The organism is Paenibacillus oceani (assembly GCF_014705615.1).
GTDB lineage: Bacteria > Bacillota > Bacilli > Paenibacillales > NBRC-103111 > Paenibacillus_AB > Paenibacillus_AB oceani.
In genome coordinates this window covers 288,357-403,699 of the sequence record NZ_JACXJA010000003.1, presented here as the reverse complement: position 1 = coordinate 403,699, position 115,343 = coordinate 288,357, and the positions used below count along the sequence as shown (strand labels likewise).

The window sequence follows — 115,343 nt, the reverse complement described above, 5'->3', positions numbered from 1 at the left end:
CCGGTGCACCTCCGCAGTGAAATGGTCGCGGCCGTTCAGCTTAGCCATAACCGAGGCATACTCCTGTGTGGTCGAACCGGTCAGACGGTCGGAATAGAACCGGTCGAACTCCGGATCGTACCAGCTCCGCAGGTTCGCCTCCCGCTTGTAGGAACCGTCCGCATCCGCCTTCAGCTTGCCGCTTGTCTGGACGGCCATCGCCCGGAACACATCGGCAGACATGGCGAACAGCTCCTCCTTGGCTTTCGCCTTCGCCTCATTCCCGTCGAGCCCGGAATACCCCTTCATCAGTTCGTACGGGATAAGCAGCGCCCCGTTAAGCGGGAACAACGGCTCGTGATGCCGGAGTCCGAGCTCGGCGATAGTCCCGTGAATCCGCTCCAGACCAAGCTTATCCTGCAAATAGTCGGTATTGGCGTTCGAGCTGTACCGGATCATGCCTTTCGCCACCTCTTCCAGCGTCACGGCGTCGCCTTCGGCCTTCGAGCTTTCCTCGATATACGCCAGCCAGGCCGGATGAGCCCCTCCGTCCAGATTCGGCAAATAGTAACGGTCCAGCACCGACAGCGGCACCCGCTCTTCCGGATGAATCGTGCCGGCCGCGGCCTGCTTCGCATACTCGATCGCAATCATCGTTTTCACGGCGCTCGCCAGCGGCATGACCCGGTCCGAATTCGACTGCGCAATCGTTTGACCGTCTCTCCGAAGCGTAATGGCCGCCTTCTCCGGATTGTTCGTTACGAATTTCCATACATAGTCGGCATTCGCTTTTTTCGCCCAATACGCCGTCCCCCCGATCCAAATAACCGCACCTGCAAGCAGCGTCCCGACGCCAATTCCGATCCACATCCAAAGTTTCAAGATAAGTCTCCTCCCGGTCATTAATTACCTGATACAAGTCAACTTACGTGTCTGCCATCAACAGGTTCGGCGGCCATCCAGCCGTTCTCCAGCCGCGCCTCCGACTTTGTACTAGTCGTATTGTACCGGACGAAGCTTACCTGACTTCAAACCGTACCTTAACGGCACCTTAATTCATTGAATTTCGCGGCGAAACCCGAACGCGCTCCGCTTCCTAGACAGGAGGCGGGCAGGTTCGGGCTTCGGATTGTGCGCAAAACGGAGCTGCTTGTATTCAGTTTTTGCGGTGCGAGGTCAACTCGTAAAACAAATCTCCCTGTTCCGCCACTTCGTCCAGCCTTACCGCCGGAGGATTGCGCAACAGATGATCCGGCAAGCTCAGAAATTGCCGCACCAGCTCTTCATCGAACTGGATGCCGCTTTGCTCGAGAAGTTCTACCTTGGCCTGTTCGACCGTTTTTCCTTTTTTGTAAGGCCTGTCCGAGATCATGGCGTCGAAAGCGTCCACGATCGAGCACATGCGGGCCAACCGGGGAATCCGGCTGCTGCCGAGCCCCGTCGGATAACCGGACCCGTCCCACCGCTCATGATGATACTTGACGATATCCAGCAGCCGGGCATCTTTCATCCCTTCCTGCATCAGTAGTTCGCTGCCCGATTCGGGATGCGTCCGCATCCGGTCCCATTCGCCCTGGTCAAGCTTGCACGTTTTTTGCAAAATGGCTGTTTCGATTTTAATTTTCCCTACATCATGCACACAGCATCCCACAATAAAAACTTGCCGGTCCTCCAGTCCGGCCAACGGATAATGCGTGACCCAGCACTGGGCGAGCGCCCCGACCCGGCCTACATGTTCGAACGTCTCCCTGTCTTTATCCGACAATCGCTGCAAAAGACGGTTGATCGCGTACAGCATTACTTCTCCCCCTTCATCGGCAATAAGCTGAAATCGTGTGTCGGCCTGATAATCACGGGGTTCCGATCAACAAAAAAACCCTCAGGTTAGAGGGGTCCCGTCTCATAGTTCGGCGACCTGGCTGGCATGACGTAATACGGTTGCATCCCATATTCACAACCGGCGGTTCTCGGCGCGAATATGGGACAAATTACATGGTAGCCCCAATGGTTTTGCGGCCTTATCTTTCGATAAGTGTGCCTTTGGATTCGATTATGAACAAGTATTTAGTTCCATCATCCTATTGTTTTTATTGAATATGTGCAATTAGTTTGATTGTAACCCATTTGTATATTTTTGTCATGCAAAATCGAAAAAAATGTCGATATTCCTCAAATACCCTCCATTTGTAATATATAATCACGAATTAAGTACGTTTTTCGCGACGATCGGGCTCGTCTTTTGTCGAATAAACGGTCATCATCCAAACGAATCACAACCAAATCAAACAAGGCTATTCCAATAGTGTTGCATCACAGATCACAGGAAAACGTCCCCGTTTTCAAACGAAAGGACCTCAACTTCCACGGTAACGTGGAGGCTGAGGTCCTTTATCTCGAGGAACATCGGTTTAGATCGGGGCACAAATACTCTCAAAAATGAATGTGCAGAGAGCCCCGTTTCGTTACCGCCGCATATGCGGCCCAGTTAGGCGTCAGGCTTTCCCGGCTCTCTCGAGCAGGTCGCGTACGACGACACTGACCATGATCAGGCCGGCTACAGGCGGTACAAACGAGTTGCTGGCCGGCGGCTGCTGCGCTTTGCGGATATCCGGAGCATTCTCCGGCACGATCCGCTGTGTAACGTCACCGCGCGGCTTAATCGGCTCCTCGGTCGAGAAGACGACCTTGACGCCTTTTTTGATCCCGTCCTTGCGCAGCTTCTGGCGGATGACGCGGGCGAGCGGGTCGACCGACGTCTGCGAGATGTCCGCCACGCGGAACTGCGTCGGGTCCATCTTGTTCGCCGCCCCCATGCTGGAGATGATCGGTATTTTGCGTTTCAGGCACTCTTTGATGAGATGGATCTTGTATGTCACCGTATCGGAGGCGTCCAGCACGTAGTCGAGCGGATAGTCGAAAAACTTCTCGTACGTCTCCTCGGTGTAAAACATCCGCAGCGCGATCGCATCGCAATCCGGATTGATCAGCTTGACCCGGTCGCGCATCAGCTCGGCCTTCGGTTGCCCGACGGTAGTCGTCAGCGCATGAATCTGGCGGTTAATATTCGTAATATCGACGACATCCTTGTCCACCATGATCACGCGTCCAACGCCGGTACGGACAAGCGCTTCCGCCGCAATCGAGCCGACTCCGCCGATGCCGAGCACGGCAACCGTACTGCCCTTCAACACGTCCAGTCCTTCGGGGCCGATCGCCAGTTCCGTTCGCGAAAATTGATGCAGCATATTCAATCCCCTTCGCTAGATCCGGGCGCTCCGCCGCCGGAGGAAATGCTCCGGAAGCGGGCCCGTCGTATGCTATTATCGACTGTTGTGAAATAACGAGCCTGCTCTGTGACAGGGATATCTTCTTCCCGGTTATGGAAAACGATTCACCCCAGGAGAGCGCTAATATCGCAGCAGTTATTAGGCTTTGGCAGCTACTTCCTTTACGGCCAGCTTGATCGACAAATCTTCAAGCTGCTTCGAATCGACTTCGGACGGCGCGTTCATCAGCAGGTCGGTTGCGCTGGCCGTTTTCGGGAAAGCGATCGTTTCGCGCAGATTCGTGCGGCCCGCCAGCAGCATGATCAGACGGTCGAAGCCAAACGCGATGCCGCCGTGCGGAGGCGTGCCGTATTCGAACGCGTCCAGCAGGAAGCCGAATTTCTCGTGGGCTTCCTCACGGGAGAAGCCGAGAGCCTGGAACATTTTCTCCTGCACGTCGCGTTTGAAAATACGCATCGAGCCGCCGCCCACTTCGTAGCCGTTCAGCACGAGGTCGTACGCTTGAGCACGGATTTGACCCGGATCGGTATCGAAGTACGCCAGATCCTCTTCAACGGGGCGCGTGAACGGATGGTGCTCCGCCACATAACGCTTCGCCTCTTCGTCGTAGCCGAGCAGCGGGAAGTCGACGACCCACGCGAATTTAAATACGCTGTCATCGATCAGGCCGAGATCGCGGCCGATTTTCAGACGCAGGTTGCCGAGCACGTCGGCGACGACTTTTTTCGTATCGGCCGAGAACAGCAGCAGGTCGCCATCTTCGGCGCCCAGACGTTCTTTAAGCGCCGCGATTTCTTCCTCGCTGAAAAACTTGACGATCGGCCCTTTCCACTCGCCGTCTTTCACTTGAATCCACGCCAGGCCTTTGGCCCCGTAACGAGCGGCAAACGGCAGCAGGTCGTCGATTTCTTTCCGGCTCCACGTTCCGCAGCCTTTGGCGTTCAGCGCTTTGACTTGACCGCCCTTTTTCGTTACGTTCGCGAATACTTGAACGCCCGAGTTGGCTACCAGATCGGACACGTCCACCAGCTCAAGACCGAAGCGCAGGTCCGGCTTGTCGGAGCCGTATTTGCCCATCGCGTCGGCATAGGTCAGCCGCTGGAACGGGCGCTGGATGTCCACGCCTATCGTTTCTTTGAATACGCGAACGGCCAGTTCCTCCATCATGTCGAGCAACTGGTCGCGGGACAGGAATGAAGTCTCGATGTCCACCTGGGTGAACTCCGGCTGGCGGTCCGCACGAAGATCCTCGTCGCGGAAGCAGCGTGCGATCTGGTAATAACGCTCCAGCCCGCTAACCATGAGCAGCTGCTTGTAAATTTGCGGAGATTGCGGCAGCGCGAAAAATTCGCCCGGATGAACGCGGCTTGGCACGAGATAGTCGCGGGCGCCTTCCGGCGTGCTTTTCGTCAGGATCGGCGTCTCCACTTCGAGGAAGCCGTTCTCGTCCAGGAAGTCGCGGAATACTTTAGCCGCTTTGGAGCGCAGCATCAGCGTCTTTTGCATTTCCGGACGCCGAAGGTCCAGGTAACGGTATTTCAGACGGAGCTGCTCGTCGATCTCCACACCGTCCTCGATAAAGAACGGAGGCGTTTTGGCTGCATTTAAAATCTCGATTTCATGAACCTGAACTTCGATATCCCCTGTCGCCAGGTTCGGGTTCACGGTCGCTTCGTCGCGTTGTACGACTTTTCCTTTTACGGCCAGCACATATTCGGTGCGCGCTTTGTCGGCGATCGCCAGAGCGTCTCCCGAGAAGGTCGGGTTAAACACCACTTGCACGATACCGCTGCGGTCGCGCAGGTCGATGAACAATACGCCGCCGAGGTCGCGGCGGACCGCTACCCAGCCGTTCAGCACGACCGTATCTCCAATATTCGCTGCACTTAGATTTCCGCAATGATGGGTTTTCAACAACATAGGAATCTCATCCTCCATAGTTCGGTTAATTTACGAAAGCTTCTGCTTCAAAGTATCGGCGAGGCTGGCAATCGGCACTTCCGCTTGCTCACCGGTCGCCATCTCCTTCAGCATGATCGTGCCCTTGGCCAGCTCGTCGTCGCCGAGGATGGCGACAAACCGGGCCTCATACCGGTCGGCCGACTTCATCTGCGCCTTCATCTTCCGGCTCGTGTAATCTTTCTCCGCCGTCAGTCCTGCCGAGCGGAGCTCGAACAACAGCTTGGCGATCTCGTCGCCGGCCGCTTCGCCGAGGCCGATCAGGTAAGCGTCCAGCGGCTGTACGCCCGGAACGTCAACGCCTTGAGCCTCAAGCACGAGCAGCACCCGCTCGAGACCGAGTCCGAAACCAACCCCCGGCTGATCGATTTGGCTGCCGCCGATCGTACCGACAAGGCCGTTGTACCGGCCGCCGCCGCTGATCGTATCGATCGCCCCGATGCCCGCCGCTTTATACTCAAACGCCGTATGCGTGTAGTAGTCGAGCCCCCGCACCATGCGCGGATTGATGACGAACTCGATGCCCATATCGGTTAAATGCCGCTGTACCTTGCTGAAGTGAGTCTGGCATTCCTCATCGAGAAAATCGAGAATCGACGGCGCGCCGACCCCGTACTCCTGATCTTTTTTGCAGTCGAGGATACGCATCGGATTGCGCTCGTAGCGCGATTGACAATCTTTGCACAGCCTGTCTTTGACCGGCGCGAAAAACTTCTGCAGCTCCTCACGGTACACGCTGCGGCACGACGGATTGCCGACCGAGTTGATCTCGACCCGGACGCCCTTCAGTCCGATTTCTTTATAGAACAAATAACCCATCGCGATCACTTCCGCATCCAGACTCGGGTCAGCGGAGCCGATCGCCTCGATGCCGAACTGATGGAACTGGCGGTAACGCCCGGCTTGCGGCTGCTCATAGCGGAACATCGGTCCGATATAGTACAGCTTGTTAATGTCCGGCTCGCCGTACAATTTGTTCTCTACGTAAGCGCGGACGACGCCTGCCGTTCCTTCCGGACGGAGCGTCATGCTGCGGTCCCCTTTATCCGGGAACGTGTACATTTCTTTCTCGACGATATCCGTCGTCTCTCCGACGCCTCGCTGGAACAGCTCGGTATTTTCGAAGATCGGCGTGCGAATCTCCTTGTAATTGAAACGGCGGCAGACATCGCGCGCCTTCTCCTCGATATACTGCCACTTCTCGACGACGCCCGGCAGTAAATCCTGCGTCCCCTTTGGCTTTTGAATGCTCATCTTGAACCTCCCGGCTTCCTTTCCGTTTCCAAATTTTGAGATAATCTTAAAAAACCAAAAACCCGCCCCCGGCAGCAATTGCCAGGGACGGGTTATTTCGATCGTTAGCCGAAACCACCCGCGGTACCACCCGCATTCGCACAGTCGGACGAAGAGCTGATCTCCCCTGTCCATTGTGGAGTTTCCATCCGGTACTGCTACCGTACGGCAAAACCACAAATCGATCGTGCGCACTCAAAGCGGTTAACGCCCGCTCTACGCGATACGGCTACTTAGCGGGCAGAAAGCCTTGTCGTTCGGCGCCTGCTTACTCGGCGTTCCCTCTCAATTGCTCCGCCGCATGTTCCCCGTACGTTCTCCAGGAAGTTATTCATCCGTCCATCGCCGGGAAGCTTCCAGCCGTGGCTCCCCTCTCTGCTGGCTTGGGTTCGAACTACTTCGTCCCATCTACGAATCTCGAATATTCCTATTGATTGTATACTTGAGGCTGTCCAAAGTCAAGGGACGGAGCGACGGGATGCACGAAAATCATCCGCTAAAAGAACAGGACTATGTCGCCTCTGCTGCGAGTAAGGTAAAATAAAAGGGCGAGTTCAAAAAGTCCGGGAAAGGATGAATTTCATGGAACTGGTCGGTGAATGTCAATCGTGCCAAACTCCCGTCTATTGCAAGGGCGGTTTTCTGGACGGAGTTTCGGAGCAAGGCAAGCTGCTTTGCTTCCCTTGTTACGACAAACTTACCAAGAAACCGCCCGAGAAAGAAAAGAACCCGCAGTAAGCTGCGGGTTATCCAAGTATATATGAAAAAAGGGGGTCGACTTTTATTATAGGCGCTCATTGTTAACGCAGATTCAAAATTAGATTACAGTTAGGTTACATTTGATAATTTGCCCTGTGGAACTTGCCCACAGACGGGTACTCGGCCGGCAAATCCGTACGGCTATCCTCTTCGCGGGACGGATCACCCACTCCGTCAAACTTCCATCGTTTTCTCACCCTTTTAACCGCCGTCTGCCTGATGCCGCCATATGGATTGCAGCGGGTAGACGTCCAACCGTTGTAACGTGGCGCTGCCTCCTTTGCCGATCCAGGCAACCCGCTTTTCCTCATCCGAGAGTAAAACCGCCGCCGGGATATATACTCTTCCGTCATTGGCGAATATTTCAAGTGAAGTACGATCGGCAATCATCCGAAGCTTGACCGCTCCGTTGAGCGGTCTCAACGGAGCCGCAATTTCAGAACCGCTCGGCAGCGTGCAGACGAGCTTCTGCCGGGTCCAGCTGTACAGCACCTTGACTCCGTGAACGACAAGACCTGCCTCCCCGCCGGACGCCGTGAACTCCGCCACGATATCCAACAACTCCGCGTTTGTGCCCGGAAGCGTGACTTCACCTTCCTCTACGTTAACCCCACTCCATTCCAGCTTATCCCCGCGAAGCCGCTCCAGTTCCCGCACCGGCCAAGTAAACAGCCGGATGCCGTCGTCCGTCCGTCTTAACGTCAACTCGCATGCAAGACTCATCGCCTGGTTGAACGGCATTCCCGCCGGCGTCGCGCTTCGCAGCCAGCCGATCTGCAGCCGCCGCCCGTCCGACTCCGGTATATCGTTGAACGTCTGCGCCGCCAGCATCATATTGCCGTATTGGGCCATATACTTGAAAGACAACCCGTCCAAGTACGGTCTGAACGAAAGGTAGGGATCAAAGGCCTCCCCGCCGCGCGTTTCCGGTACGAACGTTTTGCCGTCAAAGCTGCCTAGCGCGTACCTCCCGTCCACCCCGTACAGCACCCACTTCTTATGTCCCGGATCGCCATCTACGGCAAGCTCGAACAACTCGGGACATTCGTACCAGCCTGCCAGCTCGCTCTGCTTCTCCCAATCGATCATATTGGACGACGTATAAATCGCGAACAGACAATCATCACCGCTCACCTTCTCGTCAACATGCTGCTCGTACACGACCATCACCCAATGGCCGCCCGGCTCGTAGTAAAAGACTTTGGGATCGCGGCTTTCGTGCCATAACGGGATGTGTGCGGAGTAGTTGTGCTTGTCGAACAGCTTCCCGTGCACGAGTACCGGATTTGCTGCGTACTGCTGCCACGTCCGTCCTTTGTCGTCACTATAGGCCAAACATTGTCCGCGGCCCGTGCTCGTATAAAAAGCTGCCATGACCGGCTCGTCTCCGCTCTGGAGTCCGGACGAATTCGTCCAGTCCATGCAGGCGCTGCCCGAGAAGTAGAAATCGCCGTATCGCTGCGGATACATCGCTCCGGGAAGCTCTTTCCAATGAAGCAGATCCGGACTTGTCGCATGCCCCCAGCCGATATTGTCCCAAGCCCGCCCGAACGGATTATGCTGGTAAAACAAATGATACTCGTTATTGAAATAGACGAGGCCGTTCGGATCGTTCAGCCAGCCGCGCCTCGACGAAAAATGAAGCTGAGGGCGGTATTTCTCCTTGTACAGGCCGGCTTCGTCAGGCACGTAGTCGCTTTCGATGATTCGGTCGATCACGGCCGTATCCGCCGTTCGTGACACCCCCGGCTCTGGCTCAGACTCCGGCGCTTCCAGCGTTATCGTCAGCTCGTTCCCGACCCATCGGCTCACATCGGCATAAGTCCAGAAGTCCGGCTGGCCGGCCGCCAGCTCGACTTGGAATTGCATGACGGTCTCCGCCGCGTCTCCGCTCCCGAGTGACAGCGAAACCATCGTTTTCGCAGCCCCATTCGTTACCGGAAAATGAATATACCGATGACGGAGCACAAATCGTCTGCTTACTTGATCGCTTGCTTTCATTCTCATCTCCCCCTTTGCGTTACATGCTGTTTGTACGCACGAATTGTTTCCCTGCAATAATTGCGATAACGGAAATCATCTATTTTTATATTCATCAAGCAACTTGTTTATTTTCTGGTCGGCGTCTCTTAATGCCGTATTGACATCCATTTCCCCGCTGAACACTTTCAGCATGTTCGCTTGGTAAGGCGCTCGCGCTTGTTTTTCGTAAGGCGAGAACTTCGGAGCGGCGACGATCTTGCCCTTGAATATACCTTGCAAATTTTTACCCTTAATGTTCAAGCTGTCCATCTTCGAACCAAACTGCTGCTTCATCACCGGATTCGCAAGCGTGGACATTTGGGCGTACTTCGACGCTGCAAGAAGCTGCACTTCGTCAGATGTAATGACATTGATCACTTGCATAGCCTCGGTTTTATGCTTGCTCGTTTTGGCGACAATGAGCACCCACGCGTCTACCATGCCGCTTACGTCCGGCTGATCCGGGAAGCTCGGATATTGGACGACATCCCAACCGGAAAACCCTTTCTGCGACTCCGGTTCAAGCAAGGCGAACACATTCGTCGAGGCGAGCATCGCAATCGTTTTTTTGCCCCAAAAATCGCCGCTCCCCGATTTCCCGTCCCAATTGTTCGGTATGGCGACAATCTTTTGCAGCAGCTCGGAGACTTGCTTCCACTGGGCGTTCGTCACCTGCGATCTTCCCGTCTTCGCGTCAACAATCGTTAACGCGAGCGGATAAGCGGGACGCAGCACCCATTGCGGATGAAGCCCGACATAAGAAATCCCTGCTTCGGTTCTCGCTACCCGCTTCGACAATTCAATGACGCTATCCCATGTCATTCCGTCGGTCGGATAGCTGACAGCAAACTTATCGAAAATGTCCTTGTTGTAATAAAGCGCATTGAAATTTTGCGAATACGGGATACCGACAAGCCAACCTTGGTCGGAAGCAACCCGCACCGAATCCAATACTGCTTTGTCGAACCGGTTCAAGTTCGTGCCCGTCTGCTTTACAAGCGGCGTCATGTCAGTCAATAAATCATAATCGAACAGTTCGCCCATCGAGCCGTTGGAGTGCAAAATAAGGTCCGGTATGTTACCGCTCGCCATCCAGTCGTCGATCGATTTGACCGAACTTTTGCCTCCCATCGGAATGTATTCCAACGTAATGTGCGGATACTTTTTCTTTACCGGCTCCACGACCGTTTCCTGAAATAACGCCTCGTTCGCATAGTTGGCGCTTCCCGACGCGCCGATCTTGATCGTTACCGGCTCGTTGCCGGCCGGTTCGGTGTTGCCAGATCCCGCGTTATTGCCGCCGCACCCCGTCAGCAGTCCCGTAACGACCGTCAACAATAACCCAAGCTTTCCATAGTTCATCGTTATTTTGGCCTCCCCCTGCAAGTTTCGGTCATTGACATCTACGACCGACTAGCGTAAATTTACAGCAATATAAGTGAAATGCGAGTGTGATGACAGTGTTGAGGTTTTTTCAGAACAATCGGCTTGTCGCGCCTTACAACCACTTGAACTTGCTATCGCGGGATAAAGACTATTTCCTCGCCGAACACGACCACCCTTTCTATCAACTGATTTGGGTTACGAAGGGCACCCTTCACGTCTTCCATAACGGGACCGAGCATCGGTTGAAACGAGGGCAACTGTGCATCATCCCTCCCGGCGAGCTCCATTCGCTGGCGTCCGAAGGCGGATACGAGCAGCTCGGCATCGACTTGAACCAAACTTGCGACGAGAGAGGCATCGTCTCGATGCTGGAGAAGCAGGTGAAGCACTTCGTCGTGCTCGATCGTTCCGATATGTTGTCCGTCATTGTTGAGGTGGACGAGATGGTCGATCATTTTACCATCCTTGCCAAGCTGCAAATCGCCAGACTGCTCGATTCCATCTTGTTGAGCTGTGTGCAAATGCTGGACAGCGATACGAGCTTTCGCTCGCAGATGCTCATCTTGATGAACATGCGGTTGTCTGAAAATTTGACTTTAAACGAGTTATCGGAACAACTTTCCGTCAGCACGTCGACGCTCAAACGAATTACGAACCGCGAATTCGGCTGCAGCGTCATCGGCTTGTTCCATCAGTTGAAAATAAACAAGGCTTGCTCGCTGATCATCAACTCGAAGCTGAGTATGACGCAAATCGCCGAAACGTTAGGCTTTTTCGACCAAGCGCACTTCTCGCGATTTTTCAAGCAAAAAATGAAGATGACGCCGGTGCAATTCAAAAAAACGAACGCGTTGTAGAAGTCCGGAGCTCCCTCTCAAGAGGAAATGTAAAATACGTCCACCTTAGATGCAATGGATAAATGATATGCGACGTCGCCAATGAAACCGCTATCAGATCGGATCTACTTCGATTATAGATGACAATGGTACGGCTATCCATTGACGGATTGGCCCTAATATTTGGATAATCAGCTCAATGATCGATCAGAACCTGCTGGCGTTGCGTTAGAGGAAATGGAAAAAGCGCCCCCCGCTATCGGAGAGACGCCTGTAAGTCCCTATACAAGGCCCGCTTGGTGAAGGGGCCTTCCGGCTTCGCCCGCATCATCTGCGTGCTGAGTCCTTTTTTTCTATTTCTTCCGCACTGCTTCCACCATATCGTGAATCATCATATACGTATCGCCGTTGTTCAACTTCTGCTTATCGGCGATGCCATCGATCGTCGCTTGCTTCAGCATTCCTTTCGCCTGCAGCTCCTTCACCGCTTGTGCCGCCTGAACGTCGAGGCCGGCTGTCTTCGCGATCGTCCACGCCGCCTGATCGAGCGTGAGCGGCTGCTTCGCCGCATCCTGGATGCCCGCCGCAACTCCGCTCGGATCGCCGGTCAGCTTATGCACTCGCTTGACGCCTTGCATCAAGTTGATCAGCCGCTGCGGGTTCGAAGCCGGCGTCGTGTCGAAGCCTTTGTTATCGTAGCCGCCAATGACGAGTCCCATACTCACGACCGTCTTCAACCCTTCATAAGCTTTCTGTTCCATATAAAACTCCGGTTTGGGCTGGTAAGGCTTCAGCTCCATTCCCTGCTTGTTAAGCATGTCCTGCAGCGTCGCGATATGTTCCTTAGAAGCGGACAGCTCCCGGAACGTAATATTTTTGTCCATCGCGAGCTTCGCGGCCGTGCCGGCGGCTTCTCCGGTAGCCATCCCGACCGGAATAACCCGGGCGCTTCCGTGAGGCAGCGTATCGAAGCTGCCGGACCGTCCGACGACCAGCAGGTTGTCCGCCTTTAATGGAACGATCGAGCGGAACGGGATCGCATACTTGAGCGGATGACTCATGACTGCGCCGTTATCTGTAGGCGATATCCGCTGAATATCGACCGGGTACGAGCCGAATCCGATCCGGTCCCACTGATCGCGGTTTTCCAGCACATCGACCATCGTCAGTCGGTATTCGCCTTGCATATGCCGGGTTTCGCGAATGTACAGTTCCGGCGCCACGGCATCCCACTCCAGTCCGGCAAATTCGGGATACAGCTTCTTCATATGCTCTACAACATACGGCAATTCTTTTTTTGCAATCTCGAAAGCTTCCGTGCGCGATTTCGGATCGAGCCCGTCAATCCCGAAAATTTGCAGCGCGTTGATCAGCATCGTGTTGTCGTTTTGCCGGCCGATGTTGAGACCGCGCATCTTGACGCGTTCCTTATTGTTAGGCGGATACTTTTGCATCTCGCCAAAGCCCCACGCGCTAAGCTCGTTAGCGTCGGTGTTCGGGTCGCCGTCGTCCTTCAACCGCTTCTGGATTTGCTTCCATACTTCGGGGGTTACGTTTTTGAGACGGAATACGGCGGTAACCGCCATTCTCGCTTTCTCGTCTCCAACGTCCGCACGCCCGATTGTATAAGGCACGCCCGACGCCGCGGCGATATCCGCATCCTGGGTAGCGTCGATAACCGCCTTTGCGGTCACGTCCTGCTTCGAGCCGTCTTCTTTGGTAATCGTGACGCCGACGATTTTGTTGTTGCCGTTCGCGCCGGCTTCCAGCTTCGGTTCGATCGCTTTCGTTTTGAGCAGCAGATCGATATTGCTCTCGTTTTTTACCATGTTGTGAAACGCGTTCGCCGCCGTTACGACATCAAACGAATCGCCTTCCACCTGTTTATACCATTCCATAAATAAACCTTGATTTAAAATGTCCACTTTTCCGGGAATGATGCTCGTTTTCTCACGATCGTAGTTATGGTCGAGACTGTTCAGCCAACCCAGCGTCATCAGACCCCCGAGAATGTCCCGGTCCCGGCCGTCCACCAGCAGCGTCTTCAGCCCGTTGCGGGCGGAGGACACCGCGGCTACGATCCCTTCCGGATCGGTACCTACAACGATTACATCGTAGCTGTTTTTTACCGTCTTGACCGATTGCACCTCAGCGAGTTCGCCCGGATTGCCGGTCGACTGGGTTTTGCCGCCGCCTAATAGCTTGTATGCGGTCACCCCCGCGATTACTAGTGCCACCCCGACAAGCAGCAGAAAAACGATTGCATTTTTGCGGGCGGTCCTGCGGTCCACGTGTCTAGCCATGCATCCCATCCTATTCCATTGTAAAATGACATTCAAAGTGTAACACAGATCGGGGGTTTCCGGCAAAATTCGGGCAAAATGACGAAAATAAGCCCGTTTTGGGCAAGTCGGCGCATGCAAAAAAAGCAACCCGGCTTTCCTCATCGTAAGAGGACGGCCGGGTTGGTTTCGGACTTGATGGAACAGCAGGAATCACAGGATTACTCAGACAAGTCGCATACAAGGCTGGCAATTCGTCCGGAAGCAGAGCGAACTCCGCTTCCCCCGCCGCCCTCCGATTACGGATAAAACGTACTGGCCGGAGTCGTGGTCGGACACCAGCGGGAGACGCGCAGAAACCGCAGCAGCGCATCCTGGGCTTTGGCCGTCCCGATATAATACAAGGCGTCGGCCGCATGAGCCCGGACATACCGGTTGTCGTCGTCCAACGCTTCGACAAGCGAAGGCACCGCATCTTCCGCCTGCTCTCCCCATTTCGCAAGCGACAACCCTGCCATAAAGCGGACTTGGGTGTCGTCGTCCTGCAGGGCGTGCGCAAGCGCCTCGACACTTTCGCTGCCGGATTCATAACCGGACCTATACGCTCCGGCTGATCCGAGCGCATCGACGGCGGCCTGACGCACCTTCACGGATGCATGGCTTAACAATCCGGCCAGCGCACTTACCACGTCCGCCGACGAAGCCGCACACGGCTGCTCGCCAAGGGCAAACGCCGCATGAACGATTGTCTCTTCGCGCTCGCTGCCTACAGCCTCGGTCAGTTCCCGGACCACCCCATGCCCGGCCGCGGACAGCCCGTAACCCGCTTTGCGCGAAACCGGCACACTGCCGTGCTTCAAGGCGCGAAGCAGCGCCTCCGATCCTTCCTCTCCCATGCGGGCCAAGCCATAGGCCGCATTCAGAGCGACCGGCTCGAACGAATCTTCCAGCGCCCGCTCCATAGCCGCGACGGCTCCATAAGACGCAGTTGCAGCCCCCAGCATCCCCAGCCGGTCAGCTGCGTCCACCCGCCGCTCCGCTTCTTCCGACCGCAGCTCCTCCAGCAGGCCGGCAATTTCCTCCGCCGTTCCGCCGCTTGCGGCCGTCAAACCGTCGTCGCTTCTGCCCGACAGCCAGTTCCAGGCGTCTGTCCACATCGCCTCGTGCCGATAAACCGGCGTGCTGAACGAAGAGGGGGTTATCCACAACGCTTCCCGGTTATCCCAGCTCGGTTCGGCCGGAGCTTGCGTGCGCATAAATTCGAATTTCAGCATGAACCGTTCCTTGCCGAGCAGATTGGACGTCGACCGGTGCCATATATCGTAATGAATCAGGACAAACGTTCCCGCCTGGCCGGCCGCCGTTACCTCGCCGTCGCTGTCGTCCGCCGCGAACGTGCGGGTATCGTAATTTTGCGTGCCGGGCATGACCCCTGTCGGTCCAAGCTCCACCGGCGTATCCTGCGGGAAATACATAATCATCGCCCACCACGGACGGTGATTGCGCATTTTATGGTAGCCCCAGTAGCTGTCCTTATGCCAGCCGCCCGGTTTCGGAGAGTTGTTGTAATGCCCGTGGCGGTGCGAATGCATCATATACCCCGGGCCGAGCACGCTCGTTAGAGCGCCTGTAACGACCGGATGCTCGAATACCTTCTGAAGCTCGCGAATCCGAGGCAGCAAGTTGTTGCCCGGATTGCCTTCGGTACGGTACACTTCGCTGAGCCGCTCCAGCAGGCTCTGATGAAACTGTGGCGAGAAGTCGGTTTTCAGCAATAAGTACCCTTCGGTAATAAACTGTCTCATCTGATCGTCGTTAAGCAGTTGCATCGGTTTCTCCATCGGAGTTCCCTCCACCTCATAGTTTTGGCTTCACCTTTACTATGGCGGAATACGCCGAACAAGAGAATGGAGGAAGTTCACTCCCATTTGCACAAAACAAACCTGTTTTCCGCTAATCCTCCGCACCGTGCCGTTCCTGCAGCAATCTGCGGTAATCCGACGGCGGCAGCCCGGTATGCTTCTTGAACACCCGGGAAAAGTAGTACAGCTCCATGCCCACCTGCCGGGCGATCTCCGATACCGGCTCCTCGGTCGCCGTCAGCAGCGACATCGCCTTCTCCATCTTCATTTTGTGCACATACTGAATCGGCGACGTGCCGACCAGCTCGCGGAATAAGCGGATCAAGTAATTCGGGTGAAAATGGACGAGCGCCGCGAGCTGGGGAACCGTAATATTGTCATGCAGATGGCTCTCGATATATTTCAATACGAGATTCAAATTCCGGATGCCGCTATCTTCCTGATCCGCCCGGAACATCTGCCGGCCTTCGACCGCACGCTCCAGATAGAGACTGACAATCTCCAGTAGAACGGATTTCTGCATAAGCGCAGCGGTAAACTGCCTGCTGTGGTAATGTTCGATCAGTTGCTCGAACAACCGCGACAGCCGCTCTTGGTCCGTGACATCGATGTGCGAAGGCACTCCGGTCAACCGGAACAGGTCGGTATCGCCGATTTTGGCCGTGAAGTGGCACCAATATTTGCCGAAACCGTTTTCATTTATCGTGTAATAGGACTGCTTCACACCCGAAGGCATTACGAACAGCTGACCGGGACGGGGATAATGAGGCACCCCGTCGATGACGAGGCAGCCTTCCCCTTCGCGGATGTAATAAAACCGGTTGAACTCCGGAACGAAGTTCATCTGCCGCCACTTCGCATCTACTTTCGTATACGCCGCGATCGACACCTGAACCTGCACATTGTCCAGCAAGCTCCCGAGCCGGGAGAGCGATTTGGTCGTTTTCATCGGAATCTCCCCGCCCGCTCAGCGGCTTACCGTTTGTCCGTAAGCGTCGTCCAGCAGCCGCATTTTTTTATCGAAATATTCCTTGTACGCCTGATTGTACACCGACGGCTCCTTCGGATTCGGAAACCGCTCGATTTTTTGCTGCTCGTTGCCTTCCGCGTCGTATACGGCCGGATACAGCACTTTGCTGACCGCGCCGCAGCCCAGCCCGATAATCGTCTGCCGCTCCTCCATCATGAGGATGTTGTACAAGCTGTCCCGGTCGCCGAGGGCGTAACCGACGTTCTCGAGGTTGCCCAGCATATTCTTCTGCCGGTACATGTAGTACGGATGATAGCCGTTCTCTTCCATAAACCGGTTCGCCATCTTCATCATATCGGCGATCTCGTCCCGCTCCGCCACTTCGTACTGATCGCGGTTTTTGGTCATTCGCGATGCCCGCTTGAACGACAGCGTATGCACGGTTAACGATTCCGGGAGCAGCTTGGCCGTCTCGTCCAGCGTATGCTGGAATTCGGGAATCCCTTCGTTCGGCAGACCGATAATGAGGTCCATATTAATATTGTCCATCCCCATCTCGCGGGACAGGATGAACTTCTCGATCGTTTCATCGACAGTATGGTGGCGCCCGATTTTATCGAGCGTAAGCTGGGTGAAGCTTTGCGGATTGATGCTGATCCGGTCGACGTTCCATTTTTTCATCACCTTCAGCTTATCCGGCGTTATCGTGTCGGGACGGCCCGCTTCAACCGTCAGCTCGCGCACTTGGTCCATATCCGGAATCGACTGATGCATCGTTTCAAAAAGCGCATCGATCTGCTCGGCGGTTATGCTCGTCGGCGTCCCCCCGCCCCAATAAATCGTCGTTACGGTCAGTCCGGTCCGCTTCAGCCATTCGCCCGTCTCCCGGATCTCGTAGTGCAGGCCGTCCAGAAACGAATCTACGGACCCGTTGTTGCCGCGGATATCGTAAGCCGGAAACGTGCAGTAGGCGCATTTCGTCGGGCAGAAAGGAATGCCGATATACAAGCTGACTTCGCGGTCCAGCTCGAACAGATCGGGGATCACCTGGAGCTGCCGCTCCACGATGTCCGCCAGCAGCTTCGCCTTCTCGTCGGTAAGCAAATATTCCTCCTGCAGCTGGCGTACGCTTAACTCCCGTCCCTGCTTGCGGACCATATTGTGCATCAGCTTCGTCGGGCGCACCCCGGTGAGCACGCCCCACGGCTGCTCCAGTCCGGACGCTTCCTCGAGGACGCGCAGCAGCGCCGAGCCGACGACGCGCTTCAGCTCCCTCCGGCGCGCTTCTGCAGCTCCGCTTCGCAGCAGCCTCCGTTCCGTGTGCGACCAGGCCGCTCCCGATTCCGGACGCTCCAAATAAGCCCGAACCTCGGCCTCGGCTTCTACGCCCGCGTCGGCAAGCTCCAGCGTCATCCGCAGCTCGGCGTCATCCGCCGGCTCATACACAAGCTCCACTTCTTCGTAAAACAGCTTCCATATATGATAAATATCCATTTGATAGTCTGAAAATCCGATCTGCCTGATCTCAACCTTCATCTCGCGTATCACCCTCCGATCGACGTACCGCCGCCTTAAGCGGCCAAACTGTTATAACTAGATAAGTGTACCACAAGTGAAAGCGCCAAGGAATGTTTGCGGCGTTCCGGGAACCCGGACGGATACCGGGTACCGGGATAATCGGGAACGACAAAAAAACCGCCCCTTCCGCTGATGCGGGCAAGCTGGCGGCGATTTTGACGGGTTAAGCACGCGGAGGCTTCCTCGACGGATGTTTGCCCTGAACGTGACCGGTCGCCCACTCTTCGGCCGCTTCTGCGGCGAAAAAACTGTGCATCATCCCGGCCGATTCGTGAGTATCGTTGTGCAGCAGCCGGTTTCCGGGCTCCAGCATAACGGTTTCCTTGCGGGATCGGCGCATCTGATCGACTCCTTGAGCGAAATGTACTATCAGTTTCCCCAAGAGTGCGATATTTCATAATACGCCTGATGTTTCACGCTACGCCCATTCCTTGCAAGTACCGGATTACCGCTAGCAAACCGTCCGCTATTTCGCAGCGGCAACCGGAACGGCCGCCTTTTCGCTTTCCCTTGCTTCCAGACGCCGCTCGGCCCGCTCGCTTTCCTTGATTCGGGGACACGAATAACAATAACGGCCGCCTTCCGTCCGGTAATACATACAGCATGAATTTTTCATCCGCATCTGCTTGCACGGGTCTTTCAAATCTTCGATCCAGCGAATTTTGACGTCGAACGGACTCCGGGTCTGACCGAATGTGCCGCCCTCGATGTGACGGATCAGAAACTCATAGTCGGCGGCAATCGTTTCTTTAACCGTATCGTTATTCTCCGCAAGCATCCACTGCTCCGTGCTGTAGTTGAACCGGGTCGGCAGCAGCCCCCACAGATGCGGCAGAGGCATACCCGCGGCCTTGGACGCCGCTTCATATACAGGCCGCACCGTTCCGCTGTACAAAGCGGAGAGGACCTCTGCGAGCCAGATCCTGCGCTCGTTCCCACCCTCGGGAGCGCGCTGCTCGGACCAACACGCCAGCTGGAAGGCGACTCCGTACCTTCCTTCCTCCATCTCCACGAGCTGCACCGTTATATTGTCAGGCGACACATCAAAGGCGACGTCATGTACCGATACCGCGTATTGCAAAGCCAGACTAACGTTCCCGAACTGGGCGCAAAAATAAGCGGCTGCCGCCGTCCGGTCCAGCGCCTTCATCAGCGGCGAATACGCTTCGAGCAATTGCTCCATCGAGCTCCCGAGGGGCAAGGCGGATAACGGTACGGAATACACGACGTGCCTTGTGCCTTCCATGCCGATGTTGAATTTGTGCAGCGATTCGATCATGACGTCAATCCCTTCATACACGCGAATTCGAAATTGATAATCATTATCATATTATCAGCGAACTGGCGTAATATCAATACGCAAACAAAAAAGAACCGTTACCGGCTCTCGATTACGAGCGTAACAGGTCCTGAGTTCGTCAACTGCACATCCATCATCTCTCCGAAAATACCGGTTTCCACCTGCAGACCGTAACTGCGGAGCAGCTCATTAAACTTGTCGTAGAGCGGCTTCGCCTGCTCTGGCCGGGCGGCGTCCATAAAGTTCGGCCGCTTCCCTTTGCGTACGTCGCCGTACAGCGTAAATTGCGATACCGACAATACCCCGCCGCCGACGTCGAGCACCGATACATTCATCTTGCCTTCCGCATCCTCGAAGATCCGCAAGCCGGCCAGCTTCTCGGCCAAATAACGGGCGTCCTGCTCGGTGTCCTCATGCGTAACTCCGACCAGGACAACGAGCCCGTGCCCGATTTGGCCGACCGTCTCTCCGTTCACGACTACACGCGCTTCTTTGCTTCTCTGTACGACTATCCTCATGGTGTTTGCTCCCTTGGCCGATCCGCATTCCTTCGGCCCCTAGCTTTGCATAATCCGCTGAACCGAATATACGTCCTTCACCCGTTTAATCTTTTCTACAACCGATTGCAGGTGATCGATATTTTTAATCAGAATCGTCATATGAACGATCGCCATCTTATTTTTGTCGGACCGTCCGGACACGGCGGAGATAACCGTCTTGCTCTCCGATACGGCTTGCAGCACTTCGTTCAGAAAGGCGGAACGGTAGTGGCCCGTAATCTCGATCTCGACGTGATAGTTCGCTTCGACCGCAGTCTCCCACTCGACATCGATCATCCGGTTCAGATCGTCCTCGTCGCCTGTCGGAATGTTCGTGCAATCCGTCCGGTGAACGGACACCCCGCGCCCGCGGGTAATGTATCCGATAATATGATCGCCGGGAACCGGATTGCAGCATCGTGCGAACCGGACGAGCAGATTGTCCACGCCCTTGACCCGGACGCCGTGAGTCGGACGGCTCTTTTTCTCCGTCGAGCCTTTGACTTCCTTCACTTCGCTCGTCAGCTCGAGCGCGTTCGCCTGGGCTTCTTCGTTCTCGCGGCGAATCTTGTCCGTCAGTCGTGTACAGATCTGGGCAGCGGTAATGCCGCCGAAGCCGACAGCCGACATCATATCTTCGATATCGTTGAAGTTGAATTTGCGGGCAACCTCCATCAGGTTGTCATCGGTCATCACGGAAGGAGGCTCCAGCCCGAGCCGCTTCAGCTCGCGTTCGATCCCTTCCTTGCCCTTCTGGACGTTCTCTTCCCGCTTCTCCTTCTTGAACCACTGCTTGATCTTGCTCCGGGCGTGCGAAGACTGGGCGATCTTCACCCAATCCTGGCTAGGTCCGTACGAATGCTTGGACGTTAAAATCTCGACGATATCGCCTGTATTCAGCTTATAATCGAGCGGTACGATTCGTCCGTTCACCTTCGCACCGACCGTGCGGTTGCCGATCTCGGTATGAATCCGGTACGCGAAATCGAGCGGAACCGAACCTGCCGGCAGCTCGACGACTTCCCCTTTGGGCGTGAACACAAAGACGAGATCGGAGAAAAAGTCCATCTTGAGCGACTCCATAAACTCCGCCGCATCCCGCGTATCCTGCTGGAGCTCCAAAATTTCGCGGAAAAAGATCATCTTGTCCCCGAAGCCGCCGGACGGCACCATCGAGCCTTCCTTATACGCCCAGTGGGCGGCGATCCCGAACTCGGACGTCTTATGCATGTCCCACGTGCGAATCTGCACCTCAAGCGGCTCACCGCTTGGTCCGACGACCGTCGTATGCAGCGACTGGTACATATTCGGCTTCGGCATCGCGATATAATCCTTAAACCTGCCCGGCATCGGCTTCCATAACGTGTGGATAATGCCGAGCGTCGCATAGCAGTCTTTGATATTGTCCACGATGACCCGAATCGCAAGCAGGTCGTAAATTTCGTTGAACTGCTTGTTTTTGGAGGTCATCTTTTTGTAAATGCTATAAATATGTTTCGGCCGGCCGGAAATATCGCCCTCGATCCCCATCTCGCTGAGCTTGCTCCGGATATTGTCGATAATCTCTTCGATATATTTCTCGCGCTCGGTCCGTTTTTTCTGCATCAGGTTCACGATCCGGTAATATTGCTGCGGGTTTAAGTAACGGAGAGCGATATCCTCCATCTCCCACTTGATCGCCGAGATCCCGAGCCGATGAGCGATCGGACAGAAAATCTCAAGCGTCTCGTCGGCGATCCGCCGCTGCGCTTCCTCCGACTGGAACTTCAGCGTTCGCATATTGTGCAGACGGTCGGCCAGCTTAATCAAAATCACGCGTATGTCCTGGGCCATCGCCACGAACATTTTGCGGTAATTTTCGTTTTGCTGCTCTTCCTTGGACTTGAATTTAATTTTCTCCAGCTTGGTCAGCCCGTCGACAAGCATCGCGCACGTTTTGCCGAAATGCTTCTCCACCGCCTGGAGCGATACCGTCGTATCTTCGACCACGTCATGCAGCAGGGCGGCGATGACCGAAGTGACATCCATCTGCATATTCACTAAAATTTCGGCAACGGCCAGCGGATGTAAAATATACGGTTCTCCCGACTTTCGCACCTGTCCGTGGTGAGCTTGCTCGGCAAAGTCGTAAGCTTCCCGAATCCGTACGAGATCGCTTTGTTTTAAGTAGGTTGCCGCGCGTTCCAGTAACTGCTCAATGCCCATCTTATATATACCTTCTCCTGCCATACGTTCGTTTCTCTACATTATGCCTTTGAATGGGGACGACGTCAACTGCAACGCGGAAGCAGAGCGGATCGGGGCGGGCGAATGAAACGTTTACAAGCCCTCAAGAAAACGGATGATATTTCGACACATTTCTGCTATTCTATTTGATGGCATTCCAGATGTCGAAAAAACTATGTGTGTAAGGGAGATGTACTATGCAGCAACGCGTCATTCAGGTGGACGAGCGCCCTCCGCTGCTCAAGAGCATACCGCTCGGCCTGCAGCATCTGTTCGCGATGTTCGGCTCCACCGTCCTCGTTCCGTTTTTGTTCAAGGTTGATCCCGCTACGATTCTGCTTATGAACGGAATAGGTACGCTGCTTTACTTGTTTTTGTGCAAAGGCAAAATTCCGGCTTATCTCGGCTCCAGCTTCGCTTTTATCTCGCCCGTGTTCGTCGTGCTCGGAACGCAAGGGTACAGCGCTGCGCTGGGCGGGTTTATCGTAGTCGGTCTCGTCTTCATCCTGTTCGCCCTGCTCGTCAAATCGGTCGGCACCCGCTGGATCGACGTCGTGTTCCCGCCTGCCGCGATGGGCGCCATCGTAGCCGTGATCGGGCTGGAGCTCGTTCCGGTCGCAGCCGGCATGGCCGGGCTGATTCCGGGCTCTGACGCGCCGGCGGACTGGGCGCTCGATCCGAAAACCGTAACCGTTTCCCTGTGTACACTGGCTATCACCATTATCGGCCAAGCGATGTTCCGCGGCTTCCTTAAAATCATCCCGATCCTGATCGGCATGGTCGTCGGTTACGGGCTGGCCGCCTGGATGGGTCTCGTTTCCTTCGGCAAAGTGGCGGAAGCGGATGTGGTCGCCTTGCCGACATTCTACACACCTACATGGGATTGGGCCAGCATTATTATCATTCTCCCGGCCGCGCTCGTCGTCATCGCCGAGCATATCGGGCATCTGATCGTAACCGGCAATATCGTCGGCAAAGACTTGACGAAAGATCCCGGTCTGGACCGCTCCCTGCTCGGCAACGGGATATCTACCGTGCTGTCCGGGTTTGTAGGCTCTACTCCGAATACGACTTATGGCGAAAATATCGGCGTCCTCGCGATCTCCAAAGTGTACTCGACCTGGGTCATCGGCATTGCGGCCGTATTTGCCATCGTGCTTTCGTTTTTCGGCAAATTGGCGGCGTTGATCAACACGATTCCGGTTGCCGTTATGGGCGGCCTTTCGCTGCTCTTGTTCGGGGTTATCGCCGCTTCCGGCATTCGGATGCTCGTCGAGAGCAAGGTGGATTATTCGAAGCCTTCGAACCTTATCCTGACGACGATCGTTCTCGTGATCGGGATCAGCGGAGCCAAGCTGACCCTGGGCGACTTCGAACTGAAAGGGATGGCGCTGGCAACCGTCGTCGCCATTCTGCTGAGTTTGTTCTTTAAGCTGAGCGATCTGCTAGGGTTATCGAACGAGAAATAACATTGTATGCAAGTTAAAACACGATCCGTGCCTAAGGCAAAGATCGTGTTTTTTGATAGTTCGGATAATAAATTGTATTAAGACAATAAAGAGATAATGTGGTACTGCGTTAAATTGATCAATTAAAAACATTCCCTACTAAAAAAGCTGCCTCTTCTATTCCGCAAACAAAGGGCATTCGTCGTGGCACAGGCTCACTGCAAGTTAAGGAGAGAGGTAGCTGGCCCATTGCCTCCATTTCCGGGCGATATGAACTCGCCCACACGTACTCCGCTCCGAGTAAATCCCCTGCTCCTCCAGCCACCTGGGCTCCGGCTCGAATTGAATGCCGGTTATTGCTACCAGCGCAGAGCACCTTGCTGCGAAGATGGATACCCGTTCGTGAATGGCATCGTCCTCTATCCCGCTTAGCAGCGGTTTAACGAATGCTTCGTCCCGGATATTACCGGCCAGCTTAATGGCGCAATAGCGAATATCCAGGTCGCTGTCCGAGAACAACCCGGCAACTTCATCCTTCAGCTGGTGATGGAGACCCGGACTTCGGCTTAACGCAAAGAGGGCGGCCATTCTCACAAATCGGCTGTCATCATGGAGAATGCGGCAATAGTCTTGGATGGAGAGCGCTTCCTGGTAAAACGCCAAAGCCGTTATCGCTGCGGCACGGACCCGGCCCGACCTGCTGCCGGTTAGGAACAATACCTGTTCCTGCGTCTCAGGAAATATAGGAGCATCGCAGTAAGACAATAGAGCAGCCGAAGCGATGCTCGTCTCTTCCTGAGCCTTAATTGCTTTCAAACGCTCGAAGCTGTCTTTCTCCTTCCAACTGCACCATAACGTGTACGGCGGATCGCTTTCCTCAACCGACGTATCGGCATGAATAGCCGCCTTCACATCGACTAATCCGGCATGCAGCTCTGTCCACTGCCCTACCACGGCGGAACTTTCTACGATGGCGGCTTTTACTTGTCCGGCTGTCCAGCTTGGCTGCGCTTGCCATAGGCAGGCTGCACATCCGAGAACAATCGGCGCGGCAAACGAAGTGCCCTCTGTTCTCGCGTACCCTTCCGGCAGGTTGTCGAACCGAGCGGTAAAGTGGCTTTGACGCTCTTCCAGCGAAACAAATGGCGCAGGCAGCACGATGTTTTTAGCCGGCGCTACTATTTCCGGCACCCATTTGCCCTCGAACGTCGTCCCTCTGCACCCGTAGTACGGTTTCGCGTAACGAATATCGGCATCTTCCGGTACGATCACCCCGCCGACCGATAATACGGATGGCGATGAAGCCGGACCGTTGCTCGTTAACTCTTGCGTATTGCCCGTAGCTGCAACAACGAGAAGACCGTCAGCAGCCAGCTTCTCGCACCCGATCCGAATCGGGTCCGCCTGCCAGGGAAGAAGCCCCGTATCCCGGGTCGCCGCGATCGTTACTACGACTCCGCGTATGCGATACCGGCGCCAGTTCAGGTAAAGCCAGTCTAATGCAGCCGCGATTTTGCATTCGACATCCTGATCGGTATTCAGACGGCCGGTCTCCAGCAAGTAAAGGTCGGCATCCGGCGCAGATCCGGTATACAGACCTTGGGAGATCAGACCCGAACCGGCCGCCGCAGCTGCTGCAGCCAAGCCATGCCTTCCCCTGGTCCAAGGACCGTCGTCCGCCGTCATTAATGAAGGGACCGGATCAGGCTCGGACGTTTTTACGAGGTACGTGTTTCGCCGGGAAGTGGCCGCTATATCGGGATGATTCGGGAACCGGCCGTCTACGACGGCAATGCCTACTCCTTTGCCAGTGAGATGATGCGGAATTTGTAGAAAATTGCGAATCGAAGGCCATGTCACAGACGTGCCCCTCCTCTGTTTTTATTTCCCGGAAAATAAACCGGGTGTTTCCTTGTTACTTCTTCTTGTTACTTCTTCTAATTACCGTTTCTTGTAACTGTTTCTCGTTACCGCTTTTTACAACCGTTTCTTGTAGTCCTCCTCAGCTGCGATTCTTCTCCAAAAAGGGCATGACGCCCATAGCCGGCGTAATACTTGGCACGATGTGGCATGACCACCCTGTCTAGCACGATAAGAGCGGTTTGGACCTCTTAATTTACAATATCCGCCTAACTTACAGAAAATAAGTGCGGTTTGAAGCTCTTATTCCAGCAGTTTCGCTGAAAACGCGCCGTTTTTGGTTATTTAGCAGTTGCAAACCGCTCTTATTACCGCTTCGAAGCAAATTTCCAAACGAATAAGAGCTCCAAATCGCTCTTAAGCCTACAAGTTTTTCAAAACGCTGCAGCCGAACACGAACGTCCGCACCCCGGCCTGCCCCTGGTTCGTTCCTTTGAGGCCCCGGCTTCGGCCGACTCCGCCTACTGGAAAAACGACAGCAGAAACAGCGCGTTCCGCTCCAGATCCCTGCAAGCCGCAATAGCCGGTTCTGCGCTTCCCAACCTTTGGTTAAACTGCGAAAGACTCGGAGTCCGGGCTGCTCGCAAGAGCAACAAATCATCCTTCATCCTTCGGCGCGGGCCGCTCGGCACTATCAATCTGCTTGTAAATGTAAAGCAACAACCAGCGTTCCACCTAACCGGCAACAGGAACGGCCGACAAAAACGCCCGTGCTTCGGTCCCGGGCATTACTGCCGTTCAGGACCACCGCACGGGCGTCTTGTGTAAAATCAATACTGGACCAGCGATTCGATCTCGATGCCGCCCAGCTTCTCTCTACCGTTCAAATAAGACAGCTCGATCAAAAACGTCGCGCCGACAACGTCGCCGCCGAGCTGGCGGATCAGTTGGAGCGTGCTTGCGATCGTACCTCCTGTTGCAAGCAAATCGTCCGCGATCAATACCCGCTGCCCCGGTCGGATCGCATCTTTATGAATGGCAAGCTTATCTTTGCCGTACTCCAGATCGTAGCCGACCTCGATCGTCTCACCCGGCAGTTTGCCGCTTTTGCGGATCGGCACGAAGCCGACGCCCAGCGCGTAAGCGAGCGGAGCGCCGATGACGAAACCGCGCGCTTCAGGCCCTGCGACCAGATCGATGCCGCTGTCCCGGTACCGCTGCGCAAGATGATCGATAACTTCCTTGTAGACCGGACCGTTGTTCAGCAGCGTCGTAATGTCCTTGAAGCGGATACCCGGTTGCGGAAAGTCGGGAATGACGCGAATATGCTCTTTGAGATTCATCCTGTTACCTCCATCATACGTTTCGATTGAACGGCCAGCCGGTCCGTAATCCAGTCCGTCAGCTGCTGCGCGTTCGAGTAGACGAGCACTTGCTCGACCTCGCCGCGCTGCTGACGGCTTTGATAAGCGGGCGATTCGGCAAGATCCCGCTTCTTGGGTGATGCCGCCGTTTTGCAGACAGATCCCATCTTATCGATAAATTGCAATTCTTCAAAAACCGTGAGCATAAACCGAATCAGTCCTTCGGATAATCCGGACTTTCGGCGAAGCGGCTCAAGAAACGAGATGTTCCGCTCATCCCACTCGCCCTTCCGGATCGCTTCCTGGTACAGCGCCTTAAACGTGTCTCTCGACGGTAGTGCAGCGTAATCGCGGTCCCAATCGGCAAATGCGGCGTAAATCCGTTTCGCCCGGCACACTGCCAGCGCCGACTCCAGACGTTCCAGCCGGTCCGGGAGCGTAACGATCAGCACATCGTCGGCTTCCGCGAGACTGGCCGACTTGGCGGCCGCATTTAGAGGGATCGCCCCCAAGCTGCCGTCCATCGCCCACAACCCGCAACTGATCCGGTCCGGATCGATCAGCTTCGAGGGCGCACCCGCTTCTACGAGAATCGCCTCGCGCCCGGGCCCGCCCGGCTCTTGCCGTACCGCTCCGCACGTATCCGCAAACTTGTCTACGGTCATCTTGGCCCCGCGCCAATCGAATACTTGCACATGCGGCACCCGCATATCCTGAATGACGATTTGCGGCTTGCGGACGCCGTTCCACTCGTTAATGCCGAGCTCCCCGAGGATGTCGATCCTCGCCGTCGGCGAGATAAGCTCCAGCATGGCTCCGCGCCCGAAGCCTACCGCCTCTACCGTGCCTGGAGACGAACCTCCCGGCTCGGTCAGCATCAGCTTCAAATGCTGTTTGTCTTTGCCGAGCGCCCGCTTCTCCTGGACATTTAATCCCGACAAGACGAACCTGGGGGCCGGATTGCCCATTCCGAACGGGGCAAGCGCCTCGATCTGACGAATGATATCCACGGTCACGTCAACAAGCGTGAAGTCCGCATCCGCCTGAATTAGCGGCACGAGATCCTCGGCAGTCAGCCATTGTTCGGCAAGAGCGTTCAAGGCTGCGGCGAATTCGTCCAGACGGTCGCGATGAATCGTCATCCCTGCCGCCGCCTGATGTCCGCCGTAATGATCGAGAAGCCCCGCAGTATGGGTCAGCGCCTGATAAATATCGTATCCCGGAATCGAACGCGCCGAGCCTTTGGCCAGCCCCGTAGCCGGATCGATCGCAAGGACGATTACCGGCCGGTAGAAGCGCTCCAGCAGCTTCGCCGCCACGATTCCGATTACACCCACGTTCCAGCCTTCCGCCGCCACTACGATCACTTGGCTGGAGAAATCGGGATCTTTGCGCGTCAAGACGTCCAGCGCTTCCTTCGTCATCTCTTCGACAATCCGCTGACGCTCCTTGTTCAGCAAATCGAGCGAAGTCGCTATGAGCTCCGCTTCCTCGGGATCGTCAGTCGTCAGCAGCCGTACGGCGTCCGAAGCATGCTCGAGCCTTCCGCTTGCATTAATGCGAGGCGCCAGCGAGAAGCCCAGATGCGTGGAGGTAACCTCCTTATCGCCCGCTCCGGACACGTCCAGCAAAGCCTGAATGCCGGCGTAAGCGCTATCCTGCATCCGCTCCAGGCCAAGCTTGACGATCACGCGGTTCTCTCCGACAAGCGGCATCAAATCCGCCACTGTACCGATTGCCGCAATTTCCAGCAGCTCCTCGGGAAGCTCCTCGAGCAGCGCGTGCGCAAGCTTGAACGCGACGCCTACCCCCGCGAGCGACTTAAACGGATACGGGCATCCGGGTTTCTTCGGATTCAGAATCGCTACGGCATCCGGCAGCAGCTCCGGCGGCTCGTGATGGTCCGTAACGATGACGTCGATGCCACTCTCCGTCGCATAAGCGATCTGCTCGCGGGCGCTGATTCCCGTGTCAACGGTTACGATAAGCGATACGCCGCTTTGCTTTGCGAGGTCGATTGCATTGACATTCAGACCGTACCCTTCGGTGGCCCGATGCGGGATATAGGTATCGAATTCCGCGCCGAGACGGCGCAGCAAATGCACCATAAGCGAGGTGCTGCTCACGCCGTCCGCGTCGTAATCCCCATATACTCTTATTTTCTCTCCGGCTTGAAGCGCGCTTCGAATCCGCTCCACCGCCCGTTCCATGCCATCGAGTAGAAAAGGATCATGAAAATGATCCTTTCCCCCTTTGAGAAACCGCCTGGCTTCTCCTATATCGGTAATGCCTCGGGCAACCAGCATACCTGCGATGACGGGATGAAGCTTCAGCTCCTTCGCCAGCGACTCGGCGACATGCCGTTCGATGCCGTTTACTTTCCACCTTGCCTTCGGTTGAAGCATAGTTGCCTCCCCCTCCCTACTTCCGGCTTCTCCTCAATGCAGCAGCGTCGGGAAGTCGGGATGCTCCGAACTGACATCCTTGTACGGATATCCCGGATCGTATGGATTAACATGAATGAATACGTCCGACACATGACTGAATTTGCTGAGAAGCTGGTGCTTCACCGCTTTTCCGATATCGTGGCCTTCGCTGACCGTAATTCTCGGATTCACGCTGATTTTAATGTCTACGATCACATAATGCCCATGCTCGCGGGCGCGCAGTTCATTGACCGTAATTACGCCTTTGACCCGCTGAGCCGTATCCAGCAGCTCTTCGGTATCTTCCTTGTGAAGCACATGATCGATCGTCTTGTGAACCGATTCCATCACGAGCTTGTATCCCATCCGCAGCACGAGCAAGGCGACGAACAGTCCCGCCAGCGGGTCCAGGTAGTACAGAAGCGGCTGGTTCATATAAGCTCCGAGCACCGCTCCGCCTACGCCGATCAGGACGGCCACCGACGACATTACGTCGGTTCTGTGGTCCCAGGCGCTGGCGATAAGCGCTTGGCTCGAAAGCTTCTTTCCAAGACGAAAATTATAGTGGAACAAAAACTCTTTGACAACGATCGAGATGCCTATAGCGATAAGGGCGAATTCTTCGGGAGCTTGCGTCACTCCCGCGTACATCGTTTTGACGGAATTGATGCCGATCTCGAGCCCGACCAATAGCAACAGCACCGATACGATAATTGCGGAAACCGATTCCGCCTTGCCGTGTCCGTACGGATGGTCCCGATCGGGCGCGCGTCTGGCCGCCTTCAGCCCGATCAAAACCGCAATCGATCCCGCTACGTCCGAGGCCGAGTTGGCCGCATCCGCAAGCAATGCTTTACTGCCGGACAACCAGCCGAAGATCCCTTTCAAGACCGCGAGCGCGATATTTCCGATAATGCTAAGCCAAGCCGCAAATTGCGCTTTTTCGAAACGCTGCTCCGACATATGGCCCCCCCTTACATGTTGAAAACGCTCCTTCAGCCGATATTACGAATTCGCTTTGGCAGGCGCTACTTTACCGGATCTCAGCGTAGCCCGCTTAAGCAGATACCACAGCGGAGTAGCGAGACAAATCGAAGAGTACACGCCGCTTACAAGCCCGATCAGCTTCGCCAGCGCGAACAGCTTGATCGATTCGCTGCCGAACAGGTACAAGCAGACAGCTGCGATAATTACTGTGACGACCGTATTGATCGAGCGGCTCATCGTCTGCCAGATGCTCGTATGAACGAGCTCGGCCAGATCGCCTTCGCTTTTAAGCTTGGCAAACCGCAAGTTTTCGCGAATCCGGTCCAAAATAACGATCTTGTCATTGATCGAATACCCGATCGTCGTCAGCACCGCGGCTACGAACGGAAGGTCAACCTCCAGACGGAAGATCGAGAAGATCGCGATAACGAAAAACGCGTCGTACAAAATCGTAACGATCGCCGACAGCGCAAACCGCCATTCGAAGCGGATCGTGACGTACAAGCTGACCGCAATACTGGCGACGGCTACGGCAAGAATCGCTTTGTTCTTCATCTCGTTAGCCATATCCGGGGAAACGGTATTGACCTCGTGAGACACTTGATCACCGTAGGTGCCCGTAAAGGCGGTTATCACTTGCTTGACCTGCTCTTCGGTCAGCACCTCATCGTACCTGGCCGAGAAGCGGTCGTTGTTGCCTCCCATCGTCAGGATAACCGGGTTCAGCCCGGCGTCTCCGAACACTTTCTCCACCTGAGCTCGATCCGTCGTTTTGCCGAGCGCTACGTCCAGCGACGTGCCCGCCTTGAAATCGACCCCGTAGTGCAGTCCCGATATGAGCAGGATCACAATCCCGATAATGGTGACGAGCAAGGAGGCGCCGAAAAACAAGTTCCGGTTTTTGACAAAGTCGTACCGATTTTTATAGTTCACGGATGTCCGCCTCCTTTACTCCGAAATAAACCGGCTTTTTGAACAAATTGCTGCGGACAAGCAAGGTGATCAAAAAGCGCGAGAACAATACGTTGGTCAGCATGCTGATCAGAATGCTCACGATCATCGTCAGCGCGAATCCGCGGATGGCGCCGTTACCGATATAATACAAGACGCCGCAGGAAATGATGTTGGTAATGTTGGCGTCCATAATTGTCCGGAACGAATGCTTGTGACCGGATTTCAGAGATGACAGCAGGCTTTTGCCGCTGCGAATCTCTTCCTTGACGCGTTCGAACTTGATGATGTTGGCGTCGACCGCCATCCCGATCCCGAGAATGAGTGCCGCGATGCCCGGAAGCGTCAGCGTGGCGTTCATCCAATAAAAGACGAGCAGCACGAGCCAGGTGTACGTGATCAGCGTAATCGCCGCCACGATGCCCGGCACGCGGTAGAACACCACCATAAACAGCAGGATCAGCAGCGAGCCGATAATGCCGGCCTTAATCGTCTGCTCCAGCGACTGCTGTCCGAGCGTAGCGCCGACGGACTGGGTATATTTCTCCGTTAGCTTCAGCGGAAGCGCGCCCAAGTTAATAATATCCTTCAGTTCTTTGGCTTCCTCGTACGTGTAGCTGCCGGTAATCGTCGCCTTGCCGTCCGTCAGAACCTGCTGAACGACCGGAGCGGACAGCTGGGTTTCGTCCAAATAAATCGCCAAGGGTTGTCCGAGCAAACGCTGGGTAATCTCGGCGAACTTGGCTTTGTCCTTCACTTCGATGGAAATGATCGGCTGATTCGTCTGATTAAAGCCGACCTCCGCCGCGCCTTCGACGAAATCGCTCCCTACCATTTCTTTCTTGCCGTCCGGCCCTCTGAAGGTCAGCTCCGCCGGCTTGCGCAGAAGCGCCCGGACCTCTTCTTGGTTCTCCACGCCGGCCAGCTTGACGCGAATCCGGTCCGTTCCTTCCGTAGTAACTTCCGGCTCGGCTACTCCGCTTGCGTCTGCGCGCTTGGCGAGACTTTGTGCGGTCTGGACCAGAGAATCGCGCGTTACTGCTTTGCCTTCATCGATCGGCTCGGCTACGTACAAAATTTCAAAGCCGCCCTTCAAATCCAATCCGAGTCTCACCTTGGACAGCAATCCCGGGCTTGACCATGCTACGACGCCTAGAGTGATTACCACGATAAGCACAAATGCCGCCAATCGCTTCATATTCATGTGAGCGACTCCCTTCCATACTCAATATTCCTATTATAACCACCGTCTAAAATCGAGTCAATTTGACAGCCGGGCGTGCACGCTCCGGCCAAAAAACGTCAAATCCGCTCTTTCCTTCCTGCTGCGGGCACCTCTCTCCAGCGCCGTATAACGCCCCCCGCCGCACCCGCGGACCTGACCGACACATAGTCCCCCCGTCACAAAAAAAAGCCGCGCTTCTATTCGAAACGGGCGTCTTGGCGGTATATGCTCATCGTCATCCAGTTCATAAACGAAGTCGCTTTGAGCGATAAAATGTCGTTAACAATCTGGTGAATTCTTGGGGTTCCCATTTTGGCATATTTGTCGCTTACGCAGTCCCAAATCTCTTTTCCGGTCACGTGTTCGTACCCGATCATCCGGAATTCCTCCGCTTTGCTGCGGCACAGCTGCTCGATCGTTTCATTTAATTCTTCTTCGGATAATCCGGGCTCATCCATCTGCTCGGTTGGTTCGTAAGCGTCCTCATCCATCCTCGTATTCCTCCCTTGACCGCTTCTACGCTTCCGGGCCCATGTACGTCCTACGCTTTCTGTATTCGCCGCCGCCGACCCGATTCCTTCCGCTCCCGCCTCTCTTCCTAAATTTGTTGCATGAGCTTGTGCCTTGTCCGCATATTCATGGAGATAAGACTGTCCATCCCACAATGGAAGGATGTAGCACCGCTTGAGGAAGCAATCGTTCATCAAAGGGACTATGATTCTGCTTGCGGCCGGCATCGTAAACCGGATACTCGGCTTCGTTCCGCGCATTACGCTTCCGCGAATTATCGGCGCCGAAGGGGTCGGGCTGTACCAGCTCGGCTATCCGTTCATGATCGTGATCATCACGATCATCTCAAGCGGCGTCCCCCTGGCCGTAGCTAAACTTGTCGCGGAGGCGGAGTCGGAAGGCAACGAGCGGAAAATCCGCTCCATCCTGCGCGTCTCGCTTGCGATCACCTGCGGTCTGGCGGTATTTTTCACGCTGTTCTGCTTATGGGCGGCTCCCTGGATTACGTCGCGGCTGCTGACCGACCCCAGAGTGTACCATACCTTTATGAGCATGTGTCCGATCCTGCCGATTGTGGCGCTCTCCGCCGTATACCGCGGCTATTTTCAAGGCCGCCAGAACATGATACCGACCGCCTTGTCCCAAGTCGTCGAAACGCTCGTTCGGATCGCCGCCATGCTGACGCTCGCATATCTGTTCCTCCCTTACGGGGTCGAATGGGCGGCAGCGGGCGCGATGATTGGTGTCGTCATCGGCGAGCTGTTCGGAATGCTGGTGCTGCTGATCAGCTTCAGTCGCGATAAAACGCGCAAACAGCTTGGCGCCGCAAAATCCGTCTCTGACGGCGGCGGCCCGAGCGGCGAGTTCCGGCTGGGCAAGCTGTTCTCCATCGCCGTGCCTGTCACCGCCAGCAGGCTGGTCGGCTCCACCTCCTACTTGCTGGAGTCGATTCTGATCGCGCAAAGTCTCGCCGTCGCAGGAGTGGCGACAGCGGTTGCGACTGCTCAATACGGGGTGCTGCAAGGGATGGTGATCCCGATTCTGCTTATGCCCGGCGCGCTGACGTATTCGCTCTCGGTTTCCCTTATTCCTTCGCTGTCGGAAGCCGCCGCACGAGGCGATATGAAGACGATTCACAAGCGGCTTCACCAGTCGCTCAGGCTCGCGCTCGTCACCGGAGCCCCGTTCGCCGTTCTCATGTATGTATTGGCCGAACCGCTCTGCTACTATTTGTATAACAACGCCGAGGTCGGTAAAATGCTGAAGATGATGGCGCCCGTCGCCATGTTCCTTTATTTCCAAAGTCCGCTGCAGGCTACCCTGCAGGCGCTCGACCGGCCCGGAAGCGCCCTGACGAATACGCTGATCGGCGCTGTTGTCAAGCTGGCGCTGATCGGTTACCTCGCCTCGCGTCCGCAGTGGGGCATACTCGGCGCGGTCGTAGCGATCAACGCCAATATCGCTTTGGTAACGCTGCTTCATTGGCATAGCGTAACGCGGATGCTCAAATTCCGGATGAAAGGAGCAGACTATTGGAAAACCGGGCTGGCCGCCGCCGTCATGGGAACGATTTGCTACTTTATGATGAATGAAGCGTGGTACGACGATCCCCTCGTCCGGTTCATCGCGGCAAGCGTGGCAGGCGTCGTCATTTACCTGATCAGCATCGTCGCTTTGAAGCTGGTCGACCGCAGCGATTTCTCCCGGATTCCCTGGATCGGCAAAAAATAGTGCAAAAAAGCCGGTTCCGATGGCGAAGCCGGCTTTTATTTTCTCTTTTTGTCCAGGTACATGCGTCCCCGGTGATCGATCGAGCAAAAGAACACTTCCTTGAAATCGTAAACTCCCTTAGACTGTATCTGGTTTTTCAGCCAAAATCGCGTCTTTCCCATTTTCATCAAATTTTCGTCCTGAACTTTGCCGTCCATGATTAACGGCATTGGCAGCCCTTCGTACCGGAAACGCGGCTCGCCGCTCCCGTCATCCTTCTGTGCGGAAGGTTGCTGCTTCTCCGGCTCCACCGCATCCTGCTCCGTCTGCTTCTCGATCACGGACAGCTTGCCCGACGTCTCCAGCACGGCGAATTCGACATCGGCCATATTGGTCACCTGGCGTTCCCTCAGTTGCATAAGCAAGTCGTCGAGCGTATACCGCTGTCTTCGCATCTCCTCCTGATTCAGGATGCCGTTTTCGATCAGATAGCTCGGTTTTCCGTCGAACCAGGCCCGTGCTTTCTGATTTTTGAGCGTCACGTAAGCAAGCATGATCTGAATCAGTACGAGCGTGACCATCGGCAGTAGACCGTTTACGATCGGCAATTGCGGATCGTCGATAATAAAAACAGCGATTTCGGCAATCATGATGGAGATTACCAAGTCAAATATGGACAGCTTGCCGATCTCCCGCTTGCCCATCAGCCTCAGAATGACAAACACCACGAAGTAGATCAGCACAGTGCGCCAAAAGATGGTGAAAAGCTCCACAAGACCAACTCCTCCGCACGTTTTGATTTCATTGCTATTCTGACCGCCCTTCTTCCTCCTCATGCAGTCCCCGCTTGCTCAATAATTGCCAAAGCCTTGTACTAATCCGGTCAAGTCGCCCATACAATGGTTACAAACTAGGATAAAGAGGTGCATGTCCGCATGAACCCGATCTCGAAAGTTCCTCGGATTCGCATTACCTCGCCGCTGCTGTCCGGCATCGTGAATGCTTTCGTCTGGCTGTGCGTCGGGGCGGTGTTCACATCGTTGGTCGTATCCATGACCGATATGAAGGAGCAGACGCTTACAACCGCTGCTTTTCTTATTCATGGAATCGCCTCCTTGTTCGGAGGATTTTCCAGCGGCAAACGTTCGGAAAGCAGAGGCTGGTATCATGGCGCCATTCTCGGTGTGCTGTACACGCTCATCGTCGTTCTTGTCGGTTTTTTGGGCTTCGACGCCGGACTCGGTAAGGATACCGCCGCTTTGCTCCTGATCGCGATCCCCGCCGGTGCGGTCGGAGGCATGTTCGGCGTTAACGCCAAAAAGTAAGCGCAAGCAGGCCACGGTCAGGTAAAAGTAGGAGCATTTCGGCACACCCCCGGATATGATATACTGGTTGGGTCCAAGTCGCGGCAGCCACACATCGATGTAGGGGGATTTGTTTTTGTTTACGTTCCAGTCCATGACCCACGTGACCGTTCTTATGGCCCTGACCGTGTATGTTTTATTGTTTTTCTCCTTGAAGAGACATCCGTTATACCCGTTTCATGCGGCCGGAGCGTTTGTTCAGGAGCTGTTTACGAAGCGCAAATATTTGCTTCATTTTCTGGGCATCGCCGTTATTTTATTTTTCAATAAAATCGAGATTTCGATTGAGAACAGCATGGTGGTCCAGCATGCCGACTTTACTCCGAGCATCTACAGACTCGAAGGCGAATTTGTCGCTCTGTTTCAGAAGCTGTTCGAGAATAGTTACTTGACGGCAGGGCTGAGCTTTTTTTATGTCGTCGTGTTTACGGCAATCATGGTCGCTTCCCTGTTTCTGTATACGTTTGAGGGCGAGCACAAGTTGTTTTACGCCGTCTGTTATGCGCTGATGATCAATTATATGATCGCCATTCCGTTTTATTTGTTTTTTCCGGTTACCGAAGTGCATGCGTTTAACCCGAATGTCCGTTTTCTTATGCTGGACGCCTTTCCATCATTCGAGACGGAATACCGGCGGCTGTCAGATCTGGACAACTGCTTCCCGAGTCTTCATACGTCCTTGTCGGTATCGATGGCCGTAATCGCGCTCCGTTCCCGGAATAAGTTCTGGAAAGTATTCGTTCCGGCAAGTGCGGCTATTATTATTTTCTCGATTTTTTACTTGGGCATTCACTGGCTGACCGATATGGCCGGAGGCATGGTGCTAGGGCTGCTCGCGTCGCGCATCGGACTGCGTCTGGCTGAAGGCAGATCGCTGCTTGCAGGGGCCAGGATCGGGAGATAACGCTGCACACCTGCGGCACAACCCAACACAAAGAGGAGCGCTCCGCTTGGCATCGGAACGCCCCTCTTTTTTGGGCTGCGATTTTCGTTTTCGTTTAATACTTGTCGTATTGCAGATCCATCGTCGCAAATCCGCAAAACTCCGGAAAATGATCGAGTACCCGGTTAACTTCCTCCGCGCTGTACCCCATCTTCTGTAAATGCATCTGCTTCGCCTTCCGTTCGACCGACTGGGCGGTCACCAGATCGTCGATGTGCTCGTACATTTTGGCTCCCCACTTTTTGCCGAAATTCACATGGAGCCGCTCGTCGGCAATATCGTATTCGGACTGAACGGAGGACATCGGATCACCGTGTTCCAAAAACGAGTCGATCGATTTCCGTTTCTTAATAAAGGAACAAGGCTCCATCACCATCGTCAGGCTCGCATAAAATTCGGGGAACGCGCCTTTAAAATTGTATCCGGACAGCACCGTACAAGGATGCCAGGCGAACTCTTCGGTCTTGTACCCCATCTGGAGCAGCCGGCGTACGCCCATCTGGCTGTGCCGCACCTCGTCCCACGTATGACGGGCAACATCGTAGTAAAAGTCCATCGGCATCCGGAGGACGCCGTAATACAAATAAGTCATCGTCTCGGCCGCGGACATCTCGCTCGCATTAATAAATACCATATGCTTGACGCTGCCGTGCGTCGGAGATTTCGGATCGAACATCGCGCTTTTGTACTTGGTCAAATCGACGAGCGGATAACGCGGATCGACGGCCGCTTTGGCAGGTACCGGCCCTGCCGGCTTCTCCACTTCGTAAACCGGGAAGTCGGGAAAACCGGCCTTCCCTTCCGGGTCCGACGTTGTGTCCATCGCCTGCCACAAAGTCCGGACGAACTCCAGCCACCCGGATAAACGGATACGCTGTTCGGGATCGTCGATATAGGCAAACTGGGCATAGCCGGACACCCACTCGGTCAGCTCGGACCGGTTCATCTCGATGATCTTGAGCCGGTCAATCGTCGGAGCGTCCAGAATCGGGTCAAGCGTCATGCGAAGCCGGCTGTACCGGTTATACAGCTGGGTCAAAATATAAAAATAAGCCGCCGCAAACGCCTCGGTGGAATAAGCGATCGACATTCGCTGGAACGCCTCGCCGACGTTCTGCGGAGTCCACAATTTCCCGCCGACTCCCCGGCCCGGCAGCTCGTCAATCCGGGCTTCAAGCAATTTCATATGCTCCGTGTGCAGATAAGCTTGCCTGACGAGCCGTCCCTTTACTTCCCAATCTGGAAAAGCGGACACCCAGCCCATCGCCAGGCGCGAGCATTCGAATTCGATCCAGTACAATCCTTTCAGCCGGTCGGCCACCTCAATCGGACGCATAATCCCCCGGCCCGCTTCTCTGGCCTGCTCCAAAAAACTGTAATCATTCAAATCCACTTCAAAATGGCTGTCCATGCAAACACCCCACTCGATCGGTTATGCTTCTATTGTATAAGGTGCAGGGCTTCATCAATTGCACAATGGTAACTTTCGATTGCACGGCAGTATTTAATGCAAATTGGGTGTGCGGTTCACGCGCTGCTGCAAGACGAGGAACCGGGCCGCTTCCGCGCCCCGGCTCTCTGCTCCTCTATCTAGCTACATCCCGCTGTCCGGCAAATGTTTAAACTCGCCCGGCGTCATTCCCGTCGCTTCCTTAAAAGTACGGATAAAATGCGGGGAATCGTTGAAGCCCGCACGAAGGGCGATCTGCGTAATTGATTCGTTGCTGGAACGCAGCATTTCCTTGGCCCGGATAATCCGGTGCATAATAATGTACTGATACGGCGTGTACCCGGTGAGCTGCTTGACCAGCTTGTAAACATAAGAACGCGAGACGTGAAACTTCTCCGTCAGCTCCGGGATGTCGACCCCCTCGCAGCACCGCTCCGAGATATAGGCGGTCATCCGCTCTGCGATCTCGAGCATCTCGGCAGCGGCCCGCTCCTTGACGACGCACGAGTCTTTCGTCCGGGCGAGTTGCAGGATCAACTGGAGCAGCAACGTTCTCACGTACAGCTCGAAGCCTTGCCTACGCTCTTTCAGCTCCGATTCGAGCTGCTGCGTAATAGGGTGGATGTGCTGCAGCTCCCGGCTTGCTATCGAGAATTCCAGCGTAATGACGTCGTCCCCGGGAAACCACGACTCATACACGGCCGCGATCTCCGGCTCCGCTTCGATCAACCGCTGCAAATACGATTCCTCGATCGACAAAATCGCACGGTTGTAGACCGATTTTTGCGCCGGATGGAAGCGATGGTATTTGAGAGGCGGGATGATCACAACTTTGCCCGGATAAACGCTGAATTCCCGGTCCTCCACCCGGATCATCCCCCGGTTTGAGAACGTAAAGTGAAACTCGAAGCCGCGGTGGGCGTGAGCCGCACGCATCGGCGTCGTATCGCTTTTATGCTCGCAATAGACGGGAAACAGGTCGAGTGATTCATTAAAATCGTGATCCACAAAATCGGAAGAAGGCTGATCCATCTTGTTCATTCCCGGTTCGCACCGCCTTTATCCTTACTCCGCTTATCCTTATCCTTGCGGGGGAAACCGCTTCGTTACTCCCACCGAATCCGGCGGAAGCGATCGCGGTAAGCGTCCCCCATCCATTTGCACACTTGCCACAGATCGGCCAACGGCTGTCCGGTGTACGGCAGCGTATGCAAATACTTCGGCGGTCCGAACTCCGGATCGAAGGTCACGATTCTCTCACCTCTGGCATAATGGCTGCGGCAAATTTCGTCCCACCACGCTTCGTGCGCTTCCCGCTCCTGCGCGTATTCCGGCGCCGCCGGGTCGGGAACCTGCGGACCGTGGCGGAATCCGACCCGTCCGTGAATATGAATTGTCCGGCTGATCGCCAGCTCCACGTTGTCCCGCTGATCCTCCAGGAGCGTCTCCGATACGACGACCCAATGACTGAAATCGGCGGTCAGCTTCATCTCCGGAAATTCCTTCAGAAGCGCCGCCGTGCTCCATGCCGAATAAGTGGCGCGGTTGCGGTGGGTCTCGTGGGCGACGGGAATCGGAACGTCCCGCTCCGCTTTCATCGCCTGCTCGAAAAACGCCCGCTGCTCGTCGAACGGCATCCAGTCTTTGGCGCTGTGCGAATTGACCTTGAGCGGCTCCAGCTCGCAAGCCCGGTTCAGCCTATCGCGAAATGTAGCCGCGTGGTCGCCGTCCGTGTACATCATCGCGATATAATCAAGACCGTACCGCTCCAACAGCCGGCGGAATCTCGGAACGTCCTCCTTGTCGGGGACGAGGCACTCCACTCCGTCATATCCCGCTTCGGCGATCCGCTCGATTTGTTCTTCCAGCGTACCGGTCATGCCCCACAATGCTTTGAATAGTTTCAACTCCATCTTTACGATCCCTCCTGACGAATAGCGTGCAAGCCCCGCTCCAAATCTTCGATGATCGTTCCCGCCGTTTCCAGACCGACCGAGATGCGGACAAGGCCTCGCGGAATGCCGGTGCGCTCCGACATTTCCTCATCGATCCCCGCCCCGGGGAAGTTCATTAAGCTTTCGAAGCCTCCCCAGCTGGGACCGACCTCGAAGCAGGTCATCGCCCGGCTCATCCGGGCAACGTTCGCTTTGTCCCCTTTCGGTACGAAGCTGATCAACCCGTTGCAGCCGCTCATCTGTTCTAGTGCTAGCTCGAACTGGGGATGGTCCGGCAGCCCGGGATAAAACACCTGCTCCACGTCACGATGCTCCTGGAGGAACGCCGCGACCTTCCTCGCGTTCTCCTGATGCTTCGCCATCCGCAGCGGTAGCGTCCGGAGTCCCCGCGTGAGCAGCCAGGCTTGATGCGGGTCCATCACCGCTCCGAACATTCCCCGTTCCCGATGCGTCATCTGCTCGACCGTGGCGGCATCGGATATTAAGACGCCGCCGATAATATCGCTGTGCCCTCCCAAATATTTCGAAGCGGAGTGAACGACGGTGTCGATTCCGAACCGAAGCGGATTTTGATACAGCGGCGTCGCCCACGTATTGTCCACGACGGTAGCGATGCCTTTGCTTTTGGCAAGCTTTGCAACCGCCGCGAGATCCTGCAGGGTGAAGACGTTCGAAAGCGGCGTCTCCAAATAAATAAGCCGCGTATTCGGCCGGATCGCCTCTTCAAACTGCCGGACCTCCTCCCCGGAGACGAAGGTCGTTTCTACGCCGAACTTGTTCATATACGTTTCGAGAAATACACGCACAGGCGTGTACACGCTCTTCAGGGTTACGACATGGCAGTCTTTCACCGCATGCTGCATAATCGCAGCCGTAATCGCCGACATGCCGGAGGAGAACAGCAGCGCGCGTTCCCCTTCCTCCAGGGCGGCCAGCTTCCGCTCGGCCACCTCCAGCGTCGGGTTCGAGACGCGAGAGTAGCTGTAACCGTGCGACTTCGTCTTTCTCGTAAACAGCGAATTTTGGAAGATCGGAGGCACGATCGCCCCCAGGTAACGGTCATAATCGTCGCCCAGATGGGCGCATATGTCTTCTTTACTCCACGATTTCAAGTCATCGTCATGCATCGTCCCCACTCCCTTCCCCGGTGTCTCCCACCCGTTCGATCCGTATGTCCCAGCCGCGTTCCCTCGCTTCGGCGTCATCGATCCCGATGCCTTGCGGTACCCGCAGCCTCAGCCTCGCCGAGCCGTTCTCGCGGCTCCATTCGACGTCTATCCGGCCGTACGGCGTCGGAACGGACCCCTCCGCCCATTCCAGCCCGTCCAGCTCTGGCGGACATATCGAGATGCGGCGGAACCCCTCGGCAGCCGGCGCAACGCCCAAGCCATATTTACCGAGCACATAAGCGGGCGCAGCCGACCACGCATGGGCGAAGCTACGCGGGTACACGGCGAACGTCTCCCAGCACGTAGTCGATCCGTGGCGGACCATCGTTCCCCAGTCTTGGCGGATGGCGGATACGATCCGATCGAGCCGGCCCATCCGCTGCCACGCTTCGAACAAATAAAACGACATGAACGGCGTGCCAATGCGCACCCAGTCGGCAGGCGGATCGACCAGCCTGCTTTCGACGGCGTCTTTGCGCTTTTGATCCAGCATATCGAACAAATAAAGCAGCGTATGGGTTTGGACGCTGCAAGTACCGGACCGTTTGCCGCTGCGATACCAGCCGTCTATGTAGGCGCTTCTTCCGTCGTCCCACAGATGAACGTTCATGCTCGCTTTGAGCCGTTCGCTCCGCTCGTTCCACCGCCGCTCGTCTTCGGGTTGAGACAGCCGCCGGGCCATATCCGCCGTTATCCGGCAGCAATAAGCAAGCGCCGCATGCTGCGCCGTACCTACACCGACATACGGAATATCCAGCTCGGCCCAGTCGAGCAAATTCCACGAGCTGATATCGAACAAGCCTTTATCATTAATAAACGTGCAGTACGTCTCCAGCGTCTCGGCGATGTCCGGATAGATGGTGCCGATAAACTTCGTATCCCCGCTGTATTCGACGTACTCCTTACAAGCGATTACCCAACTGAAGGTCCACATCGGGATGACCGACTGCCAATCGGTAGGCATGCAGGAGAGCAGCAGACCGCTCTGTTCGCGCGAGCGCGGAACCATCGTCAGGCAATGCTCCGCCAGTTCGTAGGAGCCGAATAAATAGTAGTTGACAAGCGAGCTGACCCGGCAGTCGCCGACCCAGAATACCCGCTCGTACGTCGGGCAGTCGACGAACATATCCTCTGTGCATACTTCCGACGTATGCCGGCTAATTTCCCAGATGTCGTTCAGCAGCGGGTCCGAGCAGCGGAATACCGCCTGATCGGTTACCGGGTATCCGGATTGAAGCACGGAGATCGAGTGGAAGGAAACCGGCGTCGTCTGGCCGCGAATCGCTACGATTAAATAGCGGAACCCCATCCGGGTTACGCTTCGATAGGACTGCCGGCCTCCCCGTGCTGTATACCGGAAAGCGTTATTCAATCCGCCCGTATACCGCACCTTGCCGTCCACCATCGTCTCAAAGCCGTATACATCGATCACGGTGCCTTCCGCCGCATCCAGATCGAACTCGATCTGCCCGACGTACAGCTTGCCGAAGTCGACGATCAGCTCCAGGTCCGCTCCGTCCGCCGGAGGAGCCAGCACGGAAGGGCGGGGATGCCCGTACAGCATCCGTTCGTCTTTCCGCTGCACCGCCCGGGTTGCCACGGTTTGCTTGCGAAGCATCAAGGAATAGATCATATGGTTCACGATGATCCGTGACGGCTCCACCTCCTTGCACGAGGACCGGTAAGCGAGCAGATCGGCCGGTTCGGCCGCTTCGCCGAGTGCGGCAAACTCCGGGTGAGACCGGTTCAGCCCGGTCTCCTTTTCGACGCCCCCGTAGACCGGATGGTAGCCGTCAGCCACAGGCTCAATTGTCTCGAAAGGCCCCCAAGTGACGAACGGTGAGCTGCCGTCTCCTTCAGCCGCCCCCTCCGCCCTTCGCACGTCGCCCTGAGGCTCAAACGGGGAAATGAAACGAATCGGCGACGGAAAGTCCCATTCCATATGCGAGAACAAATCGTTATGAACGCCGCATATTTCAAGCAAGAACAAGTGCCGTCCCGGCTCCAGCACGATCTCTTCCCCTTGCTTGTACCAGCGGCTGTTTATTTTATATCGGCCTTGGACGCCGTTCCACGGCGAATGCGCGAATGTGAGCTTACCTGTCACGCGTTCATCCGTCTCGAGAAGCGTTGCCAAGTAACCGCTGAATATTTTGGCATTGGCGTCCCGGTTGCCAGGATAAAAGTTGTCGCGCATATTCACCGATACGACTTGCCGCAGCGGACGGACTTCCGATATGGAGGTCAATTGGCTGGGATAAATGCGCGATTTGGCCATCGGCTCGATCGAAGCCGTGTGCAGCTCGCCCCAGACTCCGCCTCCGCCTTCCGCCACGCGGACCGCACTGCTCCAGTCCGAATCGTCATATGCGGACGTCAGCCAGACGTCGTTCCACTTCCGGGCATCGAACAGCTCCAGCCAGCCGATATTGACATTGCGTTTCACCGTATGGCTCTCGAATCCGTCATGCTGCTTCGCCTTCCAGCTATTATCCGTGGCGAAGCTTCCGGCCTGGCCGTCTTCCCCGAGATCGAGTCTTGCGATCAAGCCCGCCTGATTCTCGATGTACTGATAATTCGAATGGCCGTAATGCCATACATCCACAGCGATCACGTTATCCCCGGTCCGGACATAACCGCTGACATCGTAATCGTCGTAATACCAATGCCGGGGCGTCGAACGAACCGGTCCTTCTCCGGCTTCCTTTCCGTTGATCCATACCCGGTAGTACGAATCGGCGCTTATTCGCAACCGCGCTTTGCCGACCGCTTCGGCGCCGAGCGTGAACGTTTTGCGAAAACATACGTGCGTATTAACAGGACGCTCTATCTCGTCCAGCCAGATCCAATCCGCTTGCCAATCCACGTTTGTCTTTCTCCTCTCCCGGTTCAGACCTAACATCCTCTCCCGCCCTGTCGGAATGGGTATTGCGGCAAATCGCCGATCTTCATGGCGCCGCATCTTGATTATACTGGAATGTCCGCAGCCCGGAAGCCAAATCATCCAAAAAAATTATCCGACAGTCCACAAATCAGGAGATTGCGTGAGCCGTATGCCGGGCAGAGCGCCGAGCGTACGCGATAAACGGCTTGCTGGCTCAATTTCAGTAAATAGTCCAAAAAAAAGAGACCGTCTCGGGTCTCCTCTGTCCATTTCACTACATATTAAGCTTTCTCGGCAGGCTTCTCAGCCGGTTTCTCAGCGGCCGGTGCGGAGGCGCTGACCGCGTTAATCGCCGAACGGTCGAACGTCAGCTTGGTCGCATCGTTGACGCGAAGCACGATGATATCATCCGTGATCTCCATGATCGTACCGTGCATGCCGCCGATCGTCGTAACCTTGTCCCCTTTTTTCAGCTGGTTCAGCATCATGTTGCGGGTTTTCTGGCGCTTCTGCTGCGGGCGGATCAGCAAGAAATACAACACGGCGAACATCAGTACGAACGGAACAATCGTCGTGAGCAAGTTAGGTGAGGCCGCTGCCCCAGCTGCGTCTGCATAATTCCACATGAGTCTAGTCCCTCCTTTTTAAAATCCGCGGGAGTTCTCCTTCATCCCGTACCGGTCGAAAAACTCGTCCCGGTAATCGAGCAGCCGGTCTTCCGCGATAGCTTGTCTAACGTTTCGCATCAAATCCAGCAAGAAATGCAGATTGTGATACGTCGTCAACCGAATGCCAAACGTCTCGTCAGCCTTTAGCAGGTGGCGCAAATATGCGCGGGAGTAATTCTTACAAGTGTAGCAGCTGCAATTCGGATCGAGCGGTCCGAAGTCTCTTGCGAACTTGGCTCCTTTGACGACCAGCCGTCCCTCGCTCGTCATAACCGTACCGTTGCGCGCAATCCGGGTCGGCAGCACGCAATCGAACATGTCCACTCCGCGGATCGAACCTTCCAGCAACGCGTCCGGCGATCCTACCCCCATCAAATACCTCGGTTTGTGCGTCGGCAGAAGCGGAACCGTGTGATCCAGCATCTCGTACATCAGTTCCTTGGATTCTCCGACACTTAGTCCTCCAATAGCATACCCCGGGAAATCCATGGAAGTCAACTGAACCGCGCTTTCTTTGCGCAAATCGGCAAACATGCCGCCTTGAACGATCGCGAACAACGCCTGATCGTGAGGACGGGCATGCGCCTTCAGGCAGCGCTCCGCCCACCGGCTCGTCCGCTCCGTCGATAATTTGACATACTGATAGTCGGCCGGATAAGGGGGACACTCGTCGAATGCCATCATAATATCGGGCCCGAGCGCATTTTGAATGTCCATGGCGATCTCGGGGGAGATGAACAGCTTGTCTCCGTTGAGATGGTTGCGGAAATGTACGCCTTCTTCGGTAATTTTGCGAAGCTCGCTCAGGCTGAACACCTGGAAGCCGCCGCTGTCCGTCAAGATCGGCCTGTCCCAGTTCATGAACTTGTGAAGCCCGCCCGCCTCGCGCACGATCTCGTGGCCGGGACGCAGGAACAGATGATACGTATTGCTCAATATAATATGAGCGTCCATCATCTTTAATTCTTCGGGGCTCATCGTCTTCACCGTTGCCTGCGTGCCTACCGGCATGAAGGTCGGCGTATCGATGATGCCGTGGGGCGTATGCAACCGGCCAAGCCTGGCGCCGGATTGTTTGCATGTTTTGATAGGTTCGTACCGTACTGCTGCCATAAGTCGTTCCTTCCTTGTCTGATCTTGTCTATCCGGCTCCATCGTGCCGTTCAATAAATAAACATCGCATCGCCGAAGCTGAAAAACCGGTATTCGCGTTCGACCGCTTCGCGATACGCCGCCAGCACCCGATCGGTTCCGGCCAAAGCGCTGACCAGCATGACGAGCGTCGATTTGGGCAAATGAAAGTTCGTCAGCAGCGCATCCACAAGCTTAAACGAATAGCCCGGGTAAATAAAGATGCCCGACCAGCCGTCACAGCTCTCGATCTGCGAATCGCCGAACCGGTTCGCCACCGTCTCCAGCGTCCGGGCCGATGTCGTGCCGACCGCCACGATCCGGCGTCCTGCTGCTTTCGCTTCGTTCAGCGCGGAGGCCGTCTCCGCCGACACCGAATAATATTCTTCATGCATCTGATGCGCTTCCACCGTATCGGCCGAGACCGGGCGGAACGTGCCGAGACCCACATGAAGCGTGACCGTTATGATCCGCACTCCTTTGTTCGCAATCGCCTCCAGATAAGCGGGGGTGAAATGCAGTCCGGCCGTCGGCGCAGCCGCCGAACCGGGATTCCGGGCGTATACGGTCTGATACCGTTCCCGGTCGTCCAGCTTCTCTTTAATATAAGGAGGAAGCGGCATCGAGCCGAGACGGTCCAGCAGCTCCCGGAATATCCCGTTGTACTCGAACCGGACGATCCGGGCTCCCATCTCGCCCTCCTCCTCGACGACAGCGCGCAGCAGCGGCTCCGTCATCGCCGTTTCGTTCTCCCGGCCCTGTTCACCGTACTCGCCGAACACCACGACGGCTCCCCGTTTCAGCCGTTTGCCCGGACGGGCAAGCGCTTCCCACCGGTCTTCGCCCAGTTCCTTGAGGAGCAGCAGCTCCACATGTGCTCCCGTATCGGCTTTGACGCCAAAAAGCCGGGCAGGAATGACCCGTGTATCGTTCAACACGAGCGTATCGCCGGCTTGCAGAAAGTCGATCAGTTGTTCGAACGCATGGTGCCCGATCGCTCCGCTCGACTTGTCGAGCGTAAGCAATCGGGACCCGGTCCGGTTCAAAAGCGGCGTCTGGGCGATCAAAGATTCGGGTAATTCAAAATCAAACGTACTGACATCCATATCCGTCATTCCTTAGTTATAGTAATCCCATTGTAATAGTGCATGAGTATGCTTTTGTAATCGTGTCCGCTCTCCGCAAGCGAGAGAGCTCCCCATTGGGACATGCCGAGGCCGTGCCCGTAACCGGTTCCGGTCAGACGGAACATCGTGTCCTTCGTGGCGACGCGGACACTGCCTTCCGCACCGAGCACAATCCGGTTCGGTCCGGTCAGCGGAGCAGAAGCTCCGTTTGCGCCAATCGCATACAGCGTTCCGGCCGATCCTTGGACTGCGCGGGTCAATCCGCCGGCTCCAGATACAGTATACCGTCCCGTCTCCTCAATATCAAACCGGGTGCTCGGCGCACTGAACAGCGCGCTCCGGTACTGATCCGGTTTGGCGACCGGAATCGGCTGGCCGTTGGCCTTCAGCTCCGTGACGCGGCCCGACGGGCCGCGCTTGCTTACCTCGAGCGTCTCCAGCTTGCCGGCGACCGGCTTCGTTAGTACCCCGTTCAACTGTTTCAACAGCTCGTCCGCCGTATACGGGCCGCGAATCCAGCTGTACGCGTTCGATTCCGGCGCTTTGCCAAGCGATACGAGCTTGGCTCCTGTGGAGACCTTTGCAATCGGGCCATTTCGGACATCGTCGACATACGGGGCCGGACGCACGTTTACGTCCGCACTCTGAACCGTTACGACAGGCAAGCCTGCGCCGTTCCGCTCCCCCGATTCCTTGACCAGATCTTCGCGGATATAACCGATCTTGCCGCCCGGCAGCGACACGCGGTGCCATAACAGCTTGTTTTTCTCCGCAGCCTCGTCGGGACTCTGTACCGACTTGATGTACGGAATCGGCTGTCCCCACACCTCGACCGGGTCGCCGGTCAATCCGCCGCCGTTCGAATAGAAATACGGCATGATCAGCTCGCCGTTCGATACAATTACTTCTCCGGCCGTCGCCGCAACCGCAGCCGTCCCGTTCGGCCCTTCCTGCTGTACGCCGTAATAAACCTGATCGTTGGAGGAGTCGGAGACGTGCGCAATCTGATACTTTGTCCCAAGGCTCAGCGCGAACGTGCGCGCGGAGACGGCTTGCGCCTTCAAAGCCTCGGCCGGCCACGATTCGCCCAGCTCCCCTCCGACGACGGATACGAGGTACTGCTCGAACGGCAGTTCGTTCACGACCGCAAGCTTGCCGTTATGCCGGCTCAGCTCCAGCGCCCCCCGATACTGCCGACCGCTTTTTTCGGCGATGGCCGCAGTTCCGTCCTTCGGAGCCACCCACACTTGATGCGCATCGGGATTAAACGAATAATGCGGAATCGCAGCGGTCCCTGTCCATTCGTCCCTTTTGAGCAAATAAGGAGCTGCCGGATCGACCGGCTTCAACGCGAGGTTCGGCGATATTTTCGCGGCCTGCGCTTTGACTGTGTTCAAATGCTCGGCATCGGCCGCTTCCCCGATCCATACGGCGTAAGACGAAGCGCCCGCCGTCTCCAAGATAACGGGCCATGCGTCGAGCCCCTGCTGACGCAGTGCCGTGGCTTGTCCCGCCGCTTCCGCTTCCGAGGCGTAATCGCCGGCATTCCAATGAAGCGGGCCGGTTACGGTCGTTGCCGCCCCCTTGAGCAGCGCAGCCGCAGAAGCGTTAACCGCGATCCGCTGCTTTGCCGCATTCGCTTCTTCCTTGGAGCCATACATGCCTGCGTATACTTGATAGACGGTCTTGCCGAGCTTGACCGATTGGTAGACGTAAGGTTTGTCCTGGGTAGCCCCGAGCGCCTGCTGAAGCAGCTTCGCGGTCGCCTGATCGGCGGTTTCCAGCAGGAACACCTGGTAGCCGTCCACGCTGAAACGGGCTTGCGCGCCAGGGGCTACTGCCGACCATTGCGTGAACCCGGAAGCGGTTCGCCGGCCGATATCGAGCCCGTTCGGGGAAGACAGCGTCACGGCAGGTACGGTAACGTTATAAGTAGTACCGCTGGACAGAAACAATGCGACCCGGATGTGCTCCAGCTTAGGCACGGCGGCGTAACTTTCGGTAAAGGCCGAGGGCACGCTGATTACAGCCGCCACGATCGCCGCCAGCCAAACGGCCGCCCATCTCCGGGGCCGAACTCGTCTCGTCATCGGTTCCATCTCTCCTTTGGATAGCACATCTAGCTGCTGCCGCCTTCGGAAGGAACCGGAAGACCGAGATGCCGGTATGCGGCGGCGGTAACCGTCCTCCCCCGCGGCGTGCGCTGCAAAAATCCGATTTGAAGCAAATAAGGTTCGTACACATCCTCGATCGTCTGGCTCTCTTCGCCGATCGTAGCGGCGATCGTATCGAGTCCGACCGGCCCGCCCCGGAAGCTGGTCATAATCGCGCGCAGCATCTTATGGTCGATCTCGTCGAGCCCGAGGTCGTCGACCTGGATCAGCTTAAGCGCCGCGCGGGCGATCTCGGTCGTAATAATTCCGTCGCCCCGCACCTGGGCATAATCCCGCACCCGCTTCAACAGCCGATTGGCGATCCGCGGCGTGCCTCGCGAACGTTTGCCGATCTCGTCCGCCGCCTCTCCGACGATGCTGACCTGCAAAATGTCCGCGGCCCGGCTGACGATATAACTTAGCTCGTCCACCGTGTAATATTCAAGCCGGCTGACAACGCCGAACCGGTCCCGGAGCGGCGCGGACAGCAGTCCTGCCCTCGTCGTGGCCCCGACCAGCGTGAAAGCCGGCAGATCGAGCCTGACCGAACGCGCGCTCGGGCCTTTGCCGATAATAATATCAAGCGCGAAGTCCTCCATCGCCGGATACAGCACCTCTTCAACGGTGCGGTGCAGCCGGTGGATTTCATCGATGAACAAGACGTCCCCTTCCTGGAGGTTGGTCAAAATCGCCGCGAGATCGCCCGGACGTTCGATAGCCGGACCGGAGGTCGTCCGGATGTTCACGCCAAGCTCGTTGGCGATTATGTTCGACAGCGTCGTCTTGCCGAGACCCGGAGGTCCGTACAGCAGCACGTGATCCAGCGCTTCCTTGCGCATTTTGGCCGCTTCGATGTAAATTTTCAAGTTTTCCTTCACTTGCGACTGTCCGATATATTCCGCCAAATAGCGAGGACGGAGACTGAGCTCCACAGTCTCATCTTCCATCATCAAATGGGCCGAAATGATCCGATCCTCCATTTGCCGTCGCCCTCCTTGTCATTCGTTGTAGCCCCGCGGCCGGCATCAGCCGGCGTAAAGCGCTTGAAGAGCCAGCTTAATAAGCGTGTCTGCCGGGTCGCTCTCTTTGGCCTTTGCCTTCACGGTCTGCCAGGCGCGATCCGCTTCGGCTTCCGTATATCCGAGCGCGAGCAGCGCTTCCTTCGCCTCCGCCCAGGCTCCGCCCCCGGAAGAATCCGTTCCGGCCTGCTGCAGCGCCTCGGCAAGCACCGCTCCGTCGAAGCGGGACGTTACCGCGCCGAGTTTATCTTTCAAGTCGAGAATGATCCGCTGCGCCGTTTTTTTGCCGATCCCCGGCAGCTTCATCAGAAACGTCACATTCTCCTGCTGGATCGCGGCCACGACCGCCTCCGGACGGCCGCCGGACAAGATGCCGAGCGCCACCTTCGGTCCGATTCCGGTGACGTCAATCAGCCGCCGGAACAGCGACTGTTCGTCCCGAGATGCGAAGCCGAACAGCAGGATCGCATCCTCGCGCACATGATGGTGGGTGAATACCGTAACGTCTTCCGGTTTATCCGGAAATACGAACGGGTTCGGACAAAACACGCGGTAGCCAACCCCCTGTACGTCGATCACGACGTAATCCGTTTCCCGGTGCGCCACTTTTCCGCGCAAAAAATCGATCATGACTTCCCAACTCCGTTCAATTTTTGCTGCAGGCCGGCGGAATGCGCGTGACAGATGGCGATCGCCAAAGCGTCGGCCACGTCATCCGGCTTGGGTACGGACGCCAGCTTCAAAAACATGCGGACCATTTCCTGCACCTGCTTTTTTTCCGCTTTTCCGTATCCGACGATCGCCTGCTTCACCTGAAGCGGGGTGTACTCTGCAATCGGAATTCCTTTCTGCACAGCCGCCAGCATCAGCACGCCCCGCGCCTGACCAACCGTCAGAGCAGTCGTAACGTTTTTGTTAAAGAACAGCTTCTCGATCGCCACCGCATCCGGCTTGTATTTGTCGATCAAATGGACCGTCGCTTCGTAAATTTCCTGCAGCCGCACGGCGGAATCGGTATTCGCTTCCGTCTGGATGCTGCCGAACTGGACCGGAGTCAGCTTGTGTCCCTGCTTATCGATAAAGCCGAAGCCGACGATCGCAATTCCCGGGTCTATGCCCAATACGCGCACAAAAGTCCCTCTCTCTCTGCCGATAAGCGAACATATGTATTCAATTTACCATTATAACAAAGTGGGCCGGGGTTGGACAGCGGCTGAGGACGCGACTTTTGCACAAGTGCAAAAAACGGGTTTTGTCGCGTTTGCCTTGGAGCGGAGGGAGCGAGCGTCAGCCGCTCTCGGACCGATTCCTGTTCAGCACCAGCAATCCCCCGAATACAACGGAAGATGAAGCAGATTGCTGCATACGCACAGGAACTTTCACGAAATACGCCGAAATGAGGTCCGTTTGCTAAATTTCCTGCGACTACGCAGAAATGCCTTCCATCCTCCTGCTCTTCGGGCCAAAAAACGCCTGTAAAGTCCATTTTATTATTCAAGCCCCTGTGAGGGATGGTGGGTACTTTCGCTCCAGCTGCTTGTTGATAAGGTTTTAGGGGAACCACTCGACTCTAGTTGCGGAACGAAAAGATCTTGCTTGTGCGAACAGGTTGCGTTTCCCTTCGTCAAAACGTATGCGCGCAGGTTCTAAACTTAATACGAGTCTTTCGCACCTCCTATTTTCGGCCTTTTCGCAAAACGAGAGCGGATAAAGGCGGTTCGTACCTCTTATTTCAACCCACTGATGGCGACTGCACCCTTTTTGCCGATTTTAGGAGCTCCAAACCGCTCTTACTCGGTCCATCCCTTCCACGCTTGAAGCAGGGCAGAAGGTTCAAACGCTTTCCACCCGCGATGAACGACTTGCGACTTGCTGACTCGTCAAGGGAGACACCTCTTTTCCACTCGACCACGGCGAAGAACTTAAACTTATTGGCCGAATCGATCAACAAAAAACATCGCCAGCAATTATGGCGATGTTCAGCAAAAAGAGAGGCGTGTCTATCAAAATCTTTCATGCATCATAAATTTGCGCGCAGGAACATGCACGATTCGTTACCTGCATCTGCCCCACACTACCTGTAGGCCCTGACGGCATAGCCGACCAGACCCAGCTAGCGCCTCAGGCGCTAGCCGGACTTCTACTGCGCCGGAATCATCACGTTTTCCGCAGCCTCGACGGCAAACTCGCTGAATGTGGAGAGAACGCTGTTGTACTCCGCCATATCGATCACGGGAATGCCCTTCTTCAGCTCTTCCAGCGAATTGTGGGGCAGACTGCTCTCCAAGTAACCGGTGTTAAGCTGGAAGAAGGTGCGGATCACTTTCTCGTTATCCGGCGGTCCTTCGAACAAGGACAAGTTGCCGGTTTTGTCCACTCCGAAATAGGCGTTCTGCTTGCAGGCCGGGGACAAATCGTCGATCTGTTCCGTAAATGTCACGCTTCCGTTGGCGTCCAGCTCGACTTTCCACGTCGGGTGCTCCTGATGGAAACTCATAATCTCCTCGGTTCCCATTCGTCCGGTCAACCCGTGCTCTTCTCCGCACACATAACTCCTGCGCACAAATACGTCCCTCGTTCCGCCTTCGGCCCGGATTTGCTCCAATGTCTGGCGCTGTTCTTCCGACACGTACGCCTGCGGAGCCTGTCCGCCGCGAACGGCAGCGAGCGTTTCCGCCGTCAAAGCGGCGTCTCCCGCAATGTCCGGGGAACGGGAACCGAATAAGGTTAACAAGCCTACGGCTGCCGCAGCAATGAAAAAGCCAAGCGACAACCATCGTCTTTTTTGGCGAAGACGCTTTTTCAGTTGTTTGTACAAGCTTGACAAGTTCATGGCAATCCCCTCTGGTACTAGATTTTTTTTCTAGTTTTCCCAAAGGGGACTGCTGTTATACTTGAGGCGGTATCCGTCAGACCGTTATCTCCGAATCCACGGCTGATTTTGTCTTTTCTCACGTTTTGCCGGGCTTTTCCGCTTCGGAGCTCTAGTTTTGGTGCTGACGGACGCTTTGGAGACGGTGCCAGACGAAACCGCTTGGTCCGTGCGGACTTCTTGCTCCCGGGCAATCGAGTCAAGGCCGATATCTCCCATCCGGTCGTCGCAGCCGAAGTCATCCTTATTCATCCACGATGCGTGCGGCGACATCGTTTGCTGCGGGCTGAACATGCCCGGTATAACACCCGGCATCGCATAAGGCATCCCGTATGGCATCCCGAAGTGCATGCCGTACGGAACCCCAGCATGATGATGGCCGCCGCCCTGGCATCCGCAAGGACCTCCGGTCATCTGAGGAAACGGCATCGCCTGCTGCGATTGAACGGCGGCCTCCGGCCATTCCATAGCAGGAGGACAGGGAGCCGCCTGATCTGGAATGCCCGGATACTTATCGGCTGTGCCCATGACCGGCATCTGCGCCGCAGGGGCCATCGGCATCATAGGCATATACGGTACGGCCATCTCATGATGATGGGGTTTGTGATGAACTTGCATAAAGCTTTCGTAGTTCCACGTCGCAACCGGAGCAGGAACGTGAGGCTGCATCGCCATGGGAGCCGGCTGAGCTTGCGGAGTCATCGCTTCCGTGGCCGGCATCTCATATTGCATGAACGGGAACTGGACAGGTTCCTGCGCTTCGTAAACCGGCTGCTCCATAGGCTCCGCTTCGGTTACGTCGGCCATGCCCGGCCATTCGATCGGCTCCTCGACAGCCGGCATCTCCGGCATCTCCGGCATCGCTTCCATCGTCTCGGGTGCGGCGATCGGTGCGGTTAATTCCGCTTTACTCATACCTTCCGTATGCTCGGGGGCCGTTCCCGTCGCCAGGTTCGGGATGTATACAATTTCCCCCGTCATCAGCACATTCGGATTTTTCAAATGCGGATTCGCATCAATGACCGCCTTCAGCGGCACGTCCCACGCCTTCGACAGCTTCCACAACGAATCTCCCTGTACCACGATATGCTTGTGCAGCACATGGCCGACCGGAGGCGGCACCGGTACTGGAGTGGACGGAATTTTCACTTTCATGCCTACGTCGATTTGATCGGGATCGGCAATTTGACTGTTGAAAGAAATCAGCTTTTGCAGCTCGATACCGTACTTTTTGGCGATGTTAAAGAGCGTTTCTCCCTTTTTCACCAGATGGATTTTCACCAGACTGAAACCTCCCGTTGTCTTGAATAACAATACAGTCTATGCAAGAGGTAGGCATTTGACATCATTCCGGGAAAATAAAAAAAGCTTCTAACCGAAGCCTTTGCCACGATGCATGGCCCTGCGTAAGAGGTAGCTTTCCTTGCTTCAGAATGTCTCGGTTCGCTTTAGCGCTATAGCGAACTTAAACTTCTGAATCGTTAAAAAAATAGCCCGCAGGGATACACTCCCGACAGACTATTCACGGCTATGCCAATCTGCGCCTGCCATTCGCAGCAAGCAAATAAACGTCCTACAGCCCCGCCATATAGGAGTAGCTTGGATAAGAACCCAAGATCCGCACTTGACTGCCGATCGCCTCGATCTCCTGCAAAGCCGATGGAAGCAGTACCGTATCCAGCGACATCTCGATATCCATATAAAAATAGTAGTTGCCAAGCTTCTTCTTCGTCGGTCTCGATTCGATCTTGGACAAGTTAATCCGGCGCCATGCGAAAGCGGACAACACCTGATGCAGCGCACCCGGGTAATCCTCCGGCAAAGTGACCAGGATGGTCGTCTTGGCGCAGTCGGCAGGCTTCAGCACCGGCTTGTCTTTCCCGATCAGAATGAATCGGGTGTAGTTGTTGTCATGGTCGGTAATGTTCTCGGCCAGCAGATCGAGCCCGTACAGCTCCGCCGACATCCTCGTTCCGATCGCCGCATAGGACGGGTCCAGCGACTCCTTGACGATCCGTACGCCTTCGGCCGTGCTGCTGACGTATTCGAATTCCGCATGAGGCAGCCGGCTGCGCAGAAAGTCGTGGCACTGCGCGATCGCGACGTCCTTAGAGATGACTTTGCGAATATTCGCAAACGGATCGGTTCCCGAGGTGAGGTCGAAATGGCCGATCAAATTTTGAATAGACGGATAGATCCATTCCGCCTGTATCGGCAAATTGCCGCCTGATTCGACCAGCAGGTCGATGTGATGCTTAACCGATCCTTCGATGGTATTCTCGATCGGGATGACACCATAATCGGCCGTGCCTGCGGCGGTAGCCGTGAACACGTCCGACATCAGCGCGTAAGGAACGAACTCATGCGCCCCTTCGGCAAAAAAATATCGGGCGGACTCTTGGGACACCGTCCCTTCCGGCCCGAGAAAAGCGATCCGTTTCACGGGGAATATCTCCTTCTAACCGGCTTTTAACCTGTCGGCTGCCGGGTCTTATGGTTTCATTCGTGGTCTACACGGTGAACTATCGATGAAGAAGCCACTTTACTACAGTAACACGAATTCGCATCAACATCTATATAAATTGCACCATTCGGTCTATCTCGCTTAGGCTCGAACTTCGCCTTTGATGTTGTCGATGAGCGTGACATGAGGATCGAAATGGGTCAGAACCGTCGCGCCTTCGGCACAAGGCTTCAGCCGCATCGTATCGGCTTCGATGCCGTGCAACTTCAGCGTATCGGTCAGAAAACGCTCCAGCTCTGCCCCGCGGCCGCTCTCTCTATCTAGCAGCGCCAGCAAGGTCGGTCCCGCGCCGCTTAAGGCGATACCGAGAGCTCCGTGCACCTCCGCCTGCTCCAGGATGTCGCTCATACCGGGCACGAGCGGAGCGCGGTACGGCTGGTGCAGCGCATCCTTCATCGCATGGCGGATCTGGTCGTAACGTCCGGTGCAAAAGGCGGCCACCAGCAGCGAAGCGTGGCCGATATTAAATACGGCGTCCTTCATCGGCACTTCGGCCGGAAGGACGTTGCGCGCTTTCTCCGTGGCCAGTTGGAAGCGGGGAATCGCCACCAGCACTTCCAGACGGTCCTCCGGAACGACGCGGATATGCTCCGCCCGCGTCCCGTCCCAGAACGCCACCGTCAAGCCGCCGAACAGCGAGGCTCCGACATTGTCCGGATGTTTCTCGAGTGCCGACGCCATCTGGAACAGCTCGTAGTCGGACAGAGCGGAACCGATCAGCGCGTTGGCCGCTACAAGCGCCCCGACAATCGCCGAAGCGCTGCTGCCGAGTCCGCGCGTCAGCGGAATATCGCTATACATCGCAATATCGAGCTCGGGATGACTTACTCCGGCTTTCTCGAATACTTGCTGCGCGACTTTGTAGACGAGATTGGACTTATCCGTCGGCACGCCTTCCATCTGATCTCCGTACAGGCGGATTTCGGTCCGGTCCGCTATGCCCATTTCGATCCAGGCGTACAAATTAAGCGCCATACCGAGCGCATCGAAGCCCGGTCCGAGATTGGCGGTGCTCGCCGGCACCTTCACGTACACCTTCCGCCGGCCGTCTCCCGCGGCCGGTCCGTTTCCGTTCCCCGGCAAACTCATGCGCCAGCGCCCTCCAGCTTGCGGATCGCATCCATAACCGCTTCTTCGGTATCTTGAACGACGAGCAGATCGCCGCCCACGCTTTTGATCGCGATATTCGGGTCTTTCAGGCCGTGGCCGGTCAAGACGCAGACGACTTTCTCGCCGCCTTTGAAGTAACCTTCCTTGTGCAGCTTCATGACACCCGCGATCGAAGCGGCGGATGCCGGCTCGGCGAAGATACCTTCCTTGGATGCAATCGTCCGGTACGCATGCAGGATTTCGTCGTCCGTAACGTAGTTGATCTGTCCGCCGGATTCCTTGGCCGCGTTCACGGCAAGATCCCAGCTCGCCGGATTGCCGATCCGGATGGCGGTAGCGACCGTCTCCGGATTCAGGATCGGTTCGCCCTTCACGATCGCCATGGCGCCTTCCGCCTCGAAGCCGATCATCACCGGCAGCGACGACGATTTGCCTTTGGCGTTGTACTCCTTGAAACCTTTCCAATACGCGGAGATGTTGCCTGCGTTGCCGACCGGAATCGCCAAGTAGTCCGGAGCCTGACCGAGCTGGTCGCATACTTCGAAGGCCGCCGTCTTCTGCCCTTCCAGGCGGTACGGGTTGACCGAGTTCACGAGAGTGATCGGGTGCTTGGCCGTAATCTCGCGGACAATCTCCAGCGCACGGTCGAAGTTGCCTTCAATCGCGATGACTTTCGCTCCGTAGATGATCGCTTGCGCCAGCTTGCCGAGCGCAATGTTGTTGTTCGGGATCAGCACGATGCAATTGAGATTGCCGCGTGCCGCATAAGCGGCTGCTGCCGCGGACGTATTGCCCGTCGAGGCGCACATAATCGTGCGGCTGCCTTCCTCCATCGCTTTGGCTACCGCCATCACCATGCCGCGGTCTTTGAACGAACCGGTCGGATTCAACCCTTCATATTTAAAATAAATGTCGAGGTTCAATTCGTCCGACAGCTTTTCGGCGCGTACCAGCGGCGTATTGCCTTCGTGCAGCGTTAGCATCGGCGTGTTGTCCGTCACCGGCAAATACTCTTTGTACGTTTGCAGCAATCCCATGTATCTCATTTTGCGAACGGCTCCTTTATATGTGTATGAATGCATCTAATATAGTAGTTCTGCTAAAAATTATCCTTCGACCCGGTACACACTTTTGATCTTCTGGATCACTTCAAGCGATTCGAACTCCGCAAGCACACGGTTCATGCTGGCCAGCGACGCGTCGTGCGTCACGATGACGATCTCGGCATCGGCGATCGAATGATTCGGCTGCTGAACGACCGATTCGAGGCTGACCTCGCAATTGGCGAACACTTGCGTGATCTTGGCAAGAACGCCGGCTTTGTCGTCCACGTGCAGCCTGACGAAATATTTCGAAGCGATCTGTTCCGGCGTCTTCAGCTTTTTCTCCTTATACGGAGAAAAAATTCTGCGCCCGTTCACGCCCAGCTTCAAGTTTTTTACAACCGCGACGAGGTCGGCCACAACGGAAGTCGCCGTCGGCATCTCGCCCGCGCCAGGGCCGTAAAACATCGTCTCTCCGACTGCTTCGCCATAGACGTACACGGCATTGAACACTCCGTTCACCGCAGCAAGCGGGTGCGTCTTCTTCACCATCGTCGGCTGGACGCTAACGCTGATCAGATCGTCCTGGCGCTCAGCAATGCCAAGCAGCTTGACCTCATAGCCGAGGCTTTTGCCGTATTGGATATCTTCCTTCGAAATTTGCGAGATGCCTTTGACGCTGACGTCCGGGAAGCTGAGGCTTGTATGAAAGCCGAGCGTTCCGAGAATCGCCATCTTGCGTGCCGCATCATATCCTTCCACGTCGGAGGTCGGATCGGATTCCGCGTATCCCAGCTCCTGCGCTTCCTTCAGCACGTCCTCGTAGGACGCGCCTTCCTGACTCATTTTAGTCAAAATATAGTTTGTCGTCCCGTTGACGATCCCCATAATCTTCGTAATCCGGTCGGACGAGAAGCCATCGATCAGCGTCCGGATAATCGGAATGCCGCCCGCTACGCTCGCTTCGTAGAAGACGTCGCAGTTTTTCTCGGCTGCCTTGGCGAGAATCTCCGCTCCGTGCAGCGCCATCAAATCTTTATTCGCGGTAACGACATGCTTCCCCTTCTCCAGCGCCGCGAGTATATAGGTTTTCGCCAGCTCGATGCCGCCCATCACTTCGACGACGATCTGAATCGACGGATCGTTTACGATTTCCCAGGCGTCCTCGGTGAGGCGGTCCGATTCGAGCGCATACCGGCGAGATTTGGATTTATCCTGCACGAGCACTTTGGCAATGCGGATCTCCGAACCTACCTGTTTTTGCAAATCTTCCTGATGCCCCTCGACGATGCGCAGCACGCCGGTTCCTACCGTGCCCATCCCGAGCAGACCTACTTGAATTGGTTCCATCCTGTTCTCTCCTCCTGAGTTCGCATTGTATCTTTATGAGCCTTGACCGATCAGAGTCGCTTTCCGGACACCGTCCTGGTGACGCAGCACATCCATTAACCGGGCGGCGTTAGGTCCGCCCATCTGGGATGTGTCGACCGACAGCACCACGTTCGCCATGCCTTGCAGCGGAATCGTCTGGTGAATGGTCAGCACGTTGCCCTCCAAACCGGCGATAACCGCGAGTACCTTCGATAAGATCCCCGACCGGTGCTCCAAATCCATGGACAGTGTGACGAGCCGTTCCCTCTCCAGCTTGTTCAGCGGATGTATGCCGTCCTTATACTTATAAAAGGCGCTCCGGCTGATCCCGACCTGCTCGACCGCTTCGTGAACCGTCTTCGCTTGTCCTTTGGCCAGCAGTTCCTTTGCTTGGATCGTTTTGACGACCGCTTCGGGCAAAATGTCTTCCCGTACCAAATAGTAACGTTCGGTGTCGTCTTCGCTGGAGCCGTTCGCGCTAGTGTCGTGTTCCACAGGCGATTCGTCCTCTCTGTAAAGACTGTTGTTTGTATATAGTGGACATTATACCGAAAACGCCGGATCACGGCAATAGGTGAAATGAAATATAAACGACCGTTTTCAAACAATCCGGAAGAGAGCGCTTTATCCGGCTCCGCCCGGCGTTGGCGCGAAGTTGCCGCTTCCGGGCCGCCGTGCTAAGATGGATAACATGATTGCAGCGGGTGATCGCTTACGAACGGGAGGATACTTTATGAAATGTCGGATGATGGCCGCAGCGATGCTTTTTCACGAAGACAAGCTGCTTATGATGAAACGCTCGATGAGCCGGACGCTGAACCCCGGCATGTGGGCCGCGGTAGGCGGACACCTCGAGCCGGAGGAGCTCAGCCGTCCGCGCGACGCATGTCTGCGCGAAATCGCCGAGGAAACCGGGTTTGCCGAAACCGATATCGAGCAGTTAACGCTCCGTTATGTATTGCTCCGCAACAACCAGGGGGAGCTGAGGCAGCAGTTTATATACAGCGGAATCGCGAAGCGGACCGACTTCGTCGATACCGACGAGGGAGAGCTCCACTGGATTCCGGTCGCTAGAGTGTTGGACCGCGACATCCCCTACATCTTCCGCGCCGCCCTCGAGCATTATTTCCGCGAAGGCCCCCGGGACCACGCCTGGGTCGGCACGGCCAACAGGGATACGGCAACCGGCTATCCGCGAGTCGACTGGGTGCCGCTTACGGACCCGCGCTATTGACGGCAGCGGTCCGGACCGGGGCGGAAGGTGAAGTGCCATGCGGGTATGAAGGAGCTTCGCTCGGTTGGTACGCACCGAAGCACTGAAGCACGGTGGCCGAGCAGCAGCGGCGGCGAGAGCGGTTGTGGACACGGATACGGTACGGGGAAGACGACGGGGCGGCAATGGGGACGTTGAGGGACGTTGGGGACGACGGCGGCGATGAGGGACGTTGGTACGAGAGATGGGAGACGACGGGGCTCAGTCTGGCGAGACAGGAGAGAGACGTGGCAAGCTTAGCGGAAGCTTCACTTCCGTTATTTTAAATTTCCCACCGTTTTAGTTCATATCCGGAAGAATAACTTCCGTTATCTCAGCGAATTCCAGCGAATTCAGGTCCATATGCGGAAATTGCGGAACTAAAGCTTCCGCTATGGAGGCCCCAAGCGCCGAATGTTGGAGATAGAGGAAGCCGGGCTTCCTCTATTGTCGGGAGCAGGGGCACATTTCCGGGAGCAGGGGTACTTTACTTGGTATAGGGTACGTGTGGAGACTGTGGGAGCTTTATCCCGGACAGATGATCCACCTCTTCCTGCGCTGCGCCTGCGGATTCATTCGCGATACGTTCCTTCAGCCATCGCACTTAATCAGGAACGCTCCTGCCCGCCGGTATTCCTCTCCCCATTGTCTGCTAACAACGCCTTGGTCCGCCTAGTTATTCCCCAACTTCCTTCTCCCATCTTGTGTGCTCCGACCCGCGTTCGTACGTTCTCCTGCATGCCGCCTTACAGAACTCACCCGTTACGGTGTTATGATAATAGCTCCGCGTCCAGACAAATATCCGCCAACAAGCCAGCCGCCAGCCAAACTCGCCTCTCCACCGCCTCACCTTGGAGTCTCGTCTTTTTTCCTGCGAATGGCCAGTCTCGCTTCCGCCCGATCGTCGAAATGAACCGTGCCGTCCTTAAAAATTTGATAGGTCTCATGGCCCTTGCCCGCTATCAGTACGATATCGCCCGGACCCGCCAGCTCGACCGCTCTTCCGATCGCCTGCTTCCTATCCTCGATCAGCTCGTAGCGGGAGGCGTCGATCCCCGCTTCCTTCAGTCCCTGCTCGATGTCCTGCATAATCGCCGACGGCTTTTCCTTCCGCGGGTTATCCGAGGTTACGATGATATAATCGCTATAGCGGGCAGCCAGCCCTCCCATCATCGGACGTTTCGACCGGTCCCGGTCTCCCCCGCAGCCGAACACCGTGATCACGCGCCGCTCCGCAAACTCCCGGACCGTAGACAAACAGTTGTCCAAAGAATCCGGCGTATGGGCATAATCAGCCAGTACGAGAAACGGTTGACCTTCGTCGACAACCTCCATCCGTCCGGCCACGCCTTGGATTCGGGCCAGCCCTTCACCAATCACCTCGAGCGGGACGCCTTCGACGAGACAGCTGGCGGCGGTAGCAAGCGCGTTGTACACATTAAACTTCCCGACCATCTGGAGCTGTACCTGAATCGTGCCGGTGTACGAGCGCAGTTCAAACTCGGTTCCCCTCGCCGTTAACCGGACATTCGAGGCGGTCACGTCGGCGTCACCGTGTATCCCGTATGTCACGACCTGAGCGGTCGTTTGCTTGCGAAAATAATCGGAGGCCGGATCGTCGATGTTAAGGACGGCATACTTGCGCTTGGACGCATCCGGGGAGAAGGCGTTGCCCATTCTGGAGAACAGCAGCCCCTTGGCTTCCCTGTACCGTTCCATCGTGCCGTGATAGTCGAGATGATCCAGCGTCAAGTTGGTAAAAACCGCCGTTCTGAACTCACAGCCGATGACACGCCCCATATCGAGCCCCTGGGAAGTCGCCTCCATGACGCAATAGTCGGTCTGATGGTCCGCCATTTTCCTCAGATTCGCTTGCAGCTTGTAGGACTCCGGGGTGTTAATATCTGTTTCGTGCTGCACCTCTCCGATCTTCGTCCCGATATTGCCCATCAATCCGGTGCGATAGCCGGCATAAGCCAATACCGCTTCAATCATATGGCTGGTGGTCGTTTTGCCATTCGTCCCGGTTACGCCGATTACCTTCAACTGCGAACTTGGATATCCATAGAAATGCGCCGTCATCACAGCCATCGCATAACGGGCGTCCGGCACCTGAATCGTCGGCACGGCCAGCCCGACCTCGCGTTCGACGATCAGCGCGGCCGCCCCTGCACGAACCGCTTCCTCCGCATACGGGTGGCGGTCCTCCTGCAAGCCCGGTATCCCCGGAATGCAAATAAACAAATCGCCGGGACGAACCTGCTTCGAGTTCATCGCAAATCCGCTGATCTCCGTCTCCATATTTCCGGACGTCCGGGCAATGGTAAGCAGGTTCGCCATTTCGTTCAGCTTCATAATAAGCAACCCCCTTTACGTCACGCAGCTTCAAAGTGTCCGCTGCTCATCCTGCACCAACAGGCATATTCAAGTCAGTTCATTTTCAAGTTCGTTTCTTGTTTTCGCCCAGCTTCTCCCATTATAAGCGTCTACAGCCTGGTTAGCATCTGTCGCTTTCTCTCCAAATACAAAAAACTGCCGAAGCTTCGCCCCGGCAGTGTATGGTACAACTTTGCGATTGTCATTCCTGCTCGACAAATTCAAATTCAAAGTCGCCGATCCGGACCATATGTCCGTCCTGGGCTCCTTTTTTGCGCAACGCCGCTTCAATTCCCGACTTGCGCATCGTCACGCCAAACCGCATCAGCGCATCATACGAGTTCATGTTGATCCGCTTGAGCATCTTCTCCACCGCGACACACTCGACGACGAACGTATCGTTTTCCCGGCGGATCGTAAACTCGTTCTCGTCTTCTTCCTTCTCGAAGCGGTATATTTTACGCTCCTCGACATCCACTACTTCTTCGACAAGCGGCGTTTCCGGAATTTGCTCCAGCAGATCGGCCGCCCGGTACAGAAGCTCCCGCACGCCCTGCTGGGCTACGGCCGAGATCGGGAAAATTTCCATCTCCCCATAACCGTCTCGCTCCAGCTTCTCACGGAACAGCTTCAACTGCTCGTCCGCCCCCGGCATATCCATCTTGTTGGCCGCGATGATCTGCACCCGCTGCGACAGCTTCTCGTTGTAGAGGCGCAGCTCTTCGTTAATCTTGAGCCAATCGTCGTACGGATCGCGTTCCTCGGTAGCCGCCATGTCGAGGACATGGATGATCAGCCGCGTCCGCTCCACATGGCGCAAAAACTCGTGACCGAGCCCTACGCCTTGATGCGCGCCTTCGATCAGCCCCGGCAAATCCGCCATAACGAAGCTGCGGCCTTCCCCTACATCAACGACGCCAAGGTTCGGCGTAATCGTCGTGAAATGGTAGGCGCCGATCTTCGGCTGAGCGGCCGATACGACCGACAGCAGCGTCGATTTCCCTACGCTCGGGAAACCGACAAGCCCGACGTCCGCCATCACCTTCAGCTCCAGGATGACCCAGCGTTCCTGGCCTTCCTCTCCGTTCTCGGACAGATAAGGGGCCGGATTGCTCGGCGTCGAAAAACGCATGTTACCGCGGCCGCCGCGGCCGCCCTTACCGACGACGACCTCCTGGTCGTGCCGGGTCAAATCGGCAATAATCTCATGCGTGTCGTCATCAATCACAATCGTGCCCGGCGGCACCCGCACGATCATATCTTCCGCGTTCGCCCCGTGCATTCCCTTCGTCTTGCCTTTTTCGCCACGTGGCGCCTTGAAATGCTTCTGATAACGGAAATCGATCAGCGTTCGCAGTCCCTCGTCGACGCGAAATACAACGTCTCCGCCTTTGCCTCCGTCACCGCCGGCCGGCCCGCCTTCCGGCACGTACAGCTCCCTCCGGAACGAAATGATACCGTCCCCGCCGTTGCCGCCTTTTACGAAAATTTTTGCTTTATCTAAAAACATCCTACACCTCGTCCTATACGCCTGGTACAAGTTTAGAGCTTATCCATGGGATGAAAAGCTCTAAATTTGAATTAGTGGCACATGAATGTCAAATACCGCCTTCTCGTTGTCGTACACAGCTCCACTTGCGACTCTAAGCTTGGATCGGCCTGCCCCGACCGCCTCGCGCAGTTCATGAAGCAACTCTTCGCGCCGATAGCCGCCGTCGTAGTCGAAACCGATTACTAGGCAATCGGACTGAACCGACAGCTTTAAGCGCAGCCGGTTCACATCGCCGTCCGCCGGAACGGCGCTCTGTCTCGTAAATGCTTCGATCACGGCAATAATCGCATCCGAAACCGTCCCGGAATCGACCGAAAGCTGGGAGAGCTGCACATCCGGTCCCAGCTCCACGTCGAGCCGGATCGACCGGCACCGTGCCCGGTAAGACTGCAAATAAACGACCAAAGCCGGATCCCCCAGCTTGGAGATGCAGCTTTCTCCGATCAGCTTTTCTCTTATCGTTTCCATGTAATCGTGCATTTTATCATATTTTTTTAACTTCAAGTAGCCGTAGAGCACTTGAATGTCGTTCATCCAATCGTGGCGGAAATGATTAAGCGTCTCCGCGAACAGCTCATCCTTACTTCCGGAACGGATGGCCGGCTGGTCCAATTCGTATCGCTGCGCATTTGAATTCATCTTGATTCCCCGTTTGCTTCAACTTCTTCCACAGTATAGCATGACAGGTTCAAAATAAAAACCCCCGGTCCTGCAAGACCGGAGGTTAAACGCTGATCGGATCGATCAGAAACTTACATTTCGGAAGCGGCTGCTACTGGAGCGGCTTCTACCGGGTAGACGCTCACTTTTTTGCGGTCACGGCCCAAACGCTCGAACTTCACAACGCCTTCCACTTTCGCGAAAAGCGTATCATCCGTACCGCGGCCTACGTTCTCACCAGGATGGATTTTCGTTCCGCGCTGACGAACGAGAATGCTTCCCGCTGTCACCGATTGGCCGTCTGCACGCTTAACGCCAAGGCGCTTCGCAATGCTGTCGCGACCGTTCTTCGTGGAACCTACTCCTTTTTTGGATGCGAACAACTGCAGGTTCAGTTTTAACATCGTAGTCTACCTCCTTCTTTCGTTAGTCAAGACTGCTGCAAAGCGATATATTTGCCGTATGCATCCTCGATCGTCTCCAGCATCGCCAGCATCGATTCGAGAAGCAGCTGAATTTGCTTTGTCGTTTCCACATCCGTTCCTTGCGGAATACGGACGTTCAGATAACCTTCGCGCATGTCGTTCGGAAGGGCGACTCCCGTCAATTTCTCGACGGCGTTCACCGTACCGACCGTTACGGCAGATACCCCGGCACATACGATATCGTGCCCCGGCTTGCCGTAAAACGCGTGTCCGGATACCGTAAAAGCTTCAATCGTCCCGCTCTCGCGGCTTCGCCTGATGTTCACCCGGATCATATCGAGACACCTTACGCTTGGATGCTGTCGATAATCACTTTAGTGTACGGCTGACGATGACCTTGCTTGCGGCGATAGTTTTTCTTCGCTTTGTATTTGAAAACGATGATTTTCTCGCCTTTGCCGTGCTTCTCCACTTTACCGGAAACCGTTGCTCCGGATACGAGCGGAGTGCCTGCTACCAAACCGTCTTCTTTCGATACAACCAATACGCGGTCAAACGTTACGACATCACCTGCGTTAGCTGTTAACTTCTCTACGTAGATTGTGTCGCCTGCTTGAACTTTGTATTGCTTGCCGCCAGTTTCAATAATTGCATACATGCTTTGCGCACCTCCTCATGTCTCAGACTCGCCTTGTCCCAGGTGACGGCTCCGCGGCACAATGCCGGTGAAGTCGCGCTTATGACCCGACTCGAGCGGTTACAGCATGTGCTCATGCGCACATACCTAAGTATTCTACCACAGCAATCCGCATGAAGCAAGAGCTTTCTCGCGGTCTGCTCCCGGAAATACGGCCTCATCGCCGGCTTGCGCTTTGGTCATTCCAAGTTATTTTTTGCGCGGATACGTTTTTCGTTCCACGGCCACTTTGCCCGACCCGCCGCATGTATGGCATACGGTCATCATCGAATCGTCGAGACTCTCCCTTGCTTTCTTGCGCGTAATTTCCATAAGCCCGAGCTTCGTCCAGCCGACGGCGAACGTCTTCGTGCGATCCCGGCTAAACGATTGTTCCAGCAGCGCGGCAATATCCATCCGATGCTTGTCCGACGACATGTCTATAAAGTCGACCAGAACGATGCCGCCGATATCGCGCAGCCTCAGTAGCCGTGCGATCTCCTCCGCCGCTTCCGCATTCGTCGTGAACACGGTGGCCTCCGGATCGTCGGTCCCGGTATATTTGCCGGTGTTGACATCGATCACCGTAAGCGCTTCGGTCCGGTCAATTACGAGATAGCCGCCGCTGCGCAGCCACACTTTACGCTTCATCGCCCGCTCGAGCTGCTCGCGAACCCGGTACGCCACCTGCACAGGCTCGAGCCCTCTGTAGATGCGGATCCGATTGGCCAGCTCGCCGGATATTTCGCGTACGCGGCGGACGAGAATCTCGCCCCTCACCGGATCGTCGATTACGAGCTCGTCCACCCGGTCGGTAAAGGCATCCCGCACGACACGCTCAAGAACGCCCGGCTCCTTGTACAGCAGAGCGGGAGCCGCGGACTTTTCGGAACGGCGGACGATGTCTTCCCATTCGGAACGCATCACGTTCAAGTCCCGCTCCAGCGCGGCCTGGGTCTCGTCAGCCGCAACCGTGCGGATAATGATGCCTTCCCCCGGCCGGCGCATTCGTTCGGCGATTTCCTTGAGACGCGAGCGTTCCTGCTCGGAACCGATCTTACGGGATACTCCCACGTAATCGGCGGCCGGCATATACACGATCCACCGTCCGGGAAGCGAGAAATGGGTCGTAATGCGCGCCCCTTTCGTTCCCAGAGGTTCCTTGGCCACCTGAACGAGTATATGCTGCCCGGGCCGGATCAGATCGGAGATCGGCGGCTTGACGGACGGAATTTTATCCATGTGGGCCGGTAAAATATCATCGATGTACAAAAAAGCGTTTTTCTCCAGCCCAATATCCACAAAGGCGGCCTGCATGCCAGGCAGGACGTTGACTACTTTCCCCATATATACACTGCCTACCAGCTGTTTCTCGGCAGGTCCCTCCGTGTAAAACTCTGTAAGCACCCGGTCTTCCAGCAGAGCGACCTGAGTCGAGCCGTCACGGCAATGCACGATGATTTGCTTCAATGAAACCTCACCACCTCACCTTATAGTGCGAGTTCAAAAAGTCCGGTTATCAGCACCGAGAAGATTGGATGAAGCTAGGAAATGAGGAGCGGAGCGTAGTGGCAGCTACGTGAGCACCGGAAATTCCGGCTGAATTCCATATTCGATGTCGAGCAGGCTTCCTGATCTGCTTCGTGATCAAAAGTGGGCTTTTTGAACAACCTCGTATAGCCTTTCTATTCTAACACGAAAATGTCGCTAACGGCACTTCCAGGTCGATTTAACTGAAAATAAACGTACAGCAGCTTCTGTTCGGGGAGGACGGCTTGAATGCAGCCTTGTTCGCTCATAATGTAGACGAGATGATATTTGTCGCGCATAAATAAACGAACGATCTCGGCAACGGTCCGGTGTCTGTAGATGACGATCGGCTGGGCAAGAGTGCCCTTGTCGATTAGACGATCCGTAACCGGCTCCCGGTTCATCAGAAACCGCATAAACTGAAAAGGAGCGTTCCTGTAGCCGTACCAATTGGAGTAGGCAAGGAAGATCGAGATCATAAGCAGATTGAGCTGGATTCCGCTCGATCGGAACCCGAGCAATGCAGCGGCGGCCAGCAGGAGGGAGAGCAGCAGGCTGACCAGACTGACCAGTACGAGCGTCCGGTAATACGGCAGCCAGCGGCTGACGAGCGCCTGCATCACTTTGCCGCCGTCGAGCGGCAGGACGGGAAGCAGGTTGAATGCGCCGATCATCAGGTTCGCTTTCAGAAAATAGTCGCTCCACTCCGCTTCCCACCATCCGAGTCCTCCCATAGCGAGTGCAAGCAGCGCCATCCAGCCGTTCTGCAGCGGCCCGGCCAAAGCGACGACCGTCTCCTGAAGCGCGCTGGAACGGCCCCCGTCCTCCGTCTCGGCTACGCCGCCGAACGGCAGCAGCTGCACGCGGATTACTTTCCAGCCGAAGCTTCTCGCTGCAGCGACATGACCGAGCTCATGAATCAGCACAATCACAAAAAGCGTGAGCAGCTCCGCGAAGTAGCCTGTCGCGACTGCGGCGAGCATCAACAGCAAAAACAACGGATGCAGGCGGAACGTAATCCCCCGCAGTTTAATCAAAAGGGATCACTTCTGTCGGATTGACGTATTGGTTGTCCTTTTTGACGACAACATACAGCTTGCCCGCTCCGCCAGCGGCATCTGTAGTTACGCTTCCGATCGTCTCTCCGCCGTTCACCCAATCGTTTTTTTGCAGCGTCGTGCTTTGCAGCCACGCATACGTGGACTGCAGGCCGTCCGCATGCTGAACGACCACTACCGTCCCCTTGTCCGTCCCGCTGGTGACAGAGACGACCCGGCCGGTATCGATCGCAATAACCGCCGCCAGCGGCTCGGTCCGCAGCGTAATGCCGAGATCTCCGTCGCCGCTGCGGCTGACGATTTTGCCGGTAACGGGAACGTAGATCCGTCCAAGCGAGGATGTACTCGCTTTTTGTGCTTCCGGTGCGTCTTTCTCCCGAATGGACGGGAGCCAGGCGGGCACGCCCCCGAACGACCGCTCATACCAGGCCGCCACCGCGGTGAAGTCGTAATCGACGGTTAGAGCGGTCCGCACCCACGCCTGCCCCCGCTGCGCCATCGGATGGTCGAGCTGGAACAGCCCCCATACGCCTGCGAATACGACGGCGCTGAGGCCGAGCTTGACCCAAATTTGCCGTACGCTCGGCGGTGTCATCCCGCCGTTGTCCGGCGTATCCGTCCATCCCGGCTGTTCCGCCCGCCCCATCGCCGTCCACCGTTCCTGCTCGCGGTGCTTCCATACGAACTCCGGGTCGTCCATCCGGTCGTCGCGGGCCGAAGACAAGTCCTCTCGGCCGCTGCCGTTCAGGTTAACGGGCCGGTACTGCGAAGAGTCGTGTCCGCTGCGCTCCCTTTGCCCGTCATAGGCTTCCTCGTGAAACACGGTTTTGTCATTGCCCGAACGAATCCCCTGCTCGGATGCGACTATTTGCTTCATACGGTCCATTCGCCGCTGCCGGACGTTCGACTTGACTTCCATAGAGGTTCCCCCTCGCTATCCGCTCCCCTTTAAGGAAACAGGCAGGCTTCTTCCCTACATCCTATGAGCCGGAATGAACGGCTATGACTAGGGAAGGCGCACTAGGGACAGGCCGCCTGAACGAAAAACGTCCCGCTGCGGTACAGGCTGCGGAACGTTTCGGCATTCAGATCGGTTGGAATGTATCATCGTCGGGTTCGTTCAGTAAAGCGACTTCGGCTCCGGATGCGCATGGACGCTGACGACGATGCCTACGGCCATCATGTTGATCAGGATGGAAGATCCTCCGTAGCTGATAAACGGAAGCGTAATGCCCGTGAGCGGCATAATTCCGATCATCATCCCGATATTTTCAAACACCTGGAAGACGTACATCGAGACGATCCCGATGATGATATAAGAACCGGCCCGGTTCTGGCTTTGGATCGAAATATAAATCATCCGGTAAATCAGCAAAAAATACAACAGCAGCAGCACAGACGATCCGACGAAGCCGAACTCCTCCCCGATCACGACGAAGATCGAATCGGAATAAGGAAGCGGAATAAAGCCCTTCTGGATCGAATCCCCCTGCAAGTACGATTCACCGGTCAAACCGCCGGAGCCGATCGCCCTCATCGAGTTATGCACCTGGTACTTGGCGTCCGCGCTCGCCGAATCCGGATCGACAAACGTGTGAATCCGATTAATGCGGTGAACCCATTGCCCCATGTCGTTATCTTTTAGATACTGGACGACCGGGTCGTAGTACAGCTGGAACAAATAGAAAAAGAGCGCGATGAAGCCTGCTATGAGCCCGGCCCCGATCAGAAAATGCGTATATTTGATATTACCAATCCAGTACATGACGATCAGGACGACGATGAATATAATTGCGTTACCGAGATCCGGCTGTATCACGATCAGTGCCGTCGGTACCATGACGATCAGTCCGATCGGAACGATTTCCCGCCAAAAGCGCAGCGGCTCTCCATCCCGCTTGGCAAGAAACGCCGCTACCGCTATGATGGCAAGCAGCTTCATTAACTCGGCCGGCTGAAAGTTGAAACCGCCGAAAGGAAGCTCAAACCAGCTTTTGGCCGAGTTTTTCTCCACTCCGAAAAAGTAAACGGCAACCAGCAGCAGGACGCCGATGCCATACGTATACCAAGCGGTCTTGACGAGCAGCCGGTAGTCGAACAGCATCACGCAAAACAGCACGACGAAGCCGATACAGTAATTGATGACATTTTTGACGTCCGTCCCCTGGAATAGCGGATCGTTAGCGGTGGCGCTATGAACGACAAGCGTGCTGATGATCATGAACAATACCATCAATATAACGATAGACCAGTCGGTTCGCTTCAATTTGTCCAGCAAGCTTTACTCATCCCATTCCAAGAAACTTCTTCATTTTCCCGAATACGCCCGTCTTCTCCTCGAGCGGCATTAACGGCACGGTGTCGCCCAGGATGCGCCGGGCGATGTTGCGATAAGCGATAGCGGCCCGCGACTTCGGATTCATGACCGTAGGTTCGCCGCTGTTCGCCGACTTGATGACAGCTTCATCGTCAGGTACGATCCCGAGCAAGTCGATCGACAGCACCGAGCAGATCTCGTCGATATCGAGCATCTCGCCCTTTTTCATCATATTCGCCTTGACGCGGTTAATGATCAGCTTCGGCCCGTGCACCCGCTCCTGCTCGAGCAGGCCGATGATCCGGTCCGCATCGCGAACGGCCGCCAGCTCCGGCGTCGTCACCACGATCGCTTTGTCCGCTCCGGCGACGGCATTTTTGAACCCTTGCTCGATTCCGGCCGGGCAGTCGATTATGACGAACTCGAACTCTTTTTTCAGCTCGACGATGATGTCGCGCACCGCCTCCGGGGAGACGGCGTGTTTGTCTTTCGTCTGGGCGGCCGGCAGCATATACAGCTCCTCGAACCGCTTATCCTTGATCAATGCTTGCTGCAGCCGGCACCGGCCCTCCGTAACGTCGACGATATCGTAAATGATCCGGTTTTCCAGCCCCATCACGACGTCGAGATTACGCAGTCCGATATCGGTGTCGACCATACATACTTTTTTGCCCAGCAAAGCAAGAGCGGTCCCTACATTGGCCGATGTCGTCGTCTTGCCGACTCCACCCTTGCCTGAAGTAATGACGATTGCCTCTCCCATGCGTCAATCATCTCCTTTACTTGCCACCGAACGGATGGTCCGGCCGTAACCGGTGAAGCTGATTTATTTTATCGATTTGCATCTTCCCGTCCCGGATGAAAGCGAACTCCATCGTCGCGTCATCGAACCCCCATTCGTCCGGAGGACGGCTGATGACGTCGGCGATCCGCAGCTGTGTCGGGCGCATGTAGGATGCCGCAATAACGGCTCTGTCGCCCCCGTCGATTCCCGCGTGCGCCATGCCGCGCAGCGCTCCGAGCACGAAGATGTCTCCGGTGCACAGCAGCGTGCCGCCAGGATTAACGTCGCCGAGATACAGCACGTGGCCCTCGTGGCGCACCGTTTGTCCCGAACGGATAATTCCTTTCAGAATCGTAACGCGGTCCGGCGGCGGCTCCTGCTGCTCCGGCCCCGGGAGGTCGGAATCCATATGCTGAACCTGCAAGTTTCCTTTGCGGACAAGCAGCTCCCTGATCGATTCTTTTTCTTCTTCCGTTGCGGAGCGTTTCCCCAGCTTGACGCTTACTTGAACGGCCGGACCGGTTAGTACAGTGCGGTTCGTCTTGTCCAGCTTATGCTCCAGTTCCTGCATCACTTCGGCGAACGGGCACGAATCGTCGATCACGAAGACAAGCCCTTCCTTGACACCTTTAATCGTAACGCGATGTTTCGTTTCCGTCATCGGCACGCGTTCACCCCCTATCGGCCATTCGTCTGACAGAATGCCTTTCGCGCCTGGCAGCATCCGGCACTGTCATTTTTCTTCCGATTCCCGTTTTCTCTCGGCCGCCTTCTCCAGCCATTTGCGAACCGGAACGTACAGCAGCAGCGCAATCAGCGCGTTAAACAGCATGCTCGGCAGCATCTGGTGCAGAAACGTCCATTGAAAATCCATCCGGACGACGCCCAGAAAAAACCGGTATATGCCGTATACGATCGAATCGTAGGCGAACGAACCCAGCAAGACGACGATCAGACTCGTGAAGAGGCCTTGATAAGGAAGACGGAAGGTCAATCCCGCCACGTATCCGACGAGCCCCATGCTGAACGAATGAACGCCCAGAGCATGACCGTAATAAATGAAATCTTGCAAAAATCCGAAAGCGAGTCCGTAGGCGAGCGCCTGATACCGGTTTTTGTACAGGGCGGCGAACAGCACCCCGACCAAGACGATATGCGGAACGACCAGCACCTGGGACTGCCATACGGGAGGAATGATCCATTCCAAAATCGTGCCTTCCAGCAAGAAAAGAACGAACAGAAATATCGAGATCACGTAGCGCTGCATCATTCACCTCATAGCTCCGGCACTTCGATGACGAACACTTCGCGCAAATGGTTGAACGAAGTGAACGGCTTGATAAGCGCCGTATGGGTGATGCCGAATTCACCTTCGTCACGCGAGACGACCTCGCCGATCTGGATGCCTCTCGGGAACAACTGTCCGATTCCGGATGTGACGACTGTATCGCCCACTTCCAGTGTATCTACCTTTGGAATTTTGTTCATGACGAGCAGACCTTTTTCCCGGTCGTAACCTTCCAGAATGCCGTAAGATTCGTTTTCCTTGCCCTTAATCGTTACCGCGATCGCCTTGGAGCTGCTCGTATCAAGATCGGTCAGCAGCTGGACGTTGGAATAAAACGGAGAAACGGTAACAACGCGGCCGATCAGACCGTCGACGGACATCACCGCCATATTCGCCTTGATGCCGTCCTTTTCGCCGAGATTAATGACGATCGTGTTATTAAACGGGTCCGGGCTTGAAGCGAACACTTCGGCGATCCGGTATTTGTACTGGGTCGATTGCTGCTGCCGTTCGGTAAATCCGAGCGCGTCCATCAGCCGCTTGTTCTGGGCTTCCAGATCGTTCAGACGCGCCGTGTCCTTGGCGTACTGCGTAATCGTCAGCTTCAGTTGACGGTTCTCCTCGTACAGCACGGACATCCGGCGTATATCTTCAAACAAGCCCGCTACGGCGCGAGCAGGCTTGTTGATCCATCCCTGGACCCAAGTGACGGTATCCTTCACAAATCCTTCCGGCCAGGACATATGCCCCCGGCCGCCGAACGAAAATCCGATCAGGGCGACGAAAAAGATTACGCCCGACATCAAAATAATAAGTCTTTTATTCCCCAGCCATTTGAACAAAGCAAACACCTTCCAGCGGTCTGTCCCCAGGCTTGCCGCGAGCTCCTCTCCGCCGCGCATGCAGTCGCCTAGGCTCCTGCAGCGTTATATCAGCAAGCTTAACGAACTCCCCTTGGAGCGGTACCTGTTTTTGATTTGAAGAGATGAATGTTGTCGAGCGCGCGGCCGGTTCCGATCGCGACGCAATCCAGCGGATTCTCCGCCACGAGCACCGGCATGCCGGTCTCTCTGGCGAGCAGCTTGTCCAGATTGCGCAGCAGCGCGCCGCCGCCTGTAAGCACGATGCCCCGGTCCATAATGTCCGCAGCCAGCTCGGGCGGACACTTCTCCAGCGTCGCTTTCACTCCGTCGACGATATTGTTGACCGTATCGGCCAGCGCCTCTGTAATCTCGTCCGACGATACCGGCAGCGTCTTCGGCAAGCCGCTGACCAGGTCGCGTCCGCGGATCTCGATCGTCTGCGGCTTGTCCATCGGCATCGCGGAGCCGATATCCATCTTGAGCTGCTCGGACGTACGTTCGCCGATCATCAGGTTATACGTTCTCTTGATGTATTGCATGATCGCCTCATCCATCTCGTCTCCGGCGACCCGGACCGATTTGTACGTAACGATGCCGCCGAGCGAAATGACGGCAATCTCCGTCGTTCCCCCGCCGATATCGACCACCATGCTGCCAGTCGGCTCCCACACCGGCAAATCCGCGCCGATCGCCGCCGCAAAGGGCTCCTCGATCGTATATGCTTCGCGGGCTCCCGCCTGCTTCGTCGCATCTTCCACCGCGCGTTTCTCTACCGCCGTAATGCCGGAAGGAACGCACACCATGACGTTGGGCTTGCGCGGAAACAACACACGTTGCTTCTGGGCCTGCTTCAGAAAATAATTAATCATCGTCGATGTCGTCTCGAAATCGGCGATGACTCCGTCTTTCATCGGACGGACTGCGCGGATATTGCCCGGCGTGCGCCCGATCATCTTTTTGGCGGCGTCTCCGACCGCTTCGATCGTTTTTGTATCAGTACGCAGAGCGACCACGGACGGCTCTCTGACCACAATTCCTTTACCTTGAACGTATACAAGCGTATTGGCTGTTCCAAGATCAATGCCCAAATCTTTCGTGAAGCTACCGAACATAAATTGCTTGTCTCCTTTCATCCTACGGACGGACTGCTTGCCCGTCATATCATTATATTACATCAACCCTAGTTCCTTCAAACTAATGCTTGAACGGTCTCCGATAATTACATGGTCGAGCACGTCGATGCCGATCACCGCGCCCGCTTCGACCAGTCTGCGCGTAATCTCGATATCTTCCGGACTCGGCGTCGGATCGCCGCTCGGATGATTATGCACGCATATGATAGAAGCGCTGCTTCGTTTGATTGCAGCGAGAAATACTTCGCGGGGGTGTACGATCGAAGCGTTCAGGCTGCCTATCGACAGCGTTTCCTGTCCGATCACATGATTTTTCGTATTCAAGAACAAGCAGACGAAATGCTCTTTTTGTAAATAGCGGAGTTCTTCCGTCAGTAGGAGGGAAACGTCCTGAGGGGACCGGATGGTCACGGTTTCGGGCTGGACCGTGCGGGCAATTCTTCTGCCGAGCTCGATACCGGCTTGAATTTGCAGCGCCTTTGCGGAACCGATTCCTTTCAGCGCCGTCAATTGAGCCGTACTCATCTCGACAAGGTGCCTGAGGCCGCCGGCTTCGTTAAGCAGCCGCTGGGCCAGCGAAACCGCCGACTCGTTGATCGTTCCGGTTCTCAGCAAAATCGCGAGCAGCTCGGCGTTGCTAAGCGCCTGCGCTCCCGCTTGAAGCATTCTTTCCCTGGGCCGCTCCTCTTGGGGTACATTCCGTAACGTGTATGCGGAGGATTCCATCATTTCCCCTCTTTCGACAAAAAATGGATCGATTCGATATCCATCCATTATAACACCTCTTCTATTTTACACGAAATGGTTCGAAAAAAAATCGCCGGATTGGTCCGCCGCCTCAAAAAAACTGCACTGCCGTCGCTTAAGCCCGGGCGAGAGGAACAAATTCCTGTTCGAAAGCCGGACTCTTCCTGAAAACCGGTCAAATGACGACAAATTCCTGCACAAGTAATAAGTAATGCAGGAACTAGGAACGTGTCTTAGAAATGAAGCGGAAATAAAAACAGCAGCTGAGGCAGGCTCGCCGACAGTTGCCGGATTCGTCGTTTCTTGTGTGGTTACGCGGGCCGGGAACGACTTGAACCCCGCTCGGGAGCGGGGTTCAAGGTACGGCCGGCAGGCCATTCGCCTCAGCCAGAGGCGGACTTGCCTTTGGATATCGAGGTCGGTTTGCCGGTAGGCATCGAATTCGTCTCCAGCGCGATGACATCGGGAAGCGACAAGATTTCGTCGATCGCCCGCAGCAGTTTGTCGGTGCTGACTGTCCTCAGATTAAACCGGAGCTCCATCGTCGCGTCCATGGCCGCATCGAACGACTCGGGACTGGTGGATTGCATGACCAGATTTTTAATCTGAATGCCTTGCTCGCCGAACTTCGTAGCCACTCGCCCGAGGCTGCCCGGACGGTCGAAAATTTTGATCATGACTTCCTGATTGCGCCGGTGGCGCAAAAGATGCTTCTCCCATTTGTTCAACAGAAACAAGCTGACCAAGACGATAAATGTCGCAAGTACGGCCGCGTAGTAGAAACCGGCGCCGACCGACAGGCCGATCGCGGCTACCACCCATACCGAGGCGGCTGTCGTCAGCCCCGATATGCTCGATCCGTTGCGGATAATCGCTCCTGCACCAAGAAAACCGATCCCGCTTATAACTTGAGCCGCGAGCCGCGCAGGGTCGGTACGTACGTTAGGCTCCGCCACGAACTGGGAAAATCCGTAGATGGACAACAGCATGATGGACGCCGAACCGAGACAGACAAGGATATGAGTTCTGAATCCCGCAGCATGATTGCTCCATTCCCGCTCCAAGCCGATGAATCCGCCCAAAACGGCGGCCAGTACCATCCTAATTGTCAAATCAAGATGTGAAATATGCCAAACGCTTTCGTCTATCATGCTCTGCACCCTTCCTTACGCTCGTTTTTCGCGTCAGCGGCAAGTTTAGGGTCCGGGAAATGGGTCTTTTATTTTCTTAATCAATAAGAAAACTAGATACGATCCAAGTCCTTCCATCCCGCTGCACATGTTTAAACAAACAAGTCATAGGTTATCGGGATTTCTCGACGTCTCCACCCGTGCATCCTATTTAATTGTAAATGGTTCCCGGTCCAAATAAAACTTAATAATTATTTAACATTATCGTTCCAATTGCCACTTTTGTCAATAGGCTTCCACCTATGATGTGAACAAATATTCCATAGCGGTGATAGAGCCTGTACCATGAATCGACAATAACAGCATTGGCGGCTGATATGTGTGTCACCCGCTGCCCGGCGTCTGCAACGAAGTAAGAGTCCGATGCCCCTTTCGGATCGATCCGCTTGCGCCAGGATCATGTCGGGGTGAAACCGGATGCGGCGGGGGGGGATTTTGCCAGCGTGCTTCCGTGAATTCCTGAAGCCGCATAACGGACCGGTACGACGCATCTACAATCAGAAGTTGGCCTGCCGGACGCATCCTCGCTTCGCTCTCGTCAATTAAGAAAAACCGTCCGGAAACTGTACCGGATGGTTCTCTGACGTGCAAACCCATATGTACGTACGTGTAAGGGAATGGGCACCTCCAGCCGCTCGCCCTCAGTCGTGTTGTCTTCAAGCAGTGGTATGGTGGCTAACGAACCCAGCATTCGTTATCAGAGCCGAATGTGGACGTCTGAATTTGTAACGAACTCTCGTACTGTTATTCCCGCAAATCGGATCGTTTTTTTCCGCTTTTGGTTCGATAACGATGCCCGGATTCGTTACGTTTGGAATAACTTCGTTTTTCTGCCATAAGCACAATACGATTCGTTAGTCATCGGACCTGAGTATATGTTCACTAACGCCAATGAAGGAACCCCCTTCCCCTCAGCACGGTATAGAACCTAATCTTTCTGGCAGATTAAAAGAAGCGCGCGGCCTAAAGCACCCGCACGCCCAACTCCTCCAGCATTTCGCCAAGCAGCCGGACCGACATGCCGACCACGTTAAAATAATCGCCCTCGATCTTCGCGACGAGCAGCGCTCCGATTCCTTGAACCGCATACGCCCCGGCTTTGTCCGCCGGCTCTCCGGTAGCAACATAACGCCGGATACGTTCCTCGTCCATCGGCTTCATCGTGACATGGGACACTTCGTGCCGCGTGATCACTCGTCCGGTACGCACCTCGACGCAAGTAATACCGGTGTACACCTGATGCGTTCTGCCGGCGATCGTTCCCAGCATATCGGCGGCGTCCTGCTCGTCCTTCGGTTTGCCCAGAATGCGGCCGTCCAGAACGACCACCGTATCCGAACCGATGACGATGCCGTCTTCCCCGTCCGGGACCCGTCCGCTCACCGCCTGCGCTTTGCGCAGCGACAACTGCTCCACCAGCGCATCGGGAGCCGTTCCCTCCGGCATCGATTCGTCCACATCCGCCGCGTCGATCCGGTAAGGCAAGCCGATCGTGCCGATCAGCTCCTGCCTTCTTGGCGACCCTGACGCCAAAATTAATACAGACTGCTTGTCCAATACGCTCTCTCCTTCCGATTCCGGCCCGTTGCTACAGCTTCCGGTAGATCCATATCGCCGCAGCGATTCCAATTATACTGATCACATTCAGCTTAACCTGAATGAACAGATCGTATTGCACCACGTTCAGGTCGGCCTTCGGCTCCCATCTCAATGGCGCCGACTTGGTCAGGAACGAAAGCCATGATACCGGCTCCAGCAGTTGGGTGACGATCGCGGCGGCCAGCAACCCGAGCAGCAGAAACAGAAATAGCGTAAAACCGTTTTTTTTCATCCGGATTCGCCCTCTCGCGATGCTTGCGGCATCCTAATCTTTTGCACGGTCCCATTATACGATGGAATTCAGGCCGTTGACAACGAGGCGCAAATCCGCCGCCGGACCGCCTTTGACCGCCCGCTGGTTAACTTTTCCTGCATACTTGGAGCTTCGATTCCATGTAAAATAGAACCCGGGAGGGACTTGCACGCATGAGAACCGGACTTCTATCGCTGCTGCTGGCGGCAATTGCTCTTCTTGCCGTACCCGCGCAGACATTCTCCGCCAAGACGGTCGTCGTAGACGCCGGACACGGCGGACAAGACCCCGGAGCCATAGGGGTCAACGGGTTGTATGAAAAAAGCGTCAACCTCGACGTTGCCCAAAAGCTGAAAGAGCAGTTGATCCAGCGAGGATACGAGGTCGTAATGACCCGGACCGCAGACGAATACTTAAGTTTAGCCCAGCGAGTCGAACAAACGAATGCGGCCCAGCCTTCGCTGTTCGTCTCGGTACATGCCAATTCACATCCAAACCCGAACGTCAGCGGCTCGCTCGTCTTGTACTATGACAGCGATTACCCTCAGGACAGCTACCCGGCAAGCGAGGCGATGGCCAAACTTTCGCCGGAGAGCAAAAAGCTCGCCAATCTTGTCCTGAAAAACATCATCTCGGAAACGGGCTTTGCCGACAAAGGCATCGTCCCGAGCGCCGCCTATGTGATTCGAATGGGACAAGTTCCGAGCATTTTGGTGGAAACGGCATTTTTGAGTCATTCGGGCGATGCCGCCCGTCTGTCCGATTCGCCGGTCAGGCAAAAGCTCGCGGATGGAATAGCCAAAGGAATCGCCGCTTACCTGCCGCTGCCGGACCTGTTCCCGGATTTGGCCGACCATTGGGCAAGGGAAGCCGTCCTTCGCTTGAAGGATAAAGGGCTGGTGGAAGGAATCTTTAACCGGTACGAGCCCGACCGCGCGGTGACGCGGGCGGAATGGCTCGCCTTAAGCGACAGGCTGTTCAAGTTCGCGGACCGGCTCCACGCGGCGGACGCGCCGGACACAGGCTATCCGGACACAACAACTCCGAAGGAACAGAAGAAGGCAGAGACTTCTTTGCCGACAGATCAGACGGAGGCGGCGCAAGCTCCGTCTTCACCGCCCGAACTGCCGGAATCTGCGTCGCAAGGGCAAGCTTCGCCACTGGCGCAAACTCCACCGACGTGGGCGAATCGATCAGCCGTACAAAGCGAAACAACGGCTGCGCCTAAACCGGCTTCCCGGACGCCGTCTCCGGGGCAGCCGCAATCGTTCAAAGATTTGCCTAAGTCGCACTGGGCGTACGAGACGTTCCAAAACGCCGTACGGCTCGGCTATATGAACGGGTATGAAGACGGCACGATCCGTCCGGACCAGCCGATCACCCGGGGCGAAGTGACGGCCTTGCTGGAGCGGATGACGGCCGATGCCGGCAACTCCCCGCCCTGGACCGGCCCGGCCGACTTTACCGACGTTCCGCTGAAGCACTGGGCGTCCGGACCGATCTACCGGATGAAGCAGCAAGGAATCATAACCGGAGTAACCGACAAAACGTTCGCTCCCGACAAAAAAATGACGCGGGCCGAAATGGCCGCGCTCATGGATCGTTATGTAGCCGCTCCAAAATAAAGAGCGGCGCACACAAAGAAACGGACCCCAGTGGAATAACCCACAGGTCCGTTTCTTTGGTTATACCTGAATCGCCGCAAGCAGCTCATTTTCCAGGATCAGCGCCTGCATAAGCGACGATTGCGCCTGCCATAAATAAGCCGAGGACGGATTTTTCTTATATTCCTGCATGGAATTGACGGCGGTATTCATGGCTGTCGTCATTTTTTGCAGCACCGCTTTCTCCTCCGCGCCTAGCCCCGCGCCGAACGGGCCGCTCGCTCCGATCCACGCCTGATGCGCCGTAGCGATCGTCTGCATCGTCGCATCGTCAATCGGGGATTGCGACTTTTCCTTCAGCCTGCCCGAGGAGAACCCGAGAATCGACTGCACGAGCTTTTGGCCTTGCGCGAAAAACTGCTCCGCCTGCCCGACCTGCGCCTGCTCGCCCGCCCATTTGACCTTGCTGACCGCAGGAATCGAGACCGCCTTCGGATACAGCTCCACCTTCGGATCGCGCTCCTTCAAAAGCGCGGAAAGCGCGTCAGCGTCGCCCCGGGTTTGCGTAATCCCGACGTAGACGTAATATTTATCGGACGGATGCACGTACGCGGCGAGTCCCTTCTTCTTCCACTCGGCCGCCGCCGTATCCGCCCCCTGCTGATTCGAGAACACGCCGTTTTGCAAAAACGTATAGGACTGCGCGGCAACATTCGCCGGAACGGCTGCCGCGGAGGCGGACGATGCGGGCGCCGCCCCGTCCTTCGCTCCGCCACCCGCGTCGGGCGGTTTCGTTTGTGCCGGCACCGTAGAGCCGTTAGCGGTTGCGTTCGTACCGTTGTTGCCGTCCAGCTTCAGATCGTCTCCGTCAAACATGGAGAGCACGAAAAACCCCATCGCCACGCCGACCGCGACCGCACCGGTAACGGAGGCGACGATTTTCAGCCACGGCGTCCGGTTATGCCGCTCATACCGAGCCCGGGTCATAACCGGACGCGGCACCGCCCGCTCCCGCCTCGGATACTCCCGCTCCGGCTGCTCCGCCTCGGGCCCGTAATATCCGCTCTCGCCATCGTAACGCTCCTCGCGCTCGATCGGATAACGCTCCTCCCGCAGGGAGGGCTTGGGCGGAATCGGCGGTTCTGTTCTTCCGGATTCGCGAATCGTCCGCTCCACCCGCTCCGTCTCCGCATCGAAGGGACTGCTCCACGCCCCGAAATCAGTCGTAAACTGATTCAGCGGCTGCACATCGACCGGCGCGCGCCTCGCCGGACGCACGATCGTTTCCTGCTCCCAATCGTACGCCTCGCGGCTGCCCGGATTCGGAACATGCCGCTCTTCCTCGACTACCGTGAACTCGTCCTTCGATAAAGGTATGACTGGATTCGGCTCTTTGCGGACCGTTTCCCGTCCAGTTTCGTCAAACCGGTACGTAATTCTTGCCTTGTTCATCCCAGAATCACCCCTTGTCCGTGAAACGCTTGTACTCCACTGTATGCGGGACAAGGGGCGATTATTCGCTATTTTCTGATCCGGTTTCTACGTGCCCAGAAGGAACGTGCCACCCCGCTCCAGCTCGATCCTGTCGCTTACGGCAAATTCTTTCAGATAAGTAAGGATCTCGACCCGGCTCACCGGAACGCCGTTGGCCTGTGCGGGAATGTCGGCGATGAAATGAAGCGTCGCCCACTCTCCGGCCGTCGACCTCACGAAGACGCGATCCTCCGAACGTAGGAAAGCGACAGGCCGGTCCTCGGCATCGTACAGCTTGAACTGAAGCTGTATCATAGCCGTCAGAGCCGCGTCAGCTCGCGCCTTATAATGGACCGCCACTCCATACGTCCCCGGTGCGAACGGCAGCTCCTCCGCCATCCATGCCGTACCGATCCCGCTCAGAACAACGCCTCTTCCTGTCGGAGAAAGGACAGGAGTCACGTCGGGCGAGCGGACTAAGCCGGTGGGCGACGTACTGTCGGATGTTTTTAGAATCCATTCTCCCTCTGCCGCCGATCCGTTCCCCTCCTCCGACAGCAGAAAGCGGATCAGGTTCATTAGCGGTTTCACGCTGGGCGACAAGGATTCCTTCTCCAGCTCCCGGACTTTGCGAATAACGGCTGTAGTTTCGCCGGTTTTGCACCCATCCAGCAGGGCGTACAACTGGGCCGGATTAACCCCCGACCATTCCAGCTTCCATGTGAACGGGTCCACTGTCAGTTGCTGCAGCGGATTTTGGGCAAACCGGCCGATCAGCGCAAGACGCCGGTCTCTCCCTGCAGCTCCATCGGCAACCACCGTCAGGAGCTCCAGCGCCGTCTTCTCATCGATCGCCGCCGGAACCCGGCCCTTCGGATAGCTGAGCGCAGACGCCTCGTAGTAAGCGAACGTATCCAGCAGAAACGCCGCCCGCTTCCTCTGCAGCTCCGTTTCGGCATCGGCAACAGCCGCCTCCAGCAGCCGTCTGCTGTCGGCTATATCTTGCGGGGTCACGATCGCGAGATAGGACGGCTCGTAAAAAGCCATATAGTTCGTACGCAGCTTGGCTCCCTTCCAACGCTCATACCAATCCGACTTCATCGCCCTTTCTTCCCAAAACCGTTCCCACAACTTGTAATAGGCGGAAAGATGAACGGCAGCCTTCTTGCCGACCGCCCGCTCATACCACTCCTCGAGCAGTTCCTCGACATCGCGCTCCGGATTCCACTGCAGCTTGGCCACTACCCACGGCTTCGCCCCTTCGCCGCCGAAATTCGCGAATATCTCGACGAAATGGGCGATCACCCCGTGCTGAAGCGCATAGCGGTAAGTGCCGGCTATATGCTGGAGATACATCCGCGGGACCATATATGGAGATCCGTACATATATTCGTAAAAGCCGAGCGATGGCGTCACCTTATTCCAGGTTTCGGTCAGCCGCCTGCCCGCCTCTCCCATCTCCGGATCTCTCCATGACATCCGGTCGTCCGTAATATAAACGACGACGTTGGCGGGAAGCTTGATCCCTGTCGGCGGATCGTACACGTCCGCATAGGCGTACAACCCGATATATTTATCCGGGTATTTCTCCAGAACGCCCTCCGCCACCTGCTTGACCCAGCGGAAGTAGATGTCCGACATATCCGTATGCCCGATCGAATTAAGCCGGTTCGGATAGTCCGGATGATCCGGGTCGTCCTCGACGAATCCCCCGTTGTCGTTAACGCCGATGGAGTAACAGGCTTCGTCCGGATTGGCCTCGAAGAAGCTGCAAATGTTGCGGATCGCTTCCTCGGCCGTCCCGCTTATCGTAAATGCAGGCTGCCAGTCCGTGTCCCGGTCGAGCAGCGCTCCGGCCTTATAAAACTCCGGACGCGTATCCTTGTATCGGGAAGGAGGGAGCAGGTTGCACAAATTATGGAACGGATTCATCCGGCGGCGAAGCCGGTTGAACCGCATCCAATCGGCGGCGGCGGGAAAATCGTTCAGATCGCGGGAAAGAAACGCAGGCTGCTCGCGTACCGTTTCTTCCGGCACGCTCAAGTCGGAGCATCCCAGCACGTCCTCGCCGAATTCGCCCGGCAATAACCAGCGGACGCCGACGTATCGCTCCAGAAACTCATACACCCCGTACATCGTCCCCCACGACGAAGGACCGGCTATGTCGATCTCCCTGTTGGCCGTACGGATCACGAAGCCATCCTCATCCAAGTCTCGGAGCAGCAGCTCCAGCGGCCCGCCCTCCTCTCCCCTGATCCCGACGCGGATAGGAATGACGCCCTCAGCATGACCAGGGACATTCCCCCCGATATACACGGGCAGTTCCGCTCCGGTCGACTTCCTGACGTATTCCGCCAAAACCCGTGCCGCAGCTGCCGTTCTCTCGTCCGCATCCTTGGCTGTCATCACGATAGCTCCGCTCCGGCCTCCTGATACCAGCACCGTTTCTCTCATATCGTTTTCCCTTCTTCCGGTTTAATGTCCTGCGCTCCGTATTGTGCCATCGTAACCCAGCGGATCTCCGCAAGAGTTATCGGTAACATAAGGTGTCAGGAAAATTATGTCACAACCGGATGAAGGCCGCAATCCTTTTCTCCAACCCCAACCCAAATAAGCCCGCGCGCATCCGGGCTGGGAACGTGGATGCACGGGGCTTATTTGGTAGAGGGGAGCGTCGCGAATCGTTCTCCCGGGCAAGCCTACTTGCCGGTGTTCCGCTCCGTCAATCGGCTCGCGAGCGCGTGCGACGCTTTCCATATATCGCCCGCCCCCATCGTCAGGACGAGGTCTCCGCTCTTCACGAACCGAATCAGGAAGTCCGTCACTTCGCGGACCGACGATATATGGCGGACGTTCTCGTTGCTGTTGCTCCGGATCAGTTCGACGAGCTTCTCCGAGCTGATGCCTTCGATCTGCTCCTCTCCAGCCGGCGAATAGATGTCGGCGATAATCACTTCGTCCGCTTCGCCGAACGAACGGCTGAACTGGTCGAACAGAAAATACGTGCGCGTATACCGCTGGGGCTGGAATACGGCAATGATCCGCTTGCCTGTCGCTTTCGCCGCGCTGATCGTAGCTTGAATCTCCGTAGGATGGTGGGCATAGTCGTCGATGACGAGAATGCCGTCCGATTCGCCGAGCACCTGAAACCTCCGCTTCGCCCCCCGGAACAGCTTGATCGCCCGGGCAAAATCGGCGAACGGGACGGCCGCCTCGCGGCAGACGATGTAAGCGGCGAGCGCGTTGTATACATTATGCTTCCCCGGCACCGACAGTTCCAGCTTCCCGAGCCGCTCTCCCGCATGCTCCACCTGGAACGTCACGCGGCGGTCGCCGAGCTCAATATCGATCGCCCGGTAATCGGCGCCAGCCTCCAGTCCGAATGTAATGGTGCCGACCGAAACGGTTGCCAGCACTTCCTGCACATCCGGATCGTCGAAGCAGATGACCGCTTTCCCGCCGCCGGCCACCTGGCTCAAAAACTGCGAGTACGCTTTCTTCAGCTTCCCGAAATCTCCATCGTAATTTTCCAGGTGATCCGCTTCGATATTCGTCACGACCGCGTAGCTGGGCCGGTATTGCAGGAACGAGCCGTCGCTCTCGTCCGCTTCCGCCACGACGAATTCGCCGCTGCCCGCCTTGGCGTTGCTGCCTACGTTCATAATCTCGCCGCCGATAATGTAGGTCGGGTCCAGCCCGCACTCTTCCATAACGAGCGAGATCATCGAAGTCGTCGTCGTTTTCCCGTGCGCCCCGGCAACGGCGACGCCTTTGCGCGATTCCATCAGTCTGGCCAACATCTGCGAACGGTGCAGGATCGGGATATTCAGCTGCTGCGCGGCGGCGATCTCCACATTGTCCTTCGACAAGGCGGTCGAATACACGACGACGTCCGCCCCCTGCACATGACTCGCTTCATGTCCGATATACACCCGGGCCCCTTTGGCCGCCAGCTTCTCGGTCAGTTCCTGGCTGGCCAGATCCGATCCTGTCACTCGGTAGCCCATCTCGAGCATCACCTTGGCAATCGCGCTCATTCCATAGCCGCCAATACCGATAAAATGCACGTGCTCCGTCGTATTCACGCCCGCGCTCACCAGCCTTTGTCAGAATCTTTGCCGTACAGCATCCAGGATCGCACATCGGAGATCAAATACAGCGTTCCGGTTACGACGGCCAGTTCCTCGGAACCGGTCCGGTCCTTCAGCAGCTTCAGCGCTTGTTTCCAGTCCGGTTCCACTGTGATGTCAATCGATTTGTTGTTTTGCTCCGCCAGCGTGCTTCTTGCCAGATCCGCCAATACGCCGGCCTCCGCCTTTTTGAAAAAGTCGGGCTCGGTTACGATCAGCGAATCGGCGAGCGGGAGCAAATGACGCAGCACTTCTTCATGCTGCTTCGTCGGCATCATGGCGATCATCATATGCAGCTTCTCGTACCGGTAGACGGAACGGAGCGCTTCCGCGAGCGTTGCCGCTCCTTCCGGATTATGAGCCCCGTCGAGCAGCATCCGCGGGGAACGGGAAACCATCTCGAGCCGTCCGGGCCACTGGGCCGACCGTATCCCCTCGTACAACGGCTCGTCGTCCTGGACGACCGCGTAATACTGCCGCAGCACCTCCAGCGTCATGAGGGCCACAGCGGCATTTTTCTGCTGATGCGCGCCGTTCAGCGTAATGTCCACACGCTCCAGGTTGCGGAAAGGTCCGGTAAAAGAGATCGTTTGCAAATCCAGCTCCGCCTGCACCGTCTCGTATCGGAACGCCTCGCCCAGCAAGTACAGCGTAGTCTTGCGTTCAGCCGCCGTTCTGCGGATCACTTCTACGGCTTCGGACTGCTCGACCGCACTGACGACCGGTACGCCCGGCTTGATAATCCCAGCCTTCTCTTCCGCCACCTTCGTTAAACTGTCGCCGAGAATTTCCATATGATCGTGGCCGACGTTCGTAATAACCGAGACGATCGGGGTGACGACATTGGTCGAATCGAGCCTGCCGCCAAGTCCTGTCTCCCATACGACGAAATCCGGGTACGCCACCTTGGCGAAATACAAAATCGCGATCGCGGTCGACAGCTCGAACATCGTAGGAGCGCCCCACTCGGACTCGGCAATTTCATCGAAGATCGGCTTCACTTCGTTCGTCAGCGCAACCAGCGACTCGTCGTCGATGTCCCGGCCGTTATACTGGATGCGGTTCTGGTAACGCTCGATATACGGAGAAGTGAACGTGCCCACATCGTAGCCGCAGCGGTGAAGCGTATTGGTCAGATAGGCACAGGTTGAGCCTTTGCCGTTCGTGCCGGCGACATGAATGAATTTCAGCCTTCTGTGCGGATGGCCGAGCTTCTCCATCAGGAGCTCCATCCGTTTCATCCCCGGACGAATGCCGAACTTCATCCGTCCCGTGATCCAGTCGACCGCTTCGTCCGCCGTAAGAAACGATGCCGCCAAGTTGTCCGTCGAGCCATTCATACGTCTCATCCCTTTACTATATGAAATTGTACAGCGAAATTGATGGTTATCGGTCCATTTCCGGGAAAACGGCCTGCAAGACGCCTTACCGCATCCGCAGACCGTTCCGTATAAGAGGTTGTTCAAAAAGTCCACTTTTGATCACGAAGCAGATACAGGAAGCCTATTCGACATCGAATATGGAATTCAGCCGGAACTTCCGGTGCTCACGTAGCTTTCACTACGCTCCGCTCCTCATTTCCTAGCTTCATCCCATCTTCTCGGTGCTGAAAACCGGACTTTTTGAACTTGCATTATAAGAGGTAGTTCAAAAAGTCCACTTTTGATCACGAAGCACATCCGAAAGCTTACTCGACATCGAATATGGAATTCAGCCGGAACTTCCGGTGCTCACGTAGCTTTCACTACGCTCCACTCCTCATTTCCTAGCTTCATCCCATCTTCTCGGTGCTGAAAACCGGACTTTTTGAACTCGCACTTTAAGAGGTAGTTCAAAAAGTCCACTTTTGATCACGAAGCCGATCCGAAAGCTTACTCGACATCGAATATGGAATTCAGCCGGAACTTCCGGTGCTCACGTAGCTTTCACTACGCTCCGCTCCTCATTTCCTAGCTTCATCCCATCTTCTCGGTGCTGAAAACCGGACTTTTTGAACTTGCATTATAAGCCAATCGATGCGGCTGCCCGCACCTTCTTCGGTTTCCTGTTCGCTTACGTTATCCTTTCAGCTCAGCCAGACGCGCCAACACTTTCTCCCGCTTGTCGGCGTAATCGCTCCGCTTCGCTTTTTCTTCCTCAATCACTTTGGCCGGCGCTTTCGCTACGAAGCCTTCGTTGGCAAGCTTTTTGTCGACCCGTTCCACTTCGGCGGTCAACGTCTGGATTTCTTTTTCGAGCCGCGCCACTTCCTGGGAGATGTCGATCAGGCCGGCCAGCGGCAGGAACAGCTCCGCCCCGGTCACGACAGCGGTCATCGCCTTCTCCGGATGCGGCAGATCGGCGCCCATCGCAAGGCTAGAGGTATTGCAGAACCGGCTGACGTAAGCTTCGTTGCGCAGCAAAATCGAAAGCGCCTCGGCATTCGCGGCCCGGACGACCAGCTCGACCTTTTTGCCCATCGGCACATTGACTTCGGCCCGGATATTCCGTACCGCACGGATGATGTCCATGAGCAGGTTCATCTCCGCTACGGCATCCGGCGCTTCCCACTTGGCGTCGTATACCGGCCATTCGGCCAATACGATCGTATCACCTTCGTGCGGCAGATGCTGCCAGATTTCCTCGCTGATGAACGGCATGAACGGATGGATGAGCCGCTGCGTCCGGTCCAGCACATAAGCAAGCACCGATTGCGTCGTCTTCTTCGCGGCGGCATCGTCGCCGTACAGCGACAGCTTGGCGAATTCGATGTACCAATCGCACAGATCGTCCCAGATGAAGTTGTACAACATCCGGCCCGTTTCCCCGAACTCGTATTGGTCCATCAGACGGGTTACTTCTCTCGCCGTCTCGTTCAGGCGGTGCAATATCCAGCGGTCCGCGGTGCGCAGCTCGCCGCTCAGATCCATATCCGCCAGCGTGAAGCCTTCGAGATTCATAAGCGCGAAGCGCGAAGCGTTCCATATTTTGTTGGCAAAGTTGCGGGCCTGCTCGACGCGTTCCCAATGGAAGCGCAAGTCCTGTCCCGGCGTGCTGCTCGTGGACAGCATGTACCTCATCGCATCCGCCCCGTATTTCTCGATAACCTCCAGCGGATCTACGCCGTTGCCGAGCGACTTGGACATCTTCCGGCCTTCGGAGTCGCGGACGAGACCGTGAATGAGCACGTCCTTAAACGGATTCTGTCCGGTAAATTCCAAGGAGCTGAAGATCATCCGCGATACCCAGAACGGGATAATGTCGTAGCCCGTAACGAGCAGCGAGGTCGGGAAAAATTTGTTCAGATCCGCCGTCTGATCCGGCCATCCCAGCGTCGAGAACGGCCAGAGCGCCGAGCTGAACCACGTATCGAGCACGTCCTCGTCCTGCTTGATGTGCGATCCGCCGCAATGCGAGCAAGCCGAAGCGTCTTCGCGGGCCACTGTAATGCCGCCGCAATCGTCGCAGTACCAAGCCGGAATCCGGTGTCCCCACCACAGCTGGCGGGAGATGCACCAGTCGCGGACGTTTTCCATCCATTGCAGATACGTTCTCTCGAACCGCTCGGGTACGAAGTTGACGCCTTGGCCGGACTTCTGCACTTCGATCGCCTTATCGGCGAGCGGCTTCATGCTGACGAACCATTGGGTCGACAAGTACGGTTCAACGACCGCGCCGGTGCGCTCGCTATGGCCGACCTGGTGGATATGCTCCTCGATTTTGGCCAGCACGCCCTGGTCTTTCAAATCTTGAACGAGCTTCTTGCGGCATTCGAAACGATCCATCCCTTCGTACGGACCGGCTTCGCCGTTCATGACGCCCGATTCGTCCATGACGAGAATTTGCGGCAGGCTGTGGCGCTGGCCGACCTCGAAGTCGTTCGGATCGTGGGCCGGCGTTATTTTAACGGCCCCGCTGCCGAACTCCTTATCGACATATTCGTCGGCTACGACCGGAATTTCGCGGCCGATCACCGGCAGAACGAGCATTTTGCCGATCATGTCCTTATAGCGCTCGTCGTCCGGATGAACCGCAACCGCGGTATCGCCCAGCATCGTTTCGGGACGCGTCGTAGCGACCGTGATATGGCCGCTGCCGTCCTTAAGCGGATATTGGAGATGGTACAGCGCGCCCTGCACTTCCTTGTGCTCGACCTCGATGTCCGACAAGGCGGTGCGCGCCGCAGGGTCCCAGTTAATAATCCGGTTGCCGCGGTAGATCAGCCCTTTTTCGTACAGCTTGACGAACACTTCGCGTACCGCCCGGGACAACCCTTCGTCCAGCGTAAAGCGCTCGCGGGAATAATCGAGCGAGAAGCCGACCTTTGCCCACTGCTCGTGAATCGTATTCGCGTAAAGCTCTTTCCACTCCCATACTTTCTCCAGGAACGCTTCCCGGCCCAGATCGTGACGGGAGACGCCTTCGCCTCGCAGCTTCTGCTCCACCTTGGTCTGCGTGGAAATGCCGGCATGGTCGGTGCCCGGCAGCCATAACGCATCGTAGCCCTGCATCCGCTTCAGGCGAATCATAATATCCTGCAGCGTGCAATCGAGCGCGTGGCCGATATGGAGCATGCCCGTTACGTTAGGAGGCGGGATAACGATCGTATACGGCTGGGCGTCCGGCCGCTTCCCCGCTTCGAAAATTCCCGATTTCAACCAGTAGTCATACCATTTCGATTCCGCCGCTTTCGGATCGTACGTAGTCGGCATCGATACCGACGGCGCTGTTTTCGTTTCCTGTATATCTGTCATCATTCAAAACCTCCCGTTTGTCCGCAAGTCATCAAAAGCATACAAAAAAGCCTTCCGCCGCAAAGGACGAAAGGCATCGCTTCCGTGGTACCACCTTTATTCCGCACCCTCACCGCTGTTGACCATTTATCCGTTTACGATAAAAGCAACGTGCAGGGCGCGACACTCGAGCAGGATAACGGCTGCGGCCGGCCGGATATCCGGCGACTCCAGGGCGACTTCGACAGTTACATCCTGCGGCTCCTCTCAGCGAATTACAGACCGCTCTCTGAAGGGTTGGCTGTCTACTACTCCCTTTCAATGTCGTTTGACTATAACTTGAAAGTGAATTACTCCCTTTCAATGTCGTTTGACTATGCATCGAAAGTGACTCCGTCATCTGCGGCATTGCCAAGCAAGTTCCGGAGATTTATACCCTATATATTAATCATTTTGCGGCTCCGAGTCAATGCACTTCCGCGCAAGTCTTCGCTTTAGTCCCGCTTCATCATCTGCTTGACCACGTAAACGATCAGGACGATCAGCAGCGTAATCCAGACCGCCTGTTCCATCAACCGGATCTCCGAAACCACAGCCTTCTCCTCCGCTTCCGGGATTTCCCATCGCCCCTAACTCCGGCATCCGGTCCGGCGAAATATAACGGTATAGCATCAGCATAACCAACGGACGAGGGTTCATACACTGGAATAAGGAGCAATTCGGGCGAACCGACATATTTTAGGAGCGAAGAAAGAATGGGGTTTCGGCACTGCCGAACACTTTCTGCTCGCAAGAAAAGCCTGCCTCCCGCACAGCGGTCTTACTTGCACCGGGAGAGGTCTTTGGGCCGGCGGCTTCTTCTGTATCGGACCAGATCGTTCGCTTGTATGCGCAAGAATGAGGAAATCGGGGTGAAGCATCGATGGATAAATGGTGGTGGAAAATCCGTTATTCTGTAAAAGGGGTTATTTTTCCGCTTATTTGCGTTCAGTTCGTGCGGACGTTGCTGCTGCCGACCGGACTCGACGTCTTTATTTTGTTCGCCTTGTTTATGATTTATCTCGGTTTTCTGCTTAACGTGTATTGAGCCTCCAGGGTGCGGTCGCTTGATCATTATCGTGCTCCGGCAATTGGCATTAACATTGGGATTGGCATGCATACGAAGTGATCCGATGAACTCCGGCCTTGCTTGCGCAAGGTCGATCCGTTTCCCGCCGCGCACGTGCGCTTGCCTATAATAAAGCGTCCCTCCGGTGCCGCCAAGCGGACCGTGGGACGCTTTATTTGCTATTGCCGGTTGCCCCTCGTCAGGGGATATAAATCACTTGGCCTTCCGTCACTTCCTGATCGCTCAAGCTGTTGTACAACCGGATTTCCTGCGGCTTGCGATCGTACTTTTTGGCGATCGACTCCACCGTGTCGTCTTTATGTACGATACAGAGCCGCACCTTGCGGAACTGCTGCTCCTCGCTGGAGGAAAGGAACAGATTTTTCCATTCAAGCACATCGGCTGCGCCCGATTCCGGCACCGGTTCCGGGATCGGCTCCGGCTCGCTGCGGAAGCTTCGGCCGTTGCGGAACAGCGAGCTTGTCGCGCTCGGCGCCGCGGCCTGCTCCTGAGCGGGCGGAGCTCCGGTCCTCCGGTAATCGTCGCTTTTGCCGGCATACGACTTCAGATCGATTGACGGGCCGGCTTCGCCTTTTTTGCTGCCAAACGCGATCTTCAACTCCTTATCTTCCGGAGCCGATGCTTCCACCGCTTCTTCCTCTTCGTCCGAAGGTGCCGGTGCCGATGCTGATGCGTCGTCATACTGCTCAAGCGCCTCGTAATCGTCGTACGTATCATCCGGCAGTTGATCGCGGCGGACCGTCGCTTCGGCGGCCGGGCTCTCGGGCTGCTCCGCTTCCCCGGAATTCGGCGGAGGCACCGCAGCAAATACGGGAGCCGCCGGTATATCGGGAATCGCATGCGAGACCGGCGGGCTGTCGACTTTGGAGGGCAGCTCCAACTCGCCGTACTCGGACGACTCGTCCGGCCTTTCATTTTCGTGGATAAATACGACCTCTTCCTCCTCTCTCCACGTATCCGCATCGCCGGACACCATCTCGATTCCGTTTAACGACAGTACGCCCGTTACGTTCAGACTGTTCGGGGCTAACAAGTCGACGTCGAAATTATCGATCGAGACGGAAATGTCCTCCACACTCCGAATCCGGCTGACCGGAAGCGTAATCTCCACCGGGATCGTATGCTCAAGAGCCACCCCGTTCCGGGTCTCCGCTCCCGCTTGTCCCGAGTAGGAACCGGTCAAGAGCAAGCATCCTCTTACAACAGCCTGATCGCCTTCTATTGCGACCTGGATTTGCGGAGTCAATTCGACCTCATCCAGTTCATGGATGGCAGGTACTTCGTCCGGCAGATGAACGCGTTCATAAATATCGAAGCGCAAACCGGATTGCCGTTCGCTCACCGTAACTCCTCCCTTCATAACGTCCTCCACGTGCCTGAATGCTTGACTGAGCCTATATGAGAAGCGTTCTTTAAATGATATGGACGAAAGAAGGAGAGCATGACACTTTTATTGAAATTCATACGCCCAGACAGCAAAAAGAGACCGTTGACAAGGGAGAGAGTTGAAATTATGATGACAATAGCATCCAGTTTATTGGTAATTCGAGTTGTGTAAGCGTTGTCATAAAACTTTATACTAAAGGAGTGTCTCTACTATATCCGTCCGGCCGTCTATGATTCGCGCCGGGCCCTCTTATAGGCCGCATATACAATCAGCAGAAGCGCAGCGGCGAATACCAGCCCGATTCCGTATAACTCCAAAGGAAAATCAAACACATAGTACCTCTTCATGTCCAGTATCACCTGTTTCCACCGCTTTTTCCTATTATTTTATCAAAGTCTTCATCCAAAACCAAATACGAGTATGCTATGATTAAGGGTATTGATCCGACAACAGGTTGCGCCATAAAAACGCAGCCAAACGACTATTAAGGGAGGACCGCTGTGAGTACGGCTATCCAACTGATCTCACAAACAAAAAGACAGCTCGTAGGATGGAGCTGGCTGAAAAAATCGCTATTATTGTTCACTCTACTTATATTCGGCACGTCCAGTTTCTTGTATTTAACGTCCCCCGGACTTCTGATAAGGGAATTTTTGGCGCAAACCGTCATCTCGACCCAGCATCGCGATTGGGCGTGGATCTTCGTCGGCGCCGAGAAGCGGGATTATATGGTGAGAATGTCTCATCAATTCACCGAAACGTCTGCGCTGGAGAAACAGGATCTGCAACTGATCAAGTACGACCCTGCCCGCAAGGCGCGTTCCGTCGAAGAGCTGATCAGCGAACCGATCGATATCTCCGACAAGTTTTGGAAGGGCAAAATGATTTACGTCTACGACCCGACTTCGGTCCGCATCGTTACTCCGCATACGGTGGGCGAAGGCGAACGGATCAGCTCGATGGTTACCCGCACGGGCGCGGTAGCCGGCATTAACGGCGGCGGCTTCATCGACCCCGACGGATTAGGTAACGGCTTTGCGCCGATCGGCCTCATTATGTCCGGGTTCGATTCCGTTTATACGGACGTAGAGCTTGAAACGCCGCAGCATATCGTCGGTTTTACGAAGGAAGGTACGCTCGTAGTCGGAAAGTACAGTCTCCTTCAGTTGAAGGAGATGGGCGTAAAAGAGGCTGTATCGTTCTTGGCGCCGCGTCTGATCGCCAACGGCAATCCGCAGATTACGAACGGCGACGGCGGCTGGGGCCGCGCTCCCCGTACCGCGATCGGCCAGAAGGAAGACGGCACGCTTATTTTCGTCGTCATCGACGGCCGACAGACGCACAGCGTCGGCGCTACCCTAAAAGAAGTTCAGGATTTGCTGCTGAAAGAAGGAGCCGTCAATGCAGGCATGATGGACGGGGGGGCTTCCTCCGAGCTCGTCGTCAAGGGCGAGCTGCTGACGAAGCCTTCGAGCCGTTACGGCGAACGCCGTCTGCCGTCCGGGTTGCTTGTATACGACGATCCCGATTCATACAAGGTGGACCGGGTATGGGACGGACTGCTGAAGATTAATGCTGGCGGCGCGTTCGACCATCCTGATTACTTGAAGGACCTGGAGCGCCAAAAACAGCAGCAGCAACAAACCAAACAACAGGAACCTGCAAAGACGCAAGAACCGCCAAAAACAGATTCTACACCGCCTGCAACAACCAAACCGGAAAATCCGAAGCCGGATACGCCGGCCTCCAAACCGGATACGGCCAAACCTCCTGCCAAGCCCGATGCCGGCAAGCAGGAGCCGCCGGCGGGCGGAACTACTCCCGGCGGCACCGGAACCGGCACAACGAATACGCCGGCGACGAACCCGGGGACTGCAAATCCAGGTTCTGCGAATCCAGGGGCCGCAAATCCGGGAACTGCAACTCCCGGAGGCAACAGCCCCCCTGCATCGGGAGGTACAGGAAGTACGGCGACCGGCGAACCGCTCGATATTACGAAGGTTCCGCCGGGTACAGGCGACGGGAAAGTGCCTGCCGGTGCTTCCTCCGGCAGTACCGGTGCAAGCGGTACCACTACCGGCGGAGGCTCCACGTCCGGGACAGGTACGCCGGGTATGGGAGGCGCGCCTGCAACGACCGTTCCGAACACGAACGGCACTTGGGCACCGCCGGCGGCCGAAGGCGCCAAGTCTCAGCCGGCCGCTCCAACTACCGGGTCCACTTCGTCAGGAACTGCTCCAAGCGGAAGCGGTACCGCGGCGAACGCGAATGCTTCCGTTCCAGCTGCAAGCTCTTCCGGCACGTCTGCTTCGACGCCTGCAACCGGCACGCAGACCGGCACCGGTACAGCCAAATAACCTACATACTTTCAGCCGATAAAAGAACCCTCCGATCCGCAGACGCGGCACCGGAGGGTTTTCGTTTTCGTATCTTTCTGTTTTACAGCTTCTGAAGCGACTGGTAATGCGCGCTGATCGTCGCCTCGATCTCTTCGTCGGTATGGACGGCGGATACGAACATGCCCTCAAACTGCGAAGGAGCGACGCTGACGCCATGATCCAGCATCAGGCCGAAGTACCGGTTGAACCGGGACAAGTCGGACGTCTTCGCCGTCTCGTAGTTGATGACCTTCGTATCGGTGAAGAACGGGCATACCATCGAGCCGATCCGGTTGATCGTCGACGGAACGCCAAGCTCCTTGGCATTGTCCAAAAATCCTTGCTCCAGCCGTGCCGATTTGCGCTCCAGCTCCTCGTATACGCCGGGTTGCTCCAGCAGCTTCAGCGTCGTATAACCGGCCGCCATGGCAAGCGGGTTGCCCGACAAAGTCCCGGCCTGGTAGATCGGGCCGCTCGGAGCCATCCGCTCCATAATGTCGCGGCGTCCGCCGTATGCGCCTACCGGCAGCCCGCCACCGATTACTTTGCCCAGGCAGGTCAGGTCCGGAGTAATCCCGAATACGCCTTGGGCGCAGTTAAAGCCGACTCGGAATCCGGTCATCACCTCGTCGAAAATAAGCAAGCTGCCATATTGACGGGTCACGTCGCGCAGACCTTGCAAAAAGCCGGGCACCGGCAGAACTACGCCCATATTGCCCGCCACCGGTTCGACGATAATGGCGGCGATCTCTTCGCCGAATTTCTCGAAAGCCAGCTTTACCGATTCCAGATCGTTATAAGGAACCGTAACCGTATTCGCCGCGACTCCTTCCGGGACGCCCGGGCTATCGGGCAAGCCGAGCGTGGCAACGCCCGAACCGGCTTTGATCAGCAGCGAATCGGCATGTCCGTGGTAGCAGCCCTCGAATTTCAAAATTTTGTTCCGTCCCGTGTAGCCGCGAGCCAGCCTCAGCGCACTCATCGTCGCTTCGGTTCCGGAATTGACCATACGGACGATCTCGATGGACGGCACCCGCTCGCATACGAGCTTCGCCATCATCGTCTCCAGCTCGGTCGGGGCTCCGAAGCTCGTCCCCTTCTCCGCGGTACGCTTGATCGCTTCGACCACTTCGGGATGGGCATGGCCCATAATCAGCGGTCCCCACGAGCCTACGTAATCGATAAACTCGTTGCCGTCGATATCGGTTACCCGCGCTCCGCTTCCCCGTTCCATAAATGCAGGCGTCAGTCCGACCGATTTAAACGCCCGTACCGGACTGTTAACCCCGCCCGGAATATATTGTTTCGCTTCCTCGAACGCGGCAGCCGATTTCCGGTCGTTCCGTCCGACTTTGTGGTCCGTCATCCCTAACACGCTCCCTGATCTATTGTCTCCTTGCTTCCAGGCCAATCGTCCCGGCCCGCGCCGCCCCTACTTCCTTACCTTATCGTCCGTTCCCAGATAAGACGCCGCCGCATTAGCCGCATCCTTCGCTTGGCGGATACAGTCCGGAATGCCGACTCCTTCGAACGCAGCCCCCGTGACGAACGCTCCCGGGTAATCGGATGCCAGCCTGTCTCTTAATCCGGCGATTCGATCCGGATGTCCGACCGCATATTGCGGCATCGACCGGAGCAGCCTCGTCACTTCCACGAACAGAGGCTCCGCCTTTACGCCCATCAGCTCGAATATATCGCGGCGCACCCGCGTCACGATTTCCTCGTCGGTCAGCTCCATCCAGTCCTGCTCCCCCGAACGGCCCACATAACAGCGGATCAGCGCTTTGCCTTCCGGCGCCGTGTGCAGCCATTTGGACGACGTCCACGTACAAGCCGTAATGAATCTGCCTTCCGTACGCGGAAGGACGAAGCCTGAGCCGTCCAGCGGATGATCCAGCCTGTCTTTATCAAAGGCGAGAATGACGTTGGCCACCGATACGTTGTCCATGGCGCCGAGCCAGTCCGATTGCGGGAACCCGCCAAATAAGGGAGCCAGCCCGTGCGACGGCAGCGCGGCGATCACGGCGTCGGCGTCAAGCGCTTCGCCACCATCCAGCGTTAGCTTGTAGCGGCCTTCCTGACGGCTCAGCCCCGTTACCGCAGCTTGGACATTGCGGACGCCTTCCAAGGCGCCCCTCAGACCGTCCAGCAGCGTGACAAGCCCTTTCCGGTATGTCAGGAACACGCTGGAACGATGCTCGGCAGGAATAACCTCGGATACGGGCGAAGGGACGGGCGGATTCAGCTTGGCGGCCATCGTCGCCTTCATCAGGCTTCCATGCTCACGTTCCAACTGCTGAAACTGGGGAAACGTCGCCTGGAGGCTGAGCTTGTACGTATCTCCCGCATAAATGCCCGCCAGGATGGGCTCCGCCAAATTCCGCAGCAGCTCGCCGCCGAACCTTCGCTCAAAAAAGCCGCCAATCGATTCGTCCGTCGTCTCCTCGCGCTTCGGAAGCACAAAATCCATCAAAGCTCTCGCTTTGCCTTGCAGCGACAATAGGTCGGTTTCGAGAAACGGCTCGAGATCGGTGGGAACGCCTAACGATAAACCTTTCGGCATCCGATGCAGTTTTCCTTTGTGTACGATATACGTTTTGTTCGCTTTCGGATTCGTTCCCGTCAGCTCGCCTTCAAGCCCGAGGTCTCTGGTCAGCTCGATGATCGGCAGCTTGCGCGCCAGGAACGAGTCCGGCCCCTGCTCGATCACGAAGCCGTCGCGATGCAGCGTGCGGATTTTGCCTCCGAATGCGCCCGTTTTTTCAACGATCGTTATATCGGCATCCGTGCCCGCATCCGCCAGTGCTTTCCGAACATAATAGGCCGCGCTCAATCCGCTAATGCCTCCGCCGATGACGACGACCTGTTTGCGATTGTTTGCTTGGTCTCCCACTAGGCACCGTTCCTTTCTGGCTGGCAACGTTTATACGCCCGGAAGAGGCGGCCCGTCTCACCGGACCGTGAGCTTAAGCCGCCTCTCGAGAGCGGGAAACGTGTATTAGTTGTGATGCAGCTGCTCGTTGATCGAGTCTTGCAGCGTCTCCATGTACAGAGGGTCCGTATTCAGCGATGTTGTCCGCGCCAGACGCATGCCAAGCCGCTTCGCCAAGCTTTGACATTCGATGTCGATATCGTACAGCACTTCCAGATGATCGGATACGAAGCCAATCGGACAGAGGAGGACGTTCTCCACTTGCTCCTCCCGATGAATCGTCTCCAGCACGTCCATAATATCCGGGCCGAGCCATGGGGTCGCCGTTTGTCCGGCGCTTTGCCAGGCGAACTGCCAATTGGTTATGCCGGCCAGGTCGGCTACGGCTTTGGAGGAAGCGAGCAGCTGATCCGGATACGGATCGCGCATCTCCAAAATTTTCTCTGGCAAGCTGTGGGCGGAGAAGATGACCCGCACGTTTTCCTTGGCGACGCCTTCCATCGACTCCAGCGCCGCCGTTACCCGCTCGGACAAAGCTTGAATCAGCTTCGGATGCAGATGATAGCTCTTGACAAACTTCATCTGCACGCCGAGCGGCTCCGCCGTCTCCTGCGCTCTCTTGATATACCCTCCGACGCTCATAACCGAGTAATGGGGAGCGAGTACGATCCCGACCGCTTCGCGGATGCCGTCTTCGGCCATCTGCTTCACGCCGTCCTCGATAAAGGGGGACGCATGCTTCAGTCCTTGATAACATTTATATTCGATATCCGCACTGTCCCGGTTCAGCGTCTGCTCGAGCGCCTCCACTTGGCGGTTCGTATTTTCCCTCAGCGGAAAAAAACCGCCCACGATCGCTTCATAGCGGTCCGTGAGCGCCTTCAGCTGCTCGGGAGAAGGCGGCGAGCCCCGGCGGATATGCGTATAATACGCTTCAATCTGATCCATGCTTTCCGGCGTTCCGTACGACATGACGAGGACGCCGACTTTGCGTTTCGACATTTATTTCGCTCCCTTCGTTTCCGCAAGCCGCACGATAGCTTCTTCCGAATAACGATGTATATAGTCGGTCAACTGCTTCAGCTTGTCCAGCGAAGCTTCTGGGAACAAGCCGTGACCCAGATTGAATACGTAGCCCGGGCTCTCCAGCCCATCGTCGATAATTTCTTTGGCGTGCCGCTCGATGACATCCATCGGCGCGGTCAGCAAGTATGGATCGAGATTGCCCTGAACGGCGAATTTGCCCGCCAGACGGCGTCTTCCTTCGCTGATCGGCACCCGCCAGTCCAATCCTATACAATCGGCCTGCACGTTGTGCAGATCGGACAGCAGCTCGCCGGAGCTCACGCCCGGAAAATAAATTTTCGGCTGAGGCAAATCTTCCAGCCCTTTGAAGATACGCTCGATCGTCGGCAGCACGAACGTACGGAAATCGCGCGGCGCCAGCGACCCGACCCAGCTGTCGAACAGCTGAACCGCCTTGGCGCCGTTAGCGATATGCGCGCGCAAATAGGTGATGATCATATCGCCCAGCTTGTCCATCAGCTGGAACCAGACGTCCGGAGCCCCGTACATCATTTCTTTCGTGCGGATATAACTCTTCGAAGGTCTGCCTTCGATCAAATAACTGGCGATCGTAAACGGTGCGCCGGCGAATGTAATAAGCGGCACTTCAAGCTGCCGGTCGAGAATCCGGATCGTCTCGATCACGTGGGACAAATCGCCCTCCACATCGATCGGACGAAGCTTTTGTACGTCCTCGGCGCTGCGGATCGGGTTGTCGATTACCGGGCCCACATTCGCCACAATATCAAAATCGATCCCGATCGAAGCGACCGGGTTCATAATGTCCGAATACAGGATCGCGGCGTCGACGCCCAGCTTGTGGATCGGCATCATCGTCACTTCCGCCGCCAGCTCGGGCTGCTTGCATATTTCGAGCAGCGAATAGTTTTCTTTTATTTTTCGGTAGTCCGGGTCGTATCTTCCCGCCTGCCTCATATACCAGACGGGTAGTCGGTCGACGGGCTGCTTGCGGCATGCCCGGATGAACGTATCGTTATAAGCCATGTCCCATTCTCCTTTGTCCTTGTCCGCGCTGCTGGGAGATCATAACAACTCCCGTTTCCACCTCTCATTATGCCCGATTTCAGACGGCGTAACAACCGAGCAGTCCCGCATAATCCGACAAAATGATGACAATGAGAAGGAACTGTCGAAATAATTCAGTTCGGAATGAAACTTTTCTGATTCAAATGCGTTTATATAAGTGTAAGTATATGAAAACGTTTTCTAAAGAGGAGGTGAACCTTTTGAACCCAGAGCAAGAACAGCGCAACGCTGGAGAGGAGGCCCTAACGAGCAGGCCGAGTATGCTGCCGAGGCCCATACGTACGTTCAGTTATTTGTTTTTCGGCACCGTGGCGTTAATCACCGTTTGCGGATGGATCGTTTCGGCCAGTCCGTAAAATAAACCGTTTTTTTGGGGGGAACGATATTTGATCGGGGAAACGTCATAGAAGGGCTCAACCGGATTCGTCGGTGGAGCCCTTTTTGCATGTTACAAACAGTGTATACACGACATACAGAGCGATCGCTTCCACCCCATTACTTCGGAAGCGCTCAACTATGGACGCACACGCCCGCCCGCCGCTGCAGCGCCGGCGTCGAGCTCGTAAGTCGAGGCGTTCAGCGAGTTGTTCGTGCGGAACGTCTCATACACATGAGGATCGCGCTCCTTGTCGGAGCGGACGAGCACCAATATTTTGCCGCCCTCTACGTATTCGTTGTACTGCTTCGCATCCGACTCCGAGAAGCCGAGTCCGATCAGGCCGCCGACCAGCGTCCCGGCTCCGGCTCCGACGGCCGCTCCGGTTAGCGTAGCGACGATGGGACCCGCTGCCAAAATCGGCCCGATCCCCGGTATCGCCAAAGCGCCGATCCCGGCGAGCAGCCCGGTCACACCGCCCAGCATCCCGCCTGCGGCGGCCCCTGTAGCAGCCCCTTCCGGAGCCGCGCTTCCCGTCTCGTCCTCCACCCTTCTCAATTCCTCACGACTTTTGGAAATGACCGAAATGTCGTCGGACGAGTAACCTTGCCGCTTCAATCCTTCGATCGCGCGGATTGCCTCTTGCTCGTTGTCGAATACGCCTACGATTTTCTTTTCGTTATCCATCATCGTTTCCTCCTTGAGTACAAGGTATATGTCACACTCCTCATTACCCCTTGGCGCAAAGTTGAAACGGATGGATGATCATGCGACGAGCCCGAACCGTGAACGTAAAACGTGAAAAACGTATACTTTTATATTCAAAGAAACGTTTCTATATAAGTTGAACTAAAGATCTACGATGGTAAAACCCAATGTAGTGGAGAAAAGAAATTAGCTTGAAAGCTAAGAGCTTTCGTTAGAAAGCTGCTTCGGAAGGATAGGCTAAGAGCTTTCGTTAGAAAGCTGCTTCGGAAGGATAGGCTAAGAGCTTTCGTTAGAAAGCTGCTTCGGAAGGATAAGCTAAGAGCTTTCGTTTAGAAAGCTGCTTCGGAAGGATAGGCTCCCATTGTCAACAGTCCGAAGGCCAATCCAAACCGAGACACTCCAAACAAGATGTCTGAAGCTTCAAGCCATTTTTTTCGCAACGTAATGGACTTCATCTTTCATTAGTTCAACTTTTATAGACGGAGCCTTCCGAGGGCGGATAACCTTGTGTAAGCGGCAGCTTTTTAGAAACAGCGGGTGTTCGGCGGTAGCGGAAAATGTATTCGCGCCGGCTTTAAAAGAATTAAGAGTCTTTGGCAGCCTCTATCTTCGGCCTAATAGGAAAACGAAGCCGAATAAAGGCGATTTGCACCCCTTATTTCTACCATCTGGTTGGGTTCCCCCCATTTTCGCGGAGATTAGGAGGCTCAAACCGCTCTTATTTTCCTACTCAGGCTGTTTTTAGACAAAATAAAGGGTACGAACCGCTCCTATGCGGCTGAATCCTGCCCGGGAGCAGAGGCCTGCGCAAAACCATCTTCCACCCTGATCGTCCTGCACCAAGTTTCTCTTAGCAGTTGGAAAAAGACACCCCCTTCGCCAAATAACTCTTTACTCAAGCTGGCAAGGGAATCGTTACGCTGAGTCCGGTGCGGAGCTTAGCTATTCTTACTTAAACTATGCTTATAAGAAAAGTTTCTAAACGAAGCCTGTGCCACGACGATGCATGACCCCGCGTAAGAGGTAGCATTCCTTGGTTCAGAATGTCTCGGTTCGGTTAGCGCTTTAATGAAATTAAACAGACGGGCGTAAAACAAAAACCCGAAAGTTCCGCAATCGGAACTTCCGGGCTTTGCTCAAAATCTATCCTATGAAGCGGTCGTCGTCATGGATGACGCGCTCTTACCGCTCCTGCAGCCAGCGCGCAGCGTCCTTGGCGAAATAGGTGATGATGATGTCCGCGCCGGCGCGCTTCATCCCGAGCAGCGTTTCCAGCACGATCGCTTTCTCGTCGAGCCAGCCTTGCCTCGCGGCCGCTTTCACCATCGAATATTCGGCGCTTACGTTGTAGGCGACGACCGGCAGGTCGAACTGCTCCTTCAGCAGACGGATCACGTCCATATACGCGAGTGCCGGCTTCACCATCAGCATGTCCGCGCCTTCGACGACATCGCTCTCCGCCTCGCGCAGCGCTTCCCGGACGTTGGCCGGGTCCATCTGATACGTCTTGCGGTCGCCGAACTGCGGGGCCGAGTGGGCTGCATCGCGGAACGGGCCGTAAAACGCCGAAGCGTACTTAACCGAATACGACATGATCGGCACATGTTCGAATCCCGCATCGTCGAGACCGGTACGAATCGCCTGCACGAAACCGTCCATCATATTGGAAGGAGCGATAATATCCGCTCCGGCCTGTGCCTGGGAGACGGCGGTCTTGACGAGCAGAGCGAGCGAAGCGTCGTTGTCGACGTCAGCGCGTCCCGTGCTCTCGTCTTGGCGGACGATGCCGCAATGGCCGTGGCTCGTGAACTGGCACAAGCAAGTATCCGCTACAACGAGCAGATCCGGCTGCCATTCTTTGATTTTGCGGGTAGCCCGCTGCACGATCGAATTGTTGCCGTACGCTTCCGAGCCGACCTCATCTTTATGATCCGGCACGCCGAACAGCAGCACCGCTTGAATGCCGAGTTCGGCCACTTCGCGGATTTCCGCCTCAAGCAGATCGATCGACAGATGGTAGACGCCCGGCATCGAGACGATTTCTTCCCGTACGCCGGACCCTTCGGTTACGAATATCGGATAGATGAGGTCATGCGCGGTCAGCCGCGTCTCTCTTACTATGCTGCGCAGTGCCGCCGACGTGCGCAGTCTGCGGTTGCGTGTAATCGGAAAACTCATGGAGGTTCATTCCTTTCCAAGTTGTTCGGGGACGGTGTTTTCGTCTGCGGGGGAGCCGACCTGGCTGCCCTTGTGAACGATCGCCTCGACCAGCGAAGCGACGGTCGATTGCTCTGCGGTGGCGTGGATATGCAGTCCGGCTTTGGCTGCGGTCTCGGCCGTAACCGGTCCGATGGAATACAGCTCGATCCGGTTCAGCAGCCCGACCGGGTCGGCTTCCCCCAGCTTGCCAAGCGCCTCCAGAACATTGGTAACGGTGGAGGAGCTCGTGAAGGTGACGGCATGTATTGCTCCCGCCCGGAGCATCCCGAGAGCCAGGTCTCCGCCTTCGAGCGACAGTACGTTTTCATATACGTTCGCTTCCGTCACCCGGGCTCCGAAGCGCCGAAGCCCCTCAGCCAGCACCGGACGGGACAGATCGCTTTTGGGCAGGAAGACGTGCTCGCCGGGTTTGACGAACTGGAGCAGCAGCTCCAGCATCGACTCGGCCTGGAAGCTGCCGCTTGGCACCAGATCGGCCACAAGGCCCCGGTTTAGCAGCGCTTCCTGCGTTTTCGGGCCGACGGCGGCGATTTTGGCACGATGCATCGTACGGACATCCATCCGCAGCTCGGCCATCCGCTCGAACGTATAATCGACTCCATTCACGCTCGTGAACAACACCCAATCGTAATCCTCGAGCCTGCGGATCGCCTCGTCCAGCGTCCTTGCCGCCGCTTCGCCCTCCGGCCGCCTGATCCGGATGACGGGAAATTCGATCGCTTCCCCGCCCTTCTCCTCGATTTGCCGGACGAGCTCGCTCGCCTGTTCTCTGGCCCGGGTGACGAGCACCCTTTTGCCGAACAGCGGCCGCTTCTCGAACCAGGCCAGCTTGGCCCGCAGCTTGACGACATCGCCTACGATAATAATCGCCGGGGACGTCAGTCCGGCTTCTTTCACGAGCCCGGGCAGCGTATCCAGCGTTCCTGTGACCGTTCGCTGCTCCATCCAGGTCCCCATGCGGATCACCGCGGCCGGCGTATCGGGATTGCGGCCGTATACCATCAATTGCTGACAAATCGTATCCATATTGGCGACGCCCATCAGAAAAACGATCGTTCCCGACGCGTTGGCCAAATTTTCCCAATTGACGCTGGAATACGTTTTGTTCGGATATTCATGGCCCGTTACGACGGAGAAGGAAGAAGTAAAGTCCCGATGCGTCACCGGGATGCCCGCATAAGCGGGCACGGCAATCGCCGAAGTAATACCCGGCACGATCTCGAAGTCGATCCCGTGCTCGGCTAGCAGTTCCGCCTCTTCGCCGACGCGCCCGAATACGCTTGGATCGCCGCCCTTCAGCCTCGTAACCGTCTTCCCCTGAAGCGCCAGATCGACGAGCATCCGGTTGATTTCTTCCTGTTTGATCATATGTTTATCCGGCAGCTTGCCAACAAATATGGGGTCCGCACCCGGTTTCATATGCTGAAGCAGCCTCGGGTTGGCGAGCCGGTCGTATACGACGGCATCCGCCCGCTGGATCGCTTCCAGTCCCCTCACCGTGATCAGCTTCGGATCGCCGGGGCCCGCCCCGACGAGATACACTTTCCCCTGCTCCTGCTTCAACGTCCCCTCATCCCCTCAGCTCTGCTATGATCCGATCCGCTCCCTGCTCCAGCAGCCGGTCCGCCAGCGCATTGCCGAGCGCTATCGGGTCGGTTCCTTGTCCCCATTCCTTGAGCAGCAGACGACCGTCCGGCGAACCGACGACAGCCGTCATCTCGAGCGTTACCGCAGAGCCGGACCCGCCTTCTTGACGAATTACCGCATACGCTCCGATCGGAATCTGACAGCCGCCGTTCAACCGTCCCAGCAGCTGGCGTTCGGCCTTCACGGCGAGTTCGCTGTGCCCGTCATTGATTCGCCCTAGCAAGTCGAGTATGAACGGATCGTCCGAGCGGCATTCAATGCCTAAAGCGCCTTGGGCGACCGCCGGAATACAAATATCGGGAGAGACATAATCGGAGATTCGCTCCTCCCAGCCCATCCGGTGCAGCCCGGCCGCCGCCAGGACGACCGCGTCGAAGCCTTCCGTCTCCAGCTTGCGGATTCTCGAATCGATATTGCCGCGGATCCATTCGACCGACAGATCTGGCCGGTACGCCAGCAGCTGCGAGGAACGGCGCAGGCTGCTTGTGCCGACGCGCGCTCCCTGAGGCAGCTCAGCCAGCGGTATGCCGCCGCGCGTGACCAGACAGTCCCGCGGGTCAACGCGCTTCGGCGTGGCGCCGATCGCAAGGCCCGGCTGGCGCTCCCAGGGCATGTCCTTCATGCTGTGAACGGCCATGTCGATCTCCCCGTCCAGCAGCGCCTGTTCGATTTCCTTGACGAACAACCCTTTGCCGCCTACTTTGGACAAGGTGACGTCCAAAATTTGATCGCCCCGGGTCACGATTTTTTTCAGTTCAAACCGGCATTCGATTCCGTATTTGTCGCTTGCTTGCTGCAGTTGCTCGATAACTTGACCCGTCTGGGTTAAAGCGAGCGCGCTTTGGCGCGTGCCTACCTTTACCGTACGCATCTGATCATCCTTTCCGCTAAAGTCCGAGCGGAGCGAATGGCTGCCGCTCGAAGCCTGTCTTGTTCCCCTGCAAGGGTAGTTAAGCTTCGTTTAATTGGGCCAGCATCCGGCTGCGGAACGACCCCCAGTCTCCCGCCTTGACCGCATCCAGCGCTTCGTCGCTGAACAGCTCCGCCAGCAGCTTTCTCCGCAAGCCCGGGTCGCTTACCTTGTTGTGCACGGACAGCCGGTATTCCGCCGTAAATTCAAGAAACCGGTCGAGCCCCTCGCCAAGCGATTCCTCAATCCGGTCCCGAATACGTGCGGAAGCCATCGGACTCGTCCCGGACGTCGAGACGGTCACGAGAAGCGGTCCGCTTCGAATCACAGCCGGGACGACGAACGTGCACAAGTCCGGCCGGTCCGCCACATTCACCGGAAGCGCCCGCGCAACCGCCTCCGCATACACTCGCTCGTTGACTTCCCTTTTGTCGGTTGCGGCAAATACAAGCGAAGCTCCCGCCGCATCGCCCTCTGTATACTCCCGGCGGACGACCGTCACCCGTCCTTCGGCTTCCCAGGCTGCGATCATATCCGAAATTAGTGGACTAACGACGGCAACGGCCGCTGAAGCTTCCAGCAGGCCGCCGACTTTACGTTCCGCCACCCGTCCGCCTCCGACGACGAGGCAGCGCTTGCCCGCAAGATCGGCCACGATCGGGTAGAACGTTCGCATATCGTTTCACATCCATATCCAGTGATGAAACCCGGAATACATATTAAACACGAGAAAGTTAATCACTGCCGCGGTAAAAGCAGCGAGATTCCAAAACGCCAGCATAGGCCCGGTCTGGTTGGCCGTTACCCGCTGGAGCAAATAAAACGCATACACCGCAATGCTGAACAACGAGCTGAGCACTTTCGCATCGGCCAGGAGACGGGTATCCCCGTCGAGCACGATCTTGGCGATACCTAGCGCGACCGAGGCGATCAGCAGCGGAACTCCGATCAGCACCGCCCGGTAGGTATAACCTTCGATCCGGTCCAGACTCGGAAAGCGGGTCATGACCGCAGACCAGCGTTTTCCTTTTAACTGCCGGTGCATGAACAGATACATACCCGAGAGCAGCGCAGCGATCATGAATGCCGCGTAACTGGCGATCGCGAGCGTAATATGGATAAATACCAGCTCGTCCCTCGCCTCCCATTGCTGACTGATCGGCGTGACCGAAGGATCGCTGAATATGTTAATCGCCAGTATAGCAAAAGCGGCCACATTAACTAAAAAGACGAGCAAATCCAGCCGCTTCAGAAAAAAGTTCATCATTATGGATATGGTGACCAGCACCCAGCAATAAAAAAATAAGGCCTCGAACATCGTCATCACCGGCACGTACTGGTGCTCGTACATCCGGGAGGCGATAAATACGGTTTGCAGCAGCCATACAAAAGCAAGCAGCCCTGTTCCCATCCGCTTTGCACTCCGGTTTTTGGTTGCCATATCGGAGAAAGAAAACAGCAGGCTCAGGGCGTATATATACAAAATCGCGTCGTAAAACCATGTGCTTCCCGGCATCGGATGACCCTCTTACGAGTGGGCAAGCAGTTCGCCGGCTGCTATCGCAATCCGCTGCTTCCGGTCGCGATCGTCCGGCCCGGCTATCGCTTCCTTGCTCTGCTGCTCGGCTGCTGCCGCTTTGACTGCCGCCTTCCGGGCTTCTTCAGCGCTTGCGGCATCGGCCAGACGCTGCTCCAGGGCGAACAGATGGGTGAACATGTCGAGCGCTTCCTCACCGCGGCGTTCGGCTGCCAGCTCTTTCACGCGCATGATCGGGTCGCGCATCATTTGGTTCAGCATGCTTTTGGTCAGCTTGCGGATTACATCAACCTCCCGTTCGCCGAGTCCCGGCAGCTTGTTCAGCATGCTGGACATCGTCTCCTCGTGAATCGCCACCGACTTTTCCTGAAGCGCCCGGATCACCGGACTCACTCCGAGCAGCTTGTACCACTGTTCGAACGCTTCGATCTCCTTCTCGACCATAGCCTCGATCTTCAGCGCTTCCTTGCGGCGTTCGTTCAGGTTCGTCTCCACAATAAACTCCAAATCGTCTATGTCGTACAAATACACGTTGGACAATTCCGAAATGCCCGGCTCAATATCCCGCGGAACGGCAATGTCGATCATAAACAACGGCCGGGATTTTCTGGCGCTCATCGCCATACGCACCGTCTCCCGGGTCAGAACGAATCCGGCTGCGCCCGTGGAGCTGATGACGACGTCCGCCTTCGCAAGCTCCTCCGGCAGCTTCTCGATCGGCCGGGCCGTCCCGTTCGTCTTGGAGGCGAGCTCGACCGCTTTCTCGTAAGTCCGGTTCACGACGACTACTTTCTCGGCGCCTCCGGCGGTCAGATGCTTCAGCGTCAGCTCGCTCATCTTGCCGGCGCCTACGAGAAGCACCGTCTTCCCCTGAAAATCGCCGAATATCCGCTTGCCGAGTTCAACCGCCGCATAGCTGACCGAAACCGGATTCTCACCGATCGACGTCTCGGAGTGCGCCCGCTTAGCCATCGTGACGGCTTGCTTGAACAGCGTATTAAACATCGTTCCCGTCGCTTTCTGCGCCTGGGCTTTCAGAAACGCATCCCGCACCTGCCCGAGTATCTGGGTCTCGCCGATCACCATCGAATCGAGGCCGCTGGTCACCCGGAACAGATGCTCGATTGCCTGCCTGTCCTCGTAAATATATAAATAATCCTTCATCCGCTCCCGTGGAATGCGGAACCACTTCTCAAGAAAATTGCGCACGTAATGACCGCACATATACAAACGGTCAACGACCGCATAGATTTCCGTCCGGTTGCAGGTGCTTACGATGACGCACTCCAGTATGCTCTTCGTTTCCTTTAACTGCTGCAGGGCCATAGGAAGATATTGTTCGTCAAAAGCGAACCGTTCTCGGATCTCGACGGGAGCCGTCCGGTAATTCAGACCTACCGCAATGATGTGCATCGCATTCACCTGCCTTTCCGGCACATTAGAATCATTCTTCATTATATCACAGTTCGACAAATGCAAAAGAGCAAAGTTTGACTAAATGATGACACCGTTTTACTTCGTTCTCCTCTAGTCTTATCGGAAAAACGTTCCGGTATACGGCTGTCGTCCGCCTATCGCAGCAGACGTTTTCTGAGCAGCTCCTCCAATTCCTTGTCGAGCCCCGTCAGCTTGTCGTTTTGTGACGATACCGTTCTGCCGCCGCTAGTCAGCAGCTTCCCGTACACTTCGTAGATTTGCTTTACAAGGAGCGACGCTTTGCTGAACGTATCCCGCTCCTCCTGCTTCAGCGCCCGGTCTCCTCCGATCTGCAGGCGGGTAACGAACTGAACGAGCTGCTCGATCGAGGCGAGTTTCGTCAGCTTCGATTGCCCCAGCGCCAGCACGAGCCGCTCGTGCGTATAACCGGCCGAAAAAGCGGTCAGCCGCAACGAATCCAGTTCGTTCGTCGTGCCAGCCTTGCCGGCCTCCGACAACGAGCTGTTCAGCAGCTCCACCTGAAACTGGGACACCTGGTACAACAGCAGCGAAGCATCGTAAGAGGCTTCATGCTGCGTGAAATACCCGTATATCCGGTATACCGGCCATACGATCAGCACAAACAGTACGACCCATACCCCAAACTTTCTCCATCCGGCTCTTCGTCCCATACGCACCATCCTTCCCGTTCCATTGTATGGGACGAACTTCAAAAAAATCCCCGGAATCCGCCGTTTGCCCTTGGCTTTGGTTGTCTCCCCCTTCGTTAACCATCCGAGGCGCGGCGCGTGATCTACCGGCGTATGACGAACCTGGTAACCGCACAATGGCCCGGTAAAAAACAAATAACCATGGTTTCCCATGGTTATCGTCTGTTCTCTATTCAATAAATGTTGGTACTGACCGTTCCGTTATTTGACCAAAGCTGCCTGATTCATGACCGGGGATTCTACTGTCATCTCACCGAGACCGCGAATCAATTTCTTAGCATAAGTGCGCTCAGGCTTCAGTACGGAAACCAGATAGTCGATAGCCGCCTGCGGATCGACGGTTTCCCCGCACGTATAACAATCGAGGGCCGCGAATCCTTTCTCAGGATACGTGTGGATCGAGATGTGGCTCTCTGAAAGCAAAACCAGCACGGTTGCCCCTTGAGGCTCGAACTGCTTGGACTGAACCGACAAAACGGTTGCGCCGCACACCTCAGCAGCTTCTACCATTTGCGCTTGAAGCCACTCAGCATTGTTCAGCTTGCCAAAGTCAGCTCCCCAAGTATCAACAGCAACGTGTCTTCCGAAAGTCGAGTATTCCATCTTTCGGTTCCCCCTTCCTAGGAATAAAATTGTTGGATTTCATCCGCTAGGACCTACGTCATTCACTTCTCGAGGGAATAATCTCTCGAAACATTACATGTCCTGAGTGAATCCTGGTTCCTATATTGTTTTCAACGAGAATAAAAATAACATCTATTGCCCAGAAATGCAATAGTTTTTTTTGTTAAGGAACAAGTTGGGCTCCTCCCCTCTTTATTCCCGTAGTCACAGTATGTTGGCCGAGAGCGGTTGGTGCCTCGTTCCGCTTGCGGAAAAGCTGTTTTTGGAACCTATTTCCGATGCCTTGTACACCCGGCGTTATCTATGGCTTCGGCTGCGCATCGGGGTCCGGGTCCCGGACCAGCGCGTCCTCAGTCTGATCGGAGCCGCACCGCAAACAAAACCGGTCGCCGATATCAAGCTCCGTGTCGCAGCGGACGCAGCGCAGGGTCGCTTCCACCTCCACGGCTTCTTCGATCATCTCGGGGGCGGTCTCGAACCGTTTGCCGCAATCCGGACAAAATCTCGCTCCGTACGGCACCACCTTGCCGCAGGCGCATGTCTTCTCCTTGTTCAGCCGCTGCAGCTCCAGCTCCAGTGCGCCGATCTCCCTCTCCAGCGACTCGATCAGCGCCGAGATGCGGACGACCTCCGGAGCGGCTGCGGTAAAGTCGCCTTCTCTGTAAGCCTCGTACACCGCCGCGCCCATCCCGCCATGAAGGCTGCGGATCTGCTTTCGCTTGCCTGCTATATTGGCGGCCGTCCGTGTGATTTCCACCGTTCGCTGAGCCTTGTCTGCGGCACGGGAAGCACCTTCCTTAAGCAAATCCAGCCACTTCATGTCCGTTCCCCCTTCATAAGCGTCGTTAAAACTGTTATACGATACAGGATACGCCCAAGTTTCGAATTTTTTGTCCGGCTGCCGCAAAATCATTTGTCTTGCAGCTCCTCAGCATATGCACGCCCGAATGCAGAAGGAACCCGTTGTCTAAGCCGCATGGTTGAGCGGCTCGCCGGCAGTCGTGTTGCTGTCGCTCCGCAACATAAGCGGCAATATCCGGTCTCCGGTCTCCCTTGCACCCTGTGAAGCTTCTTTCCGGAAGTTTTACTTCCGTTATTTGTTGGCCACAGCAGGAAATCGACGTTTAGCGGAAATTATTGTTCCGTTATTCCCCATATATTCGCCCTTGAGAGTATAAACATCCCGAATAAGGGAAACAAAACTTCCGCTATAGCGGGAAAATTCCGTATGCAGCAGCATTAACGGAAGTCCTATTTCCGCTTCATATCTAATTGCCGGTGCAACAAAAAAAGAGCCTTGCGGCTCTTTGCTTTCCAAGTTAGGGTTCGGTTATGCTTCCAATTCGAACAGTTTGTGCGCGAGCCGCGCCAATTGTTCGTCCACGCTCCGCTGGCCGGATGCGCTGTCTGAACGGTTCCGTTCGTCTAGCAATTGATCGATTTGGGAATATACGCTGGAGATTTGAAGTTCCACATTTTGCTGGCGGTACAATCGTTCCAGTTGGCCTACCGTGTCCTTGTATTCGTAGACTAGCTTATGTTTACCGGATGTAATTTCGGATATTTGTACGACTGAGCCTCTTTTGTAGACGTATTTCATCGTGAAGGCAGGGTAAATCCGGTTGACGATCGCATCACCCTTGAACTGCGACACCGCCTTGCGAATCAGGTTGGACAGCTTCGGATTGCTGACACGGCATGAGCCTTCACACACATACTTGCCCTGACGGCGTTCGAACGTGAGACTAACTTCTTCGCCGGAATCGTCTCTGAGTACGATCTCCTGACTGCCGTTCTCCGTTACTTGCACCTGAACTTCCAATTGAACATCCTGTACGTCAAACAACTTGATAAACTGGATCATTTCGGCTTCCGATAAAGTCAAGCAGGTTTTGACATATTCCGTCGCTAACCGCTGAGCCATAAAAATCCCTCGATTCTATTTTTTAAACCCGTGAACCTGATGCGCTTTCTGATTTCGAAAATCCGCTAATTTTTGCTCTTACCTTAATTTATTATACTATATCGTGAATCATTATTCCTGCTTTTTTTTCGCTGAAAACAAGCAAAATTCAGAAAAATCGGCTGCGAACCGGAAGAATTACCGCCAGTCGCACCGATCTCTCGGTTTCTTCCCCAAACTTCTCGAAATCCCGCAGCGGTCCGTAGAAACTTTGGATTGCTGAGCGGGCCGTCTTCATGCGTTCTTTCAGTCCTTCCTACGGGCTTTTACTCGCAGATCCGCAGTTAATTCCGTCTCCTCCGGGAAAGCCCCGATCGGGCTGAGGATGATGTGCCGGTGACTCCTGCGGACCCAAACAAAGCGGACTGATGTCAGTCCGCTTCAGGTGCCGCTTGGGGAGCTGGCTGTCCCACTTCCGTATGCTGCTGAATGATCGCCCATAGCTCATCTTTGCCGAGCCCGGTCTCCGACGAAAACAAGACGAGCGGGTCGCTGCCGCGCATGAACAGCGTTTCTTTCACCTGCTTCACGTGCTTCTGCCACTGGCTCCGCGGTATTTTGTCCGCTTTGGTCGCCACTACGCATACAGGAATGCTGAAATGCGTGAGCCAGTCGTACATGCTCACATCATCGCGGGTAGGCGGATGACGGGCGTCTACGAGCAGCAGCAGCAGGCGCAGCCGGTCCCGCTGGAGCAAATACTGCTCGATAAATTTCCCCCACTGCTCCCTCTGGGTACGGGATACTTTGGCATACCCGTACCCGGGGAGGTCGACGAAATACAGCTCCCCGTTGATTTTGTAAAAGTTGAGCGTTTGCGTTTTACCGGGCTGCGAGCTCGTTCTGGCCAAATTTTTGCGCTGGATCATTTTGTTGATCAGCGATGATTTCCCTACGTTGGACCGCCCGGCCAGCGCGATCTCCGGCAGCCCCTCTTCCGGATACTGCGCCGGTCCGACCGCGCTGATGACGAATTCCGCTTGTGTTACGTTCACCGTTGTTTCCCCTCTCCCGTCACCCGATCGACACAGGTCTGACGAGCGCGTGCTCCAGCACCTGGTCCATATGGTGAACCGGAACGAACGTCAGCTCATTGCGGACGGTCTCCGGAATGTCCTGCAAATCTTTCTCGTTGTCTTTCGGAAGCAATATTTTTTTGACCCCGGCGCGATGGGCGGCCAACGACTTTTCCTTCAGTCCTCCGATCGGCAACACACGACCGCGCAGCGTGATCTCTCCGGTCATCGCAACCGATTTGGATACCGGAATGTTCGTCAATGCCGAGATCAGCGCAGTCGCCATCGTGATGCCCGCCGAAGGGCCGTCTTTCGGAATCGCGCCTTCGGGAATATGGATATGAATATCGTTTTTCTCATGAAAATCAGGGGCAATCGAAAGCTGCTCGGCCTTGGAGCGCGTATAGCTGAAGGCGGCCTGCGCCGACTCCTTCATGACGTCGCCCAGCTTGCCGGTTAAGGTCAGCTTGCCGCTGCCCGGCATAACCGTCACCTCGATGACGAGCGTATCACCGCCCACTTCCGTCCAGGCGAGTCCGTTGACCGCTCCGACCTGATCGTTCTGATCCGCCAGATTCACGCGGAATTTCGCCGGCCCAAGATAGTCCTTCAAGTTGTCCGGCGTAATCTCGATCGTCGTCTTCTCCCCGGATACGATCTCCTTGGCCGATTTGCGGCAGAGCGTGGCGATCTGCTGCTCGAGGTTACGGACGCCGGCTTCCCTCGTATATTCGCGGACCACCTTCATCAGCGTCTCTTCGCCGATTCTCACCTGATCCACGGTCAGCCCGTGATCTTTGATCTGCTTCGGCAGAAGATACCGGATGCCGATCTGCAGTTTCTCCAGCTCGGTATAACCCGGAATGTATAGCATCTCCATCCGGTCGAGCAGCGGGCGCGGAATATTGTGGACGGCGTTGGCCGTCGTGACGAACATGACGTTCGACAAATCGAAAGGCAGTTCGATATAATGATCGCTAAAAGTGCCGTTTTGCTCGGGATCGAGCACCTCCAGCAAGGCGGAAGCGGGATCGCCCCGGAAATCCATCGACATCTTGTCAATTTCGTCGAGCAGCATGACCGGATTGTTGCT

Annotated in this window: 94 protein-coding genes and 1 riboswitch (2 of these 95 cut by a window edge); of the genes, 10 read left to right on the top strand and 84 right to left on the bottom strand. The window is 56.1% G+C overall.

What is annotated here, in order from left to right:
* From IDH45_RS03550 to IDH45_RS03520, 7 genes are all read right to left on the bottom strand, one after another.
* Positions 1-861 carry the 5' portion of a serine hydrolase gene (locus IDH45_RS03550; protein WP_190924702.1) on the bottom strand. Its footprint begins 291 nt before the window's first position, so only the first 861 of its 1,152 coding nucleotides appear in the window; the start codon lies at positions 859-861; its stop codon lies off the left edge, out of view.
* A 274-nt stretch (positions 862-1,135) separates the two neighbouring features.
* A complete protein-coding gene (locus IDH45_RS03545; RefSeq protein ID WP_190924700.1) occupies positions 1,136-1,777 on the bottom strand; it encodes an HD-GYP domain-containing protein in 642 nt (213 codons plus the stop codon).
* Between the two features lie 108 nt (positions 1,778-1,885).
* Positions 1,886-2,028, bottom strand: a riboswitch (cyclic di-GMP riboswitch).
* A gap of 443 nt (positions 2,029-2,471) precedes the next feature.
* Positions 2,472-3,224 (bottom strand): tRNA threonylcarbamoyladenosine dehydratase, encoded by a 753-nt coding sequence (locus IDH45_RS03540; protein ID WP_190924699.1) that lies wholly within the window; start codon positions 3,222-3,224, stop codon positions 2,472-2,474.
* A 180-nt stretch (positions 3,225-3,404) separates the two neighbouring features.
* Positions 3,405-5,186, bottom strand: a complete 1,782-nt coding sequence (aspS, locus tag IDH45_RS03535; protein WP_190924697.1) for an aspartate--tRNA ligase — start codon at positions 5,184-5,186, stop codon at positions 3,405-3,407.
* A 30-nt stretch (positions 5,187-5,216) separates the two neighbouring features.
* On the bottom strand, positions 5,217-6,479 hold the full coding sequence (hisS, locus tag IDH45_RS03530; protein ID WP_190924695.1) for a histidine--tRNA ligase: 1,263 nt from the start codon (positions 6,477-6,479) through the stop codon (positions 5,217-5,219).
* Between the two features lie 999 nt (positions 6,480-7,478).
* Positions 7,479-9,278 carry a glycoside hydrolase family 32 protein gene (locus IDH45_RS03525; protein WP_190924694.1) on the bottom strand — a complete coding sequence of 600 codons (1,800 nt, stop codon included), beginning with the start codon at positions 9,276-9,278 and terminating at the stop codon, positions 7,479-7,481.
* A gap of 75 nt (positions 9,279-9,353) precedes the next feature.
* Positions 9,354-10,661 carry an ABC transporter substrate-binding protein gene (locus tag IDH45_RS03520; RefSeq protein ID WP_190924692.1) on the bottom strand — a complete coding sequence of 436 codons (1,308 nt, stop codon included), beginning with the start codon at positions 10,659-10,661 and terminating at the stop codon, positions 9,354-9,356.
* Positions 10,662-10,753: 92 nt separating this feature from the next.
* Here IDH45_RS03520 and IDH45_RS03515 point away from each other — a divergent pair, with 92 nt between their 5' ends.
* Complete coding sequence (locus IDH45_RS03515) at positions 10,754-11,542, top strand: helix-turn-helix domain-containing protein (RefSeq protein WP_223836361.1); 789 nt, start codon at positions 10,754-10,756, stop codon at positions 11,540-11,542.
* 332 nt (positions 11,543-11,874) lie between these two features.
* On the opposite strand, the gene IDH45_RS03510 is transcribed toward IDH45_RS03515, so the two are convergent.
* From IDH45_RS03510 to IDH45_RS03475, 8 genes are all read right to left on the bottom strand, one after another.
* Positions 11,875-13,824, bottom strand: coding sequence for an FAD-dependent oxidoreductase (locus tag IDH45_RS03510; protein WP_190924688.1), 1,950 nt, complete (start codon positions 13,822-13,824; stop codon positions 11,875-11,877).
* Positions 13,825-14,102: 278 nt separating this feature from the next.
* Entirely contained in the window at positions 14,103-15,644 is a 1,542-nt protein-coding gene (locus IDH45_RS03505) for a HEAT repeat domain-containing protein (protein ID WP_190924687.1), read from the bottom strand.
* A gap of 112 nt (positions 15,645-15,756) precedes the next feature.
* Positions 15,757-16,614, bottom strand: a complete 858-nt coding sequence (locus tag IDH45_RS03500) for an AraC family transcriptional regulator (RefSeq protein ID WP_190924685.1) — start codon at positions 16,612-16,614, stop codon at positions 15,757-15,759.
* Between the two features lie 18 nt (positions 16,615-16,632).
* Positions 16,633-18,171, bottom strand: a complete 1,539-nt coding sequence (locus IDH45_RS03495) for a coproporphyrinogen III oxidase (RefSeq protein ID WP_190924683.1) — start codon at positions 18,169-18,171, stop codon at positions 16,633-16,635.
* 205 nt (positions 18,172-18,376) lie between these two features.
* The gene (locus IDH45_RS03490) at positions 18,377-18,553 is read right to left on the bottom strand and encodes a hypothetical protein (RefSeq protein ID WP_190924681.1); all 177 of its coding nucleotides are present in this window, start codon (positions 18,551-18,553) and stop codon (positions 18,377-18,379) included.
* 126 nt (positions 18,554-18,679) lie between these two features.
* Positions 18,680-19,492 carry a (2Fe-2S)-binding protein gene (locus IDH45_RS03485; protein ID WP_190924680.1) on the bottom strand — a complete coding sequence of 271 codons (813 nt, stop codon included), beginning with the start codon at positions 19,490-19,492 and terminating at the stop codon, positions 18,680-18,682.
* 98 nt (positions 19,493-19,590) lie between these two features.
* Complete coding sequence (dtd, locus tag IDH45_RS03480) at positions 19,591-20,031, bottom strand: D-aminoacyl-tRNA deacylase (protein WP_190924678.1); 441 nt, start codon at positions 20,029-20,031, stop codon at positions 19,591-19,593.
* Positions 20,032-20,070: 39 nt separating this feature from the next.
* A complete protein-coding gene (locus IDH45_RS03475; protein WP_317891135.1) occupies positions 20,071-22,257 on the bottom strand; it encodes a RelA/SpoT family protein in 2,187 nt (728 codons plus the stop codon).
* 218 nt (positions 22,258-22,475) lie between these two features.
* Between IDH45_RS03475 and uraA the strand changes: the two genes are divergently transcribed.
* The gene (uraA, locus tag IDH45_RS03470) at positions 22,476-23,747 is read left to right on the top strand and encodes a uracil permease (protein WP_190924674.1); all 1,272 of its coding nucleotides are present in this window, start codon (positions 22,476-22,478) and stop codon (positions 23,745-23,747) included.
* A 204-nt stretch (positions 23,748-23,951) separates the two neighbouring features.
* Here uraA and IDH45_RS03465 read toward each other — a convergent pair whose 3' ends face one another.
* From IDH45_RS03465 to IDH45_RS03435, 7 genes are all read right to left on the bottom strand, one after another.
* Positions 23,952-25,586, bottom strand: a complete 1,635-nt coding sequence (locus IDH45_RS03465) for a S8 family serine peptidase (protein ID WP_190924672.1) — start codon at positions 25,584-25,586, stop codon at positions 23,952-23,954.
* An 830-nt stretch (positions 25,587-26,416) separates the two neighbouring features.
* Positions 26,417-26,929, bottom strand: a complete 513-nt coding sequence (locus IDH45_RS03460) for an adenine phosphoribosyltransferase (RefSeq protein ID WP_190924670.1) — start codon at positions 26,927-26,929, stop codon at positions 26,417-26,419.
* The gene (gene recJ / locus IDH45_RS03455) at positions 26,926-29,355 is read right to left on the bottom strand and encodes a single-stranded-DNA-specific exonuclease RecJ (protein ID WP_190924669.1); all 2,430 of its coding nucleotides are present in this window, start codon (positions 29,353-29,355) and stop codon (positions 26,926-26,928) included. Before recJ ends, IDH45_RS03460 begins: the two co-directional genes overlap by 4 nt.
* 33 nt (positions 29,356-29,388) lie before the next feature.
* Positions 29,389-30,339 carry a cation diffusion facilitator family transporter gene (locus IDH45_RS03450; RefSeq protein ID WP_190924667.1) on the bottom strand — a complete coding sequence of 317 codons (951 nt, stop codon included), beginning with the start codon at positions 30,337-30,339 and terminating at the stop codon, positions 29,389-29,391.
* 42 nt (positions 30,340-30,381) lie between these two features.
* The gene (secF, locus tag IDH45_RS03445; protein ID WP_190924666.1) at positions 30,382-31,296 is read right to left on the bottom strand and encodes a protein translocase subunit SecF; all 915 of its coding nucleotides are present in this window, start codon (positions 31,294-31,296) and stop codon (positions 30,382-30,384) included.
* Positions 31,286-32,518: a protein translocase subunit SecD gene (secD, locus tag IDH45_RS03440; protein ID WP_190924664.1), complete on the bottom strand. Its 1,233-nt coding sequence runs from the start codon at positions 32,516-32,518 to the stop codon at positions 31,286-31,288. Before secD ends, secF begins: the two co-directional genes overlap by 11 nt.
* Positions 32,519-32,736: 218 nt before the next feature.
* Positions 32,737-33,030: a post-transcriptional regulator gene (locus IDH45_RS03435; protein ID WP_223836335.1), complete on the bottom strand. Its 294-nt coding sequence runs from the start codon at positions 33,028-33,030 to the stop codon at positions 32,737-32,739.
* Positions 33,031-33,223: 193 nt separating this feature from the next.
* Between IDH45_RS03435 and spoVB the strand changes: the two genes are divergently transcribed.
* Entirely contained in the window at positions 33,224-34,780 is a 1,557-nt protein-coding gene (gene spoVB / locus IDH45_RS03430; RefSeq protein ID WP_190924663.1) for a stage V sporulation protein B, read from the top strand.
* Between the two features lie 35 nt (positions 34,781-34,815).
* Here the strand turns inward: spoVB and IDH45_RS03425 are convergent, their stop codons facing one another.
* Entirely contained in the window at positions 34,816-35,532 is a 717-nt protein-coding gene (locus IDH45_RS03425; RefSeq protein ID WP_190924661.1) for a DUF421 domain-containing protein, read from the bottom strand.
* Between the two features lie 162 nt (positions 35,533-35,694).
* On the opposite strand from IDH45_RS03425, the gene IDH45_RS03420 reads away from it, so the two are divergent.
* Together IDH45_RS03420 and IDH45_RS03415 are read left to right on the top strand one after the other, a co-directional pair.
* Positions 35,695-36,084 (top strand): TIGR04086 family membrane protein, encoded by a 390-nt coding sequence (locus IDH45_RS03420; protein WP_190924659.1) that lies wholly within the window; start codon positions 35,695-35,697, stop codon positions 36,082-36,084.
* Positions 36,085-36,199: 115 nt separating this feature from the next.
* Positions 36,200-37,027 (top strand): phosphatase PAP2 family protein, encoded by an 828-nt coding sequence (locus IDH45_RS03415; RefSeq protein ID WP_223836333.1) that lies wholly within the window; start codon positions 36,200-36,202, stop codon positions 37,025-37,027.
* 94 nt (positions 37,028-37,121) lie between these two features.
* On the opposite strand, the gene IDH45_RS03410 is transcribed toward IDH45_RS03415, so the two are convergent.
* The 19 genes from IDH45_RS03410 to IDH45_RS03320 all read right to left on the bottom strand — a co-directional run bounded on the left by IDH45_RS03410 (position 37,122) and on the right by IDH45_RS03320 (position 60,037).
* Positions 37,122-38,477 (bottom strand): DUF455 family protein, encoded by a 1,356-nt coding sequence (locus IDH45_RS03410; RefSeq protein WP_190924658.1) that lies wholly within the window; start codon positions 38,475-38,477, stop codon positions 37,122-37,124.
* A gap of 183 nt (positions 38,478-38,660) precedes the next feature.
* On the bottom strand, positions 38,661-39,557 hold the full coding sequence (locus tag IDH45_RS03405) for an AraC family transcriptional regulator (RefSeq protein ID WP_190924656.1): 897 nt from the start codon (positions 39,555-39,557) through the stop codon (positions 38,661-38,663).
* Between the two features lie 65 nt (positions 39,558-39,622).
* Positions 39,623-40,429 carry a sugar phosphate isomerase/epimerase family protein gene (locus IDH45_RS03400; RefSeq protein WP_190924654.1) on the bottom strand — a complete coding sequence of 269 codons (807 nt, stop codon included), beginning with the start codon at positions 40,427-40,429 and terminating at the stop codon, positions 39,623-39,625.
* Between the two features lie 2 nt (positions 40,430-40,431).
* Complete coding sequence (locus IDH45_RS03395; protein ID WP_190924652.1) at positions 40,432-41,598, bottom strand: trans-sulfuration enzyme family protein; 1,167 nt, start codon at positions 41,596-41,598, stop codon at positions 40,432-40,434.
* Complete coding sequence (locus IDH45_RS03390) at positions 41,591-44,506, bottom strand: family 78 glycoside hydrolase catalytic domain (RefSeq protein WP_190924650.1); 2,916 nt, start codon at positions 44,504-44,506, stop codon at positions 41,591-41,593. The genes IDH45_RS03395 and IDH45_RS03390 overlap by 8 nt, the downstream gene beginning before the upstream one ends.
* Positions 44,507-44,805: 299 nt before the next feature.
* Complete coding sequence (yajC, locus tag IDH45_RS03385) at positions 44,806-45,150, bottom strand: preprotein translocase subunit YajC (RefSeq protein ID WP_190924649.1); 345 nt, start codon at positions 45,148-45,150, stop codon at positions 44,806-44,808.
* A gap of 18 nt (positions 45,151-45,168) precedes the next feature.
* Positions 45,169-46,305, bottom strand: a complete 1,137-nt coding sequence (tgt, locus tag IDH45_RS03380; RefSeq protein WP_190924647.1) for a tRNA guanosine(34) transglycosylase Tgt — start codon at positions 46,303-46,305, stop codon at positions 45,169-45,171.
* A 50-nt stretch (positions 46,306-46,355) separates the two neighbouring features.
* A complete protein-coding gene (queA, locus tag IDH45_RS03375) occupies positions 46,356-47,429 on the bottom strand; it encodes a tRNA preQ1(34) S-adenosylmethionine ribosyltransferase-isomerase QueA (RefSeq protein WP_190924645.1) in 1,074 nt (357 codons plus the stop codon).
* Between the two features lie 5 nt (positions 47,430-47,434).
* On the bottom strand, positions 47,435-49,540 hold the full coding sequence (locus IDH45_RS03370) for a SpoIID/LytB domain-containing protein (protein WP_190924643.1): 2,106 nt from the start codon (positions 49,538-49,540) through the stop codon (positions 47,435-47,437).
* Positions 49,541-49,569: 29 nt separating this feature from the next.
* Positions 49,570-50,583, bottom strand: coding sequence for a Holliday junction branch migration DNA helicase RuvB (gene ruvB / locus IDH45_RS03365; protein ID WP_190924641.1), 1,014 nt, complete (start codon positions 50,581-50,583; stop codon positions 49,570-49,572).
* Positions 50,584-50,628: 45 nt separating this feature from the next.
* Positions 50,629-51,252 carry a Holliday junction branch migration protein RuvA gene (gene ruvA / locus IDH45_RS03360; protein ID WP_190924639.1) on the bottom strand — a complete coding sequence of 208 codons (624 nt, stop codon included), beginning with the start codon at positions 51,250-51,252 and terminating at the stop codon, positions 50,629-50,631.
* Positions 51,249-51,752 carry a crossover junction endodeoxyribonuclease RuvC gene (gene ruvC, locus IDH45_RS03355; protein ID WP_190924637.1) on the bottom strand — a complete coding sequence of 168 codons (504 nt, stop codon included), beginning with the start codon at positions 51,750-51,752 and terminating at the stop codon, positions 51,249-51,251. Before ruvC ends, ruvA begins: the two co-directional genes overlap by 4 nt.
* Positions 51,753-52,762: 1,010 nt before the next feature.
* Positions 52,763-53,455 carry a BofC C-terminal domain-containing protein gene (locus IDH45_RS03350; protein WP_190924635.1) on the bottom strand — a complete coding sequence of 231 codons (693 nt, stop codon included), beginning with the start codon at positions 53,453-53,455 and terminating at the stop codon, positions 52,763-52,765.
* A gap of 84 nt (positions 53,456-53,539) precedes the next feature.
* Complete coding sequence (locus tag IDH45_RS03345; protein WP_190924633.1) at positions 53,540-54,775, bottom strand: LysM peptidoglycan-binding domain-containing protein; 1,236 nt, start codon at positions 54,773-54,775, stop codon at positions 53,540-53,542.
* 292 nt (positions 54,776-55,067) lie between these two features.
* Positions 55,068-55,937, bottom strand: coding sequence for a prephenate dehydratase (gene pheA / locus IDH45_RS03340; protein WP_190924631.1), 870 nt, complete (start codon positions 55,935-55,937; stop codon positions 55,068-55,070).
* Positions 55,938-56,099: 162 nt separating this feature from the next.
* Positions 56,100-57,107, bottom strand: a complete 1,008-nt coding sequence (gene thrB, locus IDH45_RS03335) for a homoserine kinase (protein ID WP_190924629.1) — start codon at positions 57,105-57,107, stop codon at positions 56,100-56,102.
* On the bottom strand, positions 57,104-58,174 hold the full coding sequence (gene thrC, locus IDH45_RS03330; RefSeq protein WP_190924627.1) for a threonine synthase: 1,071 nt from the start codon (positions 58,172-58,174) through the stop codon (positions 57,104-57,106). Before thrC ends, thrB begins: the two co-directional genes overlap by 4 nt.
* A gap of 60 nt (positions 58,175-58,234) precedes the next feature.
* On the bottom strand, positions 58,235-59,521 hold the full coding sequence (locus IDH45_RS03325; protein ID WP_190924625.1) for a homoserine dehydrogenase: 1,287 nt from the start codon (positions 59,519-59,521) through the stop codon (positions 58,235-58,237).
* A 33-nt stretch (positions 59,522-59,554) separates the two neighbouring features.
* Positions 59,555-60,037 carry an ACT domain-containing protein gene (locus IDH45_RS03320; RefSeq protein ID WP_190924623.1) on the bottom strand — a complete coding sequence of 161 codons (483 nt, stop codon included), beginning with the start codon at positions 60,035-60,037 and terminating at the stop codon, positions 59,555-59,557.
* Between the two features lie 238 nt (positions 60,038-60,275).
* Between IDH45_RS03320 and IDH45_RS03315 the strand changes: the two genes are divergently transcribed.
* Both IDH45_RS03315 and IDH45_RS03310 read left to right on the top strand, forming a co-directional pair.
* A complete protein-coding gene (locus IDH45_RS03315) occupies positions 60,276-60,776 on the top strand; it encodes an NUDIX domain-containing protein (RefSeq protein ID WP_223836330.1) in 501 nt (166 codons plus the stop codon).
* Between the two features lie 122 nt (positions 60,777-60,898).
* Entirely contained in the window at positions 60,899-61,081 is a 183-nt protein-coding gene (locus IDH45_RS03310) for a hypothetical protein (RefSeq protein WP_190924621.1), read from the top strand.
* Positions 61,082-61,640: 559 nt separating this feature from the next.
* Here the strand turns inward: IDH45_RS03310 and IDH45_RS03305 are convergent.
* From IDH45_RS03305 to IDH45_RS03215, 19 genes are all read right to left on the bottom strand, one after another.
* Complete coding sequence (locus IDH45_RS03305; RefSeq protein WP_190924619.1) at positions 61,641-63,149, bottom strand: UDP-N-acetylmuramoyl-L-alanyl-D-glutamate--2,6-diaminopimelate ligase; 1,509 nt, start codon at positions 63,147-63,149, stop codon at positions 61,641-61,643.
* A gap of 223 nt (positions 63,150-63,372) precedes the next feature.
* On the bottom strand, positions 63,373-64,680 hold the full coding sequence (obgE, locus tag IDH45_RS03300) for a GTPase ObgE (protein WP_190924617.1): 1,308 nt from the start codon (positions 64,678-64,680) through the stop codon (positions 63,373-63,375).
* A gap of 60 nt (positions 64,681-64,740) precedes the next feature.
* Positions 64,741-65,361 carry a Spo0B domain-containing protein gene (locus IDH45_RS03295; RefSeq protein ID WP_190924615.1) on the bottom strand — a complete coding sequence of 207 codons (621 nt, stop codon included), beginning with the start codon at positions 65,359-65,361 and terminating at the stop codon, positions 64,741-64,743.
* Positions 65,362-65,474: 113 nt separating this feature from the next.
* A complete protein-coding gene (gene rpmA / locus IDH45_RS03290; protein WP_190924613.1) occupies positions 65,475-65,786 on the bottom strand; it encodes a 50S ribosomal protein L27 in 312 nt (103 codons plus the stop codon).
* Between the two features lie 26 nt (positions 65,787-65,812).
* Positions 65,813-66,142, bottom strand: a complete 330-nt coding sequence (locus IDH45_RS03285; RefSeq protein ID WP_190924611.1) for a ribosomal-processing cysteine protease Prp — start codon at positions 66,140-66,142, stop codon at positions 65,813-65,815.
* An 11-nt stretch (positions 66,143-66,153) separates the two neighbouring features.
* Positions 66,154-66,465, bottom strand: coding sequence for a 50S ribosomal protein L21 (rplU, locus tag IDH45_RS03280; protein WP_190924609.1), 312 nt, complete (start codon positions 66,463-66,465; stop codon positions 66,154-66,156).
* Positions 66,466-66,693: 228 nt separating this feature from the next.
* The gene (locus IDH45_RS03275) at positions 66,694-67,953 is read right to left on the bottom strand and encodes an Rne/Rng family ribonuclease (RefSeq protein ID WP_190924607.1); all 1,260 of its coding nucleotides are present in this window, start codon (positions 67,951-67,953) and stop codon (positions 66,694-66,696) included.
* Between the two features lie 215 nt (positions 67,954-68,168).
* Positions 68,169-69,050, bottom strand: coding sequence for a M50 family metallopeptidase (locus tag IDH45_RS03270; protein WP_223836329.1), 882 nt, complete (start codon positions 69,048-69,050; stop codon positions 68,169-68,171).
* Positions 69,043-69,990 carry a peptidoglycan DD-metalloendopeptidase family protein gene (locus IDH45_RS03265; protein WP_190924605.1) on the bottom strand — a complete coding sequence of 316 codons (948 nt, stop codon included), beginning with the start codon at positions 69,988-69,990 and terminating at the stop codon, positions 69,043-69,045. The genes IDH45_RS03270 and IDH45_RS03265 overlap by 8 nt, the downstream gene beginning before the upstream one ends.
* Positions 69,991-70,191: 201 nt before the next feature.
* Entirely contained in the window at positions 70,192-71,349 is a 1,158-nt protein-coding gene (locus IDH45_RS03260; RefSeq protein ID WP_190924602.1) for an FtsW/RodA/SpoVE family cell cycle protein, read from the bottom strand.
* A gap of 7 nt (positions 71,350-71,356) precedes the next feature.
* Positions 71,357-72,151 (bottom strand): septum site-determining protein MinD, encoded by a 795-nt coding sequence (minD, locus tag IDH45_RS03255; protein WP_190924600.1) that lies wholly within the window; start codon positions 72,149-72,151, stop codon positions 71,357-71,359.
* A gap of 16 nt (positions 72,152-72,167) precedes the next feature.
* Complete coding sequence (locus tag IDH45_RS03250; RefSeq protein ID WP_190924598.1) at positions 72,168-72,833, bottom strand: septum site-determining protein MinC; 666 nt, start codon at positions 72,831-72,833, stop codon at positions 72,168-72,170.
* A 72-nt stretch (positions 72,834-72,905) separates the two neighbouring features.
* Entirely contained in the window at positions 72,906-73,442 is a 537-nt protein-coding gene (gene mreD / locus IDH45_RS03245; RefSeq protein WP_223836328.1) for a rod shape-determining protein MreD, read from the bottom strand.
* Between the two features lie 5 nt (positions 73,443-73,447).
* Positions 73,448-74,362 carry a rod shape-determining protein MreC gene (mreC, locus tag IDH45_RS03240; protein ID WP_190924596.1) on the bottom strand — a complete coding sequence of 305 codons (915 nt, stop codon included), beginning with the start codon at positions 74,360-74,362 and terminating at the stop codon, positions 73,448-73,450.
* Between the two features lie 38 nt (positions 74,363-74,400).
* A complete protein-coding gene (locus IDH45_RS03235; RefSeq protein ID WP_190924594.1) occupies positions 74,401-75,435 on the bottom strand; it encodes a rod shape-determining protein in 1,035 nt (344 codons plus the stop codon).
* Positions 75,436-75,492: 57 nt separating this feature from the next.
* Positions 75,493-76,182 carry a RadC family protein gene (radC, locus tag IDH45_RS03230; RefSeq protein ID WP_397326965.1) on the bottom strand — a complete coding sequence of 230 codons (690 nt, stop codon included), beginning with the start codon at positions 76,180-76,182 and terminating at the stop codon, positions 75,493-75,495.
* Between the two features lie 404 nt (positions 76,183-76,586).
* The gene (locus IDH45_RS03225; RefSeq protein WP_190924592.1) at positions 76,587-77,354 is read right to left on the bottom strand and encodes an MgtC/SapB family protein; all 768 of its coding nucleotides are present in this window, start codon (positions 77,352-77,354) and stop codon (positions 76,587-76,589) included.
* A 1,002-nt stretch (positions 77,355-78,356) separates the two neighbouring features.
* Entirely contained in the window at positions 78,357-78,950 is a 594-nt protein-coding gene (locus tag IDH45_RS03220; protein ID WP_190924590.1) for a Maf family protein, read from the bottom strand.
* A gap of 31 nt (positions 78,951-78,981) precedes the next feature.
* Entirely contained in the window at positions 78,982-79,224 is a 243-nt protein-coding gene (locus tag IDH45_RS03215; RefSeq protein ID WP_190924588.1) for a DUF4321 domain-containing protein, read from the bottom strand.
* A gap of 194 nt (positions 79,225-79,418) precedes the next feature.
* On the opposite strand from IDH45_RS03215, the gene IDH45_RS03210 reads away from it, so the two are divergent.
* Positions 79,419-80,870 carry an N-acetylmuramoyl-L-alanine amidase gene (locus IDH45_RS03210; RefSeq protein ID WP_190924586.1) on the top strand — a complete coding sequence of 484 codons (1,452 nt, stop codon included), beginning with the start codon at positions 79,419-79,421 and terminating at the stop codon, positions 80,868-80,870.
* A 60-nt stretch (positions 80,871-80,930) separates the two neighbouring features.
* On the opposite strand, the gene IDH45_RS03205 is transcribed toward IDH45_RS03210, so the two are convergent.
* The 5 genes from IDH45_RS03205 to IDH45_RS03185 form a co-directional block, all read right to left on the bottom strand.
* Positions 80,931-82,301: an SPOR domain-containing protein gene (locus tag IDH45_RS03205; RefSeq protein ID WP_190924584.1), complete on the bottom strand. Its 1,371-nt coding sequence runs from the start codon at positions 82,299-82,301 to the stop codon at positions 80,931-80,933.
* 87 nt (positions 82,302-82,388) lie between these two features.
* A complete protein-coding gene (locus IDH45_RS03200; protein WP_190924582.1) occupies positions 82,389-84,776 on the bottom strand; it encodes a DUF4838 domain-containing protein in 2,388 nt (795 codons plus the stop codon).
* A 245-nt stretch (positions 84,777-85,021) separates the two neighbouring features.
* The gene (murC, locus tag IDH45_RS03195; RefSeq protein WP_190924580.1) at positions 85,022-86,407 is read right to left on the bottom strand and encodes a UDP-N-acetylmuramate--L-alanine ligase; all 1,386 of its coding nucleotides are present in this window, start codon (positions 86,405-86,407) and stop codon (positions 85,022-85,024) included.
* 8 nt (positions 86,408-86,415) lie between these two features.
* Entirely contained in the window at positions 86,416-87,792 is a 1,377-nt protein-coding gene (locus tag IDH45_RS03190) for a bifunctional folylpolyglutamate synthase/dihydrofolate synthase (RefSeq protein ID WP_190924578.1), read from the bottom strand.
* A 717-nt stretch (positions 87,793-88,509) separates the two neighbouring features.
* Positions 88,510-91,188 carry a valine--tRNA ligase gene (locus IDH45_RS03185; protein WP_397326962.1) on the bottom strand — a complete coding sequence of 893 codons (2,679 nt, stop codon included), beginning with the start codon at positions 91,186-91,188 and terminating at the stop codon, positions 88,510-88,512.
* 898 nt (positions 91,189-92,086) lie between these two features.
* On the opposite strand from IDH45_RS03185, the gene IDH45_RS03180 reads away from it, so the two are divergent.
* Complete coding sequence (locus IDH45_RS03180) at positions 92,087-92,251, top strand: hypothetical protein (RefSeq protein WP_190924576.1); 165 nt, start codon at positions 92,087-92,089, stop codon at positions 92,249-92,251.
* Positions 92,252-92,471: 220 nt separating this feature from the next.
* Here the strand turns inward: IDH45_RS03180 and IDH45_RS03175 are convergent, their stop codons facing one another.
* Positions 92,472-93,635 carry a LysM peptidoglycan-binding domain-containing protein gene (locus IDH45_RS03175; protein ID WP_190924574.1) on the bottom strand — a complete coding sequence of 388 codons (1,164 nt, stop codon included), beginning with the start codon at positions 93,633-93,635 and terminating at the stop codon, positions 92,472-92,474.
* Positions 93,636-94,180: 545 nt separating this feature from the next.
* On the opposite strand from IDH45_RS03175, the gene IDH45_RS03170 reads away from it, so the two are divergent.
* Entirely contained in the window at positions 94,181-96,037 is a 1,857-nt protein-coding gene (locus IDH45_RS03170; RefSeq protein ID WP_317891134.1) for a phosphodiester glycosidase family protein, read from the top strand.
* Positions 96,038-96,119: 82 nt separating this feature from the next.
* Here IDH45_RS03170 and hemL read toward each other — a convergent pair whose 3' ends face one another.
* From hemL to lon, 17 genes are all read right to left on the bottom strand, one after another.
* Positions 96,120-97,424, bottom strand: a complete 1,305-nt coding sequence (hemL, locus tag IDH45_RS03165; RefSeq protein ID WP_190924573.1) for a glutamate-1-semialdehyde 2,1-aminomutase — start codon at positions 97,422-97,424, stop codon at positions 96,120-96,122.
* A gap of 66 nt (positions 97,425-97,490) precedes the next feature.
* A complete protein-coding gene (gene hemG / locus IDH45_RS03160; RefSeq protein ID WP_190924571.1) occupies positions 97,491-98,951 on the bottom strand; it encodes a protoporphyrinogen oxidase in 1,461 nt (486 codons plus the stop codon).
* A 105-nt stretch (positions 98,952-99,056) separates the two neighbouring features.
* A complete protein-coding gene (gene hemH / locus IDH45_RS03155) occupies positions 99,057-99,992 on the bottom strand; it encodes a ferrochelatase (protein ID WP_190924569.1) in 936 nt (311 codons plus the stop codon).
* Positions 99,993-101,060, bottom strand: a complete 1,068-nt coding sequence (hemE, locus tag IDH45_RS03150) for a uroporphyrinogen decarboxylase (RefSeq protein ID WP_190924567.1) — start codon at positions 101,058-101,060, stop codon at positions 99,993-99,995.
* Between the two features lie 556 nt (positions 101,061-101,616).
* Positions 101,617-102,168, bottom strand: coding sequence for a general stress protein (locus tag IDH45_RS03145; protein WP_190924565.1), 552 nt, complete (start codon positions 102,166-102,168; stop codon positions 101,617-101,619).
* A 1,200-nt stretch (positions 102,169-103,368) separates the two neighbouring features.
* Positions 103,369-104,364 (bottom strand): porphobilinogen synthase, encoded by a 996-nt coding sequence (gene hemB / locus IDH45_RS03140; protein ID WP_190924563.1) that lies wholly within the window; start codon positions 104,362-104,364, stop codon positions 103,369-103,371.
* A 6-nt stretch (positions 104,365-104,370) separates the two neighbouring features.
* Positions 104,371-105,969 carry a uroporphyrinogen-III C-methyltransferase gene (gene cobA / locus IDH45_RS03135; protein WP_190924561.1) on the bottom strand — a complete coding sequence of 533 codons (1,599 nt, stop codon included), beginning with the start codon at positions 105,967-105,969 and terminating at the stop codon, positions 104,371-104,373.
* Between the two features lie 7 nt (positions 105,970-105,976).
* The gene (gene hemC, locus IDH45_RS03130; protein ID WP_190924559.1) at positions 105,977-106,924 is read right to left on the bottom strand and encodes a hydroxymethylbilane synthase; all 948 of its coding nucleotides are present in this window, start codon (positions 106,922-106,924) and stop codon (positions 105,977-105,979) included.
* A gap of 79 nt (positions 106,925-107,003) precedes the next feature.
* A complete protein-coding gene (locus tag IDH45_RS03125; RefSeq protein ID WP_190924557.1) occupies positions 107,004-107,639 on the bottom strand; it encodes a precorrin-2 dehydrogenase/sirohydrochlorin ferrochelatase family protein in 636 nt (211 codons plus the stop codon).
* A gap of 6 nt (positions 107,640-107,645) precedes the next feature.
* Positions 107,646-108,479: a cytochrome C assembly family protein gene (locus tag IDH45_RS03120; RefSeq protein WP_190924555.1), complete on the bottom strand. Its 834-nt coding sequence runs from the start codon at positions 108,477-108,479 to the stop codon at positions 107,646-107,648.
* A 12-nt stretch (positions 108,480-108,491) separates the two neighbouring features.
* Positions 108,492-109,913 carry a glutamyl-tRNA reductase gene (gene hemA, locus IDH45_RS03115; protein WP_190924756.1) on the bottom strand — a complete coding sequence of 474 codons (1,422 nt, stop codon included), beginning with the start codon at positions 109,911-109,913 and terminating at the stop codon, positions 108,492-108,494.
* 158 nt (positions 109,914-110,071) lie between these two features.
* Positions 110,072-110,608, bottom strand: coding sequence for a hypothetical protein (locus IDH45_RS03110; protein WP_190924553.1), 537 nt, complete (start codon positions 110,606-110,608; stop codon positions 110,072-110,074).
* Positions 110,609-110,848: 240 nt separating this feature from the next.
* Positions 110,849-111,250, bottom strand: coding sequence for an adenosylmethionine decarboxylase (gene speD, locus IDH45_RS03105; protein WP_190924551.1), 402 nt, complete (start codon positions 111,248-111,250; stop codon positions 110,849-110,851).
* Positions 111,251-111,572: 322 nt separating this feature from the next.
* Positions 111,573-112,184 (bottom strand): zinc ribbon domain-containing protein, encoded by a 612-nt coding sequence (locus tag IDH45_RS03100; protein ID WP_190924550.1) that lies wholly within the window; start codon positions 112,182-112,184, stop codon positions 111,573-111,575.
* 417 nt (positions 112,185-112,601) lie between these two features.
* Entirely contained in the window at positions 112,602-113,195 is a 594-nt protein-coding gene (locus IDH45_RS03095; RefSeq protein ID WP_190924548.1) for a non-ribosomal peptide synthetase module, read from the bottom strand.
* 410 nt (positions 113,196-113,605) lie between these two features.
* A complete protein-coding gene (yihA, locus tag IDH45_RS03090; protein ID WP_190924546.1) occupies positions 113,606-114,229 on the bottom strand; it encodes a ribosome biogenesis GTP-binding protein YihA/YsxC in 624 nt (207 codons plus the stop codon).
* A gap of 19 nt (positions 114,230-114,248) precedes the next feature.
* A protein-coding gene (lon, locus tag IDH45_RS03085) for an endopeptidase La (protein WP_190924544.1) crosses the window boundary here: on the bottom strand, positions 114,249-115,343 show its end. The gene runs 1,242 nt beyond the window's last position; only the last 1,095 of its 2,337 coding nucleotides appear in the window; its start codon lies beyond the right edge, outside the window; it ends in the stop codon at positions 114,249-114,251.

Excerpts from the sequence above, each read along its gene's own strand:
- ruvA (WP_190924639.1), bottom strand. The coding sequence starts at position 51,252 with ATGATCGATTTTTTGCGCGGAAAAGTGGCGCACCGGGAAACGGATTAC.
- IDH45_RS03325 (WP_190924625.1), bottom strand. The coding sequence starts at position 59,521 with ATGGAACCAATTCAAGTAGGTCTGCTCGGGATGGGCACGGTAGGAACC.
- IDH45_RS03120 (WP_190924555.1), bottom strand. The coding sequence starts at position 108,479 with ATGCCGGGAAGCACATGGTTTTACGACGCGATTTTGTATATATACGCC.
- IDH45_RS03125 (WP_190924557.1), bottom strand. The coding sequence starts at position 107,639 with ATGCGAACGTTCTACCCGATCGTGGCCGATCTTGCGGGCAAGCGCTGC.
- IDH45_RS03180 (WP_190924576.1), top strand. The coding sequence starts at position 92,087 with ATGGATAAATGGTGGTGGAAAATCCGTTATTCTGTAAAAGGGGTTATT.
- IDH45_RS03235 (WP_190924594.1), bottom strand. The coding sequence starts at position 75,435 with ATGTTCGGTAGCTTCACGAAAGATTTGGGCATTGATCTTGGAACAGCC.
- IDH45_RS03405 (WP_190924656.1), bottom strand. The coding sequence starts at position 39,557 with ATGAACAAGATGGATCAGCCTTCTTCCGATTTTGTGGATCACGATTTT.
- IDH45_RS03435 (WP_223836335.1), bottom strand. The coding sequence starts at position 33,030 with ATGGATGAGGACGCTTACGAACCAACCGAGCAGATGGATGAGCCCGGA.
- hemL (WP_190924573.1), bottom strand. The coding sequence starts at position 97,424 with ATGACGGACCACAAAGTCGGACGGAACGACCGGAAATCGGCTGCCGCG.
- IDH45_RS03100 (WP_190924550.1), bottom strand. The coding sequence starts at position 112,184 with ATGATTTTGCGGCAGCCGGACAAAAAATTCGAAACTTGGGCGTATCCT.
- obgE (WP_190924617.1), bottom strand. The coding sequence starts at position 64,680 with ATGTTTTTAGATAAAGCAAAAATTTTCGTAAAAGGCGGCAACGGCGGG.
- IDH45_RS03185 (WP_397326962.1), bottom strand. The coding sequence starts at position 91,188 with ATGATGACAGATATACAGGAAACGAAAACAGCGCCGTCGGTATCGATG.
- tgt (WP_190924647.1), bottom strand. The coding sequence starts at position 46,305 with ATGGCAGCAGTACGGTACGAACCTATCAAAACATGCAAACAATCCGGC.
- IDH45_RS03370 (WP_190924643.1), bottom strand. The coding sequence starts at position 49,540 with ATGACGAGACGAGTTCGGCCCCGGAGATGGGCGGCCGTTTGGCTGGCG.
- IDH45_RS03350 (WP_190924635.1), bottom strand. The coding sequence starts at position 53,455 with ATGAACTTGTCAAGCTTGTACAAACAACTGAAAAAGCGTCTTCGCCAA.
- dtd (WP_190924678.1), bottom strand. The coding sequence starts at position 20,031 with ATGAGGATAGTCGTACAGAGAAGCAAAGAAGCGCGTGTAGTCGTGAAC.
- IDH45_RS03295 (WP_190924615.1), bottom strand. The coding sequence starts at position 65,361 with ATGAATTCAAATGCGCAGCGATACGAATTGGACCAGCCGGCCATCCGT.
- mreC (WP_190924596.1), bottom strand. The coding sequence starts at position 74,362 with ATGCGCGGCGGAGAGGAGCTCGCGGCAAGCCTGGGGACAGACCGCTGG.
- IDH45_RS03525 (WP_190924694.1), bottom strand. The coding sequence starts at position 9,278 with ATGAAAGCAAGCGATCAAGTAAGCAGACGATTTGTGCTCCGTCATCGG.
- IDH45_RS03110 (WP_190924553.1), bottom strand. The coding sequence starts at position 110,608 with ATGGGACGAAGAGCCGGATGGAGAAAGTTTGGGGTATGGGTCGTACTG.
- radC (WP_397326965.1), bottom strand. The coding sequence starts at position 76,182 with ATGGAATCCTCCGCATACACGTTACGGAATGTACCCCAAGAGGAGCGG.
- IDH45_RS03420 (WP_190924659.1), top strand. The coding sequence starts at position 35,695 with ATGAACCCGATCTCGAAAGTTCCTCGGATTCGCATTACCTCGCCGCTG.
- IDH45_RS03210 (WP_190924586.1), top strand. The coding sequence starts at position 79,419 with ATGAGAACCGGACTTCTATCGCTGCTGCTGGCGGCAATTGCTCTTCTT.
- IDH45_RS03450 (WP_190924667.1), bottom strand. The coding sequence starts at position 30,339 with ATGTCGGAGCAGCGTTTCGAAAAAGCGCAATTTGCGGCTTGGCTTAGC.
- IDH45_RS03315 (WP_223836330.1), top strand. The coding sequence starts at position 60,276 with ATGAAATGTCGGATGATGGCCGCAGCGATGCTTTTTCACGAAGACAAG.
- hemA (WP_190924756.1), bottom strand. The coding sequence starts at position 109,913 with ATGCACATCATTGCGGTAGGTCTGAATTACCGGACGGCTCCCGTCGAG.
- hemE (WP_190924567.1), bottom strand. The coding sequence starts at position 101,060 with ATGGCTTATAACGATACGTTCATCCGGGCATGCCGCAAGCAGCCCGTC.
- thrB (WP_190924629.1), bottom strand. The coding sequence starts at position 57,107 with ATGAGTTTGCCGGGGAACGGAAACGGACCGGCCGCGGGAGACGGCCGG.
- yajC (WP_190924649.1), bottom strand. The coding sequence starts at position 45,150 with ATGTGGAATTATGCAGACGCAGCTGGGGCAGCGGCCTCACCTAACTTG.
- IDH45_RS03540 (WP_190924699.1), bottom strand. The coding sequence starts at position 3,224 with ATGCTGCATCAATTTTCGCGAACGGAACTGGCGATCGGCCCCGAAGGA.
- IDH45_RS03400 (WP_190924654.1), bottom strand. The coding sequence starts at position 40,429 with ATGGAGTTGAAACTATTCAAAGCATTGTGGGGCATGACCGGTACGCTG.
- rpmA (WP_190924613.1), bottom strand. The coding sequence starts at position 65,786 with ATGTTAAAACTGAACCTGCAGTTGTTCGCATCCAAAAAAGGAGTAGGT.
- IDH45_RS03510 (WP_190924688.1), bottom strand. The coding sequence starts at position 13,824 with ATGGCTAGACACGTGGACCGCAGGACCGCCCGCAAAAATGCAATCGTT.
- IDH45_RS03095 (WP_190924548.1), bottom strand. The coding sequence starts at position 113,195 with ATGGCTCAGCGGTTAGCGACGGAATATGTCAAAACCTGCTTGACTTTA.
- IDH45_RS03205 (WP_190924584.1), bottom strand. The coding sequence starts at position 82,301 with ATGAACAAGGCAAGAATTACGTACCGGTTTGACGAAACTGGACGGGAA.
- IDH45_RS03545 (WP_190924700.1), bottom strand. The coding sequence starts at position 1,777 with ATGCTGTACGCGATCAACCGTCTTTTGCAGCGATTGTCGGATAAAGAC.
- IDH45_RS03490 (WP_190924681.1), bottom strand. The coding sequence starts at position 18,553 with ATGCGCCGATCCCGCAAGGAAACCGTTATGCTGGAGCCCGGAAACCGG.
- ruvB (WP_190924641.1), bottom strand. The coding sequence starts at position 50,583 with ATGGAGGATCGGATCATTTCGGCCCATTTGATGATGGAAGATGAGACT.
- queA (WP_190924645.1), bottom strand. The coding sequence starts at position 47,429 with ATGGATGTCAGTACGTTTGATTTTGAATTACCCGAATCTTTGATCGCC.
- speD (WP_190924551.1), bottom strand. The coding sequence starts at position 111,250 with ATGGAATACTCGACTTTCGGAAGACACGTTGCTGTTGATACTTGGGGA.
- IDH45_RS03395 (WP_190924652.1), bottom strand. The coding sequence starts at position 41,598 with ATGCATGACGATGACTTGAAATCGTGGAGTAAAGAAGACATATGCGCC.
- IDH45_RS03515 (WP_223836361.1), top strand. The coding sequence starts at position 10,754 with ATGACAGTGTTGAGGTTTTTTCAGAACAATCGGCTTGTCGCGCCTTAC.
- IDH45_RS03505 (WP_190924687.1), bottom strand. The coding sequence starts at position 15,644 with ATGGAGAAACCGATGCAACTGCTTAACGACGATCAGATGAGACAGTTT.
- IDH45_RS03200 (WP_190924582.1), bottom strand. The coding sequence starts at position 84,776 with ATGAGAGAAACGGTGCTGGTATCAGGAGGCCGGAGCGGAGCTATCGTG.
- IDH45_RS03475 (WP_317891135.1), bottom strand. The coding sequence starts at position 22,257 with ATGGGCATTGAGCAGTTACTGGAACGCGCGGCAACCTACTTAAAACAA.
- IDH45_RS03305 (WP_190924619.1), bottom strand. The coding sequence starts at position 63,149 with ATGAAGCTGAACGAAATGGCGAACCTGCTTACCATTGCCCGGACGTCC.
- IDH45_RS03250 (WP_190924598.1), bottom strand. The coding sequence starts at position 72,833 with ATGACGGAAACGAAACATCGCGTTACGATTAAAGGTGTCAAGGAAGGG.
- mreD (WP_223836328.1), bottom strand. The coding sequence starts at position 73,442 with ATGATGCAGCGCTACGTGATCTCGATATTTCTGTTCGTTCTTTTCTTG.
- hisS (WP_190924695.1), bottom strand. The coding sequence starts at position 6,479 with ATGAGCATTCAAAAGCCAAAGGGGACGCAGGATTTACTGCCGGGCGTC.
- secD (WP_190924664.1), bottom strand. The coding sequence starts at position 32,518 with ATGAATATGAAGCGATTGGCGGCATTTGTGCTTATCGTGGTAATCACT.
- minD (WP_190924600.1), bottom strand. The coding sequence starts at position 72,151 with ATGGGAGAGGCAATCGTCATTACTTCAGGCAAGGGTGGAGTCGGCAAG.
- rplU (WP_190924609.1), bottom strand. The coding sequence starts at position 66,465 with ATGTATGCAATTATTGAAACTGGCGGCAAGCAATACAAAGTTCAAGCA.
- uraA (WP_190924674.1), top strand. The coding sequence starts at position 22,476 with ATGCAGCAACGCGTCATTCAGGTGGACGAGCGCCCTCCGCTGCTCAAG.
- IDH45_RS03500 (WP_190924685.1), bottom strand. The coding sequence starts at position 16,614 with ATGAAAACGACCAAATCGCTCTCCCGGCTCGGGAGCTTGCTGGACAAT.
- IDH45_RS03410 (WP_190924658.1), bottom strand. The coding sequence starts at position 38,477 with ATGGACAGCCATTTTGAAGTGGATTTGAATGATTACAGTTTTTTGGAG.
- IDH45_RS03520 (WP_190924692.1), bottom strand. The coding sequence starts at position 10,661 with ATGAACTATGGAAAGCTTGGGTTATTGTTGACGGTCGTTACGGGACTG.
- IDH45_RS03485 (WP_190924680.1), bottom strand. The coding sequence starts at position 19,492 with ATGATCGAATCGCTGCACAAATTCAACATCGGCATGGAAGGCACAAGG.
- IDH45_RS03460 (WP_190924670.1), bottom strand. The coding sequence starts at position 26,929 with ATGAATCTCAAAGAGCATATTCGCGTCATTCCCGACTTTCCGCAACCG.
- hemC (WP_190924559.1), bottom strand. The coding sequence starts at position 106,924 with ATGCGTACGGTAAAGGTAGGCACGCGCCAAAGCGCGCTCGCTTTAACC.
- IDH45_RS03225 (WP_190924592.1), bottom strand. The coding sequence starts at position 77,354 with ATGATAGACGAAAGCGTTTGGCATATTTCACATCTTGATTTGACAATT.
- IDH45_RS03285 (WP_190924611.1), bottom strand. The coding sequence starts at position 66,142 with ATGATCCGGGTGAACATCAGGCGAAGCCGCGAGAGCGGGACGATTGAA.
- IDH45_RS03145 (WP_190924565.1), bottom strand. The coding sequence starts at position 102,168 with ATGATGGATAACGAAAAGAAAATCGTAGGCGTATTCGACAACGAGCAA.
- thrC (WP_190924627.1), bottom strand. The coding sequence starts at position 58,174 with ATGAGATACATGGGATTGCTGCAAACGTACAAAGAGTATTTGCCGGTG.
- hemB (WP_190924563.1), bottom strand. The coding sequence starts at position 104,364 with ATGAGTTTTCCGATTACACGCAACCGCAGACTGCGCACGTCGGCGGCA.
- IDH45_RS03190 (WP_190924578.1), bottom strand. The coding sequence starts at position 87,792 with ATGAATGGCTCGACGGACAACTTGGCGGCATCGTTTCTTACGGCGGAC.
- IDH45_RS03495 (WP_190924683.1), bottom strand. The coding sequence starts at position 18,171 with ATGAAGGTTGAGATCAGGCAGATCGGATTTTCAGACTATCAAATGGAT.
- aspS (WP_190924697.1), bottom strand. The coding sequence starts at position 5,186 with ATGTTGTTGAAAACCCATCATTGCGGAAATCTAAGTGCAGCGAATATT.
- hemH (WP_190924569.1), bottom strand. The coding sequence starts at position 99,992 with ATGTCGAAACGCAAAGTCGGCGTCCTCGTCATGTCGTACGGAACGCCG.
- recJ (WP_190924669.1), bottom strand. The coding sequence starts at position 29,355 with ATGCTTCAACCGAAGGCAAGGTGGAAAGTAAACGGCATCGAACGGCAT.
- IDH45_RS03265 (WP_190924605.1), bottom strand. The coding sequence starts at position 69,990 with ATGGAAGTCAAGTCGAACGTCCGGCAGCGGCGAATGGACCGTATGAAG.
- IDH45_RS03215 (WP_190924588.1), bottom strand. The coding sequence starts at position 79,224 with ATGAAAAAAAACGGTTTTACGCTATTTCTGTTTCTGCTGCTCGGGTTG.